Genomic DNA, 99,612 nt, shown 5'->3' with positions numbered 1-99,612 from the left:
AGTATGACATGTGGTGTCCTCCTTAGATTGTTCTTTCGCAATTTCATTCTAACGGATATCACATGTTTTTTTGTATAAAAAAACTGTTGATAGTTTTAAACTACCAACAGTAGAAATTATAGAGCCTGATAATATTGACGGCGTCATTGTTTAACCAAGTAAAGCCTTTAACTAATTGGTTGTGTTCTTTTTTATCTGTTAATTCCTGATTACTATTTTTAAATAAACCTTGAAAAAAGCTTCCTATGAAGCTATCTACTAAAGAACCCAGAAAACCGAGGCTTATAATGATGATATATTGGTTTGAATCAATTGATATCGTATGAAAAAGATTGAAAAAGAGAAAAAGGAAAACAACGCAAATACTTGCAACAAGTGAAGCGAGTGTTCCTAGAAGGCTAATACCTCCTGAGATACCTTTTAGGATAACTGTGAAACTTCTTAAATCAAATGTCTTTCTTTTACTTAGGATTCCTATTTCGGATGCCCATGTATCTGCTGTTGCTGCAGCAATGGATGTTAAATAGGCTAATACAAAAGTAGTGTTATTTGTGATAAGGTAAGCGATAATACACAGAGTTGCTGGTAATGTGTTAGCTAAAATTTGGAAGGAGTCTCTAGCGTTTAATTTCTCGTGTACTTGTTTTTCTAGTTCTAAACTAGATGGGAAAAAGATAGATTTGAACAGTTTAATAGCTAAGGAAGAGCCGAATAAAAAGATAATAGAGCTCCAAATGGCTAAGTTTCCTGAAAGAGCGATAATAGTTCCAGTGATGATAGTAGTAAAAATACCGTCAAAAGAAATAGCTTTAAAATGATAACCTGTAAGGCTTAAAAGAGTGCTTCCGATTAAACCGATTGCTAATAAAAAGATGGTCATATTCTTCCTCCAATTGATTTCTTTGTTTACTATATCATGTGAGTTAGATGAAAATAAAGTGTAAAAAGGTTGAGAAACTGTTTACTTAGACGTAAAATGAATGGTGAGAGCAAAAAAAGGGAATGGAGAAGACAATATGTATAAAGACGATAGCTTGGCGTTACATACAGATTTATATCAATTAAACATGATGAAAACTTATTGGGAGTTAGATCGTGCTGATTTAAATTCTGTTTTTGAATGCTATTTTAGAGATATGCCTTTTAAACATGGTTATGCCATATTTGCTGGTTTAGAAAGAGTGGTTAATTATTTAGATAATTTATCTTTTTCAGATAGTGATATAGCGTATTTAAGAGAAGTGACAGACTACCCAGAAGAGTTCTTAACCTATTTGAAAGATTTTTCATTTAAATGTACGGTTAGATCTGTTGTGGAAGGTGAAATGGTTTTTAACGATGAGCCGTTATTCCAAGTGGAAGGGCCTTTAGCACAGTGTCAATTAATTGAAACAGCTATTTTAAATATTATTAATTATCAAACGTTAATAGCAACTAAAGCAGCAAGAGTACGAGCTGTTTGTGAAGATGATATGGTTATGGAGTTTGGGACAAGAAGAGCGCAAGAAATGGATGCTGCTATTTGGGGGACGCGTGCTGCTTATATTGGTGGTTGTGACGCGACAAGTAACGTTAGAGCGGCTAAAATTTTTGGTATGCCGGCTTCAGGTACTCATGCTCATAGTTTAGTGCAATCTTATTTAGATGATTATGAAGGTTTTAAAGCTTATGCGATGACTCATAAAGATTGTGTCTTTTTAGTGGATACCTTTGATACGTTGAAATCGGGTGTACCTAATGCGATACGTGTTGCCGATGAAATGGGCGATAAAATTAATTTTCTAGGTGTTAGAATAGACAGTGGAGATATGGCTTACATATCTAAAAAAGTTAGACGTCAGTTAGATGAAGCGGGATATACAGAAGCTAAAATCTACGCATCAAATGACTTAGATGAATCAACTATTTTGAACTTAAAAATGCAAAAAGCTAAAATTGATGTGTGGGGAATTGGAACCAAATTAATTACAGCTTATGATCAACCAGCTTTAGGTGCAGTTTACAAGTTAGTATCAATAGAAAATCAACGTGGTGAAATGATTGATACAATCAAACTTTCTAGTAATGTTGAAAAGGTAACGACACCTGGTAAAAAGAAAGTATGGCGTATTACTGGTGAAGATGGTAAATCTGAAGGAGATTATGTGACGTTATGGCATGAAGATCCTCGTGATCAAGAAGATTTATACATGTTCCATCCAGTTCATACCTTTATTAATAAAACGGTTAGTAATTTTGAAGCACGTCCTTTACTTCGAGATATTTATATTGAAGGTGAACGTGTGTATGATTTACCTGATTTAGTATCGATAAAAGAATTTGCTAAAAGTAACTTAGATTCATTGTGGGAAGAGTATAAACGTAACTTAAACCCTCAAAAATATCCAGTTGATTTATCAATGGAGTGTTGGCAACATAAAATGAATACAATTGAAAAAGTAAAAAAAGGTGTTAGATAGTCATTTAGGTTAGAAAAATGAGAGCGTGTCAGTTAGATGACATGCTCTCGTTTTTTTATTTGTGATAGTGATAATTGACGTACTCTAAAAGTAGTTGTAATTCATTGATTTCTTCTTGAATTTTACAACCGACAGATGTATCTTTTACCCTTTTTCTTTGGACAGGTCTATCAACTAGGCGTTTTATTGATAAAATGTCATCTTGATTTTCGATGACTTCTTTGACAGAAGAGAAAGGTTTGTGAGCCACTAGTTGCATACCGTAAGAATTGTATAAAAGAGTATAGCCAGCTAAACCAGTTGTTTTCTGATAAGGTTTTGAAAAACCACCATCAATCACGATTAATTTTCCGTTTGCTTTAATAGGGTTTTCACCTTTTATTTCTTTAATAGGTGTGTGTCCGTTAATTAGATGGCTATCAGGACCGTTTAAACCGAATTCTTTTAGAATTGCTTGTATTGTCTCTTCTTTCTCTCTTAGAGCGTAATAGGCATTTTTTTCTTCAGTATGAGTTTCTTTTTCTTTGATAAAGTATCGTTCAAAAGTCGTCATTTCTTTTTTTCCAAACAAAGAAGAGTATTCTCCAGACCATAAGTACCAAAGACTATCTGTTTCGTAATTATCAGGCGTGTGAGGCGTTTGATAAGCTTTTCTAAGGGCTACTTCGAAATAATCAATTAAAGATTTACCGCTATAGTTTTTACCGTCTAAGATGATTGATTGGAAAGTACCATCATCGCTTAGGGGGACACAACCATGAATTAATAGGTTTTCGTTATGTACGAGATACATGCTACCTTTTTCTAAAAGAAAGTTAGTATGGCGTCTTAACTTTTCTGAGTAGATAAAATTGTGCAGTAAACGACTGATTACTTCTTCTTCCTCAGCTGTCAGTGTGGCAGGGGAATCTGGATTAACAGTGTGGAAACAAGTGTCGTGTAGCTTATATGTGCTTCCTTTAATTTGAACAGTTTGTTTTTCGAAATCAGTGTTACTTAATAATAAACGATGATCCATCATGAATTCTGGTCGTCTTTTAACAAGTTGCTCTTCCAATTTGAATTGTAAGATAGCTGCGGCTTGGTGTATTTTATTGGTTTCAAGTAACTCTTCTTTGCTGAAGTGGGTCCCTTCTTCTACTTTTGGTTGAAAAGCAGAGTTGTCATCGTAATATTTTTCAGCATAAGTTAAAAGAGGTCTTAAATTGATGCCGTAAGTGTCCTCAATGATAGAAAGGTTATTGTATCTAGCTGAGATTCGAATAGTGTTCATCATGCAAATCGGAGAACCAGCAGCTGCACCAATCCAGATGATATCGTGGTTGCCCCACTGAATATCAAGAGAGTGGTGAGTCATCAGACGTTCGATAATTTTATCAGGCTCAGGTCCACGGTCGTAAATATCTCCTACGACATGTAGGTGGTCGACTACTAATCGTTGGATAGTGTAACTTAAATCAATAATTAAATTCTCAGCTTGTTTTAAAAAGACAACGTTTTCAATTATTTGTTTAGAGTAACTTTTTTTATCGTCGTGAGTATTTGTCTCTGATAATAATTCTTCAATGACATAAGAAAATCGTTTTGGGAATGTTTTTCTTAATTTAGAACGAGTGTATTTTGATGAGCAGAAGCGAATTAATTGAATTAATTGGTCAATTGTTTTTTCATACCACTCATTTGATTTAGTTGCAGTTAGAATCTTTAGTCTGTCTTCAGGGTAATAAATTAAAGTTGCTAATTCATTTTGTTCTTGCTCGGATAGAGAATGGTGGAATAGTTCTTTGATTTTTTCTTTAATATTGCCTGAACCGTTTCTCAAAATGTGTTGAAAAGCGCTGTACTCTCCGTGCAAGTCGCTGACGAAATGTTCGGTTCCTTTGGGTAAATCAAGGATGGCTTTCAAGTTGATAATCTCACTGATAATCTCAGAAGATGAGTTAAATTTTGTGCTTAATAGGTCGAAATACTTATCTTTTTTTATCATTTTATAAATATACCTCTATTAGTTTTTAATGTAATAATAGAATAATATTTAGTGTTAGTCAAATGTATACCAATTAATAGTATGTTTTTTGAATTGTAATCTGATTAAAAAGTTTGTATAATCAACAAGGAATTAAGAGGAAGGATGAGATGATGAGAAATGAAATGATGCATCGTCCGGTTTTAAAGGACGAAGTGTTGGATTTAGTTAGAAATAGACAAAATAAAGTGACTGGTGAATTAGGAGAAATCCAACGTCAAGCTACAGAGGATAATGTGCCGATTATTCCAAATGAGACAGCTAGTTTCTTAACTTTTTTCTTAAAACAAATTAAAGCTAAAAATGTATTAGAAATAGGAACAGCTATTGGTTTTTCAGCTAGTTTGATGTTAGATGCGATGGGTGAGGGTGCTCACGTGACAACTGTGGATCGTTTTGATGTGATGATCAGAAAAGCTAAAAAGAATTTTGAGAAACTTGGTGTTTTAGATCAGGTGACTTTACTTGAAGGAGATGCTAAAGAAGTTTTACCTACTTTGGATGGTCCTTTTGATTTTATTTTTATGGATAGTGCTAAATCTAAGTATATTGAGTTTTTACCAGAGTGTTTAAGAGTTTTAAAAGTTGATGGGGTATTAATGATTGATGATGTTTTCCAAGCGGGGACAGTGATGCATGATATTAAAGAAATACCTAAAAGTCAGAGAACTATATATCGTAAGTTAAATCAATTATATGATGTGGTGTTGAATCATCCTGACTTAACAGTAACAATTTTACCTTTAGGTGATGGTGTTTTAATGATATCTAAAGATAAAGAAAATATTGAATTATAAGCAACAAAAAAAGCAAAAGACCAAGTCTTTTGCTTTTGTTTTTTTATAAACGTCGCAGAAGGGATTCGAACCCCTGACCGTTCGCTTAGAAGGCGAATGCTCTATCCAGCTGAGCTACTGCGACTGGTTTGCTTTAAGCAACATGAATATCATAATCAATTTTGAGACAATAGTCAACTGTTATTTTAAAAAAAGTTAAAAAAAGTTAAAACACGTTGGAATACCTAAAAATCGTGTATTTAATGAAAAGAAGGGAAAAATAGATAATAAATCATTTTTAGGTTAAATTACTAGACAAAAAGGGTTGATGTGATATATAATCATTGAAGTGTTATTAGAAGTTGTGGGAAACTATCTTATAATCAATTAATATTAAATTTAGTTAAGGGGAAGAATGCAAAATGGGGAAAATCGATCCACGAGTTGTGAAAACTCGTAAAAAATTAAGACAAGCGTTTTTAGATTTATTAAAAACACGTCAATTGATGGACATGAATATTAAGGATTTAACGAATCAAGCCGGTGTCACAAGAGGGACGTTCTATTTACATTACCGCGATAAAGACACATTCGTTGAAACAATCATGGAAGAAATTATTGAAGATTTTTACGATCATGTTGTTGAATACGTACCTTTTGAAGGTAACGAAGACAAAATGGTACCAAAAATTGTATTAGACAGAGTATTTGACTACATTGGTGAGTCACCAGAATTCTTTGTGACATTATTAAAAGAAAACGATGCAGAAGAGTACCGTTTATTATTTAGTGATAAAATGTATGACTACATTTTACAACATGTTAGCTTTGGTAATTCTATTCCTGTTAGAAAAACACCAAAAGAATTATTAAATAATTTCTTAGTTTATGCTTTATTAGGAATAGCTGATGCTTGGGTAGTAGAAGGTAAAATTTATGCTAACCACTACATGGCGACTAATGTTGCTAAATTATTTAAGTCAGAATTATTTATTGAAATTGGCTTAGAAGAATTTTTTATCGCTAAAATGGATTAAAAAAATAGCAAGAGAGGTCAAAAATAGATTGACCTCTCTTTTTATTTTTGGTATGATACTAATGTTGTATTTGTGTGCACCACATCTACAACCGCACAAATTAAGTTACTAAGTCCATATTTATATGGCGCTTAAGCTGGCGAGTCTAAGAAAAAAGAAGGAGGTGCGAAGCAAACATGTACGCTATTATTAAAACTGGTGGTAAACAATTAAAAGTTGAAGTAGGTCAAGCTATTTACGTTGAGAAATTAAACGTTGAAGCTGGCGAAAAAGTTATGTTTGACGAAGTCATTTTAGTAGGTGGAGAAACAACAAAGATTGGTGCTCCAACTGTTGAAGGTGCAACTGTTGAAGGAACTGTTGAAAAACAAGGAAAACAAAAGAAAGTTGTTACTTACAAATATAAAGCTAAAAAAGATTCACATCGTAAACAAGGTCATCGTCAACCTTACACTAAAGTAATGATCGATGCAATTAACGCTTAATTAAGCAATTAGAAAGTAGGTATCTTGATGATTAAGGCTACCTTTAAACAAAAAGAAGATGGTGAAATCGTTTCTTTTGAAATGACAGGCCATGCTGATTTTGCTGAGATGGGTTCTGATATCGTATGTGCTGCAGCTTCTAGTTTATCTATAAATGCAGTTAATAGTATTGAAGAGCTAGCTGGTTATCAACCAATTGTTGACGTATCTGACGGGTATTTGTACCTTGAATTGTTATCTGAAATGTCAGATGTACAAAGAGCGGTTACAGATATTTTGTTAAAAAGTTTATTGATTGGTTTAAGAGGTATCGAAGAAGAATATAAAGAATATATTCAAGTGAAGACTATATAGAGGAGGTGCTTTACTCATGTTGAAAATGAATTTACAATTATTCGCGACTAAAAAAGGTGGAGGTTCTACATCAAACGGCCGTGATTCACAATCAAAACGTTTAGGTGCTAAACGTGCTGACGGACAAACTGTTTCAGGTGGTTCAATTTTATACCGTCAACGCGGTACTAAAATCTACCCAGGTGAAAACGTAGGTCGTGGTGGAGATGATACTTTATACGCAAAAGTTGAAGGTGTGGTACGTTTCGAACGTAAAGGCCGCGACAAAACTCAAGTATCTGTATACCCAGTAGCTAAATAATTAATTAAAACAACTCGTTATTTTTAACGGGTTGTTTTTTTGTTTTCATGGGTGGATTGGTTTAATTTGACAGCTTGATTTGTTATAATGGATAGGAATGGAAAGTGAAAGGAAGGTATTTGAATGACACAACGTATAACTAACTTAAGAGAAAAAATGAAGGCTGAAAATATCACTTCATTTTTAGTAACAAGTCCTTATAATTTAAGATACTTAACAGGATTTACAGGAACAACAGGTTTAGCATTAATTGGTTTAGAAGAAGCCTTTTTTATAACAGACTTTAGATATACTGAGCAAGCTGCAGAACAATGTGTTGGCTATGAAGTAGTGAAAAATGTTGGTCCTATTTTAGAAGTAGTAGCAGATTTAGTAGAGAAAAAAGGAATGATGAACTTAGCATTTGAAGAAAGTTTTGTTCCTTTTAAACAATATGTTGATTTAGAAACGTTATTAGAAGTTGATTTAATTCCTGTTTCAGGAATGATTGAAGAATTACGTGAAGTGAAAGATCAGTCGGAAATTGAAATTGTAGAAAAAGCCTGTGAAATTGCAGATAAGGCATTTTCTCACATTTTGACTTACATTAAACCAGGTATGACTGAGATTCAAGTAGCTAATGAGCTTGATTTTTATATGCGTTCTCTAGGCGCTAGTGGTGTATCTTTTGAAACGATTGTAGCTAGTGGGTTACGTTCAGCGATGCCACATGGTGTTGCAAGTGATAAAGTAATTGAAGAAGGTGACTTTGTTACGATTGATTTTGGTTGTTATTATCAAGGTTACGTATCTGATATGACTAGAACGATTTCATTAGGTGAACCAAGTGAAAAATTAAAAGAAATTTATGAAATTGTTAGAGAAGCACAACAAAAAGTATTAGACGTAGCGAAACCAGGTATGACAGGTATTGAACTAGATGCAGTAGCAAGAGATTATATTGCTTCTAAAGGATACGGAGAAGCATTTGGTCATTCAACAGGGCATGGTATTGGTTTAGAGATTCACGAAGGACCTAATGTGTCTAAATTAGCAGAAAAAGCCTTTGTTCCAGGAAACATCATTACTAACGAACCGGGAATTTATCTACCAGGAATTGGTGGAGTTCGTATTGAAGATGATATGTTAGTAACAGAGAATGGTATTAAGACGTTGACACATTCTAAAAAAGAGCTTATTATTTTATAGAATAGGAATCGTTCGCTTATTAGTGTAAAGTGAACAGTCAGGAGGCAGTGTATGATATCAGTAAATGATCTGAAAACAGGCTTGACGATAGAAGTTGATGGCAACATTTTTCGAGTAATTGAATTTCAACATGTGAAACCGGGTAAAGGTGCGGCGTTTGTTCGTACTAAATTAAAAAACCTAAGAAATGGTAATACAGCAGAAAAAACATTTCGTGGTGGTGAAAAAGTAGCTAAGGCTCAAATTGATAACCATAAAATGCAATACTTGTACGAATCAGCAGGTAGTCATGTGTTTATGGATATGAATACTTATGAACAAATTGAGTTACCAGGGGACGTTATTGAAGAAGAATTGAAATACTTGTTGGAAAATAGTGAGTGCAACATCATTATGTATGGTAGTGAAACTCTAGGAGTAGATTTACCGAATACGGTTGAACTAACTGTAGCAGAAACTGAGCCAGGTATTCGTGGAGATACATCATCAGGTGGATCAAAACCAGCAGTTATGGAGACTGGATTAGTTGTTCAAGTGCCGTTCTTTGTCAATGCTGAGGATCGTTTGATTATCAATACTGGTGACGGCTCTTATGTATCACGTGCTTAGTCAATAACTGAAGGAGGAAAGACAGATGGCAGAAAATAAAAACTTAGTCCTAAGCAATAATAATCAAGAAATTGGTGGAGAAATTGTTGTTGCTCCTGAAGTATTAGAAATTATTGTGGGGATTGCAGCATCTAAAGTAAAAGGTGTTTATGCAATGCGCGGTAATTTAGCATCTAATGTAACGGAATTATTTGGTGGTTCAGCTCATGATAAAGGCGTTCACCTAAAAAATGATGATGGCAATATCAAAATTGATTTATTCTGTTACTTAAATTATGGTGTTTCAGTACCTAAAGTAGCAATGGACATGCAAGAAAAAGTAAAACAACAAGTTCTTTATATGACGGATTTAGAAATTTCAGAAGTAAATATTCACGTTGTGGGTGTTGTGCCTGAAAAAGTAACATTACCTGATTTAGATGAGTTGTTTGCTTCAGAAGATGAGGAAGAATAAAGTGGAGTTAACAAGACACCAATTAAGAGAAGTCGCTTTTCAAGTTAATTTTTCAATGTTATATGCAACAGATTTAACTGTTGAAGAAGCAATTGAAAATGTTATGGCGTTATATGAAGAGCAAGAAGAAGTAGTTATTCCTCAATATGTGGAATTAGTAGTAACAGGTGTTAAAGAACACCAAGAAGAGTTAGATACGTTAATCGAAAAACATTTAAAACGTTGGAAAGTGAGCAGAATCGCTAAAACGGATTTGGTCATTTTAAGACTTGCTTTATTTGAGATGCTTTATGTGTCAGATATACCAAATAAAGTTTCTTTAAATGAAGCCTTAGAAATCGCTAAAACATTTAGTGATGACGAATCACGTCGTTTTATTAACGGTGTCTTATCATCTGCAATGAACGAATTAGACTCAAGCAATTAAGTTGCTTGAGTTTTTTTGTTGGTTTGAAGCGGTCTTTTTTTATGCTAAAATGGGGATAAGTGTGATTAAATTTGGAGGTGCTTTTTTGTGGCAATTAAGTTAGATGGAAAAAGTTTAGCAGAAAAAGTTCAGGATAAGCTGAAAGAAGAAGTGTCTAAATGGAATGAAGCTGGAAAACAACTTCCAAAACTTGTAGTAATACTGGTTGGCGATGACGTTGGGAGCCAGGTTTATGTTAGAAATAAAGAAAGAGCTGCAAAAAAAATTGGGTTTTATTCACAAGTTGATCGTTTAGAAGAAACTGTAACAGAAGAAGAATTATTAAAAATGATCGAGGATTATAATTTAGATGACGATGTGGATGGTATTTTAGTACAATTACCTTTACCAAAACATATCGATGAAGAAAAAATCCTTTTAGCCATTGATGCTAAAAAGGATGTAGACGGTTTTCATCCTTTAAATATGGGGAAATTATTTATTGGAGAACCGGATAAATTACCTTGCACACCGTATGGAATTATTAGATTATTAAAAGAATACAACATTGAGTTATCAGGTAAAAATGCTGTGGTTATTGGACGTAGTAATATTGTAGGGAAACCAATGGCGCAACTGCTATTAATGGAAGATGCGACAGTGACGATAACTCATTCTAGAACTAAAAATTTAAAAGAGTTAACGAAACAAGCTGATATTGTTGTTGTAGCTATAGGTAAAGGTGAATTCTTAACGGCTGATTACATCAAGGAAGGTGCAGTAGTGGTTGATGTAGGAATGAATCGTCATGATGACGGGCATTTAGTTGGAGATGTGAAATTTGATGAAGTAAGTCAAAAAGCATCTTTTATTACGCCAGTTCCTGGTGGTGTTGGACCGATGACAATTAGTATGTTAATGGAGCAGACAGTAGCAAATAGAAGAGAGAAGTAAAAGGAATGTGAGAAAATGACTGAAAAATATTTAACGGTCACAGCGCTAACTAAATATTTAAAACGTAAATTTGAAGCAGATCCTTATTTAGAGCGAGTGTTTTTAACAGGAGAAATGTCAAACTTCAGAATGCGTCCTAATGCTCATCAGTATTTTAGCTTGAAAGATGATAAAGCCAAAATTTCAGCGATTATGTTTAAGGGTGCGTTTAACAAGTTGAAATTCCAACCAGAAGAAGGAATGAAAGTTCTTGTTATTGGTAGGATTTCACTTTATGAACCTGGTGGAAGTTACCAAATTTACATTGAACATATGGAACCTGATGGTGTAGGAGCTCTTTATCAAGAGTTAGAGAAAAGAAAGCAAGTTCTGTTAAAAGAAGGGCTCTTTAAGGAAGAATTTAAACAAAAACTAGTTAAATACCCTAAAAAAATTGCGGTTGTTACTAGCCCGAGTGGTGCGGTAGTTAAAGATATTATAACAACGGTGAAAAGGCGTTACCCGATTGTTCAGTTGGTTGTTTTTCCAACACTTGTACAAGGAGATAAAGCTGCTGATGATATTGTTAAACGAATTAAAGAAGTAGATGATTCAGGTGAATTTGATACGATGATTGTTGGTCGTGGTGGCGGTTCTATCGAAGATTTATGGCCCTTTAATGAAGAGCGGGTGATTCGTGCTATTTTTGAATCACGAACGCCGATTGTGTCTTCGGTAGGACATGAAACAGACGTTACATTGGCTGATTTAGTTGCTGACGTAAGAGCAGCGACACCGACAGCCGCGGCAGAACTATGTACGCCGGTTTTATCAGAAGAAATCATGAAAATAAAAGAAAGAGAAAATCGTTTAATTCAAGGGATGACTCATCAAATTACAGTGAAAAAACAACGTTACACTCATTTGTCAGAGTCCTTTGTTTTCAAACAACCTAAAAGATTGTATGAAGCTTTTTCAATTCAATTAGATACGCTCAATAGACGATTGGAGCAAGGGTTAAGTCTTGAGATTCGTCAAAAGGAACGTGTGTATAATGAATTGGTTAAGCGTTTGGAAAATCAAACGCCAGAAGATAAGATTAAGTTAAGAAATCAACAAATTGTTTATTTAGATGAAAAATTAGAACAAGCGATGATAAACTTAATGAAAGATAAAACAAGACGCTTTAATGAAATGGTGTCCCAGTTAGATATGTTAAGTCCTCTTCAAACGATGTTAAGAGGCTACAGTTATGTAACATTAGAAAATCAAATAGTGAAATCCGTAAAAGGGTTAGAAGTGGATGAACCAATAGAAATACATTTAGCAGATGGTACCGCTACAGCCGTAGTAAGGGACGTTTCATTACGAGAAGGAGAATAAGAGAATGGCTACTGAAAAAAAACAAACATTTGAAGAAGCAATTGCAGACTTAGAAGTCATTGTAAAACAATTAGAGACAGGTGAAGTTCCTCTAGAAGAGGCTTTAGAGAAATTTCAAAAAGGAATGGCTTTGAGTAAGTCTTGTCAAGATACACTTGTGAAAGCGGAAGAGACGCTTACTAAAATTATGTCAGATGATGGACAAGAAATCCCTTTTGAAGAAGTGGGAGAGTAAGTCATGGGACAAACGTATAAAGAATTTGCATTAGAACATGGTCCTGTGATTAATCAAAAGATGTACGATTTTTTAGAAGAGAATAATCAATCAGATTTATTATTTGAAAGCATGACTTATTCTTTAGATGCTGGTGGGAAAAGATTTAGACCATTACTGTTATTAGCGACTATTTCTTTTATTGGCAATACTTTGGATAAATCTCATTATGAAGTGGCAGCAGCTCTTGAAATGATCCATACATATTCACTTATCCATGATGACTTACCTGCAATGGATGATGACGATTTAAGACGAGGGAAACCAACTAACCACAAAGTATACGGTGAAGCAATGGCTATTTTAGCAGGGGATGCTTTATTAACAGAAGCATTTCATTTGTTAGCGACGATGGAAGTAGATAGTGGGTTAAAAATAGAATTAATTCGTCTTTTATCTAAAGCGTCAGGTTCAGAAGGAATGATTGCTGGCCAAGTAGAAGATATTTTAGGTGAAGATAAAAAAATTAGTTTTAGAGAATTACAGAAGATGCACCAGAAAAAAACAGGTATGTTAATTCAATACGCTGTTGAAGCGGCTTGTGTCATGAGTATGACGTCTTTTGAAGTGAAAAAATGGCTACTAGAATATGCTCAAAATATTGGAATAGCCTTTCAAATTCGTGATGATTTACTTGATGTTATTGGTGACGAAGAGAAAATAGGTAAAAAAGTAGGCGCTGATGAAGCTCATAATAAAAATACTTACGTATCTTTATTAGGGGTAGAAGGAGCGACTAAAGCTTTTGAAAATCATTGTGATTTGGCAAAAGAATCCCTGGAAAAAGCAAAAAGTTTCTTGAATCATACCAAAGAAACGACGCTTTTAGAAATTATTATAGAAGAGTTGAAGGTAATCTAATGGCTGAAAAAATAAAAAAAGAACGAGTAGATGTATTGCTTGTGCAACAAGGTCTAAGTGAAACACGAGAAAAAGCAAAACGTAATGTCATGGCAGGGTTAGTTTGCGATGAAAAAAATATTCGTTATGATAAACCAGGTGAAAAAATCTCAGTGGATACTGTATTGAGATTGAAGGGGCAAGCACTAAAATATGTCTCTCGTGGTGGATTGAAACTTGAAAAAGCAATGACTGTTTTTGGAATTGAGTTTGAAGGGAAAACATTATTAGATATAGGTTCTTCTACTGGAGGGTTTACAGATGTTGCTCTTCAGAATGGAGCTAGAATGAGTTATGCTTTAGATGTAGGGTCTAATCAATTAGCGTGGAAGTTGCGTCAAGATGAACGTGTAGAAGTAATGGAGAAAACTAATTTTCGTTATTCTAAATTAGAAGATTTTTCCAAAGGGCAGCCAGATATTGCGACAATAGACGTATCCTTTATCTCTTTAAAATTAATTTTACCTGTTTTAAAAGAAATACTATCAAAAGAGGGCGAAGTAGTTGCCTTAATAAAACCTCAATTTGAAGCTGGTCGTGAACAAGTGGGGAAAAAAGGAATTATTAGAGATAAAAAGGTTCATTTGTCAGTTTTAAATGAAGTCGTAGCTTTTATTCAAGAGTTTGGATTTAATGTAGTGGCTTTAGATTATTCACCTATTACAGGTGGTGACGGTAATATTGAATTTCTTGCTCATTTAAAACATGCAGATGGCTTAGGTGAGTTTTTAAGCGAGGTAACAACAGATGAAATCGTTGAGCGTTCTCATAGTAGGTTATCTTAGCATTAAATAGGAGGTTAACTAGTGAGAAAGCAAGAGAGACAACGTTGGATATCAAAAATAATAAAAGAAAATAGCGTGACAAAGCAAGAGGATTTGGTACGATTATTAATTGAAAATAATATACCAGTCACACAGGCAACAGTTTCTAGAGACATTAAAGAAATGAATTTAATCAAAGTGTTATCAGAAGACAAAGTTTATAAATATAGCTTACCTCAACAAGATAACTCTGAATTAGTTCGCTTCAAAAAACTATTAAAAAATAGTTTCGTTCAAATGGATTGTTTAGATAATATGATTGTTGTTAATTTAAAGCCAGGAAGTGGTTTTGCTCTGGGAGGATTGATTGAATCAGCTTATCCAGAAGGTCTTTTTACAGTAATGTCCAATGATGATAAAATTTTAGTTATTATGAAAACGGAGCAAGAAGCTCAGATTCTTCAAAACAAGATGAAAGAAATCTTAGCGTAGAAGGTGAAGAAGAAATGATACAAGAATTATCTGTTCAAGATTTTGCGATTATCTCGAGTTTAAATATTGAATTTAAAGAAGGTATGACAGTTCTAACTGGTGAAACTGGTGCTGGTAAGTCGATTATTATTGATGCTATGGGACTGCTTGTAGGCGGAAGAGGATCCAGTGATTTTATCCGTGACGGCATGGATAGATGTCGAATTGAAGGGTCTTTTTACATTGAGAATAAAGAGTATATGGCTAGTTACCTTGAAGAAAAAGGTATCGAAATGCCAGACGATTTGTTAATCATTCAAAGAGAGATATTTCGTAATGGAAGAAATAATTGCCGGATTAATGGTCAACTAGTAAACACTAAGGTTTTGAGAGAAGTAGGACAACAATTAGTTGATATACACGGTCAAAATGAACACCAAGAATTGATGAATCCTATCCATCATCTAAGTTTATTAGATGAATTTTCAGGAGGAGCTATCGATAGCTTATTAATTCCATATCGCCAACATTATCAAAAACATCATGAATTAAAAATGAAAATAAAAAAATTCTATGATCATGAGAAAGAACATGTTCAAAGAATGGACATGTTGCAATTTCAGTATGATGAGATCAGAGAATCTGAGTTAATTGAGGGTGAAGAAGAAAAACTTTTAGATGAGCGTAAGAAGATGTTAAGTTTTCAGCAAATAACAGAGGCTCTAAAAAATACTTACCAATATATTAACGGGGAAGAAAATCATAGTTTAGATTACATTGCTCAAGCTATGAATGAGATGACTAGTATTGAGCATTTGGATTCAGATTATCAAGAAGTCTCTGAGTTAATTCAAACGGGATATTATTCTCTTCAAGAAGCTATAGGTAATGTGACTGGACTCTTAGACGCTTTAGAGCTAGATGAAGAGCGTTTAAATGAGGTAGAGAGTCGCCTTGATTTGATTCGTCAGTTGAAGCGCAAGTACGGTGAAGATGTGGCGAGTGTAATTGCTTATTTTGAAAAAATATCTGAAGAACTTTCATATGCTGAGATGGACGACTTGGATATTGAGAGTCTTGAAAAAGCACTTATTGCAGAAGAAAAAACGTTAGATGATTTAAGTCAGAAGTTAACTGAAGAACGTAAAAATATTAGTCAGTCACTTGAAGAAGATATTTTAAAAGAGCTTAAAAGTCTCTATATGGAAAATACGAAATTTAAAGTTGTTTTTGAAGAGATGGCTGGTTACGGGGAGTCTGGTAAGGATAAAATTGAATTCTTTATTTCTGCTAACGTAGGAGAAGAATTGAAACCTTTAACAAAAGTTGTCTCAGGTGGAGAACTTTCAAGAGTGATGTTAGCTATTAAAACGATTTTTTCTAAAACGCAAGGAATTACTAGTATTGTGTTTGACGAGGTAGATACAGGTGTTAGTGGAAGAGTAGCTCAAGCAATTGCAGAAAAAATTCATGAAATTGGGAAAAATTCTCAAGTGTTATGCATTACTCATTTACCTCAAGTTGCAGCTATTTCTGATACGCAGTACTTTATCAAAAAAGAGATTATAAATAATCGAACAGAAACAAGTGTTAAAGAACTAACCTCAGAAGAAAGAGTTTCTGAAATTGCTAGAATGTTATCAGGTGCTGAAGTGACGCCGTTAACACTGGATCATGCTAAAGAGTTATTAGCTTTAGCGCAAGGTAAATAACTAGAACAAACTAAAAAGCCGCTATATTGAAAGGTTTGAAGCTTTCAGTATAACGGCTTTTTTCATTTAAATGATTAGATTAGAACATACCTAAACTAGTTAAGGCAGCTAGTACAGTACCGCCAACCATGGCAAGTAACATAACCCAAACAACTACTTTAGTAATTTTTGAAAAAGTACTTTTTTCTTTTTTGTCCATTGTTTTACACGTCCTTAGTTTGATAATCTCATGACTTAGTTTACACTGAATAGAGGCTATAATTCAAGTGTAAATGCTTTTAGATGTGAGTATTGATTGAATCGGCTATCTATATGTTTTATAATATATAAAGAATGAAAAAAAGAAACAATCCATTATGTAATGTTTGTTACAAAGAAGTCGTGTATCGTTTTGTAAATGTTATTAGATTGACATCTAGTTAGAGTATAATATGACTGTCTTAGTAAAGAACATGGGATTGTGAAGGGGTATATACATGACCATAACAATTAGCATATTTCTGTGGTATTTATTTCCATTGGTATTACTGTTTTTAAGCTCATTATTTGTAAAAAAAACCAATATTGGTACTAAATATGGTGTCAAAGCGCCTGATATCGCAACTGCATTTCTTTTAATTGGTATTCATAATTTATCAAAGGCGACTTTTGGCGAAAGTTTTTTACCATACACTTTATTAATTGTCTTATTAGTTTCGATGTTGATTGCGGTGTTTCAAGCTTATCAATTTAAAGAAATTAGGTACAAGCGGTACTTTAAGATGGTTTGGCGTGTGACGTTTTTGATTACATTACTGATTTATTTTTTACTTATTTTAGTCAGTATTTTCATGTTTCTTAAATAAAAACTAAGACAATAACTAGTAAAGTTACTATTATTGTCTTTTTTGTTTGCTCTTTTCACACAAGGAATACCAAAGTCATTTTTTTTCTTAATAGTGTGGTAGAAAGTGGGGGAATGTGGTAGACTAGTTCTAGTAAGTGGTAACGTGAGGTGACCTTATATGCTGATGGGTGAATATCAACATAACATTGACTCAAAAGGGCGTCTAATTGTTCCTTCAAAGCTACGAGAAGGCTTAGGTGATAAGTTCATCGTAACAAGAGGAATGGATGGATGTTTATTTGGTTATCCGATGGAAGAATGGGCAATCTTAGAAGAAAAAATGAAAGATATGCCACTATCAAAAAAAGATGCAAGAACATTTGTACGCTTTTTTTATTCTGCCGCTACTGAATGTGAAATAGACAAACAAGGGAGAATAAATGTCCCTGTTAATTTAAGAAAATACGCACAATTAGAAAAGCCCTGTATCATTATTGGAGTTTCAAATCGCATTGAGATTTGGAGCGAGGAACGTTGGAATGAATTCTCTCAAGATGCTGAAGAGAATTTTGATGATATTGCTGAAACGATGATTGATTTTGGTTTTTAATTAAAAGGTTGGAGAAATGAATATGTCAGAAACATTTGAACATGTCACTGTTTTGTTAAAAGAAACAGTTGATGGATTAAATATTAAACCTAATGGTGTCTATGTTGACTGTACATTAGGAGGCGCTGGGCACAGCCAGTATCTTCTCTCACAACTATCTAAAGAGGGTCATCTATATGCATTTGATCAAGATGAAACAGCAATTAAACACGCTAAAAAACGTTTAGAAAAAGAAATAAATGACGGGAAAGTTACTTTTATTCAAAGCAACTTTAGACATTTAAAAGAAAAGCTAGAAGAACAAGGCGTGACAAAAATTGATGGCATACTTTACGATTTAGGTGTTTCTTCTCCTCAATTAGACGAGGGCGAGCGAGGCTTTAGTTACCATCAAGATGCTCCTTTAGATATGAGAATGGATCAAAGTGCATCACTTTCTGCTTATGAAGTGATCAATAACTATCCTTATGAGCAATTAGTAAAAATATTTTTTAGATTTGGTGAAGAAAAGTTTTCTAAGCAAATTGCTAGATTGATTGAAAAAACACGTGATGAGAATCCTATTGAAACAACTGGTCAGTTGGTGGATATCATTAAAGAGGCTATTCCAGCTCCTGCTAGACGTAAAGGTGGACATCCTGCCAAACGAGTTTTTCAAGCAGTTAGAATCGAAGTTAATAGTGAACTTGATGTTATAGGAGAATCTGTAGAGCAAGCAATTGATCTACTAGATCACGAAGGTCGTATTAGTGTGATTACTTTCCACTCTTTAGAAGATAAGATTGTAAAAAATATCTTTAAAGAATATAGTCAAGCTAAAGATTTACCGCCTGGATTACCAATGGTTCCAGTCGAGTATCAGCCAACATTAAAGTTGATAAATAGAAAGCCAATTGTTGCAACAGATGAAGAGTTAGAAATGAACAATCGTGCTAGAAGTGCGAAGCTAAGAGTAGCTGAAAAAATAATTCCTGAAAGGATGGTATAGGTATGTCGTTACCAGAAAGAAATGATTTACATATTCATGTAGTTTCGGATGCCCAACCTTCTATTAAGGATGAAAGGTTAAGAGAAACAGTTCCTTATCTTGTTCCTCAAAGTAAATTGAGAAAAGTGAGTAAACTAGAGAAAATAGTATTTTGCGCCTTTATTTTAACATTTTTATTTTTATCAGTTGCGACGATTAAAATGACAACAGCTATTAATCGTGAAGAAGAAGTGATTACTTCTATTCAAAAAGAAATTGATACGTCAAAAAGTACAATTGATAAGTTGGAACAAGAAAAGAATGAACTGTTACGATCAGATCGAGTAAAAGAAATTGCTAATAAAGCAGATATTGAACTTAGAGAAGATAATATAAGGAAAATCAAATAATGAAAAATTTTATTCGAAAGTGTAAAGCGAAAATAGAATCTAAAAATCTAACACCTGCTGGCAATAGAAGAAATGTCGGAATTATTCTTTTTTCCGCTTCTATTGTCATTTTCCTTCTTTTTGCAGTGAGATTTATCTACATTATCGGAGTTGGTAAGGTAGGCTCTGAAAGTTTAGATAAGAAAAGACAAGACCTGTATCAAGGAAGTAGCATCATAAAAGCAAAACGCGGAACCATTTATGATAGAAATGGTTTACCAATTGCTGAGGATGCTACTTCCTATTCGTTATATGCTGAATTAGGAAAAGATTACATCGGTTTAAATAACAAAAAGCTATATGTTCAAAAGAAAGACCATGAAGAAATAGCAAACATCTTAAACAAGTATGCAGGAATTGAAAAAGATTTCACTATCAAGCAATTAAGTAAAGAAGTTAAAAAGAACGAAAATGGTAAGTACTATGGTAGTGCTGAATTTGGGTTGAAAGGGAAAAATCTTTCTCTAGAAACCAAAACTAAAATCGAAAAAGCTTTAAAGGATGCAGGAATTGAAGGGATATACTTTAAAGAACATCCAGATAGAATGTATCCAAATGGGAAGTTTGCTTCCTATGTTGTAGGGTATGCTCAGCCAGAAAATAAAGATGAAGAAGACTCTAAATTAACTGGTGAAAAAGGAATGGGTCTTGAAAAAGCGTATGACGATATTTTAAAAGGAAAAGATGGCTACAAGTATTATCAAAAAGATAGTAAAGGTAATGAGTTACCAGGATCTGTTATTGTTGATAAAGAAGCTGTTGATGGAAAAGATATCTACACAACTTTAGATTCTAATCTACAATTGAGATTAGAAGAAGTGATGGATGATGTGTTTGAAAAATCAACGCCTGATAATATTACAGCGATGTTAATGAGCGCGAAAACAGGAGAAATTTTAGCTGCCTCTCAAAGACCAACCTTTGATCCACAAACAAAAGAAGGTCTATCAGGAGATGATGCTGTTTGGCAAAATATGTTAATTCAAACGCCTTACGAACCAGGCTCTACTATGAAAGTATTCACAGTAGCAGCAGCTCTTGATTCAGGCAATTTAAATGAAAATGAAACTTTCCAATCTGGTAAAATTCAAGTCTATGATACACCGATTAGCGATTGGAAACCTGAAGGAAAAGGAACTATGACATATCGACAAGCTTTAGCTTGGTCAAGTAACGTTGGGATGGTTCATTTAGAACAAAAAATGGGAACGACATGGCAACAATACTTAAACAAATTTGGTTTTGGTAAAACAACTAATTCAGGGTTACCATATGAAGAAGTAGGGGCTATTAATGATAAAAACCCAGTCGATACGGCGATGTCAGCTTTTGGACAAGCAATAGGGGTAACTAACTTCCAAATGATGCAAGGCTTTACAGCCATTGCCAATAAGGGAACTATGTTAAAACCGCAAATTGTTAAAAAAATTACCAATGAAGAAGGTAAAGAAAAAGTTTATGGACCAGAAGAAGTAGGGAATCCAATTAAACCAGAAACGGCTGATAAAGTATTAGATTACATGAAGGACACTGTTGAGGATGAAGTTTATGGAACAGGATATGGTGTTTATAACATTGACGGCGTAAATGTTTCAGCTAAAACAGGTACAGCACAGATTTTTGATGGTGGTCAATTATTAACAGGGCCGAATGATTATTTATATTCAGTGGTTCAAATTGCCCCTACAGAAAATCCTGAGTATATTATGTACGTTACCTTGAAAAAACCAACGATTACAGGAGAACACGGTGATCCTGCTAAATTAGTTTCAGACATTTCTAACAGTATGCTTAAACATGCCTTTACTGTAGATGTTACCAATTCACAAGATTAGAAATAGGAGAAAATCATGATATTATCACAGTTATTAATACCCCTTTCACTGGGGTTTGCTTTTGTCTTAATGGCAATGCCACTTTTTATTGCTTATTTTAAAATGAAAAAAATGGGTCAAGCGATTCGAGAAGAAGGACCACAAGCCCATTTAGCTAAATCTGGAACACCTACTATGGGAGGTTTAATCTTCTTAATTAGTATTGTGTTAGCTTCAATTATTACAGGGATTTGGAAAAATGAGCTAACAGCTTCATTTTGGAGTATCTTATTTATCCTTGCTCTATATGGTGGCTTAGGATTTATCGATGACTTTATTAAAGTCTTTAAGAAAAGAAATTTAGGATTAAATTCAAAACAAAAATTAATTGGCCAAATCGTAGGAGGTATTATTTTATACCTTATTATGAAGTCAGAAGGAATTGATGATTTTCTCTTTATTCCATTTATCGGTCAAGTTGATATTGGCTTTTTCTACGGAGCTTTTGCCATTTTTTGGTTAGTAGGCTTTTCTAATGCTGTTAACTTAACAGATGGAATTGATGGACTTGTGTCAGGTTTAGGTATTATCTCTTTTGGAACATATGCGATTATTGCTTGGCAACAAAAACAGTTTGATATTTTATTAGTCTGTGTGTCAACAATGGGAGCTTTACTAGGTTTCTTCCTATATAATAAAAAACCTGCAAAAATATTTATGGGAGACGTTGGCTCGTTAGCTTTAGGTGGTATGTTAGCAGCTATTTCAATATTACTTCACCAAGAATGGACATTATTATTAATTGGTTTAGTGTACGTGTTAGAAACAGCTAGTGTTATGTTACAAGTTGGTTCATTTAAACTAACTGGAAAAAGAATTTTTAAAATGTCACCTGTTCATCACCATTTTGAATTAAGTGGTTGGAGTGAATGGAAAATAGATATTGTATTTTGGATAGTAGGATTAGTTATGTCAGGATTAACGTTAGGAATTTTATACTTATAAGATAATTAAGGAGAAGCGATTGGAATGAAAGCAACGACAAAATTTGCGAATAAAAAAATATTAGTTTTAGGTTTAGCTCGAAGTGGGGTTGCTGCTGCCAAGTTACTTCATCAATTAGGAGCCTTTGTTACTGTAAATGACGGCAAACCAATTGAAGAAAATCCAGAAGCCCAAGAACTACTAGAACTTGGTATGACTGTCGTAACAGGTAGTCATCCGATTGACTTATTAGATGAAGGCTTCTCCTTAATTGTTAAAAATCCTGGGATTCCGTATACGAATCCTATTCTCGAAAACGCAATTAAAAGAAACATTCAAATAGTAACTGAAGTTGAAGTAGCTTATGAAGTATCTGAAGCTGACTTTATTGGCATTACAGGAACAAATGGTAAAACAACTACAACAACGATGATTTATCACCTATTAAATAGCGAAAGAAAAGCAGGTGAAGCCAAATTAGCAGGAAATATTGGTTTTCCTACAAGTGATGTTGTGTTAGAAGCTAAAAAAGAAGATGTGTTAGTCACTGAATTATCTAGTTTCCAACTAATGGGAATTGAAACTTTTAGACCTAAAGTGGCTTTAATCACCAACTTATTTGAAGCTCATTTAGATTATCATGGTAGTCGTGAAGAGTACGTTAAAGCTAAATGGGAATTACAAAAAAATATGACAAATGAAGATTACTTAGTTTTAAACGGTAATCAAGAAGAATTAAGAGGATTAGCTAAAACAACTAATGCTAAAGTTATTTATTTCTCAACGACATCAGTGGAATTAGAGGGAGCTTATCTGTTAGATGGGCACTTATGTTATCAAGAAGAGCGAATTATGTCTGTTGATGATTTAGGCGTACCTGGAGCTCATAATGTAGAAAATGCGCTTGCGGCAATTGTTATTGCGAAATTATACGGTATCTCTAATGAGAGCATCAAAGAAACGTTAAGTCGCTTTTCAGGAGTACCACACAGAACTGAATTCATTGGTGAATTTAAAGGTAGAAAAATCTATAATGATTCTAAAGCAACTAATATCTTAGCAACAGAAAAAGCTTTAAGCGGATTTGAGAACAGTAAGTTAATTTTAGTTGCTGGTGGGTTAGACAGAGGAAATGGTTTTGAAGAATTAGTCCCTCATATTAATTCGTTAAAAGGTTTAGTTAGTTTAGGTGAAACAGCAGAGAAATTAATCACTGCTGCAAATGAAGCTAATGTAAGTCAAAGTCGTCAAACAGAAACAATGAAAGAAGCTGTGGAAGCAGCTTGGGAACTTAGTGAGGTTGGGGATGCTATTTTATTATCACCAGCGTGCGCTAGTTGGGACCAATATAAAAACTTTGAACTTCGTGGAGACGATTTTGTCAAAGAAATAAAACAAATAGTAAGTAGGTAAGTAAAAATGAAAGTACTTGTATCTGGAGGGGGAACAGGTGGACATATTTATCCAGCTGTTTCATTAGTAAAACATATCAAAGAAAAGAACCCTGATGCAGAGTTCTTATATATAGGAACTAAAAAAGGTTTGGAAAGTAAAATTGTTCCAGATCAAGGAATTCCTTTCAAAACAATTGAAATTCAAGGATTTAAAAGATCGTTATCATTAAGTAATTTTAAAACAGTTTATTTATTTTTAAATAGTATCAAAGAAGCAAAAAAAATCATCAAAGACTTTCAACCAGATGTTGTTATAGGAACAGGTGGTTATGTTTGTGGCTCCGTTGTTTATGCGGCAAGCAAATTAAAGATTCCAACTATTATTCATGAGCAAAATAGTGTTGCTGGAATGACCAATAAATTTCTATCAAAACATGTGGATAAAATCGGTATTTGTTTTTCAGATGTAGCTCAAGATTTTCCAAAAGAAAAAGTGGTTATGGTAGGTAATCCTAGAGCCCAAGAAGTAGCAGGAATTGAGAAATCAGCAATATTAGAGACATTTGATTTAAATCCTGAAATTCCAACTGTTCTGATTTTTGGAGGTAGTAGAGGAGCTTTAGCAATTAACGATGCGATAATCGAAAGTTTGGCTGAGTTTAAAGAAAAACCTTATCAAGTGTTATATGCTTCTGGAGAGATTTATTTTGAAGAAGTGAATCAAAAATGGCAAATTTTAACACCAAGTGACAACGTAAAAGTTGTTCCTTATATTAAAAATATGGAGAATGTCTTAGGGAATATTGATTTAGTTGTGGGACGTGCAGGAGCAACATCTTTAGCTGAAATCACCTCTATCGGGTTGCCATCCATTTTAATCCCTAGTCCTAATGTAACCAATGATCACCAAACAAAAAATGCTCAAAGTTTAGTTAAACAATCAGCAGCTCTTATGATAAGTAATGCTGATTTGAATCAAGAAACTTTAGTTAAAGCTATTGATGACTTAATGCTAAATGAAGAGAAAAGAAAAGAAATGGCAATAGCATCTAAAAAAGAAGGTATCCAAGATGCGACGGATCGTTTGTATCAATTAATGATGGAATTAACTTCATAAAGGAGGCACGATTGTGACTGATAATGAAGGGCAAAATCGACAGGGAAAACAACTGTTATTAACAACAGAGAGTGAAACCAAGCAAACCAATGAAAAACCAAATAAAGCAAATGAGCCAATCTCTAAGTTATCCTTTAATTGGCGTTATCAACAGACGAAAAAAGAAAAAGAGCTGTTTAAACGTCTGTCAATCATATTAAGTTGTTTAGCTATTGCTATATTTGTTACCTTGTACTTTATCTCTCCTTTTAGTAAAGTTGGGAAAATAGTTGTTAGTGGTGTGAATAATAGTGATGCCACCTTAATTGTAGAATCATCACAATTAAAGGTTGGAAAAAGCTTATGGGATCAGTATTTTAATCGAAAAGAATCTAATCAATCGATTCAAAAGGAAAATCCACGTGTTGATACAGCTAATGTACAACTAAAGGGTGTAAATACACTTCAAATTAAAGTGAAAGAATTTGATACCATTGGTTATGTCAAAAAAGGTAAAGAAACCTATGAAGTACTATCTAATGGCAAATTCTTAAAACAAGAAACAAAAGAAATGATTGAAGGATTACCGTTATTAGTAAACTTTGAAGAAGGTGAGAACTTAAAAGAGTTTATCAACGCCTACGAACAAATGAATGATACAATTAAAGAGAAAATAGAGACAATTGAATCATTAGCAACAAAAACAAATCCATTTAGAATTAAATTTAAAATGAAAGATGGTAATGAAGTTATCGGTTTATCCACAACGATTGCGGATAAAATGGCATTTTACGATAAAATTGTAGCTGAAATGAATTATAAAGGTGTGATTGATATGGAAGCAGGAGCTTCAGGTGTCTTTTCATCACCATTTGAAACGAAAGAAACCAAGGAAACAGAGGAAATCAGTCAACCAGAATAGTTGTAAAGAAAAAAGTAAGAAAATATACAACATTTGTGGTATTATTCTTTATTTCAGACTAACTTTTGTGATAGAATAGTTTGAGGTATATGCAATAATAGAGGAAGACTCTGTTAGAAAATAGGAGGGAACACCTTTCATGGCAAAAACAGGAATACATGTGAGTCTTGATATCGGCACAACTTCAGTGAAAGTAGTAGTAGCTGAGTACATAGAAAATCAAATTAATATTATTGGTGTTGGAAATGCAAAATCAAACGGATTAGACCGTGGAATTGTTATTGATATTGACAAAGCGGTTCAATCTATTCAAAGAGCAGTTAAACAAGCAGAAGAAAAATCAGGTGTACAAATTAGAAGCGTTAGCGTGGGGATTCCAGCTAATCTTTTACAAGTTGAAAAATGTGAAGGTATGATTGCTGTTAACTCAGAATCAAAAGAAATCACTTCAAAAGATGTGAAAAATGTTGCTTCAGCAGCGGTAGTACGTTCTACACCACCTGAACGTCAAGTTATTACTTTAATTCCTCAAGAATTTAAAGTGGATGGTTTTGAAGGAATCAAAGATCCTCGTGGAATGATTGGTGTCCGTTTAGACATGAAAGGTCTATTATTTACAGGACCTAAAACAATTGTTCATAACATTCGTAAATGTGTGGAAAAAGCCGGATTATCTATTGATGAGATGGTCATTACACCTTTAGCTTTAGCAGAGTCTATTTTATCAGATGGTGAAAAAGACTTTGGAACAACTATTATTGATTTAGGTGGCGGACAAACAACAACTTCAGTTATGTACGAAAGAGAATTAAAATTCTCACACGTAGAACAAGAAGGTGGCGAGTTCGTTACTAAAGATATTTCAGTTGTATTAAATACATCATTAAATAATGCAGAAGCATTAAAAATCAATTATGGTTATGCTTACCCTGAAAGAACATCTGCTAATGAAGAATTCCCAGTAGATGTGATTGGTAAAAATGAACCAGTTAAAATTGATGAACGTTATTTATCTGAAATTATTGAAGCACGTGTAGAGCAAATCTTTAACAAATCTAAAGCAGTTTTAGACAGTATCGATGCTCTAAACTTACCTGGAGGAGTTATTCTAACAGGTGGGGCAGCAAGTTTACCAGGAATTGTTGAATTAGCTGCAGATGTATTTGGAACTAACGTTAAATTATACGTACCAAATCATATGGGATTACGTAACCCAGTATTCGCCAATGGAATTGCAATTGTTGAATATGTCGCTCAATTAGATGAAGTTTATCATGTTACTAAATTAGCAATTTATGACAATAAAAAACAAGTTGTTAAACAAAACAAAGAAGTTAAATTAGAACAACCAAAACCAGAAGCACGTCCAGTTCAAGTACAAGAACCGATTACTGAAGTGGAAATCGAAGAGACAGACAAAGAAGGAATTGGAAGTAAATTCAAAGGTTTCTTGTCTAACATATTCGACTAATATTCTAGGAGGAAACAAACAATGGAATTTTCATTAGATAATGAATTAAATACTGGCGCAGTTATCAAAGTTATCGGTGTTGGTGGAGCAGGTGGAAACGCCGTAAACCGCATGATTGATGAAGGCGTTAAAGGAGTAGAGTTCATCGTAGCTAATACAGATGTTCAAGCTCTACAACATTCAAAAGCAGAAACAGTTATTCAATTAGGACCTAAATTTACAAAAGGTTTAGGAGCAGGTTCTTTACCAGATGTTGGTGAGAAAGCTGCAAGCGAAAGTGAAGAACAAATTGCTGAAGCATTACAAGGTGCGGATTTAGTTTTCATCACTTCAGGAATGGGTGGAGGAACAGGAACTGGAGCAGCTCCTGTTGTTGCAGGAATTGCTAAAGCTCAAGGAGCTTTAACAGTTGGTGTTGTGACTCGTCCATTTAGTTTTGAAGGACCTAAACGTAGCCGTTTTGCTGCAGAAGGTATCGCTGAATTAAAAGAAAATGTTGATACATTAGTTATCATTTCAAACAACCGTTTATTAGAAATCGTTGATAAGAAAACACCAATGTTAGAAGCTTTCAGAGAAGCTGATAACGTATTACGCCAAGGTGTTCAAGGTATTTCTGATTTAATTACATCACCAGGTTACGTTAACTTAGACTTTGCAGATGTGAAGACAGTTATGGAAGACCAAGGTACTGCATTAATGGGTATCGGTGTTGCAAGTGGTGAAGATCGCGTTATCGAAGCAACTAGAAAAGCAATTGCTTCTCCTTTATTAGAAACTTCTATTGAAGGCGCTGAGCAAGTGTTATTAAACATCACTGGTGGATTAGACATGACATTATTCGAAGCTCAAGATGCTTCTGAAATTGTTGCTAATGCAACTGGTAGTGATGTAAACATTATCTTAGGTACATCTGTAAATGATCAATTAGCTGATGAGATTGTTGTAACAGTTATTGCTACAGGAATTGATCCAGGGAAAAAAGATCGTCCAATGAGCCCAAGAAGTAACATGACAACTCAAGGAATGGTAAAACGTCAAACACGTCCAGTTCCTGAAGTAAGACAACCAGAAGTTGAAGCACCAGCTCAAACAGGTGGCGCTTTTGGTGATTGGGATATCCGTCGTGAGCCTAACACTCGTGCAGTACCTGACGAAACTCAATTTGAATCAATCGAAAAAAGAGATTTTGATACCTTTAGTAATACAGAAGCAGATCATAACTCAGAAGATGATAACGACGAATTAAGTACACCACCATTCTTTAGAAGAAAAAAATAAGAGGTGAGTAGGAGTGCTTGAAAAAACACTCAGAAATAACATTCAACAAATAGAAAAACAGATTCAAGAAGCACAGGAGACAAGGCACAGTGAAAAAACTGTGACCTTGATTTGTGTTAGTAAGTCAGTGGATTTAGAAACAACACAACAAGTTGTTAATGTTGGAATAACACATTTAGCTGAAAATCGAGTAGAGAAGCTTTTAGATAAAAAAAATTCTTTGATAGATTCAGAAGCAATTAAATGGCATTTTATTGGCAATTTACAGAGACGAAAAGTTAAAGAGATTGTTAATGAAATAGATTATTTCCACGCGCTTGATAGCTTGAAGTTGGCTGGAGAAATTCAGAAAAGATCTAACCATCTTCTAAACTGCTTTGTTCAAGTTAATGTCTCAGGAGAAGAATCAAAACAAGGAATTCAGCCAAATGAATTGGAAGAATTTATTGTTTCTTTGAAAGAGTTTGACCGAATAAAGGTAGTTGGATTAATGACAATGGCACCTTTTGATAGTGAAGAATCGGAGTTACATTCTATTTTTAATCAGTTGAATGAATTAAATCAGACAATAGCAGCTAAAAAATTACCATATGCTCCATGTACTGAATTAAGTATGGGAATGAGTGGTGACTATCAAATTGCTATAGAAGAAGGGGCAACCTTTATTCGAGTCGGCTCTAAATTTTTTGACGAAGAAGAGAAAGAGGTGGAAGAACGATGAATTTATTTAAGAAAAAAACGAACTGGTCTAACTTTTTTGGATTAGATGACTCTCAGGAAGAGGATTTTTCTTTAGAATCACCAATGGTAGATGAAGAAGAAAGCTTTGAACAAGAAATCCCTCAATATTCTAATGAACCATCTTATGAAAATGAAATGGTAGAAGAAAAACAGGAGAATTTTTCAGATTTATCTTCTTCTTCTAATGAGTATAAAAATAAAAAAGTAGTTGATATGAATTCTTATCAGACATCAACTGATAGATCACGTCAACCTGAAAACAGAAGAGTGCACCGTAAAATTACAGTATTTGAACCACGTGCTTATGCAGATTGTAAAGCAATTGCTCAAGCTTTATTCAGAAAAGAAATTGTTATTTTGACTTTTTCAGCTATGGAAGAGCAACAAGCAAGACGTGTCGTTGATTTTATCACAGGAACAATTTTTGCTGTTGATGGAGATATTCAACGAATTGGAGAGGAAATCTTTATTTGTACACCAGCAAATGTGGATATAGATTCTTCAGTTGCTCAAAGTTTAATTTCCACTCATTTAACTAATTATTAAGGACGTGAAGGCATGGCATATTTTATTTTGAAATTGTTAGGGCTGTTTTTGACAATTGTTAATGTATACTCGTTTGTTTTAATCGCATATGCATTAATGTCTTGGTTTCCAGGAGCTTATCAGTCAAAAGTAGGGCAATTTATTATAAAAATTAGTCGTCCTTACTTGAGTATATTTGATAACTTAAATTTAAGTTTTGGTCCAATTGATTTTACGATTATTGTAGCTTTAGTTGGCTTGAATGTTATAAGTTATGGAGTAGAAATATTTGTACGGTTATTATTAGGTTATTAACAACAGAAGAGAAAGGATGTGAGTTTTTTGCTTAGTAATGTGTACCAGCATTTTCGCAAGGACGAACATCCTTTTATTGATACAATAACAGGATGGTTCGAACAAGTAGAAAATCAATATGCACCATATGTAACGGATTTTTTAAATCCAAGAGAAGCTTATATTCTCAAAACATTAATAGGAAAAAAGAATGATATTAAATATTCTACCTATGGTGGTTATGAGAATTCAGAAAGACAATGCGCTGTTATTTATCCTAGTTATTTTGAGCCCAAACAAGAGGACTTTGAAATAGCTTTGTATGAAATTAAATACCCAATTAAATTTGGTTCATTAAGTCATGGTAAGATATTAGGTACTATGATGAGTACAGGAATTAAAAGAGAGTTTATTGGCGATATTATAACGGATGGACAAAAGTGGCAAGTCCTTATCAAAGAGTCAATGGCAAATTATGTCATTTCTCAAATTGAAAAGATTGGCTCTTTTGGCGTTCGCTTTGAAAAATTACCTTATACTGACATTTTAGTCCCAATCAATGAGTGGCAAGATGAGAGTTTAACAATTAGTTCCTTAAGAATTGATAATATCATATCATCGGTATATAATGTATCTAGACAACGAGCTAAACAAATTGTTGAAGCGAAGCGTGTCAAAATAAATTGGATTGAGAATGAGCGAGTAGATTATTTAGTAGACTATCTGGATATTATCTCAGTGCGAGGTCTTGGTAGAATTCAAATTATGGAGCAACAAGGAAAAACAAAAAAAGAGAAAGTTCGCTTAAGCATTCGTGTTTTAAGAAAGTAACTTACTTATGAGGTGAAGAGTATGGCAATTAAGCCAATTGATATTACAAATAAAAGCTTTAATTCAAAACTTAAAGGATACAATAAAGACGAAGTAGATGATTTCTTAGATCAAATCGCTTTAGAAGTTGAAAAATTAAGTACTGAAAACAGAGAATTAGAAAAAAAAGCTAAACAAGCTGAAGAAAAATTAAGCTACTTTAACGAATTAAAAGATTCATTAAACCAATCAATCATTGTCGCTCAAGATACAGCAGACAAATTAAAAGAAAATGCAACAAAAGAAAGCGACTTAGCTATTCAACAAGCTCAAGCTCAATCAGAAGATATCTTAGCTCATGCTAATAAAATGAGTGAAGAATTAATTACTGGTTCAACTAATAAAGCCAACGAAATTTTAATGGAAGCAAGCGAACGTGCTCGTCAATTAGCTGTTGAAACAGATGATTTGAAGAAAAAAACACGTGTTTTCCACAGAAATTTATCTGTTCTGTTAGAATCACAATTACAAATTGTGAAAAGTGGCGAGTGGGATGAGTTATTAAAACCATTTGGTGCCTATGTTGACAGTAGTCATCAAGCATTCAAAGAAGTTTTAGATGCAGTTGAAGCTTCAACTGGTGGCGATCCAACACCCGTAGCTGTAGAAGTAAAACCTGATTTTAAAGAAGAAACACAAGAAAAAAAATCAGAAACTAAAAAAGAAATTGTTTTACCAGATATGAAAAAATCTGAACCAGCAGTAGAACAAACAAAAGATTTCAGTAAAAAATCAGCTCGTCCAGAGCGTGCTAATAGAAATCGCGTAAAATAATAAATGAAATAGAAAAGCTTATTTTATTCTTTTAGTGAGTTGGGAAATAGTGAAAACCCAATAAGACCCTAAAATAAGAAAGATCCTTCATTTAATGATTAGCTGAATCCTAGTAAGCTAATCCGGTTAAAGACCGTTAACATGAAAGAGTACGTCTAATTTTTAGACTGAAAATATGGGTGGTAACACGAAGACTTCGTCCCTTTTCCAAGGGGAGGAGTCTTTTTTTATTGCCAAAAAAGAGAGGACAAATAAAATGAAAACAAAAGAGACATTGCATTTAGGTAAAACGGGTTTTCCGATGCGTGGGAACTTACCTAACAGAGAAGTTGAATGGCAAAAAGGATGGGAAGAAAACAAGATTTATGAGCGTCGCCAAGAATTAAATGAAGGTAAACCAACATTTGTTCTTCATGATGGACCTCCATATGCAAATGGAAATATTCACTTAGGTCATGCTTTAAATAAAATTAGTAAAGACATTATTGTTCGTTCCAAATCAATGGCTGGCTTTAGAGCTCCTTACGTACCTGGTTGGGATACTCATGGTTTACCGATTGAACAAGTGTTAACAAATAAAGGCGTTAAGCGTAAAGAAATGTCACGAGCTGAATACCTTAAAAAATGTGAAGAGTATGCTTTAACACAAGTAGATACTCAAAGAGAAGACTTCAAACGTTTAGGGATTGCTGGTGAGTGGGATAACCCATATGTGACTTTAACACCAGATTATGAAGCTGCTCAAATTCGCGTATTTGGTAAAATGGCTGAAAAAGGTTATATTTACAAAGGCTTAAAACCAATTTATTGGTCACCATCAAGTGAATCTTCATTAGCAGAAGCGGAAATTGAATATAAAGATGTAAAATCAGCTTCTATTTATGTTGCATTCAAAGTTAAAGATGGAAAAGGAAAATTAGCAGATGATGTTAACTTTGTTATCTGGACAACAACGCCTTGGACTTTACCCGCTAACTTAGCGATTACTGTTAATGCTGATTTTGCTTACGTGATTGTTTTAGTTGATGGTAAAAAATATGTTGTAGCGAAAGAATTACTTGAAACAGTATCAACTGCAATTGGTTGGGAAAACCCAGAAATTATTGAAGAATTTAAAGGTGAAGTCTTAGAAGGAATGACAGCTCAACATCCATTCTATGACCGTGAATCTCAATTATTATTAGGAGACCATGTTACTTTAGAAGCTGGTACTGGTTTAGTTCATACAGCACCAGGACACGGGGAAGATGACTATATTGTTTCTCGTAAATATGGTATTGATGTTATCTCACCTGTTGATAACCGTGGTTGCTTTACAGAAGAAGCTCCTGGATTTGAAGGAGTATTCTACGACAAAGCTAATCCAATGATTACTGAATTACTTGAAGAAAAAGGAGCGCTATTAAAATTAGACTTCTTTACACATAGTTATCCACATGACTGGAGAACTAAAAAACCGGTTATTTTCCGTGCAACACCACAATGGTTTGCATCAATTGATAAATTCAGAGATAACATTTTAACTGAAATTGAAAAAGTAGATTGGATTATCCCTTGGGGTAAAACACGTCTTTACAATATGGTTCGTGACCGCGGAGATTGGGTAATTTCTCGTCAACGTGCTTGGGGAGTTCCATTACCAATTTTCTACGGTGAAAATGATGAAGCCATTATCACACCAGAAACAATTGAGCACACAGCTAATTTATTTGCTGAACATGGTTCACGTGTTTGGTATGAACGTGAAGCTAAAGATTTATTACCAGAAGGATTTACTCATCCAAGTAGTCCAAATGGTGAGTTTAGAAAAGAAACTGACATTATGGATGTTTGGTTTGACTCTGGTTCTTCTCATGAAGCTGTTTTAAGAGGCCGTGAGAACTTAACATTCCCAGCTGATTTATACTTAGAAGGTTCTGACCAATACCGTGGTTGGTTCAACTCAAGTATTACGACAAGTGTTGCTATTAATGGTGTTTCTCCATATAAAGCAGTTATTTCTCAAGGATTTACGTTAGATCCTCAAGGTCGTAAACAAAGTAAATCATTAGGAAATACAATTGAACCTGGTAAAGTAACTAACCAATTAGGTGCTGATATCTTACGTCTGTGGGTAGCAAGTGTGGATTATGAGTCAGATGTTCGTGTTGATATGAACACTCTAAACTCAATTGCAGAAGTGTATCGTAAAATCCGTAACACTATGCGTTTCTTATTAGCTAACACATCTGATTTTGATGCTAAAAAAGATGCTGTAGCTTATGAAGATTTACGTTCTGTGGATAAATATTTAATGGTTCGCTTAAATCAAGAAATTAAAACAATTAGAGAAAAAGGTTACGACAGTTATTCATTCTCAACTGTGTATAAGAGCTTAGTTAACTTCTGTAACAATGAGTTATCATCATTCTACTTAGATTTTGCTAAAGATGTTGTGTATATTGAAGCAGAAAATAACTATGATCGCCGTGCTATGCAAACTGTTTTCTATGAAGTATTAGTGGCATTAACTAAATTAATGACGCCAATCCTACCTCATACTGCTGAAGAGATTTGGGAGTACTTACAAGAAGAAGAAGAATACGTTCAGTTAGCTGAATTACCAGGATACACAACTTTTGCTGACCAAGATGATATTTTAGAATTATGGAATAACTTCATGCCTTTAAGAGATAATGTCTTAAAAGCTTTAGAAGAAGCTCGTAACGAAAAATTAATCGGTAAGTCATTTGAAGCGAAAGTAACACTTTACCCTAATGAAGCGACTAAAGTATTATTTGAAGCATTAAATACTAACTTAGAACAAGTTTTAATTGTTTCAGGATTAGAAATTGCTTCAAGCCAAGAAGAAGCACCAGAAAAAGCTATCAACTTTGAATCAATGGCAGTACTAGTTGAAAAAGCAACTGGTGAAACATGTCAACGTTGTCGCGCGGTTAAAGAAGATGTAGGAAGCCACGAAAAATTAGCTAACCTGTGTCATCGTTGTGCAACAATCGTAGAAGAAAACTTCCCAGAAGCATTAGCTGAAGGACTAGAATAAAAAATAAAAATTGTGATATAAGTGGATAACTTATATCACAATTTTTTTATACTAAAAAAGCAACACGCATTGATTTTAGAATCAGTACGAGTTGCTTTTTGTTGTTATTAATCTAATAAACCTTGTTCTTTATACCATGTATCAGGATGCCAAACCCATTGTTTACCTTCTTTTTCAAGTAAATCAAAAGAACATTGTGGTCCCATTGAACCAGCAGGATAGTTAGGGAAATTAACATTACCTTTATCCCATGTTTCACGAATCGTATCAACAATTTTCCATGAACTGGCTACTTCATCCCAATGAGTAAAGTTGGTTGCGTCCCCTTTGAGACAGTCTAAAATTAATTTTTCGTAGGCTTCAGGACTGTTAAATAGATTCTCTTGAGAGTGACGGTAATCTAATTTAACAGGGTCGATGTTAAAACCATCTCCTACTTCTTTACCATTTAAAGTTAAAGAGAAACCTTCTGTTGGTTGGATATAGATAGTTAAAATGTTTTCAGGTAATTTACTTTCTAGATCATTGCCTTCTCTAAAGACATTGATTGGAGTTGATTTGAAGACGATATTAATACGTGTTCCTTTTTCAGTCATTCGTTTACCTGTTCGAACGTAGAATGGTACACCTGCCCATCTAAAGTTATCAATCAAGAATTTTCCAGCAAGGAAAGTTTCTGTTTGAGAATTAGGATCTACACCAGGTTCATTTGTGTAACCAGCAAATGTTTGGTTAGATAATTCTCCAGGACCGTACTGACCACGAACAAAGTTTTCTTTAACTTCTTCTTCATTGTAAATTCGGATTGATTTTAAGGCATTAATTTTTTCTGTACGAATGGCTTCATCAGAGAAAACAGTAGGTGGTTCCATAGCTAAAAGAGCTACAACTTGTAAGATATGATTTTGAAGCATATCTTTTAAGGCACCACTTTGGTCATAATAACCACCACGCTCTTCAACGCCTACAGATTCTGCTAAAGTAACTTGTACATTATCAATATATTTATAATTCCAAAGTGATTCAAAAATATTATTGCCAAAACGGACAGCAGAAATGTTTTGAATCATTTCTTTTCCTAGATAATGGTCTATACGGAAAATTTGCTCTTCATCAAAACTAGCAGAAATTTCATTGTTTAATTCAAGAGCTGTTTGATAATCAGTTCCAAATGGTTTTTCAATGATTAAACGATTAAAGCCATTTTCAGTCATAATATTTTGAGATTTGATGTGTTTAGAGATAGTTCCAAAAAAGCGAGGGGCCATAGCTAAGTAAAATAAGCGATTGCCATTAAGTTCGTATTTTTGGTCTAATTGGTTTGCTAGCTGTCCTAGCAAATGATACTCCTCAGTGTTATCAACATTGTGAGTTTGGTAATAAAAATGACTAACAAATTTGTCTAAATCTTCTTTAGTTGGATTTAGAGATTGAATGGAATCTGCTACAACTTCACGAAAATGCTCATCAGACCAGTTACTACGGGCTGTTCCAATAACAGCAAAGTGTTGATTGATGTTTCCTTTTCGGAATAGTCTAAATAAAGATGGGTATAGCTTACGCTTAGCTAAATCCCCTGTTCCTCCAAATATAATAAATAACGCTTTATTTTCTTGCAACATAGCAGAGCCTACTTTCCTAACAATAGTGAGATTTCATCGAATAATATTCATTATATATTCTACTTGTAAAAGCCGAACAATGCAATCAATAAGAGTTTATTTTATATTTAATTCTCTAAAAAAGAAACAAAAAGGCATGGAGACAGACTTATTTTTCTGATATGCTATAGAGAAAGAAAAGAAGAGAGGTCAAAATCCGTGGCAAAACAATATTCAGAAAAACATCAAATCCCGTACTATGAGTGTGATACGACTCAATACTTAAAAATTCCAACATTAGTTAAAATGCTTATTAAAATATCAGGTGCTCAAAGCGAGAGTTTAGGAGTAAGTGATGAGTACATGGCTTCTCTTGGATTAGGTTGGATTATTTTACAACATGATATAGATATTAAAAGATTACCTCAGACTGGTGAGACAATTACGTTAACAACTGAGGCTGAAAGTTATAATAAATTTTTCTGTTACCGTCATTTCTGGGTTCATGATGAAGCCGGTAACGAGTGTGCTTTTATGAGTACAACATTTGCTATTATGGATATGAAAGAGCGTAAAATGGGAAGTGTTGATGAAGAAATTATTGCTCCTTTTGAATCAGAAAAAATTAAACGAATTAAACGTGGTGAAAAAATTCTACCTGTTGAAACGGCTATGGGCGAAAAAGATTATACCGTTCGTTATTATGACATTGATTTAAATAAACATGTTAATAATGCGGTTTATTTGGATTGGATAGTGGATTCTTTAGATGCTAAATTTTTATTAGCCCATACACCAGAAAAAATTTCGATTAAATTCAATAAAGAAGTACTATATGGTGATAAAGTATTTAGTAGTTATGAACTCAAAGAAGAAGAGCGTGTCAGCTACCACCAAATCGTGTCAAAAGATGACATTAGTGCAGAAGCTAATATTGTGTGGCAAGCTAAAAATTAAATTTTCTCTAGGTTACTTGTGACAAATTAGTGAAACACTTGCAAAAGTTAGTATCTAGGAGTATTTTTAAAAAAAAGTTATTTTATTTTTCTCGGGAGGAAACAGATATGAAGTATTTTAATAAATCATCTAAACTAGATTATGTCAGCTATGACGTACGTGGACCTGTACTCGAAGAAGCTGAAAGAATGCAAAAAAAAGGAATTGATATCATTAAGCTAAATACAGGAAATCCTGCAGCTTTTGATTTTAAGGCTCCGAATGAAATTATTAATGATTTAATTACCAATGCGAGACAATCAGAAGGCTATTCTGATTCAAAAGGTATTTTTTCTGCTCGTAAAGCCATTCAACAGTACTGCCAACTAAAGGGATTCCCAAATGTTGGTATGGATGATATTTATACGGGAAATGGTGTCAGTGAGTTAATCACAATGTCTATGCAAGGATTAATTGACAATGGAGATGAGATTTTAGTTCCAATGCCAGATTATCCCTTATGGACAGCAGCTGTTACATTATCAGGAGGAAATGCCGTTCATTATGTCTGTGATGAAGAAGCAGAATGGTATCCAGATATGGCTGATATTAGAAGTAAAATTACAAGTCGAACAAAAGCAATTGTTTTGATTAATCCTAATAATCCAACAGGAGCTCTTTACCCCAAAGAAGTCTTAGAAGAAATTGTTAAAATAGCTCGTGAGCATCAATTGATTATTTATTCAGATGAAATTTACGACCGTTTAGTAATGGATGGATTAGAGCATGTTTCTATTGCGACCTTAGCGCCAGATTTATGTGTGATTACCTTTAATGGTTTATCAAAATCTCATCGTGTAGCAGGATTTAGATGTGGTTGGATGGTCATTAGTGGAGAGAAACGCCATGTTAAAGGATATATTGAAGGCTTAAACATGTTAGCTTCTATGCGACTATGTTCTAATGTGTTATCTCAACAAATTATTCAAACAGCCTTAGGTGGATATCAAAGTGTGGATGAGTTACTACTTCCAGGAGGACGTATTTATGAGCAACGTGAATTTATTACAAATGCTTTAAATGACATTCCAGGAATTACAGCTAAAAAACCTAAAGCGGCCTTTTATATCTTCCCTAAAATTGATACTAAAAAATTCAATATTAGAGATGACGAGCAATTTGTTTTAGATTTCTTACATGAAAAACATGTATTACTTGTTCATGGAAAAGGATTTAATATGACGACACCTGATCATTTTAGAATTGTTTACTTACCAAAAATTGACCAGTTGAAGCAAACAACGGATTCATTAGCAGATTTTTTATTAACTTATAAGCAAAAGTAAATTAAATGTATTAATAGAAGAAAATAAAAAAAACCAAGAATGAGATTCTTGGTTTTTTTGTTTGGGATTTTGTTAGGCAGTTATACTTTTTTTACTAACTACTAAACGCCCTAAATATTTGTCTTTGATTTCTAAAGAAGGATTTATAACACTGATAAGAACAGAGTTTTCGTACTCTTTTTCAATGGTTCCTTCGAATTTTAAACCTTGCCAATCAAAAGTTACGGTACTATTAATTTCCAAATCGTAGTGCTCCTATCTCAAGTTATATACTATAAAAAATACTATTTATTTAATAATGGATTTATTATAGCACAATTTGTGTATAAAAAAAGTCTTATTTTTAAAATAATACTAAAAAAATAGGTGAAATGTTTTATATCCAGTTATTGAAGATCTGTTATTGTATAGACCATTCCTTGACGAAAAAAAGAATTAGTGATAGTTTATAGGTAAATCAAATAGAGAAGGAAGTTTTGTCCATGAAAACAGTCATTTATGCAGAAAAATTTTTCTTAACAAGTGGAGTAGAAGGGCCAGGATATTTAGATGTAAGTAATGGCGTTTTTGGTAAGCTAACAAAAGAAAAACCAAATGACACCACAGAAGTGATTGATTATACAGGTAAATGGATTGCCCCAGGTTTAGTTGATACTCATATTCACGGGTTTAAAAATAACGATGTAATGGATAACAATGCTGATGGTATTAAACAAATGTCTGAAGATTTATTATCTTGTGGAGTAACGTCATTTTTACCAACAACATTAACATCTGGCCGTGACGAATTAACAGCTGTTGCTAAAACGATTGGTGAAGTTTACCAAGACGTTAAAGGAGCTAAAATTCAAGGGATTTATTTTGAAGGACCTTTCTTTACAGAAGAGTATAAAGGCGCTCAAAATCCAGATTATTTCTCAGACCCTAGTCTTGATATTTTTAATGAATGGCAAGAAGCTTCAGGTGGGATTATTAAAAAAATTGCATTAGCACCTGAAAGAGATGGCGTTTCTGAATTTGTTAAAGAAGTAACTGATAGCGGAGTAGTAGTGGCTTTAGGTCATAGTAATGCAACTCTTGATGAAGCACGTGAAGCGGTTGAATGCGGCGCAAGTGTCTTTGTTCATGCTTTTAATGGTATGAGAGGATTAAATCACCGTGAACCAGGAATGGTTGGAGCGGCGATGAATTTGAAACATGTCTTCTCAGAATTAATTTGTGATGGTCATCATGTTCATCCTGATGCTGCACAAATCTTGATGGAAAAAGCAGGTCATGACCATGTTGCTTTAATTACTGACTGTATGATGGCAGGCGGTATGCCTGATGGAAATTACATGTTAGGTGAATTCCCAGTAGTTGTAAAAGATGGAACTGCTAGAATGGAAGAAGGAAACTTAGCAGGAAGTATTTTAAGACTAAAAGAAGCTGTTAAAAACGTGGTTGAATGGGGAATTGCAACACCAGAAGAAGCGATTATGATGGCTACTTATGTGCCTGCAGTTAGTTGTAAAATGGAAGATGTTTGTGGTAGTATCACTCGCGGACGTGCTGCTGACTTTATCGTTTTATCAGATAAATTAGATTTAGAAGCAACATACCTAGACGGCGTGTGTCGTTATCAAGTACAATAAAATAGAACAACTAGGTTGGCCTAATTGGTCAACCTTTTTCAATTTAAAAGGAGGCAAAAGCCATGTATCAAGAGAGAATTGCTAAAGTATTAGAAAAGATGAAGAGTTTAGGACAGACGCAATTAATCATTTCAGATCCAATGACAATATTTTATTTAACAGGAAAAATGATTGAACCAGGTGAGAGGCTAGTTGCTCTTATTTTAAAATCTGATGACAATCATGTCGCAGTTATTAATCGCTTATTCCCAGTATTAGAATCAGAAATCAATATGCCAATTATTCCAGTAGATGATACCAACGAAGGAAAAGGAATTGTTGTGTTATCAGAACAATTAAATCATGCAGAATCAATTGGTGTAGATAAGAATTGGCCAGCTGAATTTTTATTAGGTTTAATGAAACAAGTTGGAGCATCTTATGATCATTATACATTCAGCTCAGATATTACAGACGAGATTCGCGGGATTAAATCAGAAGACGAAATCAATTTAATGAAAGATGTTTCAAAAGACAATGATACTGCTGTTGGTTTATTAGCAGACTTAATTCCACTAGAACTAACAGAATTAGAAATGACTGAAAGACTAGGTGACATTTATGAAGACTTAGGCAATTCAGGCTTTTCATTTGATCCAATTGTTGCTTATGGAGCTAACGGGGCAGATCCACATCATATGAATGATGGCTCTACGGTTAAAAAAGGAGATAGCATTATCCTAGATATCGGTGGAGTTAAAAATGGTTACTGCTCAGATATGACGAGAACATTTTTCTATCAAGAAGTATCGGATAAAAGTCGTGAAGTCTATGAAACAGTATTAGAAGCTAACAAACGTGCCATTGCAACAGTTAAACCAGGAGTGACATTTGCAGAAATAGATGCTGCCGCTCGTGATTATATTACTGAAAAAGGTTACGGAGAATACTTTACTCATCGTACAGGACATTTTATTGGAATGGAATGTCACGAGGCAGGAGACGTGTCAGCGATTAATCATAATGTGGTTCAACCAGGGATGATTTTCTCAATCGAACCAGGCATTTATATTGCTGGTGAAGTAGGTGTGAGAATTGAAGATTTAGTTGTAGCAACTGAAGACGGTTGTGAATTATTAAATCACTATCCAAAAGAGTTAACGATTATTAAATAATAGAAAAGAGCTTTTTCAGCTAGATACAATTAGCTGAAAAAGCTCTTATTTCTATTCTTTAATTAAAAATACTTCTTCATCTGTGAAAGGATGTAATTGAAGTGTTGCTTGATAGGTTTCAATAATCGTTTCAACAGCTTCGTTTAAATACTTGTTACCAACGTGAGGTAGTGGGTATTCAGAGATGAAATTAAAGCCTTCGTAGGAGTTAAGTTCAGGTCCCATAGTAATATCATCCATCTCTTTAATATATTCGATATTAGGGCACATGATGATTGAACCAGCAGATTCTCCAATGTAGATTTTACCTTGCTTGATATGTTCTTTAATGAGTTCATCAACGCCACTTTTCTGAAGTTCTTGCATTAAATAAAAAGTATTACCTCCAGCAACATAAATATAGTCTGCTGCTTTAATTTGAGTAGCAATATTCGCGTCAAAAATATCGACACGGTTAACAGTTAAACTTAGGTCAATCCAAGCTTCTTCAGCTTTATCAACGTAGCTTTTTCTCTCTTCTGTATGGCTAGCTGTATCAATAAAAGCTACTGATTTGCCAGAAATATTTTCTCCTACAAAATCAGGGAATTGGTTGTAACTATCAGCAAATGAAGACACTAAAAATAATTTTTTCATGTTTTTTCTCCTTTAGTTAAGCGCTAAGATATGCGTTTCTAATTTTTTTTCCTCAAATTGAATAAAAAAGTCCCAAATAGATAAAGTAAAAATTTCTGAATCATTTTTATAGAGGTGTGACGGAATAACAAGTACAGTTACATCGTTACATAAAATCCAGTCGTTATCAATTGTTTTAGCCACCGTTTGATACGCAGCTAGATCTTCTTTATTCCATAAACTATCATCAGCTAAAAAATCAAGTTGTTGTAATAACTCCTGTTTCATTTGGTTATCTAAATCAAATAAGAGATAGTCATTTAAATCTGTGAGATTGTTTGCTTTTAAAGTAGATAAAAAGGATTGTGTTGTTTTAGACGAATCTAAGAAAGAAAGTTCTTTTATACTCATAAGACACCCACCTTATTTTTTATTTTCAATTCTAACATTAAAATCAATTTTATTAGAGTGAAGACTTTTAGCTTCCATATCAACAGCTATGGGCATGCCAATATCACCATCATAAATAGGAGCAACTCGGTAACGGATAGTATCACCTTCGTCAGCTGCTTTTCTGACCATATTTTCGTACTTGGTCATAAAAGGTGTATTAACCGGATTCTGATAAAGAGTGACTAGATTTTTTAAATCTTCCCCAGTCCCACCAAGTTGCTTACCAATCAGATGTCCTCGGGAATGATTATGAGGGTCTAATCCAGAAATAAAGCCAGGTGGTCTAATATCTTGAGAAGCACCAGTTCCTGTACCTATCATATCAGGTGTAATTAGAGCGTTAGCAGTAGTTGGACGATTTAAAGCATCCAATTTACCATATGTAATCCAGCCTTTTTTACTATCAGTTAACTCTTCTTTAGTAAAAGTTGACTGACCATTCTCGATAGGGCCAGGATTATCTCCTTTTTGACTTTTAGCTGCTTCCTTTGTTTCGACTTGCGGCTCGTTCCCTAAAATAATATCCATTATTTCAGGGAATTGTTTACCTGAAATAGCAAGAGCTAAAACGATAACTAAAACAACTAAAGCTGTTTTAGGATTAAAACTATTTTTTTGTGCTTGTTTTTTGACCATTGAAACCTCCTAAGAATCTTTGACGCTTTTATTATACGGGAATAAAGTAACAAGAACAAGAGTTCGTTATTATCTTCTGAGTTAGTTCGCTGATATTTCATAAAAAAACAACAATTATTTTGTTATAATGAAGATAAAATGAAAAAGAGAGGTGTCATGATGAGCTTTGTAGAAGTAAAAGATGTTTATAAAAGATATTACATGGGAGATAACGTCATTGTAGCTAATAACGGTGTTTCGTTTTCAATTGAAGAAGGGGAGTTTGTTGTGATATTAGGTCCTAGTGGGGCTGGTAAATCAACGGTTTTAAATATTCTTGGTGGTATGGATAGTTGTGAAGAGGGAGAAGTCATTGTTGATGGTGTTGATATTGCCAAACATAATAATAAGCAACTTACTACTTACCGCAGACTTGATGTAGGATTTGTTTTTCAATTTTATAATTTAGTTCCTAATTTGACAGCTAGAGAAAATGTTGAGTTAGCGTCTCAAGTATCTAAAGAAGCTTTAGATGTGGATGAGGTTTTAGAGATGGTGAATTTAACTCACCGAGTAAAGAACTTCCCAGCTCAATTATCTGGTGGGGAGCAACAACGTGTCGCTATTGCAAGAGCACTTGCTAAAAATCCGAAGTTACTTTTATGTGACGAACCAACAGGGGCTTTAGACTTTGAAACAGGTAAACAAGTACTAAAAATCTTAGAAGATACTTGTCGTAAGTACAAAACAACAGTCATCGTGATTACTCATAACTCAGAGATTGCTAAAATGGCAGATAGGGTTATTCGTGTGAATGGCGCGAAAGTTAGAAGTATCGAATTAAATCCTAATCCAATACCTGTAGAAGAAATAGAATGGTAGAGGTGGGATAATTATGGCAAAAAAAGCACTGAGAAAATCTAACATAAGAGAAATTTTTCAATCCAAAGCACGCTTTTTTTCTATTCTATTAATTATCTTTTTAGGGGTTTGTTTTTATGCAGGGATTAAAGCAACTGGTCCTGATATGATAAACACAGCAGATACCTATTATAAAAAGCAATCATTAATGGATAGTAAAGTGATGTCGACTTATGGGCTGGAAGACAAAGATTTAGACATAATTAAAAAGAACTCTAATGTGAAAGAAGCAGAAGGAAGTTACACTTTTGATTTTATTGAAAAGCAAGAAAACTCAGTTATTCGAGTGATGTCTTATGACACCAAATCAGAAAAAGCATTAAACAAACCACTACTAGTTGAGGGGCGTTTACCGAGTAAAACAGGTGAAATTGCTCTTGATAGTCGTGTAATAGAACTTGGTAAATACAAAGTAGGTGACAAACTAACTTTTGATAATCCTGATGGCAATTTAAAAGAAGACACTTATGAAGTTGTCGGCTTAGTAAAAAGTCCAATGTACATTGATCAAGTTTCAAGAGGCAATACAACCGTTGGAAAAGGTTCAGTTGACTTGTTCGGTGTTGTCCCAAAAGAAGCCTTTGATTCGGAAATTTGGACAGAAATTTATGTGTCTTATAAAAATACCGTAGATGAAGTTAGTTACAGTAAATCTTATGAGGATCAAATCGAAGCTAATCAAAAAGAATTGGAAAAAGAGTTAACACCAAGAATTAATGACCGATTTGATGAGATAAAAAATAAAGGTCAAAAAGAAATTGATTCAGCCAAAAATAAGATTTCTGATGGTGAAACTAAATTAGCTGATGCTACTTTGGCAATTACCAATGGAAAAAATGAACTTAAGACTCAAAAAGAAGGTTTAGAATTAGCTGAAACCATGGGGCAACCTGTTCCAGATGAAGCTAAAAAAGAGTTAGAAAAAGCTGAAGAAGAACTTAATAAGCAAGAGAAAAAAATTATAACTGAAAAAGAAAACTTAGAAAAAAGTAAATCAGAATTAAAAGAAGAGGAAAATAAACTAAGTGAGTTAGAGAAACCAGAATATCTCTACAAGGATAGAAATGATAATCCTGCATATAGTGAATACAAGGACAACGCAGACCGTATTTCTTCTATTGCGACTGTCTTTCCTGTTTTCTTCTTTATGATAGCAGCCCTTATTTGTCTAACGACTATGACTCGTATGGTAGATGAAAAACGAGGCGAAATAGGAACCTTAAAAGCTTTAGGTTATACAAACGGTGAGATAGCTAAGAAATTTATCATTTATGCGACATTAGCTAGTGTGATTGGAAGTGTCTTAGGATTAATAGTAGGGTATCACGTTTTCCCAACAGTGATTTTTAATGCTTACGGTTCTCTTTACAATCTACCACCAGTTATTATTACTTATTACACTAGTTATGCTGTTCAATCTGTGATTGTTGCATTACTGTGTACGTTGGTTTCAGCAATGGTTGTTTTAAGAGTTGACTTATTAAGTACACCAGCTGTCTTAATGCGACCTAAAGCACCTAAACCTGGTAAAAGAATCTTTTTAGAAAGAATACCATTTGTCTGGTCTAGAATGAACTTCAACCAAAAAGTGACAGCAAGAAACCTATTTAGATACAAACAAAGAATGCTAATGACTGTTTTAGGAATTGCGGGATGTATGGCGATGATTATTACAGGATTTGGCCTTAAAGATTCAATTGGAGATATTGTTGATTTACAATTTGGAAAAATTTGGCAATATGATGCCACTGTGACATATAATCCAGATGCGACTGAAGAGGAAAATAAAAACTATATCAGCGTTAGAGATGAATTAAAAGAAGTTGAGAATCATTTGCCTCTCTCTCAACAAACAGTTGAAGTGATTAAAAAAGGATATACAAAACAAGAGGTAGTCATTGATACGCCAAAAGATACAGAAGCTTTTAAAGATTTTATTGTCTTTAAAGAGCGTCAAAAGGAAGAGACTTATCAACTAGATGATAATGGGGTTATTATTAATGAAAAATTAGCTAACTTATTTGATGTTAAAGCGGGAGACACCTTATCCATTCAAACAGCAGATGATGAAGTTAAAGAGTTAAAAGTAGAGCATGTTACTGAAAACTATGCGATGCATTTTATTTATATGACACCCGCTTATTATCAAAAAATATTTGAGAAAGAACCTGAGTATAATGTTGATTTGTTGAAATTTAACGAGACTCTTTCTGAATCAGAAGAAGAGCAACTAGCTGAAAAACTAATGGATACCAAAAAAGCGATTAACGTAAGCTTTACAAGTACAATTGGCGAAGCTATGGATGACACAATGGGAAGTTTAAATATTGTTGTTTGGGTTCTGATTGTATCAGCTGCAATGTTAGCCTTTATTGTGTTATACAATTTAACTAACATTAATATCTCAGAAAGAATTAGAGAACTCTCAACAATTAAAGTGTTAGGTTTTTATGACAAAGAAGTAACGATGTATGTTTACCGCGAAAATAATATTCTAACGCTACTAGGTATTTTATTAGGTTGTGTGTTAGGTAAGTTGTTACATAGTTTTGTGATTAAAACGGCGGAAGTCGATATGATGATGTTTCCACCAGATATTCACTTAATTAGTTACGTGTATTCAGCTATATTGACACTTCTGTTTTCAAGTGTTGTTATGTATTTTATGCACCGAAAACTAAGAAAAGTAGACATGATTGAAGCGTTAAAATCAAATGAATAAAATAAGCCGTAGATGAGTCAAAAATCATCTACGGCTTATTTTTATGCTAATAATTGGTTTAGTTGTTTGGCTTGTTTGCGGTTATCATATTTTGTATAAAAATAAAAAGCAATAATGTGAAGAATCAAAGTTAATAGAACAATTAACCCAATATAAGGTTTAACAAGAGCAAACATCTCAGAAGAAAAAATAAAAACACTGAGAAGCCCACAAACACTATTGATGATAGTTGTTAGAAAGATATTAGTACTGGCTTTTAAAGTCGAATATTTCCAAAAATAAGGATAAGCTACGCCAAAAGTTAATCCAAATAGTAATCCGATTCCGATAATATGCCAGATGAAAGTAAATGGTACTGTTTTATCATAAAATAATAAAGTAGCTAAAAAAGTAATCCAGATAGTACTTCCTAAAGTAGTTTGAATAAAGCTTGATTTTAATTGTTTGAACATAATAATCTCTCCTTAATAGTTTTAGCATAATGGCGGCTTACCATATAATGCTGATGTGATTTGGTGATAATTTCGATACGTGCATGTTTTTCAGTTTGAAATAAGTGAACTTCTTTTAAATTAATTAAAGTTGACTGGTTGATTTGATAAAGATCAAACTCTTCTAGAAAAGCTAATTCTTTTAATCGCTTTGGGTAAAAGAAACTCTCTTGATTTTGTAAAATCACTTTGGATAAGTGTCCTAAAGCTTCAATTGCTTCGATTTCTTTTACTTGTATCACTTGATTGCGCCCATTACTAGGATGGGTAACGACTAGTGTGTGTTCTTTATTAAAGTGCATTTCTATAGATTGTAAAAATAATTTGTTATTAGGATGACTGATCAGGTCAATTTGTTGTGTGTCTTGTGTTTCATTCCAATGGAAGTTAAATTTCATGTTGTCTCCTCCTTACACCCATAGAATAGCAAGAAATAATTTTGATTTGTAGTTTAATTTGTTTAGTTGCAAAAAGAATTTACTTAGTTGCAAGAAAGACAATAAACATAATTGTTCTCAAATAAATAAATAGTTATTTATAAACTAAGACCTAAGACTGATTCGTCCGATTTTCCTGTCATTTTAAAGGGAAAATTGGTAAAATAGGAGTAGGAGTTTAGAAAGGAGTGTGCGGCATTTGATAGAAGGTTATCCTATTGACACGGTCTATTTGTATGTCTTAATTGGGTGTACGGTTATTTCGATTTTCTTATTTATTTTTGGAGATATTTTTGATTTTGATGGGCCGATTGATCCGATGTTAATCATTCCATGGCTGGCTTTTACCTCTTTATTTGGCATTGTTGGCGAGAAATTCTTTGATTTTAGTAGCCTTGTTATTTTGTTAGCTAGTGGAGGGTTATCTACTATTATCGTTTTTTTAATGAATTTTTATATTTTGGTACCTTTGCGAAATTCAGAATCAAGTTTATCTGTTTCTGAAAAAGATATTGAAGGAAGAACGGCTACAGTGATTACACCTATTCCTTTCCAAGGAATGGGAGAAATAAAAATATCTAGTGTGACAGGAAGTATGACACGTCCAGCTTCTTATTACGAAGCACAAGAAGTTGAAGTCAAGGCTGGAGATGAGGTCTTAATTATTGAAATCAAAGACCGAGTTTGTTACGTAGTACCGTACAAAGAAAATTTTGTTTAATAAAAAGGAGAGAACAAGAGTATGGGAATTTTATTATTACCAGTTGTATTAGTTGGGGTTATTTTATTAATGTTATTAGTGGTATTTGTATCTAAATATCAAACAGCACAACCAGATGAAGCGTTAATTATTAGTGGGAGTTACTTAGGCGTTAAAAACGTTCATAAGGATGACTCTGGAAATAAATTAAAAATAGTTCGTGGTGGAGGAGCATTCGTGTTACCAGTCTTCCAACGATCAAATCGTTTAAGTTTACTATCAAGTAAACTTGATGTATCAACACCAGAAGTTTATACAGAACAAGGTGTACCTGTTATGGCTGATGGTACATCAATTATTAAAATTGGTTCTTCAGTAGAAGAAATCGCAACAGCAGCAGAGCAATTCTTAGGTAAATCTCGTGAAGAGTTAGAAAATGAAGCACGAGAAGTATTAGAAGGTCATTTACGTTCGATTTTAGGGTCAATGACAGTAGAAGAAATTTATCAAAACCGTGATAAATTTAGTCAAAGTGTCCAAGAAGTAGCCAGTGTGGATTTAGCTAAAATGGGACTTGTGATTGTGTCATTTACGATTAAAGACGTAAGAGATAAAAATGGTTACTTAGATTCACTAGGTAAACCACGTATTGCTCAAGTGAAACGTGATGCAGAGATTGCTGAAGCTGAAGCAACAAAAGAAACACGTATTAAAAAAGCACAAGCTGAAAAAGAATCTCAAGAAGCCGAACTTGGACGTCAAACTGAGATTGCTGAAGCAACAAAAGAAAAAGAATTAAAACTAGCGGCTTATAAAGAAGAACAAGATATTGCTAAAGCCAAAGCTGACCAAGCTTACAACTTAGAAAGTGCTGTGGCACAACAAAAAGTAGTAGCCCAAGAGATGGAAGTTAAAGTTATTGAGCGTCAAAAACAAATTGAATTAGAAGAAAAAGAAATCACTCGTCGTGAGAAACAATACGATTCAGAAGTGAAGAAAAAAGCGGATGCTGATCGTTATGCGAAAGAACAAGAAGCTTTAGCAATGAAAGCTAAAGAAGTAGCAGAAGCAGAAGCGGAAAAATTCCGTGTGGAAGCGATGGCAGAAGCCAACGCAGCACAAGTACGTATGGATGGACAAGCTAAAGCCGATGCTATTTTAGCTCAAGGTCAAGCTCAAGCTGAAGCTAAAGCAAAAATTGCTGAAGCCTTCAAACAATACGGTGAAGCAGCTGTCTTAAGTATGGTGATTGAGATGTTACCAGAACTTGTTAAAGAAGCTTCTCAACCACTTGGAAATATTGAAAAAATCACAGTTGTTGATACAGGACAAGGTGGCAAAGATAGTGGAGCTAACAAAATCACTAATTACGCTACAAACCTTTTAGCTTCTTCTCAAGAAACATTAAAAGAAACAACAGGGTTAGATGTAAAAGAATTATTAGAAAGCTTTGCATCAAGAGGCTCTAAAAATGTTGTTAACTTAACAGATCATCAAGAAGATTAGATATCAAAAAGGACTAGCCAATGAAGATTGGCTAGTCCTTTTTATTATGCTTATTTAACTTGCTTAGATGCTTTAATAATTTTTGAAACAATACCGTATTGAACAGCTTCTTCAGCAGTCATCCAGTAGTTACGATCTGTGTCCTCAGATACTTTTTCGTAAGTTTGGCCAGTTGCTTTAGCAATTAAACGGTTTACGCGTTCACGCATTTTTACGATTTCACGAGCTTCAATTTGAATTTCAGTACTTTGTCCTTGAACCCCACCAGCTGGTTGATGAATCATGAAGCGTGTGTTTGGTAATGAGTAACGATTTTTTTTGTTTGCTGCTAGGAAAATAGTGATCCCAGCACTAGCTACCCATCCAGTTCCAATAACTTTTACTTCTGGTTTGACAAATTTAATCATGTCGTGGATTGTATCTCCAGCTTCAACATGACCACCTTGACTATTAATAAAAATAGTAATTGGGTCGTCACTAAGAGAAGCTAAAAGAAGAAGTTGACTACTAACTTCCTTTGCTAATTCTTGATTAATACCACCATAGATTAAGATAGTACGATTCTCAATCATTTTTTGTGTTAGTAAGCTGTTTACATCTTGTTTTTTTGTTTCTTCCATAAATTAAAAAACCTCCCAATATCTATTACTATTATTCTAACATAAATTTAAAAAAATACTCATATTTAGCGTTTTGGTTTACGACCTAGTCCAACGGCATTTTTCATTTTTTGCAGTGTTTTGTTAGCTTTTTGAGAAGCTTCTAAAGCACCACGGTCTAAAATATCATGTAACTCTTCAGAATTTAGATAATGATTATATCTTTCATGGATTGGCTCAATCCATTTAACAACTGCTTCTGCTAAATCTGTTTTAAAATCTCCGTAACCACTGTATTTGTATTTTTCAACTAATTCTTCAATAGAGTAATCTGTTACTGATGAATAAATAACAAGTAAGTTTGAAATTCCTGGTTTTTCTTCAGGATTGTATTCAATGACACCACTTGAATCAGTTACAGCAGATTTAATTTTTTTAGTAATTATTTTAGGATCATCTAGCATAGAAATGAATCCTTTAGCGTTATCATCGGATTTACTCATTTTGCGAGTAGGTTCTTGTAAACTCATAATACGACCACCATTGTTTTTACCAGGAATCTTAACTTCAGGAGTCACTAAAATTTCTTGATTTTTACCTGCATAACGAGAATTAAAACGATCTACAAAATCACGAGTTAATTCTAAATGTTGTTTTTGATCTTCTCCAACAGGCACTAAATTAGTATCATAGAGAATAATATCAGCAACCATTAATGGTGGATAAGTTAAAAGACCAGCGTTAACAGAAACTTGTTTTTGTGATTTATCTTTGAATTGAGTCATACGTTCTAACTCACCAAGAGGAGTGTTACATTGAACAATCCATGCAGCTTCTGAGTGTGCTGGAACTTCTGATTGCACAAAGATTGCGGCATGCTCTGGATCAATTCCAACAGCTAAATAAAGTGCTGCTAATTGAAGGATTTGTTCTCTTAATTTTAATCTATCTTGGGGTACAGTAATCGCATGTTGGTCTACAATACAAAAATAGCATTTGTATTCTTTTTGAAGATCAACAAACTGTTTCATTGCACCAATATAATTTCCGATTGTCGGAATCCCACTTGGTTGGATTCCAGAAAAAATTGTTTCCATTAAAAATTCCACCTTTGTCTTAAGTCATATGTCTATTATACTAAAAAGAAAAAATAATAACAGAAAATCATTTGCCTAGTATTGTTTTTTATAACAAAACTTTGTGATAGATGGTACACTTTAGAATAACTGTTTTTCTTTTTTGTCTCAATTGTGAAATATGTCATAAGAATTTATTATTAGGATAGAAATGTTGTTATATCAAGGTTTTTATCTTGTGTTTTTTCGATTTTAAAGTGAAAATAGGCTAGTGTTTTGAACTGAAATATAGTATAATTAGGTTAGAGTAGTGAACAGAAAAAACTAACTGTTAATCTATTACTTTTAGAAAGGGAGTGACTGGTATGTTAAAATTATATACTTCACCTAGCTGTACATCCTGTCGGAAAGCACGAGCTTGGTTACAAGAGCACCAAATTCCCTTTGTAGAAAGAAATATTTTCTCAGAACCATTGACTCAAGACGAGTTAAAAGAAATTTTACGGATGACAGAAGATGGAACAGAGGAAATAATTTCTACGCGTTCTAAGGTGTTTCAAAAGTTAGACGTTGATTTAGATGAATTATCACTTCCAGAGCTTTTAAAATTAGTTCAGGAAAATCCAGGTTTATTGCGTCGCCCAATCATGGTTGACGATAAAAGGCTTCAAGTAGGATTTAACGAAGATGAGATTCGTCGCTTTTTACCAAGAGAAGTAAGAGCAATCGAGTTAAAGCATGCACAAATGATGGCAGGTATTTAAAAGATTTAAATAATTATAATCAGCATGTGATGAGAGATCGAGCATGCTGTTTTTTATTCTTTCAAAGCTTGATTTCCATTCTAAAGGAGTTGGTAGTGATTACTTTACTTTTTTTGAATATTAGATACAATGAAGCTAATGATAGAAGATAAATATAAAGAAACGAGGTGTAGCAAGATGGATATGGAGAGGATTAACGATAATACTATTCGAGTTTCGATTGGTAATGAAGATTTAGAAGAAAGAGGAATAACATTTTTAGATCTTTTAGGTAATCAGAAACAAATTGAAAGTTTTTTCTATAGTATTTTGGAAGAAGTCGATGTAGATGAGCAGTTTCAAGAAACCGATTCTGTCACTTTCCAAGTGCTACCCAATCAAGATGGGCTAGAATTATTTATTAGTAAGAACTTACCTTTAGACGATATGAATAACATCGAACATGGGGATGATGGTCTCTTAGGTGATAGCTTCTCTAATTTCTTAAAAGAGCATATAGCAACTCATGATAAAGAATCTGATGCAGAAGTTGATGAGGAAATTTTTATGCTTCAACATGGAGATAAGGTTAAAGAAGAAATTTTACGTTTAAACGATTTTGAAGAAATGATTGATTTAGCGAAACATGTCAAATTACATAATGTTTTAACTTCTTTATATATTTATAAAGGAGATTATTATCTAAGTGTTTCCTTTTTTGTTGAAGAAAAAGATGAGATTGAAATCAATAGTGACTTAGCTAAGCTTTACGAATATGCACATAGTTCTAATGTGACAGCAGATATCTTAGATGAGTACGGCGAAATCTTGATGGATAGAAATGCATTAGAATTGAGTCGACATTACTTTAAATAATGAATCACAGAGGAATGTGAAAGCATTCCTTTTATCTTGTTCAGATGTTCAAAAAAGAAAGTAGGTGAACCCCTTGTTACTGAGAAAAGAATTACTATTATATTCCATAGCAGGTACTTTAGGTACTATTATTTATTTTTTCGCCCGTTTTTATTCGAAAAACCTAACAACTAGCGTCCTATTACCAGTTATCATTGGTCAAGGGTGTGCCATTGTCTTTGCTTTTTTTGCTAATAAATATTTTGTATTTAAAAACGTTGGAGTAGGTTTTAAGAAAACGTGTCAGCAGTTTTTAGAATTTTGTATTGGTCGCGCGTTAGTTTTTGCGATTGATATTGGTACTGCGCACTTTTTTGTTGATAAATTTGGTAACTTTTGGATCCAAGTTTTAAGACTGCAACAGATTAACTACAATAATTCTTTGTTTAGTTTACCAATGCTACAGAGATTCGTAGGTAATCCATACTTATTAAATGAGTTTATTTTTACCTTATTATCGCAAGTAATTGGCGTAGTTATTAACTATGTTGTTTCGAAAAAAATAGTTTTTAACCTCAAAAAAGAACAAGATATTGAAATGGTTTATTAAGTTAAAGAAGCTGAGAAAAAGTTCAGCTTCTTTTTTTATTTCTTAAGACAAAAAAAGGATTGATCTTTTTAGGATCAATCCTTTTTGTTACATTCCGATTAAATAATCGTCATCGTTCATCGCTTCTACTGTTCCAAGTAGGTAACCATTACCAACTTGAGAGAAGAAGTCATGGTTACTTGTTCCAGTTGATAAACCATTCATAACAATTGGGTTAACATCATTTGCTGTATCAGGGAATAATGGATCCATTCCAAGATTCATTAATGCTTTGTTAGCGTTGTAACGTAAAAATGTTTTAACATCTTCCGTCCAACCTAATTTGTCATAAAGTAGCTCAGTGTATGTTTCTTCATTTTCATAAAGTTTGAATAGAAGGTCATACATCCAATCTTTCATTTCATCTTGTTTTTCTTCAGATAAGTCATTAAAACCTAATTGGAATTTATAACCAATGTAAGTCCCATGAACTGACTCATCACGAATGATTAATTTAATGATTTCAGCTACGTTAGCTAATTTATTATTACCTAAATAATAAAGAGGTGCGTAGAAACCTGAATAGAATAGGAAAGTTTCAGCGTAAACACTTGCTACTTTCTTTTGTAAATGATCTCCATTTAAATAGATTTCATTAATAATTTCAGCTTTTTTCTGTAATTGTTCATTGGTATTAGTCCACTCAAAGATGTCTTCGATTTCAGCTTTAGTGTTTAATGTACTAAAGATTGAAGAGTAACTTTTCGCATGAACAGATTCCATGAATTGAATGTTGTTAAGAACAGCTTCTTCGTGAGGTGTTCTTACGTCTGGTCTTAATGCATCAATAGCACTTTCAGATTGGATAGTATCTAGTAATGTTAAACCACCAAAAACAAGTCCAATATTTTCTTTTTGATCTTCTGACAATGTACGCCAGTCATCTAAATCATTTGATAAAGGAATACGAGTATCTAACCAAAATTGTTCAGTTAGTTTTTCCCATGTTGATTTATCAATAATATCTTCAATAGCATTCCAGTTTATGGCTTTGTAATAACTATTAGTCACGGTCGATTTCCTCCTTAAATAACACAGCTTTCACATTGGTTACTTCCGATTTCCTCAGCATCATCAGTAAAGGTTCTTACGTAATAAATTGATTTAATCCCTTTGTGGAAAGCGTAGTGACGTAAAATGTTTAAGTCACGTGTTGTTTGCTTATTCGTATCTTTTTTCCACTCGTATAACCCTTCAGGCATTTCAGAACGCATAAATAGAGTTAAACTCATTCCTTGATCAATATGCTTTTGAGCTGTTGCATAAACATCAATGACTTTTCTCATGTCCATGTCGTAAGCAGACGTGTAATACGGCATGCTTTCATTTGATAAATGAGGAGCAGGATAGTAAATCTTACCAATTTTTTTCTCTTGACGTTCTTCAATTAAACGAGTGATAGGATGGATACTAGCACTTGTATCATTAATATAAGAAATAGAGCCGTTTGGAGCTACAGCAAGACGGTTTTGGTGATATAAGCCATGCTCTTTGATAGAGGCTTTCAAAGCACTCCAATCTTCAGCTGTCGGTACATCAACATTACCAAATAATTCTTTTACTTTGTCTGATTGTGGCAAGATTGGTTCATTGATATAAGAATCAAAGTAAGTTCCATTAGCGTAATCAGATTTATCAAAGTTATGGAAAGTTTCTTTTCTTTCTTTTGCAATGTTATTACTTTCTACTAAAGTCCAGTAGTTTAATAACATGAAATAAACATCTGTAAATTCGATAGACTCAGGAGAACCATATTCCATTTGATTTTTAGCAAAGTATGTGTGAAGTCCCATGGCACCTAAACCAATTGTGTGGTTTAATCTATTACCATTTTGAATAGAAGGAACAACTTCAATATCAGATGCATCTGTAATAAATGTTAAAGCACGAGTCATCGCACGAACTGATTTACCAAAGTTAGGGCTATCCATTAGGTTAACAATATTAGTTGAACCTAAGTTACATGAAATATCTGTTCCTAATTCTTCAAACTCTTGACGGTCATTCACCATAGAAGGCTCTTGAACTTGTAAGATTTCAGAACATAGGTTACTCATAATAATTTTTCCATAAACAGGGTTAGCACGGTTAGCTGTATCAATGTTAATGATATATGGGTAACCAGATTCTTGTTGTAACTTACTGATTTCATTTTCTAGGTAACGAGCACTAATTTTTTGTTTACGAATATTTGGATTTGCTACTAAGTTATCATATTCTTTTGTGATATCTAAGTAAGAGAATGGAACACCATACTCACGCTCAACGCTATATGGGCTAAATAAATACATGTCTTCGTTGTTACGAGCTAATTCATAGAATTTATCTGGAACAACTAATCCTAAAGAAAGAGTTTTAACACGAATTTTTTCGTCAGCATTTTCTTTTTTAGTCGATAAGAACATTTCAATATCTGGATGGAAAACGTTTAGATAAACCACACCAGCACCTTGTCTTTGTCCTAATTGGTTACTATAACTAAAGCTATCTTCAAATAACTTCATAACAGGAACAACACCACTTGCAGCTCCTTCAAATCCTTTAATAGGAGAACCTGCTTCACGTAAGTTAGATAGAGTAATCCCAACTCCACCACCAATACGAGATAATTGTAAGGCACTGTTAATAGTGCGTCCAATACTGTTCATATCATCAGTTACTTGGACTAGGAAACAAGAAACGAGTTCCCCGCGGCGTTTACGACCAGCGTTTAAGAAAGAAGGAGTAGCTGGTTGGTAACGTTGATAAATCATCTCTTCAGCTAAACTCATTGCTAATTCTTCATTACCATCTGCAAAATAAAGGGCATTAAATGCCACACGGTCTTCATAACGCTCTAAATAAGCACTGCCGTCATTTGTTTTTAAAGCATATTGAGAGTAAAACTTATAAGCAGCCATAAATGACTTAAAGGTAAAATTTTGCTCTTCTAAATAAGCATATAAAGATTCAATAAATTGGATAGAATATTTAGCAATAAATTCTGCTTCAATATAATCTTCTTCAATTAAATAATCTAATTTTTCTTGAACACTTCCAAATTTCTTTGTATGAGGTTCAACGTTTTCGTTAAAGAAAGCAGCTAAAGCTTCTTTATCTTTATATAATGGGATTTGATCATCCACAGGTCTATTAATTTCATTATTTAATTCAAAATAAGATACATTATCAAGGTTTTTTAGACTCAATTTTACTCACTACTTTCTTAAAATTTTCTACATCAGTGTCAGTCCCACTAAACTCAAAACTATACAGCAAAGGAGTCTCGTAGTCACGAGAAATGTCTTTGGCTGTAAAAATAAAAAGATCGGCAAAATTTAAATTTCCCCCACCAGCAACACCTTGCATATTCATTTGATTTGTTTTGTACTCAATAAAATCGTTCACTACTTCAGTGACTTCAGCGTCATAAGTAGGAACGATTAGTACAAAAGGTTCATTCATCTCGTGAAAAGGATTACTCGTATCAATCTCATAAGAGGGAAGTCCTAATTTTTTGATAAAGCGTCTTGTTTGCCCGGTTAAAGAAAAAAAGACTAACTTCATATTAAACAGCCAACGTTCTTAATTGATCAGGACGGAAGCCAACGATAGTTACTTTTTCGTCTGCTGTTGTAATAACAGGAACGCTTCTAAATCCTTTTTCTTTTAATGAATCTATATATTGTGTCTCAACATCGATGTTGATTTCTTCAAAGCTTAAATTTTTATCAGCTAAAAATTTCTTTGTCATCTTGCATTGTGGGCAGTTATCTTTTGTGTATAAAGTTATTGTACTCATTTTATTCACTCACTCTCGTTTAATTTCTATAAGTAATAGTATATCTTGTTAGAGAAAAAAGTCAATCTTTAAAAACACAATATATAGTGGTTATTTTTTTTTGATACACTATGTTTTGTGGAAAAACCTGTGGATAAGCAGTGGATAAGTTAATGGAAATCATGATAAATATAGTGTTTATAGCTAAATAGTCTGTGCATAATTAGTTTTAAATTGTTTTGTTAAACAAGATATAGTGTCTTGGAAATTTAATATTTACTAAAAATAGAAGGATAAAAAATAAAACGTGGTTATTAGAACAAAAAAATACTAACTACTATATATAGTAGTTAGTGAATAAACTAATAAGTGACAAAAGTGTTAGTTCTTTGTAAGTTTGATAAAAGGTAAAAGCTTTAAGCTTAACGTATCCTTTATATAGAAGAAGGAAGAGGAGTCGTTATATGAGAAAAAAAGCAATTATTTATACTATTTCATTTTTAGGAATGGCCTTTATATTTTTTGGGACGCCTTTAATCACTAAAAACAACACATCTGACACAGCCATGGTGCTTGATTTGTTTAATCCTTTTGTAAAGAATAAAGAAGTTTATGTTAAAACAACAGATAAGTATATTGATACTTATAAAAGTAACGGAAGTGATAAAGAGCTAAATTATGTTTATGTGACAACAAGTTATGATAAAAGAGGAAAAACACGAGAATTAAAATATGTTTCCTTTGGTAAAAAATTAACACCTGATAAATACTTAAAAGTTAAAACAAAAGGACAAGATGTCAGAAAATGGGAAGAAGTTACTAAAGAAGAAGTACCAGAAAAAGCATTAGACCATCTAAACTAAACCATTATATAGTAATAAATAATTAAACACTCTTAAAAGCTCTGTAAAAGATGCTTATTAGGAGTGTTTTTGTGTTGTTTGAAGTCATAAGAATAAACTTAATATAATACTTTGTTCAAAAAAATAAGGAATGTGAAAAGAGAAGTTTTTTGTCGCGTTATAAGACTTAATCAATTAAAAAATAAAGCCTATCCTCAACTATACTAAGTTCATAAGAAATGAAACAAAAACAATATAGACACACAAACGGGTTTAAGGTATATTTATAAATGATAGGTTTTTTATAAAAAGACCCTTAACCGAAAGAGAGGGAATAGACAATGATGGAAGAAAAATATAATAAAATGGAAGCAGAAGAATTATTTGATAATGTTATGACAGAAGTTGAATTTGCCGCTAAGAGTTTTACTAAGACATTAGGATATAAACAATTGAGTTACCGTGAACAACAATCAGCAGTAGAAATAATTAATCACTTTGGTGAATTTATGTTTGATTATCATTTAGAGTCAATGTGCCTATGGAGCAATTGTGCTTTAGAAGATGTGCTAACTTCTATTTTCCCAACTAAAATCGTTGCCAATATACCTTTCTTTGAAAAAGTTGAAAAAGTTTTGGTGAAATTTTTCGAATTTTTATATCACACCAACCAACAAAAAAATGGTTTAGAGCTAGCTGACGGTGTGAAAAATTGTAGTGGTTTAATGCTTAAGGAAGTTCAAGTTAATTTAAATGATAGTGCTGAAGAAAAGTTGTTTGATTTAGGTGATGATTTAGGATTAGATATGTCAGATTTAAGTGATCTAGACCGTCTTTATAAATTTGTTTCCTTTTTCGAAGAACCAAAAAAAAAAATCTCAAAACTGAAAATTGTTAATATATCAGAGTTACAAGAAGAGAAATTAATCGCTAATTTTCATTGAAAGAAAAAAACACTAGTGATATAATAAAGCCAACAGGGCTATTAGCTCAGTTGGTAGAGCAACGGACTCTTAATCCGTGGGTCGCGGGTTCGAACCCCTCATAGCCCATATGTTAGGAACGTTGATATGTAGACATTTGTAAGGTGTCTGTATATCAGCGTTTTTTCTTTTTGTCCAACATTTTTAGGTTTTGGGGCAACCTTTGGGGCAACTTTTTTAATAAAAAATAATTAAATAACACCATACCTAAATAAATTTAGATAATGAATCACTGGCTTTTTTATCAACTTCTTTTAATGCATGAGCATAAATGTTCATCGTTGTTGAATAATCTTTATGACCAAGACGTTCTTGTACAGTTTTTACAGGTGTATTTTGAGAGATTAAGTAAGTAGCAGAAGTATGTCTAAAATCATGAAATCTAATTTTTCTCAAGTTGTACTTTTTACAAAATCTTGCCCAATGTCTGTTTAAGCTTACTGGTGCGACAGGTTCACCTTCAGGAGAACCAAAAATATATTTGTGTTTAACTTCTTCTATATTTAATTCTTTGCGGAGTTCGATATTGATTTGAATAAACTCTTTCATGATGCCCATGTACTCGCTAGGAACAACCATTTTTTTATTATCAGAAGCTTTTAAACCATCCAGTCTTTCTAAAGAGTAATCTCTTTTTTGAATAATCCGTTGATCGAATAAAACTTCATTGTTGTCAAAATCGAAATGACGTTCTTCGAGTGCTACTATTTCACCTTGTCTAGCAGAAGTAAAGAAAGCCGTCATAATTATTGCTTTCGTTCTAATAGGTGCATCAGATATTTTCTCGAATAATAAAGCAATCTCGTCAGATGTGTAAGGCTCGTAAGTCAACCTCTTTGCATTCTTCTCTTTGGGGATTATAACACGATTACATGGGTTTTCTTTAACAATCTCGTATTCATCCCTAGCGACAATGAAAACGTTACTTATTGCGCTTAAAATGCGTTTTTTAGTTTGTCTTGATAATTCAATTCCGTATTTATCGACAGCTTTTAGTCTTTTGGCATTAACCACAACTTCTTTTATTTCGTAAGGTTTAATGTCTTTGATTTTCTTATTAGCGAAAGTATTTAAAAATCTATCTTGAATAACTGAATTATAAGCTTCATATGTTTTTATTTCTAAATTTTCTTGGGCTGCTTTCTTCCAATAGTCATTATAGAAATGTTTAAAAGTAATAGAATCTAGTTCGTTATAACCATTTTCTTCTAAGTCGATATTCCACATAATTAATTCTTTAAGTGCAGCCTTATCATTCTTCGTTTTAACGGTTTTAGATAAACGTTTAGCATTTCCGTTTGCAGTAGTTCCGATTGGATATCTAAGACGGTAAGTTCCAGGTGAGATTAGTTCGTAAGATCCTTTTATATCGTCCATTACATTTTCCTCCTATTTATGCTAAAATAGGCATAATTAAAGAAGCCTATCTTAGGTTATTTATGTTAAACACGTCATTTCTCTTGGTCGGGGAAGACGTGTTGTTTTATTGACTAATACAGTATATCGTGGTATAAATATACGTGAAGAGAGATTATCTCTCAAAAATGATTTAGGCTAGTATTTCCGTGCTAGTCAAAGTAGCAAGAGCGCAGCTACGTTCCCCAGCGGGAGGGTTATCCTAGCGTCGGTCGCATGGGACGGTATCCATGATTTGCGCTCTATTTTTTTTGTCTTTTTTTCGTTAAGCACGCTCTTACTGTCCAAGGTGAGGGGCGTGTTTTTTTATTCGCTTATAATGCTTTCCAATTTACTTCCAGCGCTTAAAAATTCTGGGTAGATAGCTTTGTATAAAAATGAACTATGTTTTGTTTTTGAATTGATAAAATATATCGTTTTTACATTACCATTCTTTAATATTAAATTTATATGTAATTTTTCTGTGACTTCTTTCTTTTTCTTACCTCTAGACATCAATCCGCCTGCAACCATTCCTACTGGGCCGAATAGTAATGCACCTCCGACAGCACCGCCTGCGCCACTTTTTTTAATCACTTCATTATCGTTTATTACATTTATATCTAAAATATCATCATACGATAAGTAGTCTTTTGCTTTTAAACCGAATGCTGAAAAATTCGTTTTTATTAACCTGTTATTATCATCGAATAGTACTTTGTCTCCAGCAGAAAACGTTGCTTTAAATTCAGGATGTGCATCTTCTTTCTTTTTATTAGAAAAAATTCCCATTAAAATTACCTCCAATATATTATTTTATTCTATACGAATCACCAGGAGTATATGTATCAAAATTTGGGTTTAATTTATAAAATTCATCAACTGTTATTCCGTTGTCAGCTGAGAAACGGAATACTCCGCTATTATTCTCACCAGCTATAGCATATTGTGGTTCATTATCCTTCTGTTGTTGATCTGCTAATTCTTCCTCATGTTGTTCTTTATATTTTTCCATATCTTCATTAGTCGGCACTTTATATTCAGTTATAGGCATTTTATGCGTCAAATGATATTCGTTGTTTGAATTAACAGAATTCGTATCATCTATAGTAGGCTTGTCAAATTGTTCTTGCGCAACAGGCAATCCGTTTCCTAATTTATCTTTAGCGATTTTTAAATCTTTCTCAGCTTTATCCAATTCTGTTTTTAAATTTTTAATTTTTTTATCGTTCTCACTATTCTTTTTAGCTAGAGAATCATACTGTGTGGACAGTTCTGAATAAGCTACATTTGAGTCGCTCAACAAGCGCGTATTCTTTATGTACAAGTAACTAAAAATGCAACTAGTTGTTAACAGAACGATTAATGAAGAAATATACATTGTCTTTTTCATCTAGTTAAACTCCTTTGATATGTTATAATATTTTTGGCGTTACTTTTATATAACACACCGTTCAACTTTTAGTAGGGGAGAACGGTGTGTTTTTTTATAAATCAATACTAACTTTTATCGCTTTACCGATTATTCTAATTGGATTTTCTTCATTAGCTATAATCGGGTTATGTTCGCTGTTGTCAGGCATTAAGATGATTGTATCACCTTGAAATCTAACACGTTTTAAAGTAGCTTCTGTGTCTCCATTTACTAAAACAGCAGCAATCTCATTATTCTCTACAGTTTCTTGTTTCCTTATCATGACGAATGAATTTTCAGGAATAGTAGGTGTCATACTGTTTCCTTTTGTTTGTAGGTAGAATAGTTCGCCTGAAGGTAAATTATCAGCTATTTCCTCTTTGTAATCAATAATATTTTGTTCCGCTAGAATTGGATCGCCACAAGTTATAACACCTAAGACTGGTATTTTGACAAATTTGCTTATTTTATTTAATAAACTTTCAGCAGTTAAACCTAACAAGTAATCAGAAGTAACTCCAAAAATTTCTGACAGCCTCTTTAAATCTTTTCCTTTAGGATAATTATCATTACTTTCCCACTTAGAGACAGTTGTGTATGTTTTAAAACCTAAAAGTTCAGCTAATTCCGTTTGGGTTAAATTTTTATTTTCTCGTAATTCTTTTATTCTCTCTCCTATTTGCATCTTTGTAACCTCCTTTATTAAATTATAAGTTTACTATATCATAGTATGATTTAAAATCAATATTATATAGTAAAAAACTTATAAAAATAACATTTTTAATATATAGACTGATATGTATTTTAAAAATATATAAAATAAATCATATAAAATACTTGATATATGATTTTAAATCATGTATGATTAAACCAAGTTAAGAAGCGAGGTGAAATAAATGACGAACATAGCAGAGTTAAGAGCTAGAAAAAATAGAATGAGCCAAAAAGAACTTGCTGAAAAAATTGGAGTTACTCAAGCGTCAATTAGCTTGTGGGAAAATAATCCATTGTCAATGAACGCTGTCAACATTGTAAAAGTATGTAAGTTTTTTGGAGTGACATCGGATGAAATTTTAGGTATTAACAAAGACAAAGAGGTAACTCTTTAATTTTTTTGACTCACATATGATTTTAAATCATATAGAATAAAGGAGGAAGTTAAATGAATTTACAAGTAATAGACCAACGAGAAGTTTTATCTAAAGATTTTAAAATTTATGGAGATTTAGACAATCCATTGTTTTTAGCGAAAGATGTCGCTGAATGGATTGAACATTCAAAAGTTTCAAGAATGTTAGAAAATATTGATGTTGAAGAAAAGCTGAAGGAACAATTAGTTACCTCAGGTCAAAAACGAGAAGCATGGTTCTTAACAGAAGATGGTCTCTACGAAGTTTTAATGCAATCAAGAAAACCTATTGCTAAGAAGTTTAAAAAAGAAGTTAAGCAAATTCTAAAAGATATCCGCAAACACGGAATGTATGCAAAAGAAGAATTACTAGACAATCCAGATTTACTTATCGAAGTGGCAACTCAATTGAAAGAAGAACGCACTTTACGACTTGTAGCTGAACAACGAGTTAACGAGTTACAACCTAAAGCAGATTATTATGACAGCATTCTAAACAATCAAGGTTTAGTAACTATCAGTAAGATATCTAAAAATTACGGTATGTCAGCTGTTAAGTTTAATCAGTTGTTACATGATTTAGGCGTTCAATTTAATCAAAGTGGCACGTGGTTACTTTATAGCAAACATCAAGCTAAAGGTTATACACATATTGAACCGTTTGATTATACAGACGCCAATGGTAAGCAACAAGTTAAAACAAGAATGAAATGGACTCAAAAAGGTCATATCTTTATTTATGAATTATTAAAGCAAAATGGAATTTTACCAATGATTGAAATTGACGACATCGCATAGGAGGGAATAGGGATGAGTGAAATTGAAAAACATCAAGTACTAGTTAAAAAATTAACTGTAGAGAACGATTTTTTGCGAAAAGAGAATGAAGCTCTACAAACTGTTGTTAAAGTTTATCAAAGTCATCTGGAAACTGTGGTTGATCGAGAGGCGATTAGAAAGTATCGCAGTCGGACAAAAAAATGAGAAGTAGCGGTAACTACTCCTCAAGTAAATTAGCCTTTGTGACAGGCGTTAGAACACCAGAAGCAACCGTCAAAAATTTTTGAAGGGAACTTGGTATTAGCAAGGTTGATTGCTTCCTTGCAAGATGATTCGTATCCGATGTAAGTTCGGTTTTCTAACGCAGGTAGATAAACGCATTCTTCTGTATGCACTTCGTGGCGATACTTATCATCCATTTTATTATAAAAGTAATAGTGTTTAAGCATTATATTTTCACCACCTTATCAGTTATTTCAGCAGACCACTTGCTGATAAGGATAGTATATCAAATAAAAAATAATACGGTGTCAATTTAGACGACATCGCATAGGAGGGAACACTAATGGGAACTAATTTAGCTTTAGTATCATTGGATGATTTAGAGGTATTTATAGCCAAACAAACTATAAAAAATGAAGTTTGGAGTTCTAAACAAGCTGCTGATTATCTTGGTTGTAGTGTAGCTCAAGTAAAAAAACAAGCAGCAGAAGGAACAATACCTGGTGCCAAAATAGGTGTTGAGTGGAAATTTAGTTCTATTGCTTTATTTGAGTACGTTAGCAAAATGAAATTAAACAGATAGGAGACATTACATGACAAGAAAACAAGCGTTAGAAAAAGCATTCGTAGTCATGGCTTACTACGAAAAAAGCGACGATTACGAAGCTCATTTAAAAGAGCAACGCAAGGAGAAAGCTAGAGGAGTGAGGAAATGAAAAAAGACACACTATGGCGTCTTATATCAGTATTAATATCGATTTTTGTTTCTATAATCACAACGTTAATAGTAACTAAATTAAATTTATTTTGATAGAGAGTTAAACCACAGGGTAATCAAAGTAGTGATAACAGATAACACAACTGGAGTTATCACATTCCATAATATTTTTGATTTCAAATCATACTTTTTCTCATCTAATAAGTTAGAACCTTTTGGAGTTAATTCAAAATAAGAGTTTTCATCAGTTCCGAAAATGGTTTTACGAATATATCCAGCATCTAATAAGTGATCTACACAATGAACTACTAAATGGAAATCGATTTTAGTTTTGTTAGAAATCATTTCTTTATTCATATTCTGATTAGGGATTCTGATAGTAAGGAATTCATAACGAAGTGATTTAAGAATTTTGATTTCATTGGATGATATTTCCAAAATAAACACAACCTTTTTAAACAAATTATACCAAACAGAAATAACTAATCAACATAGTAAGGAGTGAGGAAGTGAAGAAACACATCAAACGTATTGCATTATACGCTAGCAAACTAGCTCTCAGCATATTCCTAATGTGGATAATCCTCTACATATTGGAGTTAGTGCAATGGAAGTAGTGTTACTGATAACAGTTATATTTAGCTTAGTGTGGCTATATCTGAATGAGAAGGAGAGGAAGAAATGAAACTAGAATACATCGAGCGTCAGCACACAACTAGAGCATATCTACTTATGATTATAACGTGCTTAGCTACATATAAATTTGGATTACTTGTATTGATCGCTTTGATACCACTATTTTTAGCAAGTTTTATGGACAGCGATATATCGAGTTATGAATACTCAGAAAGGAAAAAGTCACATGAAACTAACATATCTAGGCAACGATGAAGTTAAGATAGGTCGCACTAAATACAGGTTAATAAGTGATTTAACTAACACTATAATTGTTGAACTTAACAGCGAGCGTATGCAATTTATCAAGAAAACAGGTGAGTTTGTTAAGTCTGGAACAAAAAGTATAGATAGAGGTTTACCTTTGTCTACTAGAAAATTTTGAAAGGAGTGAGGAAGAGTGAGAGAGATTAAGTTTAGAGGTAAATGTATTTTAACAGGCGATTGGATTTATGGGAGTTTAATTTCATTCGATGAACAATGTAAATTTATATTTCAAGGTCATGAATCAGCAAGTAGTAGTACTTTTGCTGATTTAGTAAGAAATAAAATGGTAATGGTTGAACCAGGTTCTGTTGGTCAATACACAGGCTTAAAAGATAAAAACGGTGTTGAAATTTTTGAGGGGGATATATTATGTGGATGGATAGGTTCTCATTGGCATAGTGGTGAAGATAAGTTTGAAGAAGTTGTTAAATACGATGAGAAAACAGCTAGTTATAACTTTCCAGCTATTGAAGTAAGACATGGAGATTTAAGAGTCATAGGCAATATATTTGAAAGTGGTGAAATTTTAAATGACAGTGAAAATCCAGAACTATTAGAAACAAAAAAATCTAGCTAGTGCTGAGAACACTAACTAGAAAACTACACTTTTTATTATTATTACGTTAAAAATAGCACGAAATTAGGAGGTTTGCAAGTGGGATATGTAATTAAAACGGATGAAAAAAACGCTCAATACCTTGTAGAGACAGATAGAGAGACTCGTTTAATCATTCGTCCACACGAAAAAAATAAATCATGGATAGGCGTAGAGTACAAAGATAAATCGGATTGTTTGTTAAGTGAATGGAAGGACTATACTCCTTTATCACAAGATACACTAAATGACGCAATTAATGGTTTAGATGTAGCGATTGTATTAGAAACTAAGGATTTGCCTAGCATGTTAAGAGAGCTTGCTAAAGTTATTGAGGAGGGAAAACATGAACGCATTAAATAGATATGAGATTGAAGAATTAACAAACAGTTCTGAAGAAGAAAAACAAGGTTGGGCGATTAATGATTTAGAAAGTGTTAATTGGGCATTAAGGAAAATTGCTGCTTTAAATAATCAAATTGAAGAAAATGAGCAGCTTGCTAAAGAAGAAAGATATCGTATTGATCAATGGGAACAAAAAGAAAATAGCTCTCACAAACAAAGTGTTGAGTTCTTTGAACAAAAAATATCAGAGTATCACAGAGAATTATTAGTTGATGATCCTAAAGCTAAAATTAAAACTCCTTACGGTCAAGTGTCATTACTAAAATCTGCAGCTAAAATTGAATATGGAATGTTGTTCTCATGCAGTTCACAGGCCTAAAAGATAAAAACGGTGTTGAGATTTATGAGGGTGATATTGTTAGAGTCTGTGACGGTGTTGACAGTTATGTAACTGATGTTTATTTTGGTGGCGAAGAATACCCAGCATTCGATTTGAATTACGAGCATATTCCTGGCATGTGGTTTTACGAAAGCAATGTACTAAGTACGATAAATAATACAGATACGGAAGAAATCGAAGTTATCGGTAATATTTACGAGAACCTAGAGTTGTTGGGAGGGTAATGATGAAACAAGTGAAAGAAACAGCGGAGAATTTCAAGCTTTTATTTGGTCCTGCGGTAGGTTGCTTTTTAATGCCATTAATTTTTGGCATTCCATCTATTTTATCATTATGGGTTCTTCGATATATATGGGATTTATTGTTTAGATGAAACAACTTAACTACCCAACACCGATAAAACAACGCAAAATTAGAGCAGTACAGCCGAGTAAAAAGAATAAACCGACTAATAAGTACGGAGCAAAGAAAACTGTCTTAGATGGTCACGTGTTCGATTCTAAGGCAGAAGCTAAATATTACTATTTGCTAAAAATGAGAGGTATCACCAATTTCAAGATGCAAGAAGAATTTCTTCTACAGGAGGCGTTTGAGATTGAAGGCAAACGGAAGCAGGCAATCAAGTATAAGCCTGACTTCACTTTTTATGAAGGTGGCCAACTTGTCAAAGTAGTAGACGTAAAAGGGAAGCGTACAGAGGCTTTTAACATCAAGGCTAAGATGTTCATGAAAAGATACGGAATACCGCTGATACTAGCAAAATATGATTATAAGAGTAAGACGTTTGAGGAAGAAATGGCGTGAGGTGAGGAAATGACTAAAGAAGAAATAATAAAAAAATGGAGAAAAGAGTTAGAAAGTACCAATAAAAGTTTAAATGATTTTATGAAACAGTATAAAAAATCAGATGATTCTGAATCCTTATTAAGGCTTATAGGCCAATTAAGGCAAGAAGCTCGTTTGTTTGAGAGTTTTATTACCGATTTAGAAAGTTTGGCGTAGGGGAAAAGAGAATGAAAACTATACCAGAAATTGAAGAGCTAGAAGATTGGCGAGAAATAAGAACAAACAATTTTAATCAGCAAGTTGTTTATGAATTTCATAATGGGTTTGGTGCAAGCGTAATTCTTGGTAAATACTCTTATGGTTTGGAAATGATGTTAAGAACTCCTAGTCATATAAATACAAAGGATAAAGAACTGAGAGATAAAATCGAGAATATTGATTCTGATTTGTTATATGACGTAGTAGGCTACTTAACGAAAGAACGTATGGAAGCAATTTTATATGCTATCAAAGACTTATAAATAAAAAAGCAGCAAGATCACTCTTGCCACTCAATAATACCGCCTAAAAGTATTATAACAAGGAGCTGGCAAGATTGGAACTAAAATCAATGGATTTAAACGATATAAAAGAACTCGAAGGAAAGAACGCTCTAGTGATTATCAGCAATGGCCAGATGAAATCAGCAGAATTGCCAAAGTTTGGAATTGTTGAAATTACTAGCCATGACGAAAAAGTCACTTTTGTAGAACAGAAAATTAAAAGTAAGTTTTAAAATTAAATATTATCTGACCAGACAACTGGAGGATATCTTGATGAACGTTTAATACGTTTATTGAGGTGTCCTCTTTTTTTATTTTAAGGAGGAAAAAGACCATGACTTGGAAGTATGCTGATGAACTAGAGCGAGAATATAGAAATGATTTAAAGGGCGTTAGACGTCGTTTAGAAGAACTTAAAAATCGTAGGGACTATTTATTGAAATATAAGAGAGAATGCGAGAATCATGCCAAATGGAAAGAAATACCATCTATCAGTGAAGAACTCATTGAATTAAAAAAGCCTATCAGCATTTTAGGTGGAGTCGTTTCTAGTTCAATGTATTCGATTGAATGGTTACGTGATGCAAAAGAACCAGGAGCAAGACGTGAGATAAGCAATCGCTCAAGGTATCAGCGTACTCAGTTATGGTCTGACATGGATTTAGTAGTGGTGAATAAGTTTAGGTTTGATAGCGAGGATCTAACCGAGGAAGATTTGAAGAAGCTAGATGATTATATGAGTTGTCTAACTGATAGGGAAAAAGAAGCAATTAACTCCGTTGTGGCTAAAGGAAATAGTTATCAAGAAACAGCTGATTATATGGAAGTCTCAAGGTCTACAGTTCAAAGTTATGTGAACAGAGGTATGGAGAAATTGAATAAATCTCTAATTGATGGTGCACAAACTAGCCTTTTTTAGTATGATTGTATGTAAAAGGAGTGGTTAGATGAATGTTATTGATCAATTAATATTAAGCACAGTAAGGTTAGAGACTGAAAATTCTACAGGTACAGGCTTTTTTTATAAAATGTGTGAACAAGAAAACGACATGGCCAAGATAGTGATTGTCACTAACAGGCATGTTGTAGAGAATGCCTGTATATTAAACGTAACCTTAAAGTTAACTAAAGATGGAAGCGAAAAAATTCAAGACTTTAATATAAAAAATTTGAGAGAGTTAGTTGTTTATCATCCGGATCCAGAGACAGATCTAGCTGTTATACCTGTCACAGATTTATTTAACAAGATTCAATCAGATTTAAAATATGATCCTGTTGTTACGTTTTTAGGGAAGGAATTAATACCTAATGTGTCAGAGACTGCAGCAATGTCATCTGTAGAGGATGTTCTTGTTATCGGATATCCAAACGGTTTATGGGACAGTAAGAATGTTAGGCCGTTAGTTAGAAGGGGAATTACAGCATCTGATTACAAACTTGATTATGAGGGTGAGTCCAAATTTATTATTGATTGCGAGATTGTTGGCGGTTCAAGTGGCTCTCCAGTATTTTCTTACTCTACCGGAACCCATCATGTAGGTGACGGAAATTTTATTTTAGATGGGCAACCAAGAGTTAAATTTTTAGGGATAAACTCCAGTGTATTTATACAAGGAGTAGAGGGAAAGTTAATTACCACAGATTATATTGATAATATTTCATCCTATTCTAAAATTCCTATAGGTTTAGGAATTATTATCAAATCTTCTGAATTAGAAATTTTTGAAAATCTGCTGCCTTAAATTTTGCCATACAACCACCACAAATAGTTGAGGGGTGGTTCCCTTATCCTCCAGAATAAACTGGACTATTATTGGTAGTAGCGTACGGCGGTTGAGGGTTAGCTTAATTCAAGCGTCTGCCTGATAAGCAGAAGATGACGTGGAAATCGTCACCTGGGACTATCGCGCTATATCGGCACATAACTTTTCGTAGGGTTATGTGTCTTTTTGTGTTATCAGATAAATAGGAAAGGGAGTTTAAAATGATAGATTTAAAACATGGCGATTGTTTAGAATTAATGAAAGATATTCCTGATGGTTCAGTGGACATGATTTTATGTGATTTGCCTTATGGGACAACAGCGAACAAATGGGATTTAGTTATCCCTTTAGATAAACTTTGGGAACAATACAATAGGATAATAAAGGAAAACGGAGCTATACTTCTATTTGGTCAAGAACCCTTTATTAGTAAGTTAAGACTTAGTCAACCTAAAATGTACAGATACGATTGGTATTGGGATAAAAAGAGGGGTTCTAATCCTATGTTGGCTAGAAAAATGCCTATGAGAAATATAGAGAACATAGGAGTTTTTTACAAAAAATTACCTACATATAATCCTCAAATGGCTAAAGGTGAGCGTGAATATCCTAAACGCAAGTTTGCAGATAAAAAAAGCGATAATTTTTTTATGAAAGGTTTTGAAAGTCATAAAGATTACGACGGGTCGCTTAGATACCCTCTTCAAACGATTTCTATATCTAATCGAGGTGCTGAAGTAGCTTCCGGAAAAAGAGTGCACCCGACCCAAAAACCTGTAGCGTTATTAGAGTATTTAATAAAAACATATTCAAACGAGGGTGAAACTATTTTGGATAATACGATGGGTTCAGGATCAACTGGAGTAGCTGCGGTTAATTTGGATAGAAATTTTATCGGCATGGAGTTGGATCCCGAGTATTTTAAGATCGCTGAGAAGAGGATAGAAGAAGCTCGGCTTTATGAAAGAAATACAAACTATCTAACCAACCAGGGAAGAATGTGATTGAAATGATTAATTTTAGTAGAGATTGGAAAGCGCCATTAATTGATTACAAAACAAAACTCGAAGAGTGAGGTGGTGAGGCTGATGTGATTAATTGGCAAGAGATAAGAACGGAATTCGAATCAACTACTTGTACTATGAAGTCTTTAGCTGAAAAATTTAATGTCAGTCCATCGACTTTAAGGAGTAGGAAAAACAGAGAAAATTGGCAACGCGAAGCAACAGAAAATGTTGCAACGCAAAATAATGTTGTTGCAACAGATAAAAAAGGCGCTCAAATTAATAATAAAAATAGCGTGGGAAATAAAGGGAACAAAAAAGCTTCTGCGCCTAAAAAGAATAAGAATGCTGTAACTCACGGATTATTCGCTAAATGGCTTCCTGAAGAAACGGCTGAAATTATGGAAACTATCCAAAATAGGTCGGAAGTCGATATGCTTTGGGATTCTATTATGTTTCAATACACAGCTATTATTAGAGCGCAGAAGATTATGTTTGTTGATAATGAACATGATTTATCTAATGAAGTTGCAAGTCGCTCTGAATCTATCGAGGGTAGTGCTACATCTTATGCGGTTCAGTACGCTTGGGATAAGCACGCCTCTTTCATGAACGCTCAATCTAGAGCGATGTCAACGTTAGCTAACTTGATTAAACAATTTATCAATGTCGCTGATGAAGCAGACGAACGCAGACTTAAACTTGAGTTAATGGAAAGCCAGATTGACAAGCTTAAATCAGACAACAAAACGCCTGAAACTTCAAATATTACTATCGTAGATGCTTGGAGTGATGAAGATGAGTAATGAGGTTATCAATATTCAGAAAGAAGTCAATCCTCATTTTAAATCCGTTTGGACCACTAAGAAACCTAACAATGTTTTAAAGGGTGGCCGTAACTCGTTTAAGTCATCCGTAATCGTGTTATTACTTGTTTATATGATGATTCCGTTTATTTTACAAGGCAAACAAGCTAATATCGTTGTCATTCGTAAAGTGGGTAATACGATACGAGATTCAGTGTTTAACAAGATACAGTGGGCATTAAAGAAGTTCTTTATCTTTGAGGAGTTTAAAGCGACTGTTGCGCCTTTTAGAATTACTCATATTAAAACAGGTAGTACGTTCTATTTTTACGGACAAGATGATTTTGCTAAGTTGAAATCAAATGATATTAACAACATTATCGCCGTTTGGTATGAAGAAGCTGCCGAGTTTGAAAGTCATGAGGAGTTTGATCAAACGAATATCACTTTCATGAGGCAGAAACATCCTGATGCTGATGAGGTTAAGTTCTTTTGGTCATACAATCCACCTCGTAATCCTTACGCTTGGATAAACGAGTGGGCCGAAGAATTAAAAGGGGAACCTGATTACTTGGTTCATGAATCTAGTTATCTTGATGATGAGCTAGGATTTGTTACACCTCAGATGTTAGCTGATATTGAGCGAATCAAGAAGAATGATTATGACTATTACAGATATATCTATTTAGGCGAACCAGTTGGATTAGGAACTAATATCTACAATATGGAATTAATCAAGAAGTTGGATAAACTTCCAGATGATGAGTTTATTGTTTATATCTGCTATACGACTGATAGCGGTCACCAAGTTTCAGCAACAACAACTTTATGTGTGGCTTATACAAATAAAGGTAACGTAATTCTTTTAGATACCGATTACTATTCACCGATGGGAAAAGCTAATAAAAAGGCTCCTAGTCAAATGTCGCATGATATGAATGAGTTTGTATTGTCAACTAAGAAAGAATGGCAGAAACCTATTAAAATTGAGTTGATAGACTCAGCGGAGGGTGCTTTAAGGAATCAATATTATTTAGATTACGGTATCAGATTAGACACGGTTAACAAACAGAAAAAGGTTATCATGATTGACTTTGTGCAAGATTTATTAGCACGAGGTCGTTTTTATTACCTTGATACACCAAACAATCAGGTGTTTGTTGAAGAGCACAAGAAATATATGTGGGATGAAAAGACGTTACATACTGATGACCCTAAAGTTGTTAAGACTGACGATCATACTTGTGATGCATTTCAGTACTTAGTTTTAACTATGGCTAGTCAGTGGGGGCTAAAAGTTTAGGAGGGGTAGTGTGAGTAATTTATTCATAACTATTTTAGTTTTTTATATCGGAAGTAAATTAAAAAGAATTGCAGATTCTTTAGATAGAATACATAAAGAAATCACAGATAAAAAGAGGTGATTAAATGTTCCAACGTATTAAAAACTGGTTTAGAAAAGGAGGTGCAGCGTTAGGAATGACAGAGACATTAGGAAGTGTGTTAGACCATCCGAAAATCAACGGAGACCCTAAAGAGTACACAAGAATCGACAGCTCTTTGATTGACGGTAAAGTCGTAGCTCAACAAACTCAGATTAATCAATTGAGCGACAAGATTGAGCTTGTTGTTAAAGAACAGACAGAACTAAATACCAAGTACAGCAAGATTGAACAGACAACAGATGCTATCAGAAGCGAAGTTGTCGAGATTGGTCAAGCTGTAGCTGACATCGGTACTTATGTTAACTATTTGATTAATGCTGATGATTTCTCGGACAACCTTCCATACACTATAGGGATGCCTGGTCCTCCGCAAGTTGGCTTAATCGGTTTAGAAGGAACTGTTATGAATAAAGGAACTCTTAAGTTGTACCAACGATACAACGGAGATAGATTTTATAGCATAACAGACCAAAACTCGAGTATTCCAAAAGATGAAGATGTAACTTTCTCAGGTCATTACAAACAGTTGACACTTCCATGTTCAATAAAACTAACTGTAAATAGAGTTACCACTAAAACACTTAATCTTTCAGGAGAGCAAGATTTTGAGTTTACTTTTAAAATACCTAAAGGCGCAACTAGTTACTCACTTGAATTAGCAGCAACAGGTGAAGCGCGGCAAGAGTCTTACTTTAGCAAGATGAAACTAAACAAAGGCAGTAAAAGGGTTGAAAACACTGTTGATACAGCATCGCTCAACGCAAGAATTTCAACAGTTGAACAAACTGCCAACGGTCTTAAAACAGAAGTGAAAGACATACAAATAGATAACGGAGTAATGGACGGTAGAATTTCAACAGTTGAGCAAACAGCTAATGGTCTTAAAACAGAAGTAGCTCTAATTAAAGATGACCAGATTGTTCAGTCGTCTCAAATAACTCAACTTTCAGACAACATCAATTTAAGGGTTGAGAAAAATAAGGTCGTAGCTCAAATTAATATTTCACCTGAGACGATTAGAATACAAGCTAAATTTATCCACTTAAATGGGACATCATTAATCGATAACGCTGTAATAAAAACAGCTCACATTGCTGATTTATCAGTAACAGGAGCTAAAATTCAAGATGCTAGTATTGCTAACGCTAAAATTATTAACCTAGATGTTGATAAAATATCAGGTAATACAACAAACTTTGTTCAAAGTAATTGGAATAGCATTAGTAAAAGTGTATCGATTAACGCCAACGGACTTTTAATTTCTGACAGTTGGCAAAATGCAGTGTCTACTATTGATTCTAAAGGAATGACATTACATCATAACGGTATCGAGGTAGGTACGTTTATGACAGGAGAAAACCAAGGCGATAAGACGTTGCATATTCAACTGATGCCAAAAGGAAAGCATATTTACATCGGGCATTCTCACAGCGATGGTACTTACGGATCATTTATGACGTTAAAAAGAGGCGAAAAAAGTGCCAACGCATCATATTTAAGGCAATCTCGAATTACATTTTTTGGTCATACTGAGTTTTTAGACAGTATAGTACCTTTCGGGTGGTCAGGTAGTACGCAAGATGTTCCAATTAGGATCGGAACTACGATAGGTGTTAATCATAAAACTGGTGTTTTAAATGATGATTTAACAAGTGGGATAACTTTCAGTAGCGGTAACGCATATCTTTATCACAATTTTAAAGAGATTAGTTTCAGTCAAATATTCAGTAAATTAGGATTATAGGAGGAATAACAATGTTAACATTTAAAAATTCAGAATTAGCACCAGTCATCAACTTTTTAACTGATGTGCCATTAAAAGGTCGAACTAGTAGAGGTAGAACGAAGTTGGTTATGGTTCTATCTCTAAAGCATCAAGAACTGATGGAAGATATTGAAGAACTTAAAAAAGAGGTAGGAATTGACGAATCACTTTCAGATGAAGAACAAGCAATTCCTGAGAATCAAGAGAAGATTGAAAACTATAATCGGGAGTTTAGACAGCTTTTATCTGAAGAAGCATCAGCAAATTTTGATGAGTATAGTCAGTTTTTAGAGCATCTTATTACAGGGTTGCATGCATGCGAAGTTGAGTTTAGCGGTCAAGACTCACTTATTTACGATAAAGTTTTAGATCAATTAGAACAAGAAAAGGAAGGTAAAGAATAATGAAAAACAAAATTCCAGCAACATCAGTGACGTACGGTTTCAACGAACAAGGTGACATTATTAACGCAGGAGTACAATTCCAATCGTACAACTCACAGCACAATTACAACGCGAAAGTAACGTTAACTGATGCAGATTTAGAAGATGGCCAAACAATCGAAAACCTAGGTGTCAAAGGTTTAGAAGAAGTATCTCGTCAGAAACTTTCAGAATGGATTTTAGTAGAAAAGAACAGCTAGATTAACTTCTGGTTGTTTTTATTTTGTCAAAAAATAGAAAAGGTGGTAGCTATGATTATGAGTGATGAAACTTTAACTCGTGAAATCCTTCAACGATTGACACGAATCGAAGAAAACACGAAAGGCATTAACGAAGCAACAAAGACAGCAAACGAAGCACTGTCATTGGCTACAAGCAATGAGAAGCAGATTAAAGATATTAAATCTAGCAATCGGTGGTCTTGGGGCTTTTTAATTGTGTTCGGATTAACATTTATCGGAAATATATTAATTAAATTTTTAGGAGGAAATTAACATGAAAAAAATTAATTGGGAAGTACGTATTAAAAATAAAACATTTTGGTTAACAATAGTACCTGCTATTTTACTAGTTATCCAAGTGACTTTGATTCCATTCGGTTATGAGTGGGATTTCACTACATTATCAGGTCAGTTAATTGCAATTATTAACGCAGTATTTGCTGTCCTATCAATACTAGGGATTGTGATTGATCCAGTAACTAAAGGTTTATCAGATAGCGATAGAGCTATGACATACAAAGATATTAATAGTCCTCATTAATTTGAGGGCTATTTTTTATAAATAAAATTAGGAGTGGTAAAATGACAAGAATCAATATTGAAACATCAATTGGATTTATGGACGGATTAAGACAACAAGGAATCAGATACTCAATGACTGGAGCTCGTGACGGTTCAGACGGAACTGGTGATTGTTCAGGCACAATTGTCCGTTCAGTAGAAAAAGCTGGCGCAAGTAAACCAGCTTGGTTATATAACACTGATTCAATGCATGCATGGTTAGCTCAAAATGGTTATAAATTAATCGCAGACAATAAATCGTGGACTGCAAAACGTGGAGACATTGTCATCTTCGGTAAAAAAGGAGCTTCTGGTGGAGCAGCAGGCCACGTAGCAGAATTTATCAACAACACTCAAATTATTCATTGTACTTACAAGAACCCACAAATGAACGGTGTCTACGTTGACAATGAAGCTACAACTTGTCCATATTACATGGGTTGGTATGTATATCGTAATGATAATATCGATACTAGCAAACCTATCGAAGTACCAAATACAGAAAGACCTGATAAAGTTGGTTGGTATATGGAAAAAGGAACGTTTAAGTCTAACGCAGGTAATCAAAATATAGCCATTCTTAATAAAGCGGTGGATGGTAAAGTATTAGGTTGGATTAAACCAGGTCAAGAAGTGAAATATGATCAATTCACTCATAAAGATGGTTATGTTTGGGTTAGACAACCAAGAGCAGACGGTTCGTTTGGATTTGTTGCTATTGGTAAATCTAACGGCAAGAAAAAAACTGAATCTTGGGGGCCTTGTTACTAATTTTTGCGTATAGTAAAAAAATCCCTTGCTTTTATGAAATAAAAAAACCTCTAGCCTTAATTGGTTAGAGGTTTCCTTATTTATATCCTAATAATTTATCTTTCTTTGACCATGGAATTATTTTTAAATCAGCATCTTTAGCAACTGCCAGAGATTTTTCAGGAATTTTTTTCCCATTTAAATCATTACCAATTAAAATGTACTTTGTTTGTGGTTTGTTTGTTATTAAGTCCTCTTTAACATATTTTTGGGCTGCTACTCTATCGAATGAGGGATCTCCTAGAAACTGAAAAATAGTATCAGGTCTTGTTTTAGTTTTCCCTAATGAATAGTCTACGTGATGTAGTATACCAGAAGCGCCAATCATGTGCGGTTTTTCGGTGCCACCAAATTCATTTTCATATAGAAAATTATACACATCTTCAGCAAACATAGTTTTTGTTTTACTTTGTATAGTAAATAAAAGATCATATACCTTCAAAATACCTTGAATCAAGTTATGTTTTTTTTGAGGGAATTCTTTTGGGTTTTCTGCTATAATACAAAGTTCATCATTAAATTGAGAAATACCAAAATCTTTTTTTATTGAATCTAACAACTTTATTCTAGTTTCAGTTAATTTGAATCCAGCCATTTCTAATTCTTGAATAGTTATGCCATCATCAGTAATTCTAATTCTCCCAGAATCTAGATATTCTATATAAATAGCTATTCGATCATTTATATGATTTTTAAAGGGCGTTAATATTTCGCTCGCTTTTTCTAATTCTGTAACAGAATATTTTTTTTCATACCACGCAAAATACTCCTTTAATAAATTAGCTGTTTGCGAATTCATAAATATTTCTCCTTTCTACGTAATAGGTATTTGTATATTTGCTATATCTACATTGCAAAATAATAAAATAGCTATTAAACTATCTCTTAATTCATGAATTAAAACGTCATCTGTAATATAACTTAAAGGCTCGACTATTTTTCCATCATTATGAGTTTCATCAAAAATATGTACATGGGGAGTTTCTATCAAATTTTCGTGTATATCTTCATGTGGAGAACCTGTCATATCTAATCTTATCATTCTTCCGAGTTTCTCAGAAAAAAAGGTGTAGGATAAAGGATTCTCACGCACACGTCCTTTTCTATTAACCAACAATTTGTAAATATCTTCTTCATCATGATTGTTCATAAATTTAGTATATGCCTGTTTTCTATTCTCAGGAATATTTAGAGAGTTACTTTTTAATATTTTTAAACAATTGATAATCTCATTTAGAATTTCATCATTCAACATCAGCACACTCCTTTATAAAATAATACCATTAGAGTGTAAAATGTTAAATAAGAACGAATGTTCTAACTGCTATTGTCACTAATAGTTTATTTTCATACGTTACGCTAAACACCTCACAGCAAATTCTTTCTCAAACGATGTAGGGTTCTTTATAAACATCTTTTTAACGACTAATTGTTTTCTACTATTATAAGAGCCAAACAATGCAACAGTGTTTTTCCCATCTACCAAACAAAGAACAGAATCAATTATCTCCTTGTTATTGCTTATACAATTAATACGTTCTTGACCAACAATTAAAGTGAACCTAATAAGAGAGACAGGGTAGTCTGTTAAAGGTTTAATCTTATCGATAGATCCTATTAAGTTGTTTCGCATAATATCACCTCGTGTATTTGTTGTTCTTATTATACAAACATACGTTCGGTTTGTAAAGCTTGGCAGAGATTTTGGCAGAGATACACTTGTTTACATTTGTTTTAACTGGTCATAAAAATAGACAAGCCTTTAAAATAAAGGATTGTTAGGTGTTATAATGGGTATAAGAATGTTAATCTGCCAACTCTTAATCCGTGGGTCGCGGGTTCGAACCCCTCATAGCCCATATACCAACATAAAAAGGAATGCTTAAACGTTGATGTATCAATGATATGTCGTTGTTTAAGCATTTTTTATTTGTTCTCTGACTACGGTTTTGACTACGGTCAGACAATATTTATATAATTAGCAAACTTCAAAGCAGTTTCTTTTTTTGTCTTTTTAGTGACATGAGTATAGATGTTCATTGTTGTTTTTACATCCGTATGGCCAAGCCGCTCTTGAACCTCCTGGATGTTTGCGCCTGCTTCAAAAAGCAAAGAACAATGAGTATGCCTAAAACCATGAACAGTGATAGATTTTAGATTATGTTTATCTTGTATCGCTATTAACCACTTACGAGGTTTAGCAGGAGAAAGAAAGTTATTATCTATGTTAGTAAATATTAACTGATTCTTACTCATAGTATTAAAACCAAATTGTAAAGCTTCAGTACGTTGAGTTTTTCGCCATGATTTTAAAACTGAAAGAGTACCATCATCAAGTGCCATTGTTCGGGCGCTTTTTTTAGTTTTAGGAGGTAACACGATTAAACGTGAATTTTCGCCTCTTGTAAGAGTTTTATTAACCGTCAATGTCTTTAGCTCAAAGTCTATATCAGACCATGTTAAAGCTAATGCTTCGCCTTGTCTAAGTCCGGTAAAGGCTAAAAGATAGAATAGACTATAAGCTTTTTCGTTATTACTTTGTTTTATTAAATCTAAGAATTGAATTAACTCTTCTTTAGAGTAGTAGTTAAACTCAGTTTCTTCCACAACTTCTTTCATAACCTTTGGAACTGTTACTTTTTTTGTTGGGTTATCTGAGACTATTCCTATTGAAATTGCAAATTCAAAAACACTAGATGTATAGTCATGCATTCTTTTATATTTAGATTTAGTATGATCAAACCATTTATTAATTATCTTCTGACAATACTTCACGTCGATTTTATCAATCCTTAAATCACCATAAGCTGGCAATATATGATTAACAAACATTTCCCCAGTCTTAGCCCAGGTACTTTCTTTAACGGTGTTCTTATATTGAGTGAACCACATCTCATAAGCTTCTTTAAACGTGGTTACTTTGGCTTTTTGAAAGCCTTTAGTTAAGTAATCATGCTGCAGTCTTTTTTCCTCAAGCTTTGCTTCTTTCAACGTATCAAAGCCGCGTCTAGTGGTTCTTATTTCTTTTCCTGTAACCTCATCAACTCCAAGATAGGACTTAAACATCCATTTCTTAGATCCATTCTTTAATTCGTATTGTGTAAATTGTGCCATTGTAATTCTCTCCCTTATCTTGCTACGGGCGTTTGCGAGATGGTAAGGGGATTGTTTAGCTATCTTAATTTATCAAGCATCCATTTAACTTTAATTTGAGCATGTTTTGCTAGTTTTTCGTAATTTTCAATATCATCATTAATAAATTCGTCTTTTCCTATAGATATAAAATTAATTAAACTTAATAAATCAATTAGAAACTCAGAATGTTCTTCATATTGATTTAAAAGAGTAATAAATTTAGATAAAGAAAGAGTTTGAATTCTAGTGAAATCATCTAAATTATTAGTTAGTTGGTCAATAATTCGTTCTTTTGATTTATCAATATTTTCATCGAATTTTTTTTGTAGTTTTTCTAGGGCTTCTTTTTCAATATCGAAATTAATGCTGTCAGCTACATCTTCTATATCGAATCCAGTTAAAAGAAATTGGATAGATACGCCTAGTTTTTTTGATAATTTTTCAAGTGTAGTCGAACTTGGATTTCTTCTATTATTTTCTAAATCACCTAGATATGATCTAGAAATTCCTAACTCGTTAGCTAGTGTTTCTTGTGTCATATTTCTTTCTTTACGAATTCTTTTTATGTTATCTCCTAAAGACATGTAAACACCACCTTTTATTATTTATAGGTTAAACTTAACAAAAATTGACGTCAATAGCAATAAAAATTGTTGACCACAGTCTAGAAAAATGATACTATCAATTTAGACGTCAATAGCGTCCTTGTTTTTTTGTTTCAAATGACGTCAATAGTGTATTTTAGGAAGAGGTGAAGAAATGAAGGCTAATCAAGAGATTAGAAATTTAATTAGTGGTAAAAGATTGAGAAATTGGGAAGTGGCCAACGCTGCTGGAATTGCGGATACAACATTATCAGTATGGTTACGAACTGAATTAAGCGATGAGCGCAAAGAGAGGGTTTTAAAAGCTATCGAAGAGTTAACAAAATAAGAAGGTGATTAATTTGAAAATGTTCAGCGAGGACTACGAACGCGAATTACTAAAACAACATCAAGAGACTTATCAAAGAATGGTTGAATTAGCTGAAAAACAGGCTCAAAAACCACCATTCATACAACAGAAGAATGTCACTAGATACTATGATGATATTTCAATTGGAACGCTGCTTAAATACGAAAAACGTGGTTTGAAACGTTATGAACCGATAGAAGGAGGTAACGTATTTTATTACACTAAAGAATTAGATCGTTTCATGTTAGAAAATGAAAAATAAGCAAATGGGCGTTTGCGAGGTAGAAAATTAAGGAGGTATCTCATGAAAGAATTAGTTTTTGTAGAATCGGCAAAGTTAGACGAACAGCCTTATACAACTTGTGAGGTTATTGCAGAATATTCAGAAGTTAAAAGGGAAAGTGTTACACGGCTTATCAGAAAGTATATTACAGATTTAGAATTATACGGGACGGTCAGATTTGAAATCCTTCCGTTAGGTAGGGCGAGAAAGAAAATTTACAAATTAAACGAGCAACAGGCAACTTTAATTATTACTTATTTAGACAATACCGAACCAGTAAGAAAATTTAAGCAGCAGTTAGTATCACAATTTTTCTCTATGAAACAAGAATTAATGAAACGGCAAACACTCCGAGAACTTGAGAAACCAGTTAGGAAGTCATTAACGGATGCTATTAAAGAAAGTGAACATAGTAATAAATGGACGTATCGCTTAATCACAGACCTTATTTGTAAGACAATCACTGGTTACAGTACCAAGCAATTAAAAGAGCGTAGGCAGGTAGCTAAAGACGTTAAAGGTCCCGAAATTTACACAAGTGAAGAATTTGAAAAGTACCAAGCCTTAGAACAGAAAACAATTTTTCTCTTAGAAATGGGCATGGACTACCAACAAATTAAGTCAGTGCTAAATGGTGCAAGTATCGAGGTTACAGTACCAACTAAAGTAAAAGTTTAAGGAGGTGAGAACATTGCAGAGAATACGGAGATTATGGCTATTACTAGCAATTTATCTACTAGGAGCATTAACTTACTCAATCAGTTTAAAACTACTATTAGTAATTGTAACACCGTTGAGTATACTTCTTTTAATGAACCATGATGAAGTTAGTTATCAAAAAAATATGAGAATGAAAAGAGGAAATTAAACATGAGTAAAGTTATTAGTTTAGGAAATGAAGAAGATCCAACGTTTGAAGAATTACAGGAAAAAATTAACACAGAAAGAAAAGCACTCCAAGAAAGGGTAAACAATAACGCTGAGATTTTAAAAGTATTATTTGATTACCAGTGTAAGGAAGCAAGAGTTTTTAATCAAGAAGGTGTTCAAATGATTTTACCTATTGAGAAGCTAGAAATGGTTATTAAGGATTTAAACGATTTAAAAGAGTGGATTAAAATGTATGACACGATTGAAGATTTTTTATACCAATAAAAAGAAAAGAGGGAATTAATATGCATGAAAATAATAATGTAAAAGAATCTTTGAAAAATCTGTATGAATTAACTACAGTTACTAATTTTAGAATTGATGGAAAAGAAGCAACTATTAAAGATGTTCAAGAGTTATTTCAAGAAGAAATTATTAACTTGATGGACTTGTTAGGACATGAAAGTATCTATCTTGATGAAAAATAAAAATAGCACCGTAAGATTGCCGTCTTAACAGTGCTGAGGTATATAAACTTATCCGAGATTATATACCTCCATTATAAAGTATAAACACTTTACATACAACTAGGAGGATATTAATGAAAAATAAAATAGATTCAAATGAGTTGATTACAAGCCAGAGTGACTTATCGAATGCTTTAACAGGGTTAAAAATATTTGTAAATGATAGATTTACTCATTTAGGTAGCGTGACAGTTGATGATATAAGCGCGTTAAACGGTTTAGTGTCGTGTCTTAATTCTATATCCAGTAAACAATTTGATAATTTAATAGAATTTTTTGAGTAATGTAGGTGATTGAGTGAAAAATGAATTATCAGTAATCGAGTCAGCAGTGCTTTCCATGATTCCACGAGGAACAGGAAAAAAGGTTACTTTAAATGATATATGCCAATTAACTAGTTTATCTCTAAGAGAAGTCCAAAGTGTCATTAATTGCCTTGTATTCAAGTATAAAATACCAATTGTAGCTAATCGTGGCAGTGGTGGGGTGTTTATACCTTTAACGGATGAACAACGCTTAGAAGGCTTAAAAGGGATTAAAAACCAAGTTATAGATTTAACGAAACGAATTGAGATAGTTGAATCGTCTGACCTAGATAATTGGGATAGGTCTTTGAAATTGAATTATCAAGAAAAGTTGGAGGTTTAGCATGTCAGATAATAAAAAATATTACTATCTAAAATTAAAAGATAATTTCTTTGATGATGAAGCTATGATCTTGCTTGAGAGCATGCCAGATGGATATAAATACAGCACAATCTTGCTAAAGATGTATCTCAGGAGTTTGAAATATGACGGCAAATTAATGTTTAACGACATGATACCTTACACATCAAGTGTGTTAGCTAAAATATTGAGACACACGCAAGAAGATGTTGAGGGTGCAATTAAGATGTTTCAGAGTTTAGGACTTGTGGAAGTTCTTGAAACTGGAGAAATCTATATGTTAGATATTCAAAATTTTATAGGTTTATCTTCCACAGAAGGAGATAGGAAACGAGCTTATAGGAAACGAATTGATGATGAAAAAGAACAAATAGGACAAATGTCTGGACAAACGTCCGACAAACGTCCACCAGAGAAAGAGATAAAGAAAGAATTAAAGAAAGAGAAAGAATTAAAGTCAGATAAAAAGAAAAAAGAGCCGTCATCATCCGATGACAAAGTTAGTTTAAAAAATAGATTTGAAGAAATTTGGGAACAATATCCAACTGGACGTAAGCAAGGTAAGGACAAAGCATTTAATTCTTATAAAAAGGCTATAAAAGACGGTGTAACGGATGAAGTTATCTTAAACGGTATAAATGCCTATAAGAAACAAATTGAGCTTCAAAAGACAGATATTCAATATATTAAGCAAGGTTCAACTTGGTTCAATGGTAAATGTTGGAATGATGAATATATTACTACTAATAACAGTTCAAGTAATAAACCTGATTATGTGGTAGTACCTCCTGAATGGAGAGAAATGTATGAAGATGTTGGAAAGATGCCTGAACCAAAAGAGGACTATGATTTGGATAGTTTACCATTTTAGGAGGGATTAGATGGCAATGAAAATGGGTAGTGTCAAAATACCTGATGAACAGATTGAACGTACTGGCTATATTGAATTATCTGAGTACTGTGATATTAAAGGTCATGAAAAAGTTAATATGATTCATTTTCACGGTGAGATTATCTGTCCTAGATGTTTCTTAATGGATAGAGGTCAAGAGTTCGCTTATAAAAAAACATTGGAACACTTTGATAACACTGCAGAAGGTAGACGATTATTCTTTTATAAAAATAGTATCGTTCACAATAAAATTATCTTAGATAAAGGTATTAGGGATTATGTCAATAAAGACGAGCAAGAAAGTCATATCAAGAAACAAGCTAACCAAGTAGCTCATGATGTAATCGCAGATAGTAGAAATGTGTTTATGTATGGCGGAGCTGGAACTGGTAAGAGTCATTTGTTAGTAGGTATCTTAAAAAATATCAATGAGTTAAGCACTGAAAAACGTTGTCTGTTTGTATCAGTACCTAAATTATTAAGCAATATCAAGAAATCTTTTAATGATCCTACTGAATTAAAGGGCGAAGCTTATTATATGCAACTGTTAAGTGATGCGGATGTTTTAGGGTTGGATGATATCGGAGCGGAGTTATCAATGAATACAACTAAACAGGCGACAGATTTCACTATAAACACGCTCTATAACATTCTAAACGCTAGAGAAGGTAAATCTACCTTATTCACTAGTAACTTAACTATAGAGCAATTAAAAGGCTTAATGGATGAAAGAATTATCTCGAGAATTAGGACAAATGTTATTTACATGGATTTTAATAATATATCAGATAAACGAGAAATAGCTTATAAATTAAAACAATAAAAAGGGAGTAGAGCCATGTTTGAAGATTTATACACGATAAAAAAGTATTTTAGATTGTCGAACTCTATCAAACGACTTGAAGAGTCAAAAGAAGAAGTTCGGACATGGTTCTATTCTCAAAATTTAGCAACTCACACAGAATATTCAGAGCTTGGGATATATTCAAAAGGATTTAGGCAAGACATTGAAGTATTAGACCTTATGGAAGCGTTAGAGCATGTTGATAAGCGGATTGAACGTGCAAGGTTAAGGCAGAAATACTTTAATAGATACTTGAATGAGTTACCTATAAAGGACAGATACCAGTTAATTCAAAAAGTAAGATCTGAACATCAATTTGATTTATCTGAAAAAATCTATTATGAAACCTTAGAAGAAATTCAAGAAATCGAAATGATGATTTGTTTAAGGGAAGGAATTGAGTATGAGGAAGTAATCCCTTATGTCGAAATAGGAAAAACTTTTGAGGATAATCTAGATATTTTGTGTGATGCGTTTGCTATATAGGAGTGATTGAAATTAGATCAGAGTTATTTTTAAGGCAATGGAAGATGTTAGAAAAAAATATCAATGTTCTAACTGAGCATGAAAGAAAATCAGCAAGACTACTGTTTAATTCACTAAAAGAAATATCTGCTGACAGTCGTCAAGTCTTAAAAGAGAAATACTATGATTCAGATAAGTATGCTAAATATGATAAGGATAGAAAAGTTTATACAACTGTTATGCCTGTTAAAGATGATGTACTAGCCTTAAATCGTGGCTTGTTGATAGAGGATTATCGACTACTTAAAAATAAAGCTCAACTTGAATTAGAAAATAAGTTAGATGATGTTAGTCAGAAAATTATCGAACAAGAAAGATTTGTCTTTGTGGTGTTAAAAGGGTTGTATGTTTCAAATATTGGCAATACTGATTATTTTAGTTTTTTCAGTAACGATATTGTTCTGAATAGTGATATGTCAGTAGCGTATAAATTTGATACTGAAAATAGGAATGAACGTAAAGTTGTTGAGATATTTGAAAATCACGGATTTAAAAGAAAATTATTAGATAGGGATTGGTAATGATGGGAATAGCAAGACCTATGTGGTATTTGAAACGGTGGAAGTATTTAGAAAGAAATCGAAATAGACTAGATGATGACGATAAAAGGATGGGAGTGCTGCTATTCAATGCTTTAAATCGAATGTCTGAAGAAAACAGGCAAATACTTAAAGAGAAATATTATGATCATGATAGCCCTGCTATGTTTAGCGAATACTTTAATGACTATACAGTAAATGTTCCTATTTCTGATAAAGAATTAGCTAGGAAGTTAGAAATTGATCCATATCATTATAGAAAAATGAGAGTTAAAGCAGAATCAGAGTTCATGAAATTTGTTAAAGAGGTTCATGAAGAAATCAATATAAAGAGCCGGATGGTTAATTTAGCCATAAAAGATAATTTTTATATTAAGGAAATAGTTAGTAATAGAGATAAATCCTGGAATAAGTTTTGGTATGGTAATGCAGAAGTGCTTTTAACAGTGAGTCATAAAAAAGCGCTTAGTTTTGATACAACTGATAAAGATACTTTAAGTCTAGTAGAACACTACGAAAGAAACGGATTTAAACGATGTGAAACTTATAAATACTAGTGAGGTTTTGGGTAGGTTGAAAGGCAAGGTTTAGACAAGGTTAGAAAGGATGATAAAATGCTTAAACTGATGTATGTACCAAAAGAATTAAGGAAACTTAGTTATAGTGAATTGATTGAAAGGCAAAAGGGTTTACTTGAACAAACTGAGACGGCTTTACATGAAGCTAAAGAGGTTGAGAAGGAAAATCGTAAGATTCAAGCTGACTTGTTAATGACATTAGGGAATTTGAATAAGTGTAGTAGTGAAGATTTAAAAGTGATGCAGACCATAGCAACTAATTATACGAAGATTGCTATTAATAAAAAAGAACATAAGAATGTATTAGCATAAAAGAAAGAGGGGAAAATAATGGATAAATTATATATCGATTCAAAAGGAAAAAACACAACAGTAGAGTTACCTAAATATGGTGAGGTCAGATTAATTATTAAAGATAATAAAGTAGTCAAATATGATACTGTTACAAGTACGATTTTAGATTGAAAAACCTTTATATACCAACGTTTTGAAGTTGTTTCAACACTTTGGAAATGGTATAATAAAGATGATTAAATATAGTAATCTGACTAGGAAGAACCAGCGGATGCAAGTGTCTTACTCTTAATTGAGTAGTTGCTTGTTACCGCTTTTTTATTTGAAAATTAGTTGCAAAAGTGGGCATAAAAGGTATGCACACAAAACAAAAAAAGGTTGCACACACTAAGTGTCGCGTTTCATGTTGCGTTGTAGCGTTACAAAGCTGTTTAAGAGTGAGTTTAACCTCTAGTATAACCTAGTACTTATGCTAGTAATTGCTAGTATAAATGTGGTATAGCTTGCTCAGGAATACTCAGGTTATTGTTGGCAATTATGGGTATTAATGATAACACTTGCTAAATTTTTTGATAGTTTGATGTTGACAAATGATGACATTTTAAGATAGAAATTGATAGCATTTTTCCCTTAGATTGGTGGAAAAAGGTGGAATATAGAACTTGACAAAACTTGAGATTTTAAAATATAAGAGGCTAAGGTTCTCTAGGCATTTAGGCATTTTATAGGAGGTGGTAATTTGAATGAGCGACTAATTGATAGATATCTTAAAATAAATATCTCTGAAGCAGACCAATCGCTCATGACTACGCATAACGAAGTAGGTGTTTATGGTCAGACTGTCGAAGTTACCTATCACGATAGTAATTTAGGGAATGGAAAAGTACCGTTCTTTATATGTCCTAGTTGTAGGAATGCTAGGAGAGATTTATACCTAAAAGAAAATGAGTGGAGATGTTATAAGTGCCACGACTTAGTTTATTACAGTCAACAAAGAACTAAGAGCAATCCGCGCTATTGGTATCGAAGGGCAGAGAATGAAGCTAGGAAAATAGACTCAGATTTTAGAATTAAAGACTTGAATGATGTTTTCAATCATTGGTGGATATTTCCAGAGCCAAAACCTAAAAATATGAAGTGGAGCAAGTTCAATAGCATTTTATTTTGGTATGACATGTATATGTTTAGAGGGACAAATGTTTTATATGAAGTGATGTGTCCTAGAAAATATACGGTATCTCAGCAAGCTCAAAATTGTAGGTTAGAACAAGGCTTGTTGGAAATAAAAAATAGTGGAAATTAGTGGAATGTTGGATTTTATAGGTATCGACATTAAAATTGTTGGAAAATGAGAGAGCTAAAGTCTGACAAATCGAACACCTAAAAAGATATTATTCTAGGGAGGTTTTGGGGAGGTAATCAGCACTTTCGGCAGCAATAAAAAGAAAATCTCAAGTTTCTCATGTCTTAAAAAATACTAAATAATACTAATTTTAGAATAAAGTAAGAAAATAATGACAATTAATAGTATTGATAAATAAAAAGAGGTGAGATTTTGAAACAATTATTAAGAGATATTTTGTATGAGTTAAGGAAACAAAACAAGAAGCTTAATCTTTTAACTAAAGGTGATTGGCAACTCGAAAGTTTAATTCAGTTAACAGTACAGGTTAATCAATTGTCTGATGAAATTAAAAAGCTCCAAGCTATTGAGAGTAGCAAGGAGCATAGTGTTACTTATAGATGTGTTAGCTGTCAAGAGCCAGCCTGTTTGTTTCTTGAGAATAATAAATATATTTGTGATACATGCGCTCAAATTCAAGGTGAGTTGGCAATCGATTAAACTTTGTTCCAAGTCGTCACAAAACTCTGAGCGTCTATTTCTAATTCTAAAATATCTTCACTTACTAGCGGTGGAGCTTTAATTAATTTACCATTTTGTAAATTCAAAACAGCGAAGTTTGAAGAATCCTCAAGAAGAAAATCTCTTTCAGCAATCTGCATTAAAGTTAATGTTGAATTTATGTTTCGCTGAGTAATCTTAGTATCATTTGATTTCTTTTTGTAATAGTTTTTAACATATAATTTTTCTCCATTGATTATTAAACCTATTTCTGGAGAACAGCCAACAAAAAGATCTTCATCAAGTTTCCAATAAGATTTACCAGTTTCAAAATAAGTGACATTATTTTTATTAATGAATTTAATATAAGTGTTAATAACATTAGTATAATTTTTTATTTTTGATTCTGGTAAATTAGGAATAATATCTCTAAGATTTTCAATTGGTAAACCTTTACTATGAATTCTTTTAATCTCATCTCTTAAAACTTTCCAGTAATCAATAGCCGGGTGGTAATCAGGAGCATTTTTGATATCTCTTACAGCTTTTATTTTAGCGCTAGTACTAATTTTTGATGAATAGTTTAAAAATTGAGTTAAAGAAATATTTATAGACAACTAACAATCACAACCTTATCAATTATTTCAGCAGACCACTTGCTGATAAGGATATTATAACAATAAATAACATACGATGTCTTAACAATATGTATTTAAAATCGATTATTTTATAGATGTTAAAAACAAAATGTAATAGAGGTGAAAGAATGAAAGATAATAATAAATTTTTAAATAAAGCAGCTAAAAAAATAGATCAATTACTATTTCAATTAATTAGGCAAGGGTTAAAAAAGAATGATGTAGAACTAACTGATAAAGAGTTAGACAAATTAATTGGCGCAGAAGAAAAAGGACTATCTCATAAATTAAATAATGAAATTATGAGAATGTCAGACTATGGAGCATCTCTAACAGAAATAAAAAAAGTAGTTGTTCCATTATTTGTTACATCTCTTAAAATCAGTATGAAGTCTGCTGACCTTGCTATTAAATATACTGATATTAATGAATTAAGAAAAGAGATATTTGAAACTGATATTTTTGATAATTATATTACTGAATTTTTAGAGTTGTTAAGTAATGTTAAGGTTCACGAACAACTTAAGGGAGGTGAGGAGAGCTAAATAGTTAGTAGCACTCACATTCATTAAGAAAATTAAAAAGAAAACAAGGAGGTGATTAGATGGAACTAGAAACACTAGAAATATTTATAGAAGCCAATACGGAGAAATTTGAACAACAAATGGCTAAAGTAGCACCTTTTGCAGAGCGTGTTATGGGAAACTTAGAACGTATGATGGGAACTTCAATTAACAACACTGAGAAAAATATGGATGTTGGCGATGGAGTTAGCAATGTATCTAAACAGTTTGAAGAAATGAAGAAAATGTATGAAAAGAATCTTGAAATGATGGAGAAAATCACATCATCTTCTACTGACAACATCAACAAAGGTTTAACAAAAGGTTTCCAACAATCTCGTAAAACTGTAGGTAAAGAAGTAGATGCGTTAGTAAAGGATATTAACGCTAAAATGGGACGTGCTAAAGCTGAACAAGAGAAGTTAGCCTTCTTACAAGCACAACGTCAAGACGCTTCTTCTAAAGGTGATACTAAGAATGTTGTTAAATATGATGGTCAAATAGCTAGGGCTCAAGAAATGATGAATAAGTATCAATCTCAAGCTAAGTCGATGGCTGATAGTATTAAGCAAGAGTTCAAAACACTTCCAGCTAGTTTAGATGCTATGACTAAAGAGATGTCTAAAAATGAATCTGTTATTGAAGGTCAGAAATCTAAAGTTAAAGAGTTAACAGCCTTATACGAACAGCAAGCTAAGAAAATTAGTAAGTTAAGTACTGGTCAATTAACAAAGCTTTATGAAAAATACGGAAGTACGTATGATCCTGGTTATCAAAAAGAAGTTAAACAAGCTGGTTTTAAGTTTGAAGACACTAAATCGTCAAAGAAAACTAGTGCAGAGATAACAAAATACAACAAAGAGATTCAAAAGCTTATCGCTAAAAATGACATGCTGCAACAATCTTACTCACAAGCAGAAGATAGAACTAAACAACTGCGTTCAGCGGTTAAAGGTTTAAATACTGAACTAGGCAAGTCGTCAATAGCTACTGGCAATGCTGCAATGGGAATGAAGAAGGTTGGTAAAGGTGCTGATGACTCAAAAGGTCTATTCTCTAAGTTTGGTGGAGTGTTTAATAGAACATCTAATAATATAGCGCACGGTTCACGGCGTATGAGTACAGGTATGGGTGGTTTCACTCATAGATTAGGCCAAATGGTTAAACAAGCATTTATATTCAGCGTAATCTATAAAGGACTGCAATTAGTAAGTCGTGGTTTAGGAGCCGCTTTAAAATCTAATGATGAATTTAGCAACTCGTTAAACCAGATTAAAGTTAATCTATTGACTGCTTTCTATCCGATTTACACAACTATTCTACCTGCTATTAACGCACTTATGAGATCTTTAACAGTTGTTACAGGTCAAATAGCACATTTCACTGCTAGTTTATTCGGAACAACTTACACTGCTGCTAAACAAGGCGCAAGTGGATTGTATCAAAATATCCAAGCTATGAATGATTCTGGAAACGCAGCTGATAAGAACCGTGAGAAGGTTAAAAAACTTCAACGCTCATTAATGGGATTTGATGAGATTAACCGAATCGGGTTAGATGATAGTTCTGATGATAAATTAGACAATAACGCTAATAAAGATGGTGTCAATTTCAACACACCTAATCCACCAATGCCAGACTGGATTAATAAAGCTAATAGTATCTTGAGAGACTTCTTTAAGCCATTTCAAGATAGTTGGGCAAAACACGGTAAAGCTGTTACTGACTCGTGGAATTACGCTTTAAGAGAGATTGGCGGTTTAGTTCGTTCGATTGGTAAGAGTTTCATGGAAGTATGGACTAATGGCACCGGTGAACAGTTTATCAGTAACATGCTTATTCTATTGTCTACCATGTTAAATCTTGTTGGTGATATTACTAAAGGATTTAGGCTTGCTTGGGATGAAAATGAGCGTGGAACTAAATTGATTCAATCATTATTTAATGCTTTTAGCGGAATTTTAGAACTGACTAATGAGTTGACTGAATCATTTAGAGATGCTTGGGAAGAAAATCAAGTTGGAGTATCTATTTTCGCTAATTTATTGGAAATTTTAACAAACGTAAATGATACAGTGACTAACCTAGCAACAGGATTCAAAGAAGTTTGGGCCGAAGGTGAAGTGGGACAATCTATTTTCAGTACATTATTAACTTTTGTTGATAGTATGCTTGAAACTTTGAATAAAATGACCGAAGCGACTGCCGAATGGGCTGATAAGTTAGATTTTACTCCTCTATTGAAATCGATTGACGGTTTATTAAAATCAATCGAACCATTAACAAAGAATGTGTTTGACGGTATTGGTTGGTTTTATGAGAATATTTTACTTCCACTTGCTGGGTTCACTATTACAGAAGTTATTCCTAATTTCTTTGACCTGTTAAGCGGTGCTATTGATGTTGTTAATTCAGTAATCGAAGCTCTTAAACCGTTAGGAAAATGGTTATGGGATAGTTTTTTACAACCGATGGCGGAGTGGACTGGTGGCGTGATTGTTGATGTGTTAGGTAATGTTGCTGATGGATTAAAAGGCATTAGCGAATGGATCGATAATAATCAAAGTAAAATAGAAACTTTAGCAGTCATTGTTGGTTCATTTGCTACTGCTTGGGGATTAGTTAATGGTGCTATGGTTGTATGGAATGTAGTAGGTGGTATAGCAGCTGGAGTAACTTCTGTTTTAGCTGGCGCTGTAGCCATTCTCACAAGTCCTATCACATTAGTCGTTGCGGCTATTGGTGGTTTAATAGCCGCGGGTGTCTTGCTTTGGAAAAATTGGGATACAATATCCGAAGCGGCAGGTAAGTTAGGTTCTTGGATTGGCGAAAAATGGGACGGTATTAAAACTGCTACAAAAGAAACTTGGAATAACGTTAAAGAGAAAACCAAAGAGACTTGGGATAACGTATCTACTAAAGTTAAGACTAAAACTAGCGAAGCTTGGACTAGTGTAAAAGATAAGTGGGAAGGCATCAAAAAATCTACTGGCGATAATTTTGAAACGGTCAGAAGTTGGACGGTAGATAAATGGGACAAAGTTAAAGATAAAGTAACAACTGCTTCTAGTAATGCAAGAACTAACGCTTCTAACGCTTGGTCAACAATGAAAACTAATATTTCTGGTTACAACGATACAATAAAAACTAACACTAGCAAAGCTTTTGATGCAGTTAAAGGTTGGGCTTCTAAATTAGGTGGAGAACTTGGGAATAAATTAACAAAAGGTAAAGAAGCGGTTGCTAAAGGTGCTAAAAATATTGGTAAAGGCATTTACGAGTTCCCTATGAAAGCTATCAACGGAATGATTAAAGGTGTTGCGTGGGTTCTCGATTTAGTAGGAGCTAAAGATACTGCTAAAAGCATGAAAGAATATACTTTCAAATACGCTCAAGGTACAGGTTATCACCCAGGAGGTATGGCATTAGTCAATGATGGTTATGGTTCTAAGTTCCGTGAAGCTTATCAATTACCGAATGGTCAAACAGGTCTATTTCCTAATCAACGGAATTTAATGGTTGATTTACCTGCAGGTTCTTCTGTGTTGAGTGGACCTCGAACAGCATCAATGTATGGTGACATGCCCGCTTATGCTGGCGGTGTAGGTAAATGGTTCAAAGAGAAGTGGGAGGGCGTAAAAGAGTTTACTGGCGATGTTTGGGATTACGCTTCTAATCCTAGTAAGTTACTAGAAGCCGGTATTAGTAAGTTTGTTAATCTAAAAAACGCAATTGAGCCAGCTCTATCTATTTCTCAAGGAGCTATTTCAACGTCTATGAGTGGAGCTGCTTCTTTTGTCAGCAAAGCAATGGAATCATTCTTTGAATCAGCTGGAGGAGATGCCGACACATCTACAAGCGGAATGATGGGAGTTATGTCTTACCTATCAACTATTGCTTCTGATGTAATGAAGAAATTCCCTGGAATGGTAGCGACTTCTGGTTATCGTCATGGTGATCCTTACTCGCATGGTAAACGACAAGCGATTGACATTGCTTATCCAGCAAGTATGAACGGTGCTTCAGCTTATTTTAAACCAGCTAACTATGCTTTTGAGAAATTCCGTGACAAAGTTGCTTATGTTATTACTCAAGGTAAAGTCCGTGATAGAAGCGGTATGAGTGGGCAAGGTTCAAGTGGACAGTGGAAATATTGGCCAGATAATGACCATTATGACCATTTACATATCAACGGTGCTATTGCTCAAGGCCAAGGAGGTTCTTCTAACTCAAGTGGTGGAGGAAGTTCTGTTGGAAGTTGGCGTGGACCTATCATGAGAGCGTCAAACATGATGAGAGCTAACGCTACAGCTAGCGAAGTTAATGGAATCTTAGCTCAAATTCAGCGTGAATCTGGAGGTAACGAAAGAATTACTCAAAGTTCAGCTGTTTGGGACGTTAACATGGCAAATGGTAATCCAGCTAAAGGGTTATTACAATATATTCCGAGTACCTTTAACGCTTTTAGAGTTAGAGGATACGGAAATATTATGAACGGATTCCATCAATTAATGGCGTTCTTCAATAACTCAAGATGGCGTTCTGATTTACCTTATGGTAATAGAGGTTGGGGTCCAAGTGGTTATCCAATCAGACCTTACGCTCAAGGTACGCCTTACATGCCAGAAGACCAAATCGCTTTATTACATAAAGGCGAAATGGTCGTACCTGCTGATTTTAACCCTTATAACAACATGGCAGATTTTCAAACATTACAAATGCCAGAGTTATTTAGAGAGGAAATTAAACCGGTTGAGTATACCTACACACCAGATAAGCGAGATATTGGCGGAGGTATGAATGGTGCAACAGAAGGTATTGTTAATGCGGTTATGATGGCGTTAAATATGCGCGAAGAAGGTCAAAATCAAAGTGGAGATATTAATATCACTCTTGAATTAGAAGGTTCTAAAGTAGCTGATGTAGTCATTAAAGAACATAACAAATTCGTAAATAATCAAGGTTACAGCCCATTAAAAATCTAGGAGGTGGTTAGATGTCTGGAAACCTTAAAATAAATGGGGTGGCAGTAAAACCACCTCAAGAATTTTCAGTAGGGTTAAATACAATTGACGCTGATAGTTCTGGACGTAATGCAAATGGCGACATGTTTCGGGATATTATCACTCAAAAAGTAAAATTAGAATGTAAGTGGGGGCCTTTGAGTGATTCAGAGGCTTCTTCTATTTTAAAAGCAGTAAAAAATAAGTTTATTACCATAGAATATCCCGACCCAGAAGAAGGTAAGCAGATGTCTAAAACATTCTACGTTGGAGACAGAACGGCTCCTTCTTATTCTTGGAACAATAAGTTTGAAAAAGCCAAATGGAATGGGTTATCTATGAATTTTATTGAACAATAAAGGAAGCTCACTTTAATTAGTGGGCTTTTTTTGATATATAAAAAATCATGAACTCAAAACACTGATAGTAGTGAGTTCATGATTGATAATGTTTTTTGTATTAGATGCCATAATTTGAGTGCCCTAATTGTATTTCACCGGATGTTTTCATTGAATCGGGTGTACTTTTAAGAGCTTCTTCTTCCGACATACCTTCGTATTGAATTTTATACATTGCGGGACTCATGCCGTATTTATTGATAAAACCAGAAAGCGTTGTTTCATCAGTACTAATTTCATCATTATTTGAATTTTGATTAGCCCAAAAATCATCTTGAGCTTGTTGTTCCATTAATCTACCTTGTTCTATTTCTTCAGGCGTTGCTTGGTAATATTCTGAACGTGGGTCAGTAGTTCTAGGGTCAACAGCCTCTTCAGTGATGGTAGGTTGTTGTTCAATTGTTTCTTCTTGAGCTATAGGAGTTTGTTCTTCTTTTTCTAAAGCTAATTTTTCTTTTTTCTCTTTTTCGAGTTTATCTTGTTCCTCTTTTTTCTTCTTTTCTGCTAAAGTTTCTTCTTCTTTTAACTTTTCTATTTCTTCTTTTTTGACTTTAGCTTCAGATATAGCTTCTTCTTTAGCTCTAGTTTTTTCTTTTGCAGAAATTGCATATAACGAACCAATGGAACCTACAGTTAAAATAACAATGATTAAAATGAACCACCATTTTTTATAAAAAGCTTTTTTCTTCATTTTATTAACTCCTCTAATATCTTATACTTCCTTTTAATTAAGCATAGCAAAAAAGATACTTTTTGACTACCTTTGTTACAAAACGTACTAATAAATGTAGATAAATCCAATAATTATAAAAATATGTTTTTTATGATTATGGTGTTCCTATGAATGCTATAGAAGTAAGTAAAGGGATAAGATTGTATTTTTTTGCTAGGTAGAAAAATCGACTTAACTCTTTAACGTGGTTAGCATTTTTAACCTGGTATCTATTTGATACTCTGAACAACTGTAGTTAGAACTACGCTTGTGGTACGCAGTTATAACTACAGGGCTATTCCGAAGATGCCCGAAATATTGGTCTAGCTAGAGTAAGGAATGCTTACTCCAGGTATTTTATTAAGAGAGGTAAATAGACAAGTATGAATACTAGAATTTATAAAAATATTAGATATGTATCTATGCGCAACGGTTACTGGAAGTTTGTCAAGAAATTTAAAGTAACATAAATATAAAAAGCCTACTCTCATAATGAGAACAGGCTTTTTATTTATCTTCTTAAAAATAAGATTTAGGCTTTTTACTTATCCTTTTCTAACTTATCTTCTATCTTTTCTTTAACTTCTTCGGCAGCGTCTTTAACATCTTCACTAATTTCCTTAATTTTCCCTTTAGCTTGATCGACTAAACCGGAACCTTTTAATTCCTTGTCATTTGTAATATCACCGGCAGTCTCTTTAGCTTTCCCTTTGATTTTGTCCGTAAAACCTCTGTCTGTCATAAAATAACCTCCTAGATATTATTTGGTACAACTAAAAAATATCATAAAAAATAAAAAAACACCAACATTTATACTTATAAAACGTTATCAAAGTGTTAAAAGACCTTTAACCAATTAAAGATAGAGTTCTTTTATACATTTTTATATAATTAGATTTATTTCAACTTTATTCAATAAATCTTTAAATGTATCAACTGTACAGTGCTTATCACTCAAAGTGATAGTGAAAAGCTGAGGTGCTTATTATTCACGTCAGGTCAAAGGGTGCGAACTGCGAACAATGTTCCTATCCTTTTGGTGGATAGCTGAATGAAGTAATTGTTCATCCAGGTATTTTGTCCATTTGTGGGCATGAGGTACGTTGCCATTTGTGGCAATGGTGCGAAGTAGTGTTTCGAACCTTTTAACTGGTATGATGGTTTAAAAAGGAAGTGAGAGAATGGCAGACAAGCAAAATAGTAATAAAAATAAAGATGATAATAAACCAAAATTCGTTGTTAAAAACTATGATGAGACAGGAAAATTAATCGAAGATTTATCTAAGGTGGTTTTATCTTTAGATCTAAGTCGAAGTATTGCGAGAATAATTTTGGACGATTCATTAGGTAGGAGTAATAATACGAAAAAAATGAATAGTTAGATTATCATACACACTCTTAACAGGGTGTGCTTTATTGTGTATAATATAAGAGTTGTAAAAAAAGGAGGAACGTTTCGTGAAAGAAAAGTTAGGTTTAGTTGTTTATTTTGTATTATTAGCTATTAGTTTTGTATTCTCGTTGTTAAATGAGATAGGCATCACAGTGTCCACTAGTATGGGATTTTTGTACACTGTGTATGTTTTTATCGTTGTATTTACTTTTGTATTTAATCCTTTAAAATTATCATATATAAATGACTTGAAGATATCTTATAACAAAAAATTACTTGTTAATTTTGTTACAAATATTGGTGAATTTATTCCAATATATTTTATTATAATAAATTCAACAGCTTTATATGCAGAAGGAAAAACAGAAATTGCTTTAAGTAAAGCAGCAGCTATTCTAGGGTTATTGTTCTTTGGATTTATATATTGTATCTTAAGTTTTGAGGACGCTAAAGGTAACTTTAACGAAGCATAATGCTACCTGTAATTTTTAATTATTTAAGATAGAAATATTGTTATTTAAGATATGCTCCCAACTAAATAATACTATCTTTATACTAGCTATAAGTCAAAAACTCGCCCGTGGTAATGAAGATTTTTGAGTATGTGAATCAATACACCCTACTCCTAGGGTGTATTTTTTATGTTTACAAAGCGCTAAGTATAAATTATTAACCGTACAACATCTAAAATAGGATTCTATGATGAATAGAATGTAATAGACAAAAATCGTCTTGTCTTCTATCCTTAACTTTAAGGTGGGCACAGATTTGTGTTGGCTAAAAATAAATGTTATTAACAAATACCAGTTAATTGTGTATAATTAAACGTGCATATAAATTTCGTTTGGAGTGGATTTATTGGAAGTGAATGTAACAAGTTGGGAAATAGATGACTTTCTTACAACTGGTAAAAGAGTTAAACGTTGGCTTATAGATCCATCCAGAGAGAGATGGTTATTTAAAGAACCAGAAGTTGAGGGTGAAAGAATAGCTGAATTTTTAGCGTACAAATTAGGTACTGAATTATTTGATCTAGAAATACCTGAAACTAAATTAGCTGATTTTAACGGTACCAAAGGAATAATAGTTAAAAGCTTTTTATCTGAAGGAGAAGAGAAATATAGCCTTGAAGAAGCTATTGATTTTTTTGGACCAGAATTTGATGCTGATGATTTATCTATGTATCAATTAGAAACGGCATTGTCAATTTGTGAGAAGTATAATTGTGTATCTGAATTTATTCAAATGAGTATATTTGATTATGTGATCGCTAATCAAGATAGACATTGTGAAAACTGGGGATTTTTAACTTCTGTTAATACTAGAGATAAAAAGTTTAGTCCAATATATGATAATGGCTCATCACTTATGTGTGGGTATGATGAACAACAAATAAAGAGTATGTTATCGGATAATAGACGATTTGAAGCATACAACAGAAAGTCTAGGTCTATTTTTACTGTACATGGTAATAAAAAATGTAAGAATGAAATATTTATGAAAGAGCTTATTAACCTGAATAATTCATACTTTTAATTAAAACCATGTGAAACTGCCTCACGGCAGCTTACAATTACTTTTTCATCTTCACCCGTTAAGTGATGAAAAAAGAACCCCTTTCTGCTATGGTTAAAGTGA

At 33.3% G+C, this 99,612-nt stretch carries 125 protein-coding genes, 2 tRNA genes and 1 other annotated feature; of the genes, 97 read left to right on the top strand and 30 right to left on the bottom strand.

Annotated elements, in window-relative coordinates; translation table 11 throughout:
* Positions 1–100: 100 nt before the first annotated feature.
* Entirely contained in the window at positions 101–880 is a 780-nt protein-coding gene (locus tag ACODH8_RS10395; RefSeq protein ID WP_332466972.1) for a DUF92 domain-containing protein, read from the bottom strand.
* A 136-nt stretch (positions 881–1,016) separates the two neighbouring features.
* Here ACODH8_RS10395 and ACODH8_RS10390 point away from each other — a divergent pair, with 136 nt between their 5' ends.
* On the top strand, positions 1,017–2,459 hold the full coding sequence (locus ACODH8_RS10390; protein WP_332466973.1) for a nicotinate phosphoribosyltransferase: 1,443 nt from the start codon (positions 1,017–1,019) through the stop codon (positions 2,457–2,459).
* Positions 2,460–2,514: 55 nt separating this feature from the next.
* On the opposite strand, the gene ACODH8_RS10385 is transcribed toward ACODH8_RS10390, so the two are convergent.
* A complete protein-coding gene (locus ACODH8_RS10385) occupies positions 2,515–4,446 on the bottom strand; it encodes a fructose-1,6-bisphosphatase (protein WP_332466974.1) in 1,932 nt (643 codons plus the stop codon).
* A gap of 152 nt (positions 4,447–4,598) precedes the next feature.
* On the opposite strand from ACODH8_RS10385, the gene ACODH8_RS10380 reads away from it, so the two are divergent.
* On the top strand, positions 4,599–5,282 hold the full coding sequence (locus tag ACODH8_RS10380) for an O-methyltransferase (protein ID WP_332467029.1): 684 nt from the start codon (positions 4,599–4,601) through the stop codon (positions 5,280–5,282).
* Between the two features lie 50 nt (positions 5,283–5,332).
* On the opposite strand, the gene ACODH8_RS10375 is transcribed toward ACODH8_RS10380, so the two are convergent.
* Positions 5,333–5,406, bottom strand: a tRNA-Arg gene (locus ACODH8_RS10375).
* Between the two features lie 277 nt (positions 5,407–5,683).
* Between ACODH8_RS10375 and ACODH8_RS10370 the strand changes: the two genes are divergently transcribed.
* The 15 genes from ACODH8_RS10370 (at position 5,684) to recN (ending at position 16,532) form a co-directional block, all read left to right on the top strand.
* A complete protein-coding gene (locus ACODH8_RS10370) occupies positions 5,684–6,298 on the top strand; it encodes a TetR/AcrR family transcriptional regulator (protein WP_332466975.1) in 615 nt (204 codons plus the stop codon).
* Positions 6,299–6,377: 79 nt separating this feature from the next.
* Positions 6,378–6,455, top strand: a sequence feature (ribosomal protein L21 leader region).
* Positions 6,456–6,474: 19 nt separating this feature from the next.
* Positions 6,475–6,783, top strand: coding sequence for a 50S ribosomal protein L21 (rplU, locus tag ACODH8_RS10365; protein ID WP_332466976.1), 309 nt, complete (start codon positions 6,475–6,477; stop codon positions 6,781–6,783).
* 27 nt (positions 6,784–6,810) lie between these two features.
* Positions 6,811–7,137: a ribosomal-processing cysteine protease Prp gene (locus ACODH8_RS10360; RefSeq protein WP_332466977.1), complete on the top strand. Its 327-nt coding sequence runs from the start codon at positions 6,811–6,813 to the stop codon at positions 7,135–7,137.
* A gap of 16 nt (positions 7,138–7,153) precedes the next feature.
* Entirely contained in the window at positions 7,154–7,438 is a 285-nt protein-coding gene (gene rpmA / locus ACODH8_RS10355; protein ID WP_086341234.1) for a 50S ribosomal protein L27, read from the top strand.
* A 123-nt stretch (positions 7,439–7,561) separates the two neighbouring features.
* On the top strand, positions 7,562–8,626 hold the full coding sequence (locus tag ACODH8_RS10350) for a Xaa-Pro peptidase family protein (protein WP_332466978.1): 1,065 nt from the start codon (positions 7,562–7,564) through the stop codon (positions 8,624–8,626).
* Positions 8,627–8,677: 51 nt separating this feature from the next.
* Positions 8,678–9,235 (top strand): elongation factor P, encoded by a 558-nt coding sequence (efp, locus tag ACODH8_RS10345; protein WP_332466979.1) that lies wholly within the window; start codon positions 8,678–8,680, stop codon positions 9,233–9,235.
* A 25-nt stretch (positions 9,236–9,260) separates the two neighbouring features.
* Positions 9,261–9,689, top strand: coding sequence for an Asp23/Gls24 family envelope stress response protein (locus ACODH8_RS10340; protein WP_332466980.1), 429 nt, complete (start codon positions 9,261–9,263; stop codon positions 9,687–9,689).
* A complete protein-coding gene (gene nusB, locus ACODH8_RS10335; RefSeq protein WP_332466981.1) occupies positions 9,676–10,116 on the top strand; it encodes a transcription antitermination factor NusB in 441 nt (146 codons plus the stop codon). The genes ACODH8_RS10340 and nusB overlap by 14 nt, the downstream gene beginning before the upstream one ends.
* 87 nt (positions 10,117–10,203) lie before the next feature.
* On the top strand, positions 10,204–11,049 hold the full coding sequence (locus ACODH8_RS10330; protein ID WP_332466982.1) for a bifunctional methylenetetrahydrofolate dehydrogenase/methenyltetrahydrofolate cyclohydrolase: 846 nt from the start codon (positions 10,204–10,206) through the stop codon (positions 11,047–11,049).
* Between the two features lie 15 nt (positions 11,050–11,064).
* On the top strand, positions 11,065–12,411 hold the full coding sequence (xseA, locus tag ACODH8_RS10325; RefSeq protein WP_332466983.1) for an exodeoxyribonuclease VII large subunit: 1,347 nt from the start codon (positions 11,065–11,067) through the stop codon (positions 12,409–12,411).
* Positions 12,412–12,415: 4 nt separating this feature from the next.
* On the top strand, positions 12,416–12,646 hold the full coding sequence (locus tag ACODH8_RS10320) for an exodeoxyribonuclease VII small subunit (protein ID WP_332466984.1): 231 nt from the start codon (positions 12,416–12,418) through the stop codon (positions 12,644–12,646).
* Between the two features lie 3 nt (positions 12,647–12,649).
* Complete coding sequence (locus ACODH8_RS10315) at positions 12,650–13,546, top strand: farnesyl diphosphate synthase (protein ID WP_332466985.1); 897 nt, start codon at positions 12,650–12,652, stop codon at positions 13,544–13,546.
* An 11-nt stretch (positions 13,547–13,557) separates the two neighbouring features.
* Entirely contained in the window at positions 13,558–14,370 is an 813-nt protein-coding gene (locus ACODH8_RS10310; RefSeq protein ID WP_332467030.1) for a TlyA family RNA methyltransferase, read from the top strand.
* 21 nt (positions 14,371–14,391) lie between these two features.
* Positions 14,392–14,841: an ArgR family transcriptional regulator gene (locus tag ACODH8_RS10305; protein ID WP_332466986.1), complete on the top strand. Its 450-nt coding sequence runs from the start codon at positions 14,392–14,394 to the stop codon at positions 14,839–14,841.
* Positions 14,842–14,855: 14 nt separating this feature from the next.
* Positions 14,856–16,532, top strand: coding sequence for a DNA repair protein RecN (gene recN, locus ACODH8_RS10300; protein WP_332466987.1), 1,677 nt, complete (start codon positions 14,856–14,858; stop codon positions 16,530–16,532).
* 79 nt (positions 16,533–16,611) lie between these two features.
* Here recN and ACODH8_RS10295 read toward each other — a convergent pair whose 3' ends face one another.
* Positions 16,612–16,731: a DUF4044 domain-containing protein gene (locus ACODH8_RS10295; protein ID WP_332466988.1), complete on the bottom strand. Its 120-nt coding sequence runs from the start codon at positions 16,729–16,731 to the stop codon at positions 16,612–16,614.
* A 277-nt stretch (positions 16,732–17,008) separates the two neighbouring features.
* On the opposite strand from ACODH8_RS10295, the gene ACODH8_RS10290 reads away from it, so the two are divergent.
* The 17 genes from ACODH8_RS10290 to ileS all read left to right on the top strand — a co-directional run bounded on the left by ACODH8_RS10290 (position 17,009) and on the right by ileS (position 34,593).
* The gene (locus ACODH8_RS10290) at positions 17,009–17,377 is read left to right on the top strand and encodes a DUF3397 domain-containing protein (RefSeq protein WP_332466989.1); all 369 of its coding nucleotides are present in this window, start codon (positions 17,009–17,011) and stop codon (positions 17,375–17,377) included.
* Positions 17,378–17,536: 159 nt separating this feature from the next.
* Positions 17,537–17,968, top strand: a complete 432-nt coding sequence (gene mraZ, locus ACODH8_RS10285) for a division/cell wall cluster transcriptional repressor MraZ (protein WP_332466990.1) — start codon at positions 17,537–17,539, stop codon at positions 17,966–17,968.
* A 22-nt stretch (positions 17,969–17,990) separates the two neighbouring features.
* A complete protein-coding gene (rsmH, locus tag ACODH8_RS10280) occupies positions 17,991–18,956 on the top strand; it encodes a 16S rRNA (cytosine(1402)-N(4))-methyltransferase RsmH (protein WP_332466991.1) in 966 nt (321 codons plus the stop codon).
* Positions 18,957–18,958: 2 nt separating this feature from the next.
* Complete coding sequence (locus ACODH8_RS10275) at positions 18,959–19,345, top strand: cell division protein FtsL (protein ID WP_332466992.1); 387 nt, start codon at positions 18,959–18,961, stop codon at positions 19,343–19,345.
* A complete protein-coding gene (locus tag ACODH8_RS10270) occupies positions 19,345–21,219 on the top strand; it encodes a penicillin-binding transpeptidase domain-containing protein (RefSeq protein WP_332466993.1) in 1,875 nt (624 codons plus the stop codon). The genes ACODH8_RS10275 and ACODH8_RS10270 overlap by 1 nt, the downstream gene beginning before the upstream one ends.
* Positions 21,220–21,234: 15 nt before the next feature.
* Entirely contained in the window at positions 21,235–22,203 is a 969-nt protein-coding gene (gene mraY, locus ACODH8_RS10265; protein WP_332466994.1) for a phospho-N-acetylmuramoyl-pentapeptide-transferase, read from the top strand.
* A 24-nt stretch (positions 22,204–22,227) separates the two neighbouring features.
* Positions 22,228–23,595 carry a UDP-N-acetylmuramoyl-L-alanine--D-glutamate ligase gene (gene murD / locus ACODH8_RS10260; protein WP_332466995.1) on the top strand — a complete coding sequence of 456 codons (1,368 nt, stop codon included), beginning with the start codon at positions 22,228–22,230 and terminating at the stop codon, positions 23,593–23,595.
* A 6-nt stretch (positions 23,596–23,601) separates the two neighbouring features.
* Positions 23,602–24,693, top strand: coding sequence for an undecaprenyldiphospho-muramoylpentapeptide beta-N-acetylglucosaminyltransferase (murG, locus tag ACODH8_RS10255; RefSeq protein WP_332466996.1), 1,092 nt, complete (start codon positions 23,602–23,604; stop codon positions 24,691–24,693).
* 13 nt (positions 24,694–24,706) lie between these two features.
* Positions 24,707–25,594, top strand: coding sequence for a cell division protein FtsQ/DivIB (locus ACODH8_RS10250; protein WP_332466997.1), 888 nt, complete (start codon positions 24,707–24,709; stop codon positions 25,592–25,594).
* Between the two features lie 139 nt (positions 25,595–25,733).
* Positions 25,734–27,065, top strand: a complete 1,332-nt coding sequence (gene ftsA, locus ACODH8_RS10245; protein WP_332466998.1) for a cell division protein FtsA — start codon at positions 25,734–25,736, stop codon at positions 27,063–27,065.
* Positions 27,066–27,086: 21 nt separating this feature from the next.
* The gene (ftsZ, locus tag ACODH8_RS10240) at positions 27,087–28,346 is read left to right on the top strand and encodes a cell division protein FtsZ (protein WP_332466999.1); all 1,260 of its coding nucleotides are present in this window, start codon (positions 27,087–27,089) and stop codon (positions 28,344–28,346) included.
* Positions 28,347–28,359: 13 nt separating this feature from the next.
* Positions 28,360–29,067 (top strand): YggS family pyridoxal phosphate-dependent enzyme, encoded by a 708-nt coding sequence (locus ACODH8_RS10235; protein WP_332467000.1) that lies wholly within the window; start codon positions 28,360–28,362, stop codon positions 29,065–29,067.
* Positions 29,064–29,633 carry a cell division protein SepF gene (locus ACODH8_RS10230; protein WP_332467001.1) on the top strand — a complete coding sequence of 190 codons (570 nt, stop codon included), beginning with the start codon at positions 29,064–29,066 and terminating at the stop codon, positions 29,631–29,633. Before ACODH8_RS10235 ends, ACODH8_RS10230 begins: the two co-directional genes overlap by 4 nt.
* A 12-nt stretch (positions 29,634–29,645) precedes the next feature.
* The gene (locus ACODH8_RS10225) at positions 29,646–29,927 is read left to right on the top strand and encodes a YggT family protein (RefSeq protein ID WP_332467002.1); all 282 of its coding nucleotides are present in this window, start codon (positions 29,646–29,648) and stop codon (positions 29,925–29,927) included.
* 27 nt (positions 29,928–29,954) lie between these two features.
* A complete protein-coding gene (locus ACODH8_RS10220) occupies positions 29,955–30,737 on the top strand; it encodes an RNA-binding protein (RefSeq protein ID WP_332467003.1) in 783 nt (260 codons plus the stop codon).
* Between the two features lie 21 nt (positions 30,738–30,758).
* Positions 30,759–31,550, top strand: a complete 792-nt coding sequence (locus tag ACODH8_RS10215) for a DivIVA domain-containing protein (RefSeq protein ID WP_332467004.1) — start codon at positions 30,759–30,761, stop codon at positions 31,548–31,550.
* A gap of 256 nt (positions 31,551–31,806) precedes the next feature.
* Positions 31,807–34,593, top strand: coding sequence for an isoleucine--tRNA ligase (gene ileS / locus ACODH8_RS10210; RefSeq protein WP_332467005.1), 2,787 nt, complete (start codon positions 31,807–31,809; stop codon positions 34,591–34,593).
* A 107-nt stretch (positions 34,594–34,700) separates the two neighbouring features.
* Here the strand turns inward: ileS and zwf are convergent, their stop codons facing one another.
* Positions 34,701–36,215, bottom strand: a complete 1,515-nt coding sequence (gene zwf, locus ACODH8_RS10205; RefSeq protein WP_332467006.1) for a glucose-6-phosphate dehydrogenase — start codon at positions 36,213–36,215, stop codon at positions 34,701–34,703.
* 198 nt (positions 36,216–36,413) lie between these two features.
* Here zwf and ACODH8_RS10200 point away from each other — a divergent pair, with 198 nt between their 5' ends.
* Both ACODH8_RS10200 and ACODH8_RS10195 read left to right on the top strand, forming a co-directional pair.
* A complete protein-coding gene (locus tag ACODH8_RS10200) occupies positions 36,414–37,151 on the top strand; it encodes an acyl-[acyl-carrier-protein] thioesterase (protein ID WP_420517730.1) in 738 nt (245 codons plus the stop codon).
* A gap of 107 nt (positions 37,152–37,258) precedes the next feature.
* Positions 37,259–38,476, top strand: a complete 1,218-nt coding sequence (locus ACODH8_RS10195; RefSeq protein WP_332467008.1) for a pyridoxal phosphate-dependent aminotransferase — start codon at positions 37,259–37,261, stop codon at positions 38,474–38,476.
* A gap of 72 nt (positions 38,477–38,548) precedes the next feature.
* Here the strand turns inward: ACODH8_RS10195 and ACODH8_RS10190 are convergent, their stop codons facing one another.
* Positions 38,549–38,719, bottom strand: a complete 171-nt coding sequence (locus tag ACODH8_RS10190; RefSeq protein WP_332467009.1) for a DUF2187 domain-containing protein — start codon at positions 38,717–38,719, stop codon at positions 38,549–38,551.
* A 239-nt stretch (positions 38,720–38,958) separates the two neighbouring features.
* On the opposite strand from ACODH8_RS10190, the gene nagA reads away from it, so the two are divergent.
* Positions 38,959–40,110 (top strand): N-acetylglucosamine-6-phosphate deacetylase, encoded by a 1,152-nt coding sequence (gene nagA, locus ACODH8_RS10185; RefSeq protein WP_332467010.1) that lies wholly within the window; start codon positions 38,959–38,961, stop codon positions 40,108–40,110.
* 62 nt (positions 40,111–40,172) lie between these two features.
* A complete protein-coding gene (locus ACODH8_RS10180) occupies positions 40,173–41,264 on the top strand; it encodes an aminopeptidase P family protein (RefSeq protein ID WP_332467011.1) in 1,092 nt (363 codons plus the stop codon).
* A 51-nt stretch (positions 41,265–41,315) separates the two neighbouring features.
* Here ACODH8_RS10180 and ACODH8_RS10175 read toward each other — a convergent pair whose 3' ends face one another.
* From ACODH8_RS10175 to ACODH8_RS10165, 3 genes are read right to left on the bottom strand one after another with little or no spacing between them, the layout of a single operon-like run.
* Positions 41,316–41,900: a Type 1 glutamine amidotransferase-like domain-containing protein gene (locus ACODH8_RS10175; protein WP_332467012.1), complete on the bottom strand. Its 585-nt coding sequence runs from the start codon at positions 41,898–41,900 to the stop codon at positions 41,316–41,318.
* 12 nt (positions 41,901–41,912) lie between these two features.
* Positions 41,913–42,290, bottom strand: coding sequence for a hypothetical protein (locus ACODH8_RS10170; protein ID WP_332467013.1), 378 nt, complete (start codon positions 42,288–42,290; stop codon positions 41,913–41,915).
* A gap of 12 nt (positions 42,291–42,302) precedes the next feature.
* Complete coding sequence (locus ACODH8_RS10165; RefSeq protein WP_332467014.1) at positions 42,303–42,968, bottom strand: DNA/RNA non-specific endonuclease; 666 nt, start codon at positions 42,966–42,968, stop codon at positions 42,303–42,305.
* A 159-nt stretch (positions 42,969–43,127) separates the two neighbouring features.
* On the opposite strand from ACODH8_RS10165, the gene ACODH8_RS10160 reads away from it, so the two are divergent.
* Positions 43,128–43,829 carry an ABC transporter ATP-binding protein gene (locus ACODH8_RS10160; RefSeq protein ID WP_420517729.1) on the top strand — a complete coding sequence of 234 codons (702 nt, stop codon included), beginning with the start codon at positions 43,128–43,130 and terminating at the stop codon, positions 43,827–43,829.
* Positions 43,830–43,842: 13 nt separating this feature from the next.
* A complete protein-coding gene (locus ACODH8_RS10155; protein ID WP_332467016.1) occupies positions 43,843–46,590 on the top strand; it encodes an ABC transporter permease in 2,748 nt (915 codons plus the stop codon).
* A gap of 41 nt (positions 46,591–46,631) precedes the next feature.
* Here ACODH8_RS10155 and ACODH8_RS10150 read toward each other — a convergent pair whose 3' ends face one another.
* Both ACODH8_RS10150 and ACODH8_RS10145 read right to left on the bottom strand, forming a co-directional pair.
* Complete coding sequence (locus ACODH8_RS10150) at positions 46,632–47,042, bottom strand: hypothetical protein (protein WP_332467017.1); 411 nt, start codon at positions 47,040–47,042, stop codon at positions 46,632–46,634.
* Positions 47,027–47,479, bottom strand: coding sequence for a LytTR family DNA-binding domain-containing protein (locus ACODH8_RS10145; RefSeq protein WP_332467018.1), 453 nt, complete (start codon positions 47,477–47,479; stop codon positions 47,027–47,029). The genes ACODH8_RS10150 and ACODH8_RS10145 overlap by 16 nt, the downstream gene beginning before the upstream one ends.
* Positions 47,480–47,717: 238 nt before the next feature.
* On the opposite strand from ACODH8_RS10145, the gene ACODH8_RS10140 reads away from it, so the two are divergent.
* Together ACODH8_RS10140 and ACODH8_RS10135 are read left to right on the top strand one after the other, a co-directional pair.
* Positions 47,718–48,239 carry an NfeD family protein gene (locus ACODH8_RS10140; protein WP_420503983.1) on the top strand — a complete coding sequence of 174 codons (522 nt, stop codon included), beginning with the start codon at positions 47,718–47,720 and terminating at the stop codon, positions 48,237–48,239.
* 21 nt (positions 48,240–48,260) lie between these two features.
* Positions 48,261–49,724 carry a flotillin family protein gene (locus tag ACODH8_RS10135; RefSeq protein ID WP_332467020.1) on the top strand — a complete coding sequence of 488 codons (1,464 nt, stop codon included), beginning with the start codon at positions 48,261–48,263 and terminating at the stop codon, positions 49,722–49,724.
* A gap of 50 nt (positions 49,725–49,774) precedes the next feature.
* Here the strand turns inward: ACODH8_RS10135 and ACODH8_RS10130 are convergent, their stop codons facing one another.
* Both ACODH8_RS10130 and trpS read right to left on the bottom strand, forming a co-directional pair.
* Positions 49,775–50,344: an ATP-dependent Clp protease proteolytic subunit gene (locus tag ACODH8_RS10130; protein WP_332467021.1), complete on the bottom strand. Its 570-nt coding sequence runs from the start codon at positions 50,342–50,344 to the stop codon at positions 49,775–49,777.
* A gap of 65 nt (positions 50,345–50,409) precedes the next feature.
* Positions 50,410–51,420, bottom strand: coding sequence for a tryptophan--tRNA ligase (trpS, locus tag ACODH8_RS10125; RefSeq protein ID WP_332467022.1), 1,011 nt, complete (start codon positions 51,418–51,420; stop codon positions 50,410–50,412).
* Positions 51,421–51,764: 344 nt separating this feature from the next.
* On the opposite strand from trpS, the gene spxA reads away from it, so the two are divergent.
* The 3 genes from spxA (at position 51,765) to ACODH8_RS10110 (ending at position 53,607) form a co-directional block, all read left to right on the top strand.
* Positions 51,765–52,163 carry a transcriptional regulator SpxA gene (gene spxA, locus ACODH8_RS10120; RefSeq protein WP_114288927.1) on the top strand — a complete coding sequence of 133 codons (399 nt, stop codon included), beginning with the start codon at positions 51,765–51,767 and terminating at the stop codon, positions 52,161–52,163.
* Between the two features lie 177 nt (positions 52,164–52,340).
* On the top strand, positions 52,341–53,018 hold the full coding sequence (locus ACODH8_RS10115; protein ID WP_332467023.1) for an adaptor protein MecA: 678 nt from the start codon (positions 52,341–52,343) through the stop codon (positions 53,016–53,018).
* Between the two features lie 73 nt (positions 53,019–53,091).
* A complete protein-coding gene (locus tag ACODH8_RS10110; RefSeq protein ID WP_332467024.1) occupies positions 53,092–53,607 on the top strand; it encodes a GtrA family protein in 516 nt (171 codons plus the stop codon).
* Positions 53,608–53,694: 87 nt separating this feature from the next.
* Here the strand turns inward: ACODH8_RS10110 and nrdF are convergent, their stop codons facing one another.
* The 4 genes from nrdF to nrdH are packed head-to-tail and all read right to left on the bottom strand — an operon-like array spanning position 53,695 to position 57,427.
* Positions 53,695–54,657, bottom strand: coding sequence for a class 1b ribonucleoside-diphosphate reductase subunit beta (gene nrdF / locus ACODH8_RS10105; RefSeq protein ID WP_332467025.1), 963 nt, complete (start codon positions 54,655–54,657; stop codon positions 53,695–53,697).
* Positions 54,658–54,671: 14 nt separating this feature from the next.
* Entirely contained in the window at positions 54,672–56,834 is a 2,163-nt protein-coding gene (gene nrdE, locus ACODH8_RS10100; RefSeq protein WP_332467026.1) for a class 1b ribonucleoside-diphosphate reductase subunit alpha, read from the bottom strand.
* Positions 56,815–57,192 (bottom strand): class Ib ribonucleoside-diphosphate reductase assembly flavoprotein NrdI, encoded by a 378-nt coding sequence (gene nrdI, locus ACODH8_RS10095; protein WP_332467027.1) that lies wholly within the window; start codon positions 57,190–57,192, stop codon positions 56,815–56,817. The genes nrdE and nrdI overlap by 20 nt, the downstream gene beginning before the upstream one ends.
* Before the next feature lies 1 nt (position 57,193).
* Positions 57,194–57,427 carry a glutaredoxin-like protein NrdH gene (gene nrdH / locus ACODH8_RS10090; RefSeq protein WP_332467028.1) on the bottom strand — a complete coding sequence of 78 codons (234 nt, stop codon included), beginning with the start codon at positions 57,425–57,427 and terminating at the stop codon, positions 57,194–57,196.
* A gap of 443 nt (positions 57,428–57,870) precedes the next feature.
* Here nrdH and ACODH8_RS10085 point away from each other — a divergent pair, with 443 nt between their 5' ends.
* The 3 genes from ACODH8_RS10085 (at position 57,871) to ACODH8_RS10075 (ending at position 59,300) form a co-directional block, all read left to right on the top strand.
* A complete protein-coding gene (locus ACODH8_RS10085) occupies positions 57,871–58,269 on the top strand; it encodes a YxeA family protein (protein ID WP_332525958.1) in 399 nt (132 codons plus the stop codon).
* Between the two features lie 320 nt (positions 58,270–58,589).
* Positions 58,590–59,192 carry a hypothetical protein gene (locus ACODH8_RS10080; RefSeq protein ID WP_332525957.1) on the top strand — a complete coding sequence of 201 codons (603 nt, stop codon included), beginning with the start codon at positions 58,590–58,592 and terminating at the stop codon, positions 59,190–59,192.
* A 35-nt stretch (positions 59,193–59,227) separates the two neighbouring features.
* Positions 59,228–59,300: transfer RNA gene (locus ACODH8_RS10075), tRNA-Lys, on the top strand.
* 138 nt (positions 59,301–59,438) lie between these two features.
* Here the strand turns inward: ACODH8_RS10075 and ACODH8_RS10070 are convergent.
* From ACODH8_RS10070 to ACODH8_RS10055, 4 genes are all read right to left on the bottom strand, one after another.
* Entirely contained in the window at positions 59,439–60,608 is a 1,170-nt protein-coding gene (locus ACODH8_RS10070) for a tyrosine-type recombinase/integrase (RefSeq protein WP_420517728.1), read from the bottom strand.
* Between the two features lie 345 nt (positions 60,609–60,953).
* Positions 60,954–61,418, bottom strand: a complete 465-nt coding sequence (locus tag ACODH8_RS10065) for a hypothetical protein (protein ID WP_420517727.1) — start codon at positions 61,416–61,418, stop codon at positions 60,954–60,956.
* A gap of 19 nt (positions 61,419–61,437) precedes the next feature.
* A complete protein-coding gene (locus ACODH8_RS10060) occupies positions 61,438–62,019 on the bottom strand; it encodes a hypothetical protein (protein ID WP_420517726.1) in 582 nt (193 codons plus the stop codon).
* 94 nt (positions 62,020–62,113) lie between these two features.
* Positions 62,114–62,725 (bottom strand): LexA family protein, encoded by a 612-nt coding sequence (locus ACODH8_RS10055; protein ID WP_420517725.1) that lies wholly within the window; start codon positions 62,723–62,725, stop codon positions 62,114–62,116.
* A 211-nt stretch (positions 62,726–62,936) separates the two neighbouring features.
* Here ACODH8_RS10055 and ACODH8_RS10050 point away from each other — a divergent pair, with 211 nt between their 5' ends.
* The 5 genes from ACODH8_RS10050 (at position 62,937) to ACODH8_RS10030 (ending at position 64,887) form a co-directional block, all read left to right on the top strand.
* The gene (locus ACODH8_RS10050; RefSeq protein WP_420517724.1) at positions 62,937–63,149 is read left to right on the top strand and encodes a helix-turn-helix transcriptional regulator; all 213 of its coding nucleotides are present in this window, start codon (positions 62,937–62,939) and stop codon (positions 63,147–63,149) included.
* A 53-nt stretch (positions 63,150–63,202) separates the two neighbouring features.
* A complete protein-coding gene (locus ACODH8_RS10045) occupies positions 63,203–63,967 on the top strand; it encodes a phage antirepressor (RefSeq protein ID WP_420517723.1) in 765 nt (254 codons plus the stop codon).
* A 12-nt stretch (positions 63,968–63,979) separates the two neighbouring features.
* Positions 63,980–64,153 (top strand): hypothetical protein, encoded by a 174-nt coding sequence (locus ACODH8_RS10040; protein WP_420517722.1) that lies wholly within the window; start codon positions 63,980–63,982, stop codon positions 64,151–64,153.
* Positions 64,154–64,514: 361 nt separating this feature from the next.
* Positions 64,515–64,754, top strand: coding sequence for a helix-turn-helix domain-containing protein (locus tag ACODH8_RS10035; RefSeq protein ID WP_420021457.1), 240 nt, complete (start codon positions 64,515–64,517; stop codon positions 64,752–64,754).
* A gap of 10 nt (positions 64,755–64,764) precedes the next feature.
* Positions 64,765–64,887, top strand: coding sequence for a hypothetical protein (locus tag ACODH8_RS10030; RefSeq protein WP_420517721.1), 123 nt, complete (start codon positions 64,765–64,767; stop codon positions 64,885–64,887).
* Positions 64,888–64,973: 86 nt separating this feature from the next.
* Here ACODH8_RS10030 and ACODH8_RS10025 read toward each other — a convergent pair whose 3' ends face one another.
* Positions 64,974–65,327: a hypothetical protein gene (locus ACODH8_RS10025; protein ID WP_420517720.1), complete on the bottom strand. Its 354-nt coding sequence runs from the start codon at positions 65,325–65,327 to the stop codon at positions 64,974–64,976.
* Between the two features lie 424 nt (positions 65,328–65,751).
* On the opposite strand from ACODH8_RS10025, the gene ACODH8_RS10020 reads away from it, so the two are divergent.
* The 21 genes from ACODH8_RS10020 to ACODH8_RS09920 all read left to right on the top strand — a co-directional run bounded on the left by ACODH8_RS10020 (position 65,752) and on the right by ACODH8_RS09920 (position 77,278).
* On the top strand, positions 65,752–65,949 hold the full coding sequence (locus ACODH8_RS10020; protein ID WP_420517719.1) for a hypothetical protein: 198 nt from the start codon (positions 65,752–65,754) through the stop codon (positions 65,947–65,949).
* A 15-nt stretch (positions 65,950–65,964) separates the two neighbouring features.
* On the top strand, positions 65,965–66,408 hold the full coding sequence (locus tag ACODH8_RS10015) for a YopX family protein (RefSeq protein WP_420517718.1): 444 nt from the start codon (positions 65,965–65,967) through the stop codon (positions 66,406–66,408).
* Positions 66,409–66,486: 78 nt separating this feature from the next.
* Positions 66,487–66,789: a hypothetical protein gene (locus ACODH8_RS10010; RefSeq protein ID WP_420517717.1), complete on the top strand. Its 303-nt coding sequence runs from the start codon at positions 66,487–66,489 to the stop codon at positions 66,787–66,789.
* Positions 66,773–67,150 carry a host-nuclease inhibitor Gam family protein gene (locus tag ACODH8_RS10005; protein ID WP_420517716.1) on the top strand — a complete coding sequence of 126 codons (378 nt, stop codon included), beginning with the start codon at positions 66,773–66,775 and terminating at the stop codon, positions 67,148–67,150. Before ACODH8_RS10010 ends, ACODH8_RS10005 begins: the two co-directional genes overlap by 17 nt.
* Positions 67,132–67,395, top strand: a complete 264-nt coding sequence (locus tag ACODH8_RS10000) for a YopX family protein (protein ID WP_420517715.1) — start codon at positions 67,132–67,134, stop codon at positions 67,393–67,395. The genes ACODH8_RS10005 and ACODH8_RS10000 overlap by 19 nt, the downstream gene beginning before the upstream one ends.
* A 2-nt stretch (positions 67,396–67,397) precedes the next feature.
* On the top strand, positions 67,398–67,544 hold the full coding sequence (locus tag ACODH8_RS09995; RefSeq protein WP_332466130.1) for a hypothetical protein: 147 nt from the start codon (positions 67,398–67,400) through the stop codon (positions 67,542–67,544).
* Positions 67,541–67,975 carry a DUF1064 domain-containing protein gene (locus tag ACODH8_RS09990; RefSeq protein WP_420517714.1) on the top strand — a complete coding sequence of 145 codons (435 nt, stop codon included), beginning with the start codon at positions 67,541–67,543 and terminating at the stop codon, positions 67,973–67,975. Before ACODH8_RS09995 ends, ACODH8_RS09990 begins: the two co-directional genes overlap by 4 nt.
* Before the next feature lie 9 nt (positions 67,976–67,984).
* The gene (locus tag ACODH8_RS09985) at positions 67,985–68,173 is read left to right on the top strand and encodes a hypothetical protein (protein ID WP_420517713.1); all 189 of its coding nucleotides are present in this window, start codon (positions 67,985–67,987) and stop codon (positions 68,171–68,173) included.
* 11 nt (positions 68,174–68,184) lie between these two features.
* The gene (locus ACODH8_RS09980; RefSeq protein ID WP_332466133.1) at positions 68,185–68,478 is read left to right on the top strand and encodes a hypothetical protein; all 294 of its coding nucleotides are present in this window, start codon (positions 68,185–68,187) and stop codon (positions 68,476–68,478) included.
* Positions 68,479–68,552: 74 nt separating this feature from the next.
* On the top strand, positions 68,553–68,732 hold the full coding sequence (locus ACODH8_RS09975; RefSeq protein WP_420517712.1) for an XtrA/YqaO family protein: 180 nt from the start codon (positions 68,553–68,555) through the stop codon (positions 68,730–68,732).
* A gap of 101 nt (positions 68,733–68,833) precedes the next feature.
* Positions 68,834–69,418 (top strand): sigma factor-like helix-turn-helix DNA-binding protein, encoded by a 585-nt coding sequence (locus tag ACODH8_RS09970; protein ID WP_420517711.1) that lies wholly within the window; start codon positions 68,834–68,836, stop codon positions 69,416–69,418.
* A 28-nt stretch (positions 69,419–69,446) separates the two neighbouring features.
* Entirely contained in the window at positions 69,447–70,241 is a 795-nt protein-coding gene (locus ACODH8_RS09965) for a S1 family peptidase (protein WP_420517710.1), read from the top strand.
* Between the two features lie 242 nt (positions 70,242–70,483).
* Positions 70,484–71,266: a site-specific DNA-methyltransferase gene (locus ACODH8_RS09960; RefSeq protein WP_332466136.1), complete on the top strand. Its 783-nt coding sequence runs from the start codon at positions 70,484–70,486 to the stop codon at positions 71,264–71,266.
* A gap of 86 nt (positions 71,267–71,352) precedes the next feature.
* A complete protein-coding gene (gene terS, locus ACODH8_RS09955; protein WP_420517709.1) occupies positions 71,353–72,072 on the top strand; it encodes a phage terminase small subunit in 720 nt (239 codons plus the stop codon).
* Positions 72,065–73,375 carry a PBSX family phage terminase large subunit gene (locus ACODH8_RS09950; protein ID WP_420517708.1) on the top strand — a complete coding sequence of 437 codons (1,311 nt, stop codon included), beginning with the start codon at positions 72,065–72,067 and terminating at the stop codon, positions 73,373–73,375. The genes terS and ACODH8_RS09950 overlap by 8 nt, the downstream gene beginning before the upstream one ends.
* Positions 73,376–73,500: 125 nt before the next feature.
* Positions 73,501–75,261: a hypothetical protein gene (locus tag ACODH8_RS09945; protein ID WP_420517707.1), complete on the top strand. Its 1,761-nt coding sequence runs from the start codon at positions 73,501–73,503 to the stop codon at positions 75,259–75,261.
* Positions 75,262–75,272: 11 nt separating this feature from the next.
* Positions 75,273–75,686, top strand: coding sequence for a DUF1617 family protein (locus tag ACODH8_RS09940; RefSeq protein WP_420517706.1), 414 nt, complete (start codon positions 75,273–75,275; stop codon positions 75,684–75,686).
* Positions 75,686–75,925, top strand: coding sequence for a hypothetical protein (locus ACODH8_RS09935; RefSeq protein ID WP_420517705.1), 240 nt, complete (start codon positions 75,686–75,688; stop codon positions 75,923–75,925). Before ACODH8_RS09940 ends, ACODH8_RS09935 begins: the two co-directional genes overlap by 1 nt.
* A 57-nt stretch (positions 75,926–75,982) precedes the next feature.
* Positions 75,983–76,219 carry a hemolysin XhlA family protein gene (locus ACODH8_RS09930; RefSeq protein ID WP_420517704.1) on the top strand — a complete coding sequence of 79 codons (237 nt, stop codon included), beginning with the start codon at positions 75,983–75,985 and terminating at the stop codon, positions 76,217–76,219.
* A gap of 1 nt (position 76,220) precedes the next feature.
* The gene (locus ACODH8_RS09925) at positions 76,221–76,487 is read left to right on the top strand and encodes a phage holin (protein WP_420517703.1); all 267 of its coding nucleotides are present in this window, start codon (positions 76,221–76,223) and stop codon (positions 76,485–76,487) included.
* Positions 76,488–76,528: 41 nt separating this feature from the next.
* On the top strand, positions 76,529–77,278 hold the full coding sequence (locus tag ACODH8_RS09920) for a peptidoglycan amidohydrolase family protein (RefSeq protein WP_420517702.1): 750 nt from the start codon (positions 76,529–76,531) through the stop codon (positions 77,276–77,278).
* 76 nt (positions 77,279–77,354) lie between these two features.
* On the opposite strand, the gene ACODH8_RS09915 is transcribed toward ACODH8_RS09920, so the two are convergent.
* The 5 genes from ACODH8_RS09915 to ACODH8_RS09895 all read right to left on the bottom strand — a co-directional run bounded on the left by ACODH8_RS09915 (position 77,355) and on the right by ACODH8_RS09895 (position 81,036).
* On the bottom strand, positions 77,355–78,116 hold the full coding sequence (locus ACODH8_RS09915) for a DUF1828 domain-containing protein (protein WP_420517701.1): 762 nt from the start codon (positions 78,114–78,116) through the stop codon (positions 77,355–77,357).
* Between the two features lie 15 nt (positions 78,117–78,131).
* Positions 78,132–78,572, bottom strand: a complete 441-nt coding sequence (locus ACODH8_RS09910; protein WP_420517700.1) for a DUF6978 family protein — start codon at positions 78,570–78,572, stop codon at positions 78,132–78,134.
* 99 nt (positions 78,573–78,671) lie between these two features.
* A complete protein-coding gene (locus ACODH8_RS09905; protein ID WP_420517699.1) occupies positions 78,672–78,950 on the bottom strand; it encodes a hypothetical protein in 279 nt (92 codons plus the stop codon).
* A 326-nt stretch (positions 78,951–79,276) separates the two neighbouring features.
* Positions 79,277–80,431 (bottom strand): tyrosine-type recombinase/integrase, encoded by a 1,155-nt coding sequence (locus ACODH8_RS09900; RefSeq protein ID WP_420517698.1) that lies wholly within the window; start codon positions 80,429–80,431, stop codon positions 79,277–79,279.
* A gap of 59 nt (positions 80,432–80,490) precedes the next feature.
* Positions 80,491–81,036, bottom strand: coding sequence for a helix-turn-helix domain-containing protein (locus ACODH8_RS09895; protein ID WP_167799151.1), 546 nt, complete (start codon positions 81,034–81,036; stop codon positions 80,491–80,493).
* A gap of 175 nt (positions 81,037–81,211) precedes the next feature.
* Between ACODH8_RS09895 and ACODH8_RS09890 the strand changes: the two genes are divergently transcribed.
* From ACODH8_RS09890 to ACODH8_RS09810, 17 genes are all read left to right on the top strand, one after another.
* Complete coding sequence (locus tag ACODH8_RS09890; protein WP_167799150.1) at positions 81,212–81,385, top strand: LacI family DNA-binding transcriptional regulator; 174 nt, start codon at positions 81,212–81,214, stop codon at positions 81,383–81,385.
* 13 nt (positions 81,386–81,398) lie between these two features.
* A complete protein-coding gene (locus ACODH8_RS09885) occupies positions 81,399–81,668 on the top strand; it encodes a hypothetical protein (protein ID WP_167799149.1) in 270 nt (89 codons plus the stop codon).
* A 42-nt stretch (positions 81,669–81,710) separates the two neighbouring features.
* Positions 81,711–82,367, top strand: coding sequence for a Rha family transcriptional regulator (locus tag ACODH8_RS09880; protein WP_167799148.1), 657 nt, complete (start codon positions 81,711–81,713; stop codon positions 82,365–82,367).
* Between the two features lie 13 nt (positions 82,368–82,380).
* Positions 82,381–82,557, top strand: coding sequence for a hypothetical protein (locus ACODH8_RS09875; protein WP_167799147.1), 177 nt, complete (start codon positions 82,381–82,383; stop codon positions 82,555–82,557).
* A gap of 2 nt (positions 82,558–82,559) precedes the next feature.
* Positions 82,560–82,844, top strand: coding sequence for a hypothetical protein (locus ACODH8_RS09870; RefSeq protein WP_167799146.1), 285 nt, complete (start codon positions 82,560–82,562; stop codon positions 82,842–82,844).
* A gap of 20 nt (positions 82,845–82,864) precedes the next feature.
* Complete coding sequence (locus ACODH8_RS09865; RefSeq protein WP_167799145.1) at positions 82,865–83,047, top strand: hypothetical protein; 183 nt, start codon at positions 82,865–82,867, stop codon at positions 83,045–83,047.
* Positions 83,048–83,160: 113 nt separating this feature from the next.
* Positions 83,161–83,370 (top strand): hypothetical protein, encoded by a 210-nt coding sequence (locus tag ACODH8_RS09860; RefSeq protein WP_167799144.1) that lies wholly within the window; start codon positions 83,161–83,163, stop codon positions 83,368–83,370.
* Between the two features lie 13 nt (positions 83,371–83,383).
* Positions 83,384–83,734: a hypothetical protein gene (locus ACODH8_RS09855; protein ID WP_167799143.1), complete on the top strand. Its 351-nt coding sequence runs from the start codon at positions 83,384–83,386 to the stop codon at positions 83,732–83,734.
* Between the two features lies 1 nt (position 83,735).
* Positions 83,736–84,623, top strand: coding sequence for a phage replisome organizer N-terminal domain-containing protein (locus tag ACODH8_RS09850; RefSeq protein WP_420517697.1), 888 nt, complete (start codon positions 83,736–83,738; stop codon positions 84,621–84,623).
* Positions 84,624–84,633: 10 nt separating this feature from the next.
* Positions 84,634–85,467, top strand: coding sequence for a DnaA ATPase domain-containing protein (locus tag ACODH8_RS09845; RefSeq protein ID WP_167799141.1), 834 nt, complete (start codon positions 84,634–84,636; stop codon positions 85,465–85,467).
* A gap of 15 nt (positions 85,468–85,482) precedes the next feature.
* Positions 85,483–85,974 (top strand): hypothetical protein, encoded by a 492-nt coding sequence (locus ACODH8_RS09840; protein ID WP_167799140.1) that lies wholly within the window; start codon positions 85,483–85,485, stop codon positions 85,972–85,974.
* A 44-nt stretch (positions 85,975–86,018) separates the two neighbouring features.
* Positions 86,019–86,534 carry a hypothetical protein gene (locus tag ACODH8_RS09835; protein WP_167799139.1) on the top strand — a complete coding sequence of 172 codons (516 nt, stop codon included), beginning with the start codon at positions 86,019–86,021 and terminating at the stop codon, positions 86,532–86,534.
* Positions 86,535–86,536: 2 nt separating this feature from the next.
* Positions 86,537–87,109, top strand: coding sequence for a hypothetical protein (locus tag ACODH8_RS09830; RefSeq protein WP_420517696.1), 573 nt, complete (start codon positions 86,537–86,539; stop codon positions 87,107–87,109).
* 57 nt (positions 87,110–87,166) lie between these two features.
* Positions 87,167–87,442 carry a hypothetical protein gene (locus ACODH8_RS09825; RefSeq protein WP_420517695.1) on the top strand — a complete coding sequence of 92 codons (276 nt, stop codon included), beginning with the start codon at positions 87,167–87,169 and terminating at the stop codon, positions 87,440–87,442.
* Between the two features lie 18 nt (positions 87,443–87,460).
* On the top strand, positions 87,461–87,595 hold the full coding sequence (locus ACODH8_RS09820; RefSeq protein WP_420517694.1) for a hypothetical protein: 135 nt from the start codon (positions 87,461–87,463) through the stop codon (positions 87,593–87,595).
* 568 nt (positions 87,596–88,163) lie between these two features.
* Positions 88,164–88,727, top strand: coding sequence for a hypothetical protein (locus ACODH8_RS09815; protein ID WP_420517693.1), 564 nt, complete (start codon positions 88,164–88,166; stop codon positions 88,725–88,727).
* 252 nt (positions 88,728–88,979) lie between these two features.
* A complete protein-coding gene (locus tag ACODH8_RS09810; RefSeq protein WP_420517692.1) occupies positions 88,980–89,267 on the top strand; it encodes a hypothetical protein in 288 nt (95 codons plus the stop codon).
* Here ACODH8_RS09810 and ACODH8_RS09805 read toward each other — a convergent pair.
* A complete protein-coding gene (locus ACODH8_RS09805; RefSeq protein WP_420517691.1) occupies positions 89,264–89,884 on the bottom strand; it encodes a hypothetical protein in 621 nt (206 codons plus the stop codon). The two genes, ACODH8_RS09810 and ACODH8_RS09805, sit on opposite strands and share 4 nt — an antisense overlap.
* Positions 89,885–90,033: 149 nt before the next feature.
* On the opposite strand from ACODH8_RS09805, the gene ACODH8_RS09800 reads away from it, so the two are divergent.
* Genes ACODH8_RS09800 through ACODH8_RS09790 form a run of 3 tightly spaced genes read left to right on the top strand, consistent with a single transcriptional unit; the run spans position 90,034 to position 95,830 of the window.
* Positions 90,034–90,450: a hypothetical protein gene (locus ACODH8_RS09800; RefSeq protein WP_420517690.1), complete on the top strand. Its 417-nt coding sequence runs from the start codon at positions 90,034–90,036 to the stop codon at positions 90,448–90,450.
* Positions 90,451–90,509: 59 nt separating this feature from the next.
* Positions 90,510–95,453: a phage tail protein gene (locus ACODH8_RS09795; protein WP_420517689.1), complete on the top strand. Its 4,944-nt coding sequence runs from the start codon at positions 90,510–90,512 to the stop codon at positions 95,451–95,453.
* Positions 95,454–95,464: 11 nt separating this feature from the next.
* Positions 95,465–95,830 (top strand): DUF6711 family protein, encoded by a 366-nt coding sequence (locus tag ACODH8_RS09790; protein WP_332525947.1) that lies wholly within the window; start codon positions 95,465–95,467, stop codon positions 95,828–95,830.
* 100 nt (positions 95,831–95,930) lie between these two features.
* Here ACODH8_RS09790 and ACODH8_RS09785 read toward each other — a convergent pair whose 3' ends face one another.
* Both ACODH8_RS09785 and ACODH8_RS09780 read right to left on the bottom strand, forming a co-directional pair.
* Positions 95,931–96,560: a hypothetical protein gene (locus tag ACODH8_RS09785; RefSeq protein ID WP_332525946.1), complete on the bottom strand. Its 630-nt coding sequence runs from the start codon at positions 96,558–96,560 to the stop codon at positions 95,931–95,933.
* Positions 96,561–97,122: 562 nt separating this feature from the next.
* A complete protein-coding gene (locus tag ACODH8_RS09780; protein ID WP_332525945.1) occupies positions 97,123–97,323 on the bottom strand; it encodes a CsbD family protein in 201 nt (66 codons plus the stop codon).
* Positions 97,324–97,762: 439 nt separating this feature from the next.
* Between ACODH8_RS09780 and ACODH8_RS09775 the strand changes: the two genes are divergently transcribed.
* The 3 genes from ACODH8_RS09775 to ACODH8_RS09765 all read left to right on the top strand — a co-directional run bounded on the left by ACODH8_RS09775 (position 97,763) and on the right by ACODH8_RS09765 (position 99,510).
* On the top strand, positions 97,763–97,963 hold the full coding sequence (locus ACODH8_RS09775) for a hypothetical protein (RefSeq protein WP_332525944.1): 201 nt from the start codon (positions 97,763–97,765) through the stop codon (positions 97,961–97,963).
* 76 nt (positions 97,964–98,039) lie between these two features.
* The gene (locus tag ACODH8_RS09770) at positions 98,040–98,447 is read left to right on the top strand and encodes a hypothetical protein (RefSeq protein WP_332525943.1); all 408 of its coding nucleotides are present in this window, start codon (positions 98,040–98,042) and stop codon (positions 98,445–98,447) included.
* Positions 98,448–98,838: 391 nt separating this feature from the next.
* Entirely contained in the window at positions 98,839–99,510 is a 672-nt protein-coding gene (locus tag ACODH8_RS09765; RefSeq protein WP_420517731.1) for a HipA domain-containing protein, read from the top strand.
* The last annotated feature ends 102 nt before the right edge of the window (positions 99,511–99,612 follow it).

Source organism: Vagococcus fluvialis, assembly GCF_048815235.1.
In the GTDB taxonomy this organism is placed as follows: domain Bacteria; phylum Bacillota; class Bacilli; order Lactobacillales; family Vagococcaceae; genus Vagococcus.
The sequence above is the reverse complement of the archived record's forward strand: the minus strand, read 5'-3'. Positions and strand labels throughout refer to the sequence as shown.

Bases quoted from the DNA above. Each gene is read 5' to 3' on its own strand.
- ACODH8_RS09775 (WP_332525944.1), top strand. From the start codon at position 97,763: ATGGCAGACAAGCAAAATAGTAATAAAAATAAAGATGATAATAAACCA.
- recN (WP_332466987.1), top strand. From the start codon at position 14,856: ATGATACAAGAATTATCTGTTCAAGATTTTGCGATTATCTCGAGTTTA.
- ACODH8_RS10145 (WP_332467018.1), bottom strand. From the start codon at position 47,479: ATGAAATTTAACTTCCATTGGAATGAAACACAAGACACACAACAAATT.
- ACODH8_RS09995 (WP_332466130.1), top strand. From the start codon at position 67,398: ATGAAACAAGTGAAAGAAACAGCGGAGAATTTCAAGCTTTTATTTGGT.
- ACODH8_RS10215 (WP_332467004.1), top strand. From the start codon at position 30,759: ATGGCAATTAAGCCAATTGATATTACAAATAAAAGCTTTAATTCAAAA.
- ACODH8_RS09990 (WP_420517714.1), top strand. From the start codon at position 67,541: ATGAAACAACTTAACTACCCAACACCGATAAAACAACGCAAAATTAGA.
- ACODH8_RS10340 (WP_332466980.1), top strand. From the start codon at position 9,261: ATGGCAGAAAATAAAAACTTAGTCCTAAGCAATAATAATCAAGAAATT.
- ACODH8_RS09790 (WP_332525947.1), top strand. From the start codon at position 95,465: ATGTCTGGAAACCTTAAAATAAATGGGGTGGCAGTAAAACCACCTCAA.
- ACODH8_RS10150 (WP_332467017.1), bottom strand. From the start codon at position 47,042: ATGTTCAAACAATTAAAATCAAGCTTTATTCAAACTACTTTAGGAAGT.
- murD (WP_332466995.1), top strand. From the start codon at position 22,228: ATGAAAGCAACGACAAAATTTGCGAATAAAAAAATATTAGTTTTAGGT.
- mraZ (WP_332466990.1), top strand. From the start codon at position 17,537: ATGCTGATGGGTGAATATCAACATAACATTGACTCAAAAGGGCGTCTA.
- ACODH8_RS09860 (WP_167799144.1), top strand. From the start codon at position 83,161: ATGAAAAATAAAATAGATTCAAATGAGTTGATTACAAGCCAGAGTGAC.
- ACODH8_RS09950 (WP_420517708.1), top strand. From the start codon at position 72,065: ATGAGTAATGAGGTTATCAATATTCAGAAAGAAGTCAATCCTCATTTT.
- ACODH8_RS09925 (WP_420517703.1), top strand. From the start codon at position 76,221: ATGAAAAAAATTAATTGGGAAGTACGTATTAAAAATAAAACATTTTGG.
- ACODH8_RS09870 (WP_167799146.1), top strand. From the start codon at position 82,560: ATGAGTAAAGTTATTAGTTTAGGAAATGAAGAAGATCCAACGTTTGAA.
- ACODH8_RS10020 (WP_420517719.1), top strand. From the start codon at position 65,752: ATGAAACTAACATATCTAGGCAACGATGAAGTTAAGATAGGTCGCACT.
- ACODH8_RS09930 (WP_420517704.1), top strand. From the start codon at position 75,983: ATGAGTGATGAAACTTTAACTCGTGAAATCCTTCAACGATTGACACGA.
- mraY (WP_332466994.1), top strand. From the start codon at position 21,235: ATGATATTATCACAGTTATTAATACCCCTTTCACTGGGGTTTGCTTTT.
- nrdI (WP_332467027.1), bottom strand. From the start codon at position 57,192: ATGAAGTTAGTCTTTTTTTCTTTAACCGGGCAAACAAGACGCTTTATC.
- ACODH8_RS10360 (WP_332466977.1), top strand. From the start codon at position 6,811: ATGATTAAGGCTACCTTTAAACAAAAAGAAGATGGTGAAATCGTTTCT.
- ACODH8_RS09920 (WP_420517702.1), top strand. From the start codon at position 76,529: ATGACAAGAATCAATATTGAAACATCAATTGGATTTATGGACGGATTA.
- ACODH8_RS09985 (WP_420517713.1), top strand. From the start codon at position 67,985: ATGACTAAAGAAGAAATAATAAAAAAATGGAGAAAAGAGTTAGAAAGT.
- xseA (WP_332466983.1), top strand. From the start codon at position 11,065: ATGACTGAAAAATATTTAACGGTCACAGCGCTAACTAAATATTTAAAA.
- ACODH8_RS09840 (WP_167799140.1), top strand. From the start codon at position 85,483: ATGTTTGAAGATTTATACACGATAAAAAAGTATTTTAGATTGTCGAAC.
- ACODH8_RS10065 (WP_420517727.1), bottom strand. From the start codon at position 61,418: ATGGGAATTTTTTCTAATAAAAAGAAAGAAGATGCACATCCTGAATTT.
- ACODH8_RS09785 (WP_332525946.1), bottom strand. From the start codon at position 96,560: ATGAAGAAAAAAGCTTTTTATAAAAAATGGTGGTTCATTTTAATCATT.
- ACODH8_RS09900 (WP_420517698.1), bottom strand. From the start codon at position 80,431: ATGGCACAATTTACACAATACGAATTAAAGAATGGATCTAAGAAATGG.
- ACODH8_RS10295 (WP_332466988.1), bottom strand. From the start codon at position 16,731: ATGGACAAAAAAGAAAAAAGTACTTTTTCAAAAATTACTAAAGTAGTT.
- nrdH (WP_332467028.1), bottom strand. From the start codon at position 57,427: ATGAGTACAATAACTTTATACACAAAAGATAACTGCCCACAATGCAAG.
- ACODH8_RS09895 (WP_167799151.1), bottom strand. From the start codon at position 81,036: ATGTCTTTAGGAGATAACATAAAAAGAATTCGTAAAGAAAGAAATATG.
- ACODH8_RS09910 (WP_420517700.1), bottom strand. From the start codon at position 78,572: ATGTTGAATGATGAAATTCTAAATGAGATTATCAATTGTTTAAAAATA.
- murG (WP_332466996.1), top strand. From the start codon at position 23,602: ATGAAAGTACTTGTATCTGGAGGGGGAACAGGTGGACATATTTATCCA.
- ftsA (WP_332466998.1), top strand. From the start codon at position 25,734: ATGGCAAAAACAGGAATACATGTGAGTCTTGATATCGGCACAACTTCA.
- ACODH8_RS09795 (WP_420517689.1), top strand. From the start codon at position 90,510: ATGGAACTAGAAACACTAGAAATATTTATAGAAGCCAATACGGAGAAA.
- ACODH8_RS10370 (WP_332466975.1), top strand. From the start codon at position 5,684: ATGGGGAAAATCGATCCACGAGTTGTGAAAACTCGTAAAAAATTAAGA.
- ACODH8_RS09980 (WP_332466133.1), top strand. From the start codon at position 68,185: ATGAAAACTATACCAGAAATTGAAGAGCTAGAAGATTGGCGAGAAATA.
- ACODH8_RS10175 (WP_332467012.1), bottom strand. From the start codon at position 41,900: ATGAAAAAATTATTTTTAGTGTCTTCATTTGCTGATAGTTACAACCAA.
- rplU (WP_332466976.1), top strand. From the start codon at position 6,475: ATGTACGCTATTATTAAAACTGGTGGTAAACAATTAAAAGTTGAAGTA.
- nusB (WP_332466981.1), top strand. From the start codon at position 9,676: ATGAGGAAGAATAAAGTGGAGTTAACAAGACACCAATTAAGAGAAGTC.
- ACODH8_RS09905 (WP_420517699.1), bottom strand. From the start codon at position 78,950: ATGCGAAACAACTTAATAGGATCTATCGATAAGATTAAACCTTTAACA.
- trpS (WP_332467022.1), bottom strand. From the start codon at position 51,420: ATGGAAACAATTTTTTCTGGAATCCAACCAAGTGGGATTCCGACAATC.
- ACODH8_RS09820 (WP_420517694.1), top strand. From the start codon at position 87,461: ATGGATAAATTATATATCGATTCAAAAGGAAAAAACACAACAGTAGAG.
- rsmH (WP_332466991.1), top strand. From the start codon at position 17,991: ATGTCAGAAACATTTGAACATGTCACTGTTTTGTTAAAAGAAACAGTT.
- ACODH8_RS10070 (WP_420517728.1), bottom strand. From the start codon at position 60,608: ATGGACGATATAAAAGGATCTTACGAACTAATCTCACCTGGAACTTAC.
- ACODH8_RS10135 (WP_332467020.1), top strand. From the start codon at position 48,261: ATGGGAATTTTATTATTACCAGTTGTATTAGTTGGGGTTATTTTATTA.
- ACODH8_RS09935 (WP_420517705.1), top strand. From the start codon at position 75,686: ATGAAAAACAAAATTCCAGCAACATCAGTGACGTACGGTTTCAACGAA.
- ACODH8_RS09800 (WP_420517690.1), top strand. From the start codon at position 90,034: ATGAAAGATAATAATAAATTTTTAAATAAAGCAGCTAAAAAAATAGAT.
- ACODH8_RS10130 (WP_332467021.1), bottom strand. From the start codon at position 50,344: ATGGAAGAAACAAAAAAACAAGATGTAAACAGCTTACTAACACAAAAA.
- ACODH8_RS10170 (WP_332467013.1), bottom strand. From the start codon at position 42,290: ATGAGTATAAAAGAACTTTCTTTCTTAGATTCGTCTAAAACAACACAA.
- efp (WP_332466979.1), top strand. From the start codon at position 8,678: ATGATATCAGTAAATGATCTGAAAACAGGCTTGACGATAGAAGTTGAT.
- ACODH8_RS09825 (WP_420517695.1), top strand. From the start codon at position 87,167: ATGCTTAAACTGATGTATGTACCAAAAGAATTAAGGAAACTTAGTTAT.
- ACODH8_RS09880 (WP_167799148.1), top strand. From the start codon at position 81,711: ATGAAAGAATTAGTTTTTGTAGAATCGGCAAAGTTAGACGAACAGCCT.
- ACODH8_RS10160 (WP_420517729.1), top strand. From the start codon at position 43,128: ATGAGCTTTGTAGAAGTAAAAGATGTTTATAAAAGATATTACATGGGA.
- ACODH8_RS10050 (WP_420517724.1), top strand. From the start codon at position 62,937: ATGACGAACATAGCAGAGTTAAGAGCTAGAAAAAATAGAATGAGCCAA.
- ACODH8_RS09830 (WP_420517696.1), top strand. From the start codon at position 86,537: ATGGGAATAGCAAGACCTATGTGGTATTTGAAACGGTGGAAGTATTTA.
- ACODH8_RS10390 (WP_332466973.1), top strand. From the start codon at position 1,017: ATGTATAAAGACGATAGCTTGGCGTTACATACAGATTTATATCAATTA.
- ACODH8_RS09940 (WP_420517706.1), top strand. From the start codon at position 75,273: ATGTTAACATTTAAAAATTCAGAATTAGCACCAGTCATCAACTTTTTA.
- ACODH8_RS10385 (WP_332466974.1), bottom strand. From the start codon at position 4,446: ATGATAAAAAAAGATAAGTATTTCGACCTATTAAGCACAAAATTTAAC.
- spxA (WP_114288927.1), top strand. From the start codon at position 51,765: ATGTTAAAATTATATACTTCACCTAGCTGTACATCCTGTCGGAAAGCA.
- ACODH8_RS10080 (WP_332525957.1), top strand. From the start codon at position 58,590: ATGATGGAAGAAAAATATAATAAAATGGAAGCAGAAGAATTATTTGAT.
- ACODH8_RS10380 (WP_332467029.1), top strand. From the start codon at position 4,599: ATGAGAAATGAAATGATGCATCGTCCGGTTTTAAAGGACGAAGTGTTG.
- ACODH8_RS09915 (WP_420517701.1), bottom strand. From the start codon at position 78,116: ATGAATTCGCAAACAGCTAATTTATTAAAGGAGTATTTTGCGTGGTAT.
- ACODH8_RS10045 (WP_420517723.1), top strand. From the start codon at position 63,203: ATGAATTTACAAGTAATAGACCAACGAGAAGTTTTATCTAAAGATTTT.
- ACODH8_RS10000 (WP_420517715.1), top strand. From the start codon at position 67,132: ATGCAGTTCACAGGCCTAAAAGATAAAAACGGTGTTGAGATTTATGAG.
- ftsZ (WP_332466999.1), top strand. From the start codon at position 27,087: ATGGAATTTTCATTAGATAATGAATTAAATACTGGCGCAGTTATCAAA.
- ACODH8_RS10225 (WP_332467002.1), top strand. From the start codon at position 29,646: ATGGCATATTTTATTTTGAAATTGTTAGGGCTGTTTTTGACAATTGTT.
- ACODH8_RS10290 (WP_332466989.1), top strand. From the start codon at position 17,009: ATGACCATAACAATTAGCATATTTCTGTGGTATTTATTTCCATTGGTA.
- ACODH8_RS09965 (WP_420517710.1), top strand. From the start codon at position 69,447: ATGAATGTTATTGATCAATTAATATTAAGCACAGTAAGGTTAGAGACT.
- ACODH8_RS10165 (WP_332467014.1), bottom strand. From the start codon at position 42,968: ATGGTCAAAAAACAAGCACAAAAAAATAGTTTTAATCCTAAAACAGCT.
- ACODH8_RS10320 (WP_332466984.1), top strand. From the start codon at position 12,416: ATGGCTACTGAAAAAAAACAAACATTTGAAGAAGCAATTGCAGACTTA.
- ACODH8_RS10155 (WP_332467016.1), top strand. From the start codon at position 43,843: ATGGCAAAAAAAGCACTGAGAAAATCTAACATAAGAGAAATTTTTCAA.
- ACODH8_RS10195 (WP_332467008.1), top strand. From the start codon at position 37,259: ATGAAGTATTTTAATAAATCATCTAAACTAGATTATGTCAGCTATGAC.
- ACODH8_RS10030 (WP_420517721.1), top strand. From the start codon at position 64,765: ATGACAAGAAAACAAGCGTTAGAAAAAGCATTCGTAGTCATGGCTTAC.
- ACODH8_RS10085 (WP_332525958.1), top strand. From the start codon at position 57,871: ATGAGAAAAAAAGCAATTATTTATACTATTTCATTTTTAGGAATGGCC.
- ACODH8_RS09945 (WP_420517707.1), top strand. From the start codon at position 73,501: ATGTTCCAACGTATTAAAAACTGGTTTAGAAAAGGAGGTGCAGCGTTA.
- ACODH8_RS10315 (WP_332466985.1), top strand. From the start codon at position 12,650: ATGGGACAAACGTATAAAGAATTTGCATTAGAACATGGTCCTGTGATT.
- ACODH8_RS10270 (WP_332466993.1), top strand. From the start codon at position 19,345: ATGAAAAATTTTATTCGAAAGTGTAAAGCGAAAATAGAATCTAAAAAT.
- ACODH8_RS09850 (WP_420517697.1), top strand. From the start codon at position 83,736: ATGTCAGATAATAAAAAATATTACTATCTAAAATTAAAAGATAATTTC.
- rpmA (WP_086341234.1), top strand. From the start codon at position 7,154: ATGTTGAAAATGAATTTACAATTATTCGCGACTAAAAAAGGTGGAGGT.
- ACODH8_RS10055 (WP_420517725.1), bottom strand. From the start codon at position 62,725: ATGCAAATAGGAGAGAGAATAAAAGAATTACGAGAAAATAAAAATTTA.
- ACODH8_RS10275 (WP_332466992.1), top strand. From the start codon at position 18,959: ATGTCGTTACCAGAAAGAAATGATTTACATATTCATGTAGTTTCGGAT.
- nagA (WP_332467010.1), top strand. From the start codon at position 38,959: ATGAAAACAGTCATTTATGCAGAAAAATTTTTCTTAACAAGTGGAGTA.
- ACODH8_RS09780 (WP_332525945.1), bottom strand. From the start codon at position 97,323: ATGACAGACAGAGGTTTTACGGACAAAATCAAAGGGAAAGCTAAAGAG.
- ACODH8_RS10060 (WP_420517726.1), bottom strand. From the start codon at position 62,019: ATGAAAAAGACAATGTATATTTCTTCATTAATCGTTCTGTTAACAACT.
- ACODH8_RS09960 (WP_332466136.1), top strand. From the start codon at position 70,484: ATGATAGATTTAAAACATGGCGATTGTTTAGAATTAATGAAAGATATT.
- zwf (WP_332467006.1), bottom strand. From the start codon at position 36,215: ATGTTGCAAGAAAATAAAGCGTTATTTATTATATTTGGAGGAACAGGG.
- ACODH8_RS09970 (WP_420517711.1), top strand. From the start codon at position 68,834: ATGACTTGGAAGTATGCTGATGAACTAGAGCGAGAATATAGAAATGAT.
- ACODH8_RS10180 (WP_332467011.1), top strand. From the start codon at position 40,173: ATGTATCAAGAGAGAATTGCTAAAGTATTAGAAAAGATGAAGAGTTTA.
- ACODH8_RS10005 (WP_420517716.1), top strand. From the start codon at position 66,773: ATGAACGCATTAAATAGATATGAGATTGAAGAATTAACAAACAGTTCT.
- ACODH8_RS09865 (WP_167799145.1), top strand. From the start codon at position 82,865: ATGCATGAAAATAATAATGTAAAAGAATCTTTGAAAAATCTGTATGAA.
- ACODH8_RS09835 (WP_167799139.1), top strand. From the start codon at position 86,019: ATGTTAGAAAAAAATATCAATGTTCTAACTGAGCATGAAAGAAAATCA.
- ACODH8_RS09845 (WP_167799141.1), top strand. From the start codon at position 84,634: ATGGCAATGAAAATGGGTAGTGTCAAAATACCTGATGAACAGATTGAA.
- ACODH8_RS09890 (WP_167799150.1), top strand. From the start codon at position 81,212: ATGAAGGCTAATCAAGAGATTAGAAATTTAATTAGTGGTAAAAGATTG.
- ACODH8_RS10040 (WP_420517722.1), top strand. From the start codon at position 63,980: ATGAGTGAAATTGAAAAACATCAAGTACTAGTTAAAAAATTAACTGTA.
- ileS (WP_332467005.1), top strand. From the start codon at position 31,807: ATGAAAACAAAAGAGACATTGCATTTAGGTAAAACGGGTTTTCCGATG.
- ACODH8_RS10350 (WP_332466978.1), top strand. From the start codon at position 7,562: ATGACACAACGTATAACTAACTTAAGAGAAAAAATGAAGGCTGAAAAT.
- ACODH8_RS10230 (WP_332467001.1), top strand. From the start codon at position 29,064: ATGAATTTATTTAAGAAAAAAACGAACTGGTCTAACTTTTTTGGATTA.
- ACODH8_RS10395 (WP_332466972.1), bottom strand. From the start codon at position 880: ATGACCATCTTTTTATTAGCAATCGGTTTAATCGGAAGCACTCTTTTA.
- ACODH8_RS10115 (WP_332467023.1), top strand. From the start codon at position 52,341: ATGGATATGGAGAGGATTAACGATAATACTATTCGAGTTTCGATTGGT.
- ACODH8_RS10035 (WP_420021457.1), top strand. From the start codon at position 64,515: ATGGGAACTAATTTAGCTTTAGTATCATTGGATGATTTAGAGGTATTT.